The following is a 115,343-nucleotide window of genomic DNA, read 5'->3' as shown; positions in this document are numbered from 1 at the left end:
CATCTGCCAACGAGACGGGGGCGGAAGGGGCGAAGCTGAACAAGCCCGCGAAGGTCGGCGCAACGCGATTCGGCGTCGGGGTGAAATGGTCGACCGTCATCGGCGCTGCACAACGGCTGTACGAGTACGAAGTGACGCCGGAGAAAGAAGCGGCTCGCATCGAACGCGCGCGAAGCGTTCTGGATGACATTCGCAACGGGAAATATGCCAGCGAGTCCGCGCAGGCAGACGCTCGAATCGACGTTGAAGCCATGCTGCGCGCTTGCGTGCCCGGTGGGGACATCTGCGACCCGCAACGGATCGCCGATTCGATCCGCGAGTGGTTCGACGATCACGGCGCGCAGGCAGACGCTCGGGACTATGCGATGGGCCACCGCGACGGCTGGAACGAATGCCTCGAAGCTCAGGCTTCGCAGGCAGACGATCGGGTCGGGATGACGGCTATGCAGCGCTATGACGAACTTCAAATCGATTCCGATGAAAAAGATCCCATCGAGCGCCTGCGCGCCTTCTGTTCGCTCGCGCTGAATGGTCAGGACTGGCTTGACGTTGAGCCGCTCTTCGACGCCCTTCTCGCGACATCGCAACCGGAGCCGCGCGCCGAGGTGACTGACGCAATGATCGACGCCGCAATCGAAGCTCTCGGCCCGTGCGTTGGGTCGTGTGGCGAAGCATCCCCACCGGAGCGCTGCGACATTCGCGATGCAATCGAAGCGGCTCTCGCCGCCAGCGCAGGAGGTCAGTGATGCGCACGCTCACGCTCGCCCTGAAGGGCATCTACTTCGACCAGATCGCCGCCGGCACGAAGGACGAAGAATTCCGGCTCGTCACGCCGTTCTGGCAGAAGCGGCTTCTCAACCGGACGTACGACCGGATCGTGCTGACGCGGGGCTACCCGAAGACGAGCGATGCCGCGCGCCGGCTCGAACTGCCGTGGCGTGGCTTCGTCATGCGCACGATCACCCACCCGCACTTCGGATCGGAACCGGTCGAAGTATTCGCGATCCGGGTCGCCGCCCGCACCGGAGCCTCATCATGACCAGCCGCCGCATCAACAGCACCGCGGTGTTCGACGTCCTACGCGGCGGCACGCGCACCGCATGCCAGATCGCGAGCGAACTCGGAACGTCGACCGCCGTCGTCCAGTGCTTCCTCGACACGCTGTTCTACGCCGGCCGCATCCGGATCGATCGACGCGTGCGCACGGACACGGCGTACGAGGTGGCGCCGGCCGCACTACCGCGCGTGCCGCTCGACACGCCGGCCGCCGGGCCGCGCCTCGCACCCAACCTGCAATCCACGCTCGCTGGCTACGATCGCGAGATCAGCCGCCGCGTCGAGCTCGCCATGACCACGAGGGCACGATGACCGAACTCTCTCAACTCGCACAGGAAATTGCCTCGCGCCTGACGCCGCACGCGCTCTGGGATCTGGCCGAGCTGGCCGCATACCTGCACCGCAGCGAGCAGCACACGCGGCAGTGGATCATCACGCAGGACGGGTTCCCGCGCCCGATTCGCATCCCTTCAGGCCGTAGCAGCACGGAGCGCGCCCGCCCGCTCTGGCGCGCCAAGGACGTGATTGCGTGGGCCGAGTCTCACGTCGAAGCCTGATGCAGTTTGTCGGCAAGGTCAGCGGCGTGCGGCGCGTAATAGACAGCCTGCAGGATACGCAGGTCGCGATGGCCGCTGATCTTCGCCAACTCCATCACGTTGAAGATCTTCGACAGCCGCGTCAGCGCCTCGCGGCGCGCGTCGTGGAAATGCAGGTCGACCAGGGCGGCCGCCGTCTTGGCCTTTCGGAATAGAGCGTCGCGCGACGGCGCGTCGACGCCGAATACGTTCCCCTCGAATTCCTTCTTCAGCGGCGCGAGCTGCTCCAGTACCGCGAGCGCACGCGGCGACAGCGGGACGTCCCGGGCGACACCGGTTTTCGTGCGCGGCAGGTGCACGTAGCGCTTTTTCAGGTCGACCGCATCCCACGTCATCCCCTCGATCTCGCCGGCCCTCATCGCTGTCTCGATCGCGAACACGAGCATCGCGCCGATCCGCGCTGATTTCGTGGTCGGCGTTCCGTCCTCGCGATACCCGAGCCGCCCGAGCAACAGACAGACTTCTTCATCAGTGATGCGCCGCTTGCGCGGCTCAGGTTCGGTCGGTCGCCGCATGCCGGTGAGCGGACTCTCGGTGATCCACTTCCATTCGTCGCGCGCGGTCGTGAAAACGTGAGACAGCAGGTTGATCTCGCGCAGCACGGTCGCAGTGCCAACCTCATCCCGGCCCGCGTTCTTGTCTCCAGCGAGCCGCGCATCGCGCCATCTCCCCATGTGCTCGGCCGTCACGTCCGCGAGCGGCATCGCAGCAAGGTCCGGAAAGTCACGGATGAACGCGGCGAAGCGGATTGCTTCCCATCGCGCCGTGCGCTTCGACGGACTGACGCGCTTCTCATACTCACGCAGCGCGTCCGCGAACGTGTGCTTCGTGCCAGGCGTCAGCTTGCCGACGTTGATCTCATGCTCGATCCGCGTCGCCCACGCGACGGCATCAGCTTTGTTCGGGAACGTATCCGACATGCTGATGCCCTTGCGGCGCACTTGTGCCCGCCAGACGCCGCCGCGCTTCGTAAATGTGGCCATCATGCCCCCTGGTGCAAATCGTGGTGCGATTCTGGTGCACGCGAGTGCAAAAATGGCTTGTTTTTGCTACAACGCGGCTACCATCCCGGATCGGGACGATAGCACGGAAAGCCTTAATTGGATTGGGTTTACTACTTGTAGGATAGCTTTCGCTACAGAATAAGATGGTGCCGGGGACCGGACTCGAACCGGCAAGCCAGTTAAGGCGGCGGATTTTCGTCACACTGCTTCTTTCAAAGCCGGCGTCGCGTGCGCGAACCGTTCGTGCGCTGGACTATGCCTTCACCGTCGCGCGCGGGCATGACCGCTGCCCGTGCGCCTTAGGCGCCCCCCGTCTAGTCTCTACACCTTCCTCGCGGATGCCGCGAGGCTTGGCTCGGCGTTGCCTCGATGCGCACATCAGGGGTTTCGCCGAATTTGAAGGGTTCTGCACCGACCGTTTCCGGCCGGGCACTCAATCGTTTAAGTCCGCTATGTTTACCAATTTCATCACCCCGGCAAGAGGGCGGACGCGATTCTACCATTGCTTGCGCATGCGTTCCCTTATTCCGCCGCGCCGCATCGAGACACCGGCCGTCGTCGCACCGCTTGCTCCCTCGCATTCGACGCCGATACCACACCGACGCCACTGGGCCGACGATTTCATCCCGCGCCGCCACCTCCGCCGATACAATCGACCGCGCGTCGTTCGACGGCCTCAACCGCCTGACGTTTGTGTCGTGCCTTTCGCGAAACAAGCGTCGCGCGCGTCATCGCGAAGTCACAAACGTTTTCGATAATTCCCCGGCCGAAAACGTTTACATCGCATGACTTCATGACCTCGACCATCAAGGACGTCGCTGCCCTCGCGGGCTTCTCGATCGCCACCGTTTCGCGTGCGATCAACGCGCCGCATACCGTCAGCCCCGCCACGCTGCAGACGATCCGCACCGCCATCGACACGCTGCAGTTCCGCCCGAGCCCGCTCGGCCGGCAACTGCGCGGCGAGCGCACGCGGCTCGTCGGCGTCGTCGTGCCGACGCTGTCGAACCCGGTGTTCGCAGACTGCCTGCAAGGCATCGACGCGCTCGCGACCGCGGCCGGTTTCAAGCTGATCCTGATGACGACCGAATACGACGCCGCGCGCGAGCGCCATGCGATCGAAACACTGCGCGAGCAGCGCGTCGAAGGGCTGATCCTCACCGTCGCCGATGCGGATACGCACCCGCTGCTCGACATGCTCGATCGCGACGGCCCGCATTACGTGCTGATGCACAACGACACGCAGCGCCGCCCGTCGGTGTCGGTCGACAACCGCCGCGCCGCGTATGACGGCGTGCGGTTGCTGACCGCGCGCGGTCACCGCCGCGTGCTGATGCTGGCCGGTTCGCTCGCCGCGTCGGATCGCGCGCGCCAGCGTCATCTCGGTTATGCGCAGGCACTCGAGGAAAGCGGCGTGGCGCCGCTGCCGCCCGTCGAAGTCGACTTCAACGCGCCCGAGTTGCCCGACGCGGTGCTCGCGCATCTCACCGCGCACGCCACGCGGCCGACGGCCCTCTTCTGCAGCAACGACCTGCTCGCGATGGTGGTGATGCGCGGCCTGCGCCGCGCGGGTTTCTCGATTCCCGACGACCTGTCGGTGCTCGGCTTCGACGGGATCGCGATCGGCGAGCTGCTCGCGCCGCCGCTCGCGAGCGTCACGACGCCGAACCACGACATCGGCCGCCACGCGTGGCAGCGTCTCGTCGAATGCATCGGCGGCGCGGCGATCGACCGCACGTCGACGATCCTGCCGCACGCGGTACGCGACGGCGCGACGATTGCACCGCCCGCCGCCGACCTGCAACTGCGCAAGGCCTGAGCGCCGACCGCATGCGCCGCGCGGCCACGCACACACCCATAACCACACCACCCCAGCGCCACACCCACTCGCCCGGAGATTCACCGTGTCCTTTCGCCTGACCTCGCTGCTGCGCGCGCTTGCCGCGCCACTCGCCTTCGCCGCGCTCGTCGCCGGCGCCCCCGCGGCCCACGCCGACGAAACGGCGATCTGCTACAACTGCCCGCCCGAATGGGCCGACTGGGCCGCGCAGATCGCGGCGATCAAGCAGAAGACCGGCATCCGCGTGCCGTTCGACAACAAGAACTCGGGCCAGTCGATCGCGCAGTTGATCGCCGAGCAGAAGAGCCCGGTGGCCGACGTCGTCTACCTCGGCGTGTCGTCGGCGTTCCAGGCGAAGGACAAGGGCGTGATCGCGCCGTACAAGCCCGCGCACTGGAACGACATTCCCGCGAACCTGAAGGACCCGCAAGGCTACTGGTTCGCGATCCACTCGGGCACGCTCGGCTTCTTCGTGAACAAGGACGCGCTCGACGGCAAGCCGGTGCCGCGTTCGTGGGCCGATCTGCTGAAGCCCGAATACAAGGGCATGGTCGGCTATCTCGATCCGTCGAGCGCATTCGTCGGCTACGCGGGCGCGGTCGCCGTCAACCAGGCGCTCGGCGGCAGCCTCGACAACTTCAAGCCTGGCCTCGACTGGTTCCGCAAGCTGAAGGCGAACGCGCCGATCGTGCCGAAGCAGACCGCGTATGCACGCGTGCTGTCCGGCGAGATTCCGATCCTGCTCGACTACGACTTCGACGCGTATCGCGCGAAGTACAAGGACAACGCGAACGTCGAATTCGTGATCCCGAAGGAAGGCACGATCGCGGTGCCGTACGTGATGAGCCTCGTGAAGGGCGCGCCGCACGATGCGAACGGCAAGAAGGTGCTCGATTTCGTGCTGTCGGACGAAGGCCAGAAGCTGTGGGCCAACGCCTACCTGCGTCCGGTGCGCGCGCAGGCGCTCGGCGCCGATATCGCCGCGAAGTTCCTGCCGGCCAGCGAATACGCGCGGGCAAAATCGGTCGACTTCGGCAAGATGGCGGCCGGCCAGCAGGCGTTCGGTCAGCAGTACCTGCAGGTGATGCAGTAAGCGGCCGGCCCCACGTCATGCTCGACCTGACTTTTCCGCTGCGCTGGCGCGTCGCGCTCGTCGCGCCGGCGCTGGCGGTATTCGCCGCGTTCTGGCTGCTGCCGATGGCGTCGCTCGTGCAGGTGTCCGCCGACGGCGCCTTCTTCTCGCACTACGCGGCGCTGCTCGGCAATGCGCGCTACATGAAGAGCCTCGGCGAGACGGTGGCGCTGTCCGCGGGCGTCACGCTCGCGACGCTCGCGCTGTCGACCATCTCGGGCCTGCTGCTCGCGCGCCGCGAATTCGCCGGAAAGCGCGTGCTGCTCGCGCTGCTGACGTTTCCGCTCGCGTTCCCGGGTGTCGTCGTCGGCTTCATGGTGATCATGCTCGCCGGACGCCAGGGGCTGATCGGCATCGTGTCGACGAAGCTCACCGGCGACAAGTTCGTATTCGCGTATTCGGTGGCGGGCCTGTTCATCGGCTACCTGTACTTCTCGATTCCGCGCGTGATCGTCACCGTGATCGCGGCCGCGTCGAAGCTCGACGCGTCGCTCGAGGAAGCCGCGCGTTCGCTCGGCGCGTCGCCGTGGCGCATCTTCGTCGACATCGTGCTGCCCGCGCTCACGCCGGGCCTGATCGCGGCCGGCGCGATCTGCTTCGCGACCGCGATGGGCGCGTTCGGCACCGCGTTCACGCTCGCCACCGACCTGAACGTGCTGCCGATGACGATCTATACCGAATTCACGCTGAACGCGAACATCGCGACGGCGGCCGGCCTGTCGATCGTGCTCGGCATCGTCACCTGGGCCGTGCTCGCGCTCGCGCGCCGCTTCACCGGTCACACCGCCGCCGCCGCGGCCTGAGGATTTACGCATGCAATCGCTTTCCGGCTCTTCCGCGCCGTCGCCAGCCCCCGCACCGGCTCCCTTGCACGCGACGCGTGCCGCCCGGCATGCGCCGCGCGTCGCCGGCGCGCGCGCGATCGCCGCGCTGCAATGGGGCGTCACGCTGCTGCTGTGCGCGTTCCTGATCGTGCCCGTCGTGATGTCGGTGCTCGCGGGGCTGACCGTCAACTATTTCCGCGGCCTGTCGAGCGGCCTCACGCTGCGCTGGCTCGAGCAGGTGTGGCAGCAGTATCACGGCTCGGTCGCGCTGTCACTCTACGTCGCGTTCGCGACGCTCGCGATTGTGCTCGCGGTCGGCGTGCCGGCCGGCTATGCGCTCGCGCGCAGCAAGAACCGCATCGCGCGTGCGATCGAGGAAGCGCTCGTGCTGCCGGTCGCGCTGCCGGGGCTGGCTTCGGCGCTCGCGCTGCTGGTCGTGTACGGCGGCTTCACCGCGTTCCGGATGAGCCTGTGGTTCATCGTCGTCGGCCACGTCGTGTTCACGCTGCCATTCATGGTGCGCGCGGTCGCGGCCGTCGCGGCCGGCGCCGACCTGCGTACGCTCGAGGAAGGCGCGGCGAGCCTCGGCGCGTCGTTCGTCACGCGCTTCGTCACGATCGTGCTGCCGAACCTGCGGCCCGGCATCGTCGCCGGCGCGCTCGCGGTGCTCACGCTGTCGATCGGCGAATTCAACCTCACCTGGATGCTGCACACGCCCGACACCAAGACGCTACCGGTCGGGCTCGCCGATACGTATGCGTCGCTGCGCCTCGAAGTCGGCAGCGCGTACACGATCCTGTTCCTGCTGATGACGCTGCCGCTGCTCGTCGCGATGCAGTGGCTCGGCGTCGATCCGTCCGGTACGCGTGCGCTCAAGAAGCGCCCGCGCTGAATTTTTCGCAGACATGAAACTCGATTCCACTCCCATCACCCTGACCGGCTGCGCGAAGACGTTCCGCGGTACACGCGTGCTCGAACCGCTCGACCTGTCGATCGGCGCCGGCGAAACGCTCGTGCTGCTCGGGCCGTCCGGCTGCGGCAAGACGACCACGCTGCGCCTGATCGCCGGCCTCGACACGCCGGATGCCGGCGGCACGATCGCATTCGGCGACGACGACGTCACCGCGCTGCCGATCGAGCGCCGGCAAGTCGGCATGGTGTTCCAGAACTACGCGCTGTTTCCGAACCTGACGGTGCGCGGCAACGTCGGCTACGGGCTGAAGATCCGCAAGACCGAGCCGCGTGCGCTGCGCGAACGCGTCGACGAACTGCTCGCGATGATGCGGCTCGACGCGCATGCGGACAAACCGGTCGATCAACTGTCGGGCGGCCAGCGTCAGCGCGTCGCGCTGGCGCGCGCGCTCGCGGTGCGGCCGCGGGTGCTGCTGCTCGACGAACCGCTGACCGCGCTCGACGCGAAGCTGCGCGACGTGCTGCGCCGCGACATGAACACGCTGCTGCGCGAACTCGGCGTGACGACCGTCTACGTCACGCACGACCAGGCCGAAGCGATGGAACTCGGCGACCGGATCGTCGTGATGGGCGCGGGCCGCATCGAGCAGATCGGCACGCCGCGCGAGATCTACTACCACCCCGCGAACCGCACGGTCGCGCAGTTCATCGGCACGCTGAACCGGCTGGCGGGCCAGTGGCGCGACGGCGCGCTCGCAACGACGGGCGGCACGATCGTCACGCCGCACGCGGCCGACGAATGGTTCTTCCGCCCCGAGGACGCGCAGCTCGCCGATCCCGCGCATGCGCCGCTGCGCGGCGCGGTCGGCGCGTGCGCGTTCCTCGGCGAACGCACGCGGCTCACGATCGAGCATGCGGCACCCGACGCGCTCGTGATCGACGTGCCGGGCCGCATCGCGCTTGCGCGCGGCACGGCGGTCGGCCTCACGATCGCGCCGGAAGGCCTGATCGCGCTCGGCGCGTAAGCCGTCGATCGGGCATCATGCCTGCAGCCCCCACGGCGGCGCACGCCGCCGCGACAACAACCAGAGATTCCGAGGAACGACGATGCTGCTTGCTCAAATCAGCGATCTCCACATCAAGCGGCCGGGCCAGCTCGCGTACCGGCGCGTCGACACGGCGGCCGCGCTCGCGCGCTGCGTCGAGAAACTGAACGCACTCGTGCCGCGCCCGGACGCCGTGCTCGTCACCGGCGACCTGACCGACTTCGGCCACGACGAAGAGTACGGCAACCTGCGCGGGTTGCTCGCGGCGCTCGAGATTCCGTATTACCTGATGATCGGCAATCACGACGACCGCGCGGGGCTGCGCCGCGCGTTCGCGGATCGCGCCGAGCTGCAGGACGGCGAATTCGTGCAGTACGCGCTCGACGTCGGCGCGGTGCGCGTGCTCGCGCTCGATTCGCAGGTGCCGGGCGCGAGCCACGGCGACCTGTGCGACGCCCGGCTCGCGTGGCTTGCCGCACAGCTCGACGCCGCGCGCGACCGGCCGGTGATCGTCGCGCTGCATCACCCGCCGTTCGTGTCGGGCATCGGCCACATGGACAAGCTGCGTCTCGCGCCCGCCGCCGCCGCGAAACTCGATGCGTTGCTGCGCGGCCATCCGAACGTCGAGCGCGTGCTGTGCGGTCACGTGCACCGCACGATGTTCACCCGCTTCGGCGGCACGCTCGCGGCTGCGGTGCCGTCGCCCGCGCACCAGGTCGCGTTCGACCTGCGGACCGATGCGCCGTCCGCATTCCGGCTCGAACCGCCGGCGTTCGCAGTCCATCACCATGCGCCCGATACGGGGATGACATCGCATCACGTCTATGTGGACGAAGGCGCGGGGCCGTATCCGTTCTACGAGCCGACGGGCGAGCTGGTCGACTGACGATGTGACGCGCGTGCCGTGACGACCGGCGGCCGGCTGGCTGTCCGGTTATGCCGGTTATGCCGGCTCGCCGCCGGCAGGATTCACGTTGCTCCGGTATGATCGGCAGCCTCGACCGGCGCCCGGCCTGCCTGCGCACCCGACGCGTGCGCCGCCTGCCGCGCCGCCCAACTTCGTGCCCGCCGCCATGTCCACCACCTCCACCGACCGTCCGACCGACGCCGCCTCGCCCCACTACTCGCGCAGCCTGCTGTTGCTGCTCGCGACGATCGCAGGCGTATCGGTCGCGAACATCTACTACAACCAGCCGCTGCTCGACAGCTTCCGCGCGTCCTTTCCGGACGGCGCCTCGTGGATCGGCGCGGTACCGACCGCGACGCAGCTCGGCTATGCGGCCGGCATGTTCCTGCTCGCGCCGCTCGGCGACCGCTTCGATCGCCGCGGCCTGATCCTGCTGCAGATCGCCGGCCTGTCGATCGCGCTGATCGTGGCGGCCACCGCGCCGTCGCTCGTCGTCCTCGCGGTCGCGAGCCTCGCGATCGGCATCCTCGCGACCATCGCGCAGCAGGCCGTGCCGTTCGCCGCCGAAATCGCGCCGCCGGCCGAACGCGGCCACGCGGTCGGCACCGTGATGAGCGGCCTGCTGCTCGGCATCCTGCTCGCGCGTACCGCCGCCGGCTTCATCGCCGAGTATTTCGGCTGGCGGGCGGTGTTCGCCGCGTCGGTCGCGGCGCTCGTCGTGCTCGCCGTCGTGATCGTGCTGCGGCTGCCGCGCAGCTCGCCGACGTCGACGCTGTCGTACGGCAAGCTGCTCGGCTCGATGTGGCATCTGGCCGTGGAGCTGCGCGGGCTGCGCGAGGCGTCGCTCACGGGCGCCGCGCTGTTCGCGGCGTTCAGCGCGTTCTGGCCGGTGCTCACGCTGCTGCTCGCCGGCGCACCGTTCCATCTCGGCCCGCAGGCAGCCGGCCTGTTCGGGATCGTCGGGGCCGCGGGCGCGCTCGCCGCACCGTATGCGGGCCGCTCCGCGGACACGCGCGGCCCGCGCGCGGTCATCTCGCTCGCGATCGTGCTGCTCGCGCTATCGTTCGTGATCTTCGCGCTGTCGGGGTCGAGCCTCGTCGGGCTCGTGATCGGCGTGATCGTGCTCGACGTGGGCGTACAGGCCGCGCAGATCTCGAACCAGTCGCGCATCTATGCGCTGAAGCCGGAGGCGCGCAGCCGCGTGAACACGGTGTACATGGTGTGCTATTTCATCGGCGGCGCGCTCGGCTCGTCGGCCGGCGTCGCCGCATGGCGCGCGTTCGGCTGGATCGGCATGTGCGCGGCCGGGCTGCTGTTTACCGCACTCGCCGGCTGGTCCCACCATCGCGGCGGCCGGCGCGGCTGAGCGCGACCGGCCAGCGCGGCGTCACGCGTCGGTGCGCGAAACGGCCGGCTCGGTAGCGGCGGGCGGCGTCGCGAACGCCGGGGCGGGCTCGATCACCGCGGCGGGGTCCATCACGGCCGCAGGCGCCGGCACCGCGAGCGGGACGGCGGAAGGCGCGAGGATGGGCGGCGCATCCGGCGTCGCGATCTGCTCGACGACGGGCGAAGCGTCCGCCGTCACCGCCTGCTCGGCCGCCACGACCGGCGAACTGGCAGCGGTAGCCTGAGCCGGAGCGGTGGCCGTAGCCGCCGCGGGCCGGCGCGCCGGATCGAACACGAACGACAACCCGACGCTGCCGAGGATCGCGACGGTCGCGACCACGGTCGCCATCGTCACCGGTTCGCCCAGCAACAACGCACCGAGCGCGACCGCGACGATCGGGTTCACGTACATGCAGCTGCTCGCGATGATCGGGCTCGTGTGGCGGATCAGGTAGCCGTACGCGACGTACGCGGCCATCGTGCAGAACACCATCAGGTACACGAACGCGAACACGGACCCGACGGCCAGCTGTTCGACGCGTTCGCCGAGCAGCCACGCGACGATCGTCGACATCAGGCCGCCCAGGCCGATCTGCAGCGACGTCGACAGGAACAGGTCGGACGGCAGCTTGAGCCGTGTCGCGAGATGCGCGCCGCCCGCCCAGAACAGCGCGCCGGCCAGCACGCAGATCGTGCCGAGCGCCGAGTTCGCGGCGGCCGCGCCGCCCGAATTCAGCACGACGATGCCGACCATCCCGAGCGCGACGGCCGCCCATTCACCCTTCGTCACCGGCCGCCCGGCCACCGCCGCGATCACGGTCGCGAACAGCGGCACCGTGGCCACCATCACCGCGGCCGAACCGCTGCTGACGGTGCGCATGCCGAGCGCGATCGTGCCGGACGACAGCGCGACGAGCATCGTGCCGACGATCGCCGAGTTGCGGATTTCCAGCAGCGTCGGCCATTCGGGCTTGCGCCGCAACGCGAAGATGAACAGGCCGATCCCGCCGAGCAGGTTGCGCAACCCCGACAGCAGCAGCGGCGGGAACGACTGCAGCGCGAAATGCAGCCCGCTGTAGGTCGAACCCCAGACGAAATAGATGAAGACGAGCGCCAGCGCCACGCGGCCGCCGCGGCTTTGCGGCAGGCGAATCCGGAACGAAAAGCGGGCGAGGAAATCGAGGAGGCGGTCGAGCGGCGTCATCGAGCCACCCGCCCGCACGTCACGCCGCGTGCTCCGCTGAAAGACGCCGGCGATGCCGGCAAACGGTCCACGCGGGACCGGGAAGGCAGAGCGAACGTGCGGAACGACATGGCAGTGCGAACGGCGACGAAAGAGAACCGGCAAGCGGCGGCAAAGGGACAAAAACGGGGCAAAAAAAACGTGCGCAACCGCGTCGGCTGCACACGCTCGGCATTATGGCATCAAGGATTCGAAAGCATCGTCGGACCTGTCTGAAAGATATCGACTGATGTTTCGGCGCGACATTTTTCGCGCGACGGACCGGTGAAATCCGGGGCCGGATACGCAATGGGGGAATCGCTGGCGTGTGGGCGACACGCCTGCGCCACCCTTCGCAACCCTTGATCCAGCATCGGCCTGACAGCCAGTTTGTGCATCGGTGCGCCGTGACGCGCCTATCGTGACGGACGGCGCGCCCCTGGCGGCGCCCGCAGCTTCTTTCCGCCACCTGCACAGCCCATACAAAATTTTGTATAATCCAGACATTCTTCCGCCGAAGCCCGTCGTTTTCGTCGGCAGCGCGCTGGCCGATCTCCGCGGCTTTCCGTTGCCTGCGCGACGCGAAGCCGGCCACCAGATCGACCAGGTGCAGCGCGGCCTCGCACCCGACGACTGGAAACCGATGCGCACGATCGGCGTCGGCGTGCGGGAAATTCGCCTGCGCGATGCGAGCGGCGCATTCCGGGTCGTCTACGTCGCGACTTTCGCCGAGGCCGTCTACGTCCTGCATTGCTTCCGCAAGCAATCGACGCGCACGAACAAGACCGATATCGACCTCGCCGCCCGCCGCTATCGGACGCTGATGATGGAGTTGAAACGATGACCAATGAACGCTACGCGAACGTCTGGGACGCAATCGAAAGCGAGCCGGCGGAAGCCGCGAACATGAAGCTGCGCTCCGAACTGATGATCGCGCTCAAGCAGCGCATCGCGCGGCTCGAACTGAGTCAGGCCGAGGCCGCGAAGCAGCTGGGCGTCACGCAGCCGCGCGTCTCCGACCTGATGCGCGGCAAGATCAACCTGTTCGGGCTCGACGCGCTCGTGAACATGGCCTCGGCAGTCGGCCTGCGCGTCGATCTCCAGGTGCGCGAATCCGTATGACGCGTGGGCACGCCGTGCACGCCGCGCGCACCGCTCACGAGCCGCCGAACCAGTTGTAGCCCTGATCGACCCAGTAGCCGCCCGGGAACGTATCCGTCACGAAAATTTCCATGATGTGCTTCGGGTTCTTGTAGCCGAGCTTGGTCGGCATCCGCAGCTTCATCGGAAACCCGTATTCCGGCGGCAGCTGGCGGCCGTCGTAATCGAATGCGAGCAACGTCTGCGGATGCAGCGCTGTCGGCATGTCGATGCTTTCGTAGTAGTCGTCCGCGCACTTGAAGCCGACGTATTTCGCGTGCGTGTCGGCGCCAGCGCGCGCGAGGAATGCGCCGAACGGCGTGCCGCCCCAGCGGCCGATCGCACTCCACCCTTCCACGCAGATATGCCGCGTGATCTGTTCCGCGTGCGGCAGCGCGCGAAGCTCGTCGAGCGTCCACACGCGCTTGCCCGTTACACGGCCGGACAGCACGAGGCGGTAGGTCGACTCGTCGACGTGCCGCACTTCGTCGATCCCGTAGTACGCGTTGAACGGAAACGGCCGCGTGATATCGGCTTCGGTGTAGGTCGGCGCGAGCCGGTCGGGATTGAACAGCCACGCCTGCACGCGATCGTTCATGCGCGACACTTTCTCAAGGAACGTGTTGACCGACGCGTCGTCCTGCAGCGTGCAGCCGGTCAGCATCGCGAGGCCGCCGAGCGTCAGCACGCGCCGGTTGAAGAGCCGTCGCGACGGCATCTCGAGCTCGCGGCGCACGTCGAGCTCGAGCGATTTCCGGTCGAGCGTCCAGCGCGGCGCGTCGCGGTTTTTTTCGGATTCCGACATGATGAGTTCCTTCGCCCGCGTCGCGCGGGTCAGCGGCCGCGCAGCATCGCGAGCAGCGAGCGCGGCACCAGCAACGCCATCGCGACGTGGACGACGACGAATGCGACCAGCAGCGCCATCGCCCAGAAGTGCACGATGCGCGCGTTGTCGTAACCGCCGAACAGCTCGCGCAGCAGCGGAAATTGCACCGATTTCCAGATCGTGAGCCCCGACAGCACCAGCACGACGAGATCGACGATCGCGGTCAGGTACGCGGCACGCTGCACCGCGTTGTAGACGCTCAGGTCGTCGTGCGACAGCCGCCCGCCGAGCGCCGCGCGCACGTCGCGCCACACCGACGCAGGCGTCACGGGCAGCAACTTGCGCGCGAAGCGCCCCGTCGCGATCGACATCGCGAGATAGAACAGCCCGTTGCCGACCAGCAGCCACATCGCAGCGAAATGCCATTGCAGCGCGCCGCCGAGCCAGCCGCCGAGCGTGATGCCGTGCGCGAACGTGAACGCCGGATAGATCGGCGACGCATCGTAGATGCGCCAGCCCGACAACGCCATCAGGATCGCCGCGAGCGCGTTGAGCCAGTGGCTCGCGCGCACCCACCGCGGATGGATCGTCGGCGCGGGCGGCGGCACGTTCGTGCGATCGGTGACAGGAACCGTTTGCATGATGAAGACTCCCGGGATGATGCAGCGGGAGGCGACGTGTGCCGGTAACCGGCCGGCCGCGCCCCGCCCGCATTCGTCAGTTCGACGGGCTCATGGCGTCTTTCTTCATCGCATCGCCCTTCTTCATCGCGTCGTGGCCCATCGCATCCTTCTTCATCGCGTGCTTCTTCATGCCGTCCTTCTTCATCGCGCCGTCCTTGGCCATCGCATCGTCCTTGGCCATCGCGTCGTGGCCCATCGCGTCCTTCGACATCGACGTGCCGTCCTTCGACATGGCGTCGCTCTGCGCATGGGCGCCCGTTGCGATCGTGGCAAGTGCGGCGACGCAGGCGGCGAGGAATACGTTTTTCATGACATCTCTCCGATACATGGGTTTGGGAGCCGAATAGACGGAGCACACCGCCGGAAATGACAGCGATGTCAAAAAAATTGTAGACGCCGAAAATGAAGACGCGAATGCTGCACCGCCTGGCGCTATCCGGCCCGGCCGGGACGCCGTTCGGCAGTCGGGATTGCTGCGGTGCACCCTGCCCGGTTCGCCGGCCGCGATCCGGCCGCCGCCCGGCGGCATCGGCTTCGCACCCGGTTGAAACCACCGCCAAGCCGGTGTATCGTGTGCCCTTGCTAACGCGGGGGTCCTGCAATGCGTTCGGTCAAACAACCGGCATTGCGGGTGAGAAATACCCTTTGAACCTGATCTGGATAATGCCAGCGCAGGGAAGCGTACGGATTTCGCCGCCATCCTTCTGACGAAATCCGCCGCCTCACCAAGCCTCGTCTCCTGCTTAGCTCGAGCCCCACATTCGTCAAGGGCTCCGGGCAAGCGCCGCAGCGCCTGTCCGGCGCCCGCACAGGAGATTGCATGAACGCCAATCCGAAGTTTCTGTCTGCCGACGCGCACGTCGACGCCGCCGCCGTCGCGCCGCTGCCCAATTCGCGAAAGGTCTATGTAACCGGCTCGCAGCCCGACATCCGCGTGCCGATGCGCGAAATCACGCAAGCCGACACGCCGACCGGCTTCGGCGGCGAGAAGAATCCGCCGATCTACGTGTACGACACGTCGGGCCCCTACACCGATCCGGACGCGAAGATCGACATCCGCGCGGGCCTGCCCGCACTGCGCCAGCGCTGGATCGAGGCGCGCGGCGACACCGAGGTGCTCCCCGGCCTGTCGAGCCAGTACGGCCTCGAACGCGCGGCCGATCCGGCCACGGCCGAACTTCGCTTTCCAGGCCTGCACCGCAATCCGCGCCGTGCGCAGCCCGGCAAGAACGTCACGCAGATGCACTACGCGCGTCAGGGCATCATCACGCCGGAAATGGAATACATCGCGATCCGCGAGAACCAGCGCCGCGCCGAGTACATCGAGAGCCTGAAGTCGAGCGGCCCGAACGGCGCGAAGCTCGCCGCGATGATGGGCCGCCAGCATCCGGGCCACGCATTCGGCGCCGCGGCCTTCGGCGCGAACGCGCTCGCCGAGATCACGCCGGAATTCGTGCGCGACGAAGTCGCGCGCGGCCGCGCGATCATCCCGGCGAACATCAACCACCCGGAATCCGAGCCGATGATCATCGGCCGCAACTTCCTCGTGAAGATCAACGCGAACATCGGCAACTCGGCCGTCACGTCGTCGATCGGCGAGGAAGTCGACAAGATGACGTGGGCGATCCGCTGGGGCGGCGACACGGTGATGGATCTGTCGACCGGCAAGCACATCCATGAAACGCGCGAGTGGATCATCCGCAACAGCCCGGTGCCGATCGGCACGGTGCCGATCTACCAGGCGCTCGAAAAGGTCAACGGCAAGGCCGAGGACCTCACCTGGGAAATCTTCCGCGACACGCTGATCGAGCAGGCCGAGCAAGGCGTCGACTACTTCACGATCCACGCGGGCGTGCGCCTGCAGTACGTGCCGCTCACCGCGAACCGGATGACGGGCATCGTGTCGCGCGGCGGCTCGATCATGGCGAAGTGGTGCCTCGCGCATCACAAGGAAAGCTTCCTGTACGAACACTTCGAAGAGATCTGCGAGATCATGAAGGCGTACGACGTGAGCTTCTCGCTCGGCGACGGCCTGCGTCCCGGCTCGATCTACGACGCGAACGACGAAGCGCAGCTCGGCGAACTGAAGACGCTCGGCGAACTCACGCAGATCGCGTGGAAGCACGACGTGCAGGTGATGATCGAAGGCCCCGGCCACGTGCCGATGCAGTTGATCAAGGAGAACATGGATCTCCAGCTCGACTGGTGCAAGGAAGCGCCGTTCTACACGCTCGGGCCGCTGACCACCGACATCGCGCCGGGTTACGACCACATCACGTCGGGCATCGGCGCCGCGATGATCGGCTGGTTCGGCACCGCGATGCTGTGCTACGTGACGCCGAAGGAACACCTCGGGCTGCCGAACAAGGACGACGTGAAGGAAGGCATCATCACGTACAAGCTCGCCGCGCACGCCGCGGACCTCGCCAAGGGCCACCCGGGCGCGCAGGTGCGCGACAACGCGCTGTCGAAGGCGCGCTTCGAGTTCCGCTGGGAAGACCAGTTCAACATCGGTCTCGACCCGGACAAGGCGCGCGAATTCCACGACGAGACGCTGCCGAAGGATTCCGCCAAGGTCGCGCACTTCTGCTCGATGTGCGGCCCGCACTTCTGCTCGATGAAGATCACGCAGGACGTGCGCGAGTTCGCGGCGCAGCAGGGCGTGTCAGAAACCGAAGCGCTGAAGAAAGGGATGGAGGTCAAGGCGGTCGAGTTCGTGAAGACCGGCGCCGAGATCTACCACCGTCAGTAAGCGCGCGGCGAGCCGCACCGGCTCGCGTCGCGATGCACGAAGCCCGCTTTCGAGCGGGCTTTTTTTGCGTGCCGAGCGCCTGTTGCGCATCCCGTGTGCCTGCCAATCCGGTGCGAAACAATTGATTACGAAACCGCGCGGGCCTTAACAAGTCCTTACAGCAGCGTCGCGGGACGGCGCGTAGATTGAAGTCATGCGCGGCCGCCAGCCGGTCGTGCGCCTTCCGTTCACTACCACAAGGACAACGATCATGAACTCGATTCGGCGTTTTGGGGTATGCGCTCTTCTCGTTGCGACCGTGGCCAGCCTGTCGGCCTGCGATTCGATGTCGCGACGCCAGCGCGATACGGCAATCGGTGCGGGTGTCGGCGGCGTGGCCGGCGCGGCGATCGGCGGCAACGCGCTGTCGACGCTGGGCGGCGCGGCGGCCGGCGGCATCATCGGTAACCAGGTCGGCAAGTAACGAGCGCGACATCGGCCGGTTGGGCGTCGCTCAGTTGCTGGCCAGTCGGTTCAACGGCGTTTCCGCGGTGCGGAAGCGCCGTTTTCGTATGTTTCGCATGCCGTGCCGCAAAGGCGCGTCCGCGCCGCCCGGAAATGATCGGTTACCGTTTTTCATACCGTGTCATCGGTACGCGGCCTAAGCTTGAAGCATCTGCCGATGGCCGGCTCCGCCGGAGACACATCATGAACAGGACCTTCGTCGCCGCAGCGCTCGCCTGCACGACGCTTGCCGGCTGCTACTACCCCTACGGCTACTATCCGGGCGGCTATTACACGGCGGTGCCGGTACAGCCCGCGCCCGTGTATGTCGATCCGGCCCCCGCCTATTACTATCCGGCGCCGGCGTATGCGCCCGCGTGGGGCGGCTACTGGGGCCCGGCGTTGTCGCTCAATTTCGGTTTCGGCGGACGCGGCGGCTGGCGTCATCACTGATCTGAGCGGCCGTGCCGCGCGTGGTCGGCTATCCGCCCCCGGCAAGCGGCGGAACTCCCGTTTCTTGTCGTTTCATCCGATCCTGAAACGACGGTGCGGTAACGCGGTGTAAGATTCTTCGCATCCCGTCCCGCCCCGGCCCGATCGATGTCACCCAAGAACGCTTTCCTGCTGACCGTGCTCGCCGCCCTGTGGGGCGCATCCTTCCTGTTCATCCGAGTCGGCGTGGTCGATTTCGGCGTCGCGCCACTGATGGCGCTGCGCGTGGGCATCGGCGCGCTGTTTCTCGCGGGCTTCGCGCTGACGCGCTTCAAACCCGCCGATCTGGGCGCCCGGTTGCGCCGTCATGCGTGGCCGCTATTCGTCGTCGGCGCGCTGAATTCCGGCATCCCGTTCTGCCTGTTCGCGTTCGCCGAGCTGACGCTGTCGGCCGGCGTGACGTCGGTGATCAATGCGACCACGCCGCTGTGGGGCGCGCTGGTCGCTTACCTGTGGCTGAAGGACAAGCTGTCGCTGCCGCGCGCGCTCGGGCTCGTCATCGGATTTTCCGGCGTGCTCACGCTCGTGTGGAACCAGGTCGCGAACGCGCACGGCGACACGGGCGCCAGCGCGACCGCGCTCGCCGCGGCGGCCGCGCTCGGCGCGACGCTGCTGTACGGCATCGCGGCCAACTATACGAAACGCAAGCTCGGCGGCGTCGATCCGCTCGTCAACGCAGCCGGCAGCATGATCGGCTCGACCATCCTGCTGCTGCCGTTCGCGATCGCGACCTGGCCGGCCGCGCCGGTCGGCGTGCACGCCTGGAGCGCGGTGCTCGCCCTCGGCGTCGCATGCACGGGCATCGCGTATTTCATCTTCTTCTACCTGATCGCGCATGTCGGGCCGGCCCGTGCGATTACCGTGACGTTCGTGATCCCGGTGTTCGGGCTGCTGTGGGGCGCGCTGTTCCTCGGCGAACACGTGTCGGCCGTGATGATCGAAGGCTGCGCGATCGTGCTCGTCGGCACCGCGCTCGCGACCGGTGTGATCAAGCGGATTCCCGGCGTCCGACCGCGCGGCGGCGAGGCGGCCTGACGATCGGCGAGCGGGGCGCACGAACTGCGGCCGGCCGCCCGTCTCCCGTCGCGCGGCAATACCGGTGACGACGCGACGCGGGTGTGCCGACGGACCGCGGATCGCATCATGACGCGCGGGCATTCGCCTCATTCGTCTGATGGCGGCGGCCGCCGCCGGGATTTCCCGCATCGGCCTGTGCGTCGCGCCGCGGCGACGCACGGTCATGCCGAGGCTCTGTCGCGAGATTGTCATCTGCCGCTGGCCGCGGCGCGCTTCGTTTCGCGACGGTCATGCACCGTACGCATGCACGCGGCGCCCGTCGCCGCGCCGCCGGGCACGGGCTGGAATCGCGGTGTACCGTTTGCGTCTGGAGTTACCCTGATACGCGCGCCGCGGCAATCCCGTTACACTCGGAAAACTCATCCGCAGAAGGCGGTCTCGATGCTCCACGTTCTTTTGCGTCCGCCTGCGCATGCGGCTGCATCGGCGTGGCGATGCGCCGCCGCCCCGCCGCCCGCTGCCGGGCACCGTTGACATGAAGTCCACCCGCGACCTGTCGCTCGACGCCCTGCTCGAACGCCTCACGCCGACGCCCCAGGGCTGGCTCGCCACCTATCGCACCACGACCTTGCGCAGCGTGTTCCAGCCCGTGCTGTCGATCACGCACAAGCGCGTCGTCGGCTACGAGGCGCTGCTGCGCGTCGTCGACGACAACGGCGCGCTGGCGTCGCCCACCGCCCTGTTCGACAAGACGCGCGGCGACGCCGACGCGCTGCTGCTCGACCGGCTCGCGCGCTGCCTGCACACGGCCAACTTCGTCGCGCAGGGGATCGGCGACGGCTGGCTGTTCCTGAACGTGACGCCGCGCGTGCTGGACACGGGCCTCGTGCAGCGCGAGTTCGTCGAGGCGCTGTGCCGGCATTTCGCGCTGCCGCCGAATCGCATCGTGCTGGAGGTGATCGAGCAGCCGGCGCGCGACGAAGCCGCGCTCGCCCGCACGATCGACATGATCCAGCATCGCGATTTCCTGATCGCGATCGACGATTTCGGCACCGGCTTCTCGAACTTCGACCGCGTGTGGCGGGCACGGCCCGACATCGTGAAGCTCGACCGCTCGCTCGTCGAGCGCTCGACCGGCTCGGCCGACGATCGCCGCATCATGCATCACCTCGTGTCGATGCTGCACCAGGCCGGCGCGATGGTGCTGGCCGAAGGCGTCGAAAGCGACGACGCGCTGCAGGCGCTGATGGAAGCCGACATCGATTTCGTGCAGGGTTTCCGGTTCGGCCAGCCCGATGCATCGATCGCGCACGCGAGCGCCGCGGCGCCCGCGATGCTCGATGCCGCGTGGCGGCGCTTCATCGCCCGCCGGCACACGCCGGTGGCCCCCGAGCAGCCCGGTTTCGACGCGATCGAACGGCTCGTGCTCGGCGGCGCGGCCGCGTTTTCGGCGAGCGGCAACCTGCAGGACGCCGCGCAACGCGTGTTCGCGGTGCCGGCCGCGCGTCGCGTGTTCGTCACGGACGAGACCGGCGAACAGTTCCTGCCGTCGATCGGCGCGCCGCTCGACGACAGCCAGGCGAGCGTGACCCGTCTCGCGCCGCTGTTCCCGGAAACCCACAGCAACTGGTCGCGACGCCCGTATTTCCAGCGCGCGATCGCCGCCCCCGGGCGCGTCGCGCTGATGGGGCCGCACTTCTCGCTGACGGAAGGCCGCGACTGCTATACGGCCGCCGTCGCGATCCGCGCGCAGAGCCGGCTCGTCGTGTTCTGCGTCGACTTCGTGCTCGACAGCGCCGGAACCGTGATGCGGTAGCCGGCGCGCACGGCGCACGTTCGCCTGCGACCCGCACCGGCCCTTCGCTCGTCAGTCGATCACCTTCCCTCGTCCCGACTTCACCGTGCTGCGGCGCGACTTGTGCTCGAGCCGCCGTTCCTTCGACGCACGCGTCGGCCGCGTCGCGACCCGGGCACGCGGCGTGTACGCGACGCTGCCGATCAACGTATCGAGCCGTGCCAGCGCGGCCTCGCGGTTCTTCTCCTGCGTCCGATATTCCTGCGACTTGATCACGACGATGCCGTCGCGCGTGATGCGCTGGTCGGACAGCGCAAGCAGCCGCTCCTTCAGGACCGGCGGCAGCGACGACGCGCGAATGTCGAAGCGCAGATGAATCGCGCTCGACACCTTGTTCACGTTCTGCCCGCCCGCGCCCTGCGCGCGCACGGCTGTCCATTCGACCTCGGCCGGATCGAGCGTGTAGCGAATCATCATCGCGAAACCTCCGTGCGGCGCCGGGCAAGCGCCTCGTCGACGCGGGCCGCGAGCCCCGAATCGCGCTGCGTGCGTGTCGCGACCGCCTGCGCCAGCACGCGCCGCGGCCCGATCACCTGCACGCGCGTGCGGGCGCGCGTGACGGCCGTATAGACCAGCTCGCGCGTCAGCACCCGGCCGAACGACGCGGGCAGCACGAGCGCCGCCTCGTCGAATTCAGAGCCCTGCGATTTGTGCACCGTCAGCGCGAACGCCGTTTCGTGCGGCGGCAGCGCAGCCGGCGACACCGCGCGCGCGGTGCCGTCCGCGCGCCGGAACCACACGCGTAGCACGCCATGCGCGTCGGGCAGCGCGATGCCGATGTCGCCGTTGAACAGTCCCAGCGCATAGTCGTTGCGCGTGACCATGATCGGCCGCCCGGTGAACCAGTGCGCGCCGACCGCAAGCGGCACGCGCGCCGCATGCCGCACGTGCGCGGCCACCAGCGCATTGACGTGTTCCGCCCCGCGCGAGCCGCTGCGGGTCGCGCACAGGATCCGGAACCGGTTGAGCGCGTCGAACAGCGGCAGCGGATCGGGCACCGGCGCGGCCAGCGCGTCGCGCAACGCGTCGAGGTAGGCGCCGAAGCGCCGTGCGAGCCGCTCGACCGTCGACGACGCCAGCGTGTCGCCCGCATCGTCGTGAAACGATGCGGCGGCCGAATCGTCGGTGGGCAACGCTTCGAGCGTCGCCTGCACGTCGCCGCGGCGGATCGCGAGCGACAGCCGCCCGATCGGCGAATCGAGACCGAAGCGGTAATTGCGTTCTAGCCACACCACGCAGTCCGCGAGCGGTGCCGCGGTGGACGTACCGGTGGACGCGGCTGCGGCTGCCGCTTCGCCGGCCAATGGCGATGCGGGCGCCGTCATCGATGCAAGTGCCGCATCGCCTGCGTCGAACGGCGGCAGCTCGACGGTGTCGAGCCATGCGAGTTCGTCGGCCTCGATCCAGGCCGGTGTCTTGCCGTCTGGTGCGCCGGCATCGGCGGTCAGCGCCGACTCGGTGGGCGGTGACGGCGCGATGCCGGCCGTCGACGACACTTCGTCATCCTGCGGTTCGTCGTCGAAAAGCGACGCCTGTCGCGCATCGACTTTCGGCCGCGGCGCCGATTTGCGCGAAACAGGCGCAGATGCCGATGGCGACGCCGGAGCCCGTGCGGACGCGGAAACCGGCTGCGCGGCCGGCACCGCTGCCGGCGCCACCTCGTCCGGCACCGGCAACGCCGCGACGAACGTCGCCTCGTCGATGCCGAGCGCCTGCGCGATGCGCGTGCGCGCCGCGGCGGTGAACGCCGGCCGCGCGCTCAGCTCCGCGAATACGGCGCCGGCCTCGACCGCCGCCAGCTGGTCCTTGTCGCCCAGCAACACGAGCCGCGCACCCGGCGCGAGCGCGTCGAGCAGATGCGCGGCGAGCGCGACGTCGATCATCGACGCCTCGTCGACGACGATCAGATCGTACGGCAACGGATTGTCGCGATGATGCCGAAAGCCGGCCGCCCCGCCGCCGCCCAGCAGCCGATGCAGCGTGTACGACGTGTCGGGCAGGCGCGCCGCGAGCTCGGGCGGCAGATCGCCGGCGCGCGCGTGCAGCGCCTCCTGCATCCGCTGCGCGGCCTTGCCGGTCGGTGCGGCCAGCGCGATGCGCAGCCCCGGGTGCGCGTCAAGCAGACAGGCCAGCACGCCGACGACGGTCGTCGTCTTGCCCGTGCCCGGCCCGCCGCTGACGATCGTCACGCGGCCGGTCAGCGCGACGATCGCCGCGACGCGCTGCCAGTCGACTTCACCGGTGGCCGGCCCGAAGTAACGGGCGAGACTGTCGCGCAACCGGTCGGGCGACAGGCCTTCGTCCGGCGCGGCGACGCCGGCCTGCGCGACGAGCGCATCGGCGAGCCGCCGTTCGTAATCGAAATAGCGCGACAGGTACAGGTGATCGAGCCGGTCGACGATCAGCGGCCGCTCGCCGCCGCGCGCAAGCGTGCCGAACGCGACCACGCCGCTCGCGGCAAGCGCCGCGCGGACCTCGCCGAGCGGCGCTTCGTAACGCTGTGCAAGCGCGCCAAGCGCGACGCACACGTGGCCGCTCGCGGTCGCACGGCTCGTCGCGAACGCGGCACGCGCCGCCCAGCGTGCCGACGCGGACGGCGCACCGGCACGTCGCGCGAGGTCGCCGATGCGGCGCGCGAAGCCTTCCGCGAGCGCAATGCCGAAATCGGCCGGCTCGGGCAGCCGCGCGACGAGACCGCCGGTGAATTCGAGCATGTCGTCGGATGCGGTCATGCGCGGCCCCCTTCCATCATCCGGTCGAGTGCGTCGACGAGCGCGCGGGCGGGCCGCCGCGCATGCACGCCGGCCGGCTCGCCGCCGCTGCGCCAACCTGGCCGCACGCCGCGCACGAACAGGTACAGGTAACCCGCGATATGCGTGTCGTAGTCGTAATCCGGCAACCGGCCGCACAGGTAGCGATGCAGCGCGACCGTATAGAGCAGCGCCTGCAGGTGATATGCGTGATCGGCCATCGCGACGTCGAGCGCGCGCGGGCCGTAGGCGTCCGGTGTCGTGCCGAGGTGGTTCGACTTCCAGTCGACGATCCAGAAACGGCCGTCGTGTTCGACGATCATGTCGATGAAACCCTTGATGAAACCGGCGAGCGTGCCCGCCTCCAGTGCAACGTCCGGATAACCGTGCGCGACCAGTAGCCGGCGCAGCGCCAGCAGGTCCAACGACGGCGCCGGAAACAGGAAACCCATTTCGTCGAGCCGCTTCGCCGGATCGAGATCGACGAGCCGCATGCCCGACACGAGCTCGGTGTGCACGACATCGTCGACGAGCCGCACCATCATCGCCGGCAGTCGCGCCGCAAGCGCCGGCTCGGCCTCGACCGGCCGGTCGTGCAGCGCGCCAAGCGCGGCCGCGTGCCACGATTCGGGCTCCGTGAACCGGCTGAGTTCGAACAGGCGGTGCAGGCATTCGCCCGCCGCCGCGCCGCGCGGGAACACGAGGATGTCGTCGTCCGGCGGATCGGTCGCAATCGTATCGGCGAATATCAGTTCGCCGTCCGGCGTTACCGCGGCGAGCGCATCGTGATCGGGCCGCAGTTCGTCGTCGGGCACGGCCGCGACGCCCGCCTCCTCGCGCGCCATCGACGCGGTCAGCGAGCTGAAGCTCGCCATCCGCCACGCATCGCGCAGCACGCGCGTCGCATGGCGCGCCGCGAGCGTCTGCGACGCGTCGTGCCCGGCCGCGAGACGCTCGCGGCGCGCGGGCACGGGCAGCGGCGCGACGCTCACGGGGCCGCCCGCGAGCGCGCGCCATGCCGCCTCGAGCGCGGCTTCGTCGGGCGGCTCGTCGAGCCACGCATCGAACGCATGGCCGGCACCGGCGACGAGCCAGTTGAGCACGCTGCGCCGCGCTTCGCGCGTCGAACGCGACGACAGGTAGGGCCCGGCGACGACATAGCAGCGATACACCGCGCGCGTGAGCGCCACGTAGACGAGCCGCGCGCGCTCCGCGGCCTGCTCGCGCAGCGCCTGCCGCGCCGCGTGCGCGGCCGCTTCGTCGTCGCATCCGTAATGCAGCACCGCCTCGCCCGCGTCGTCGTGATACTCGCGCGCATCGGGCAGCGCGGAAGACGGCGGCTCGCGCAGCCCGCCGTCGTTGAGGAACGGACAGAACACGACCGCGTATTCGAGCCCCTTCGACTTGTGCACCGTGACGATCTGCACGAGGTTTCGATCGGATTCGAGCCGCAGTTGCGCTTCCTCGCCGCCGCCGTCCAGCCGTTGCGCGGCCAGCCAGCGCAGCGTCGGCGCGATACCCGGTTGCGCGGACGCCCGTGCCTGCGTCAACTCGGCCAGATGGTTGATGTCGGTCACGCGACGTTCGCCGTCCGCACCGCCCATCAGCCGTTCGGCGATCCGCAGCTCGCGCGTGAACGTGCGCCACATCACCGCGAAGCCGCGTTCGCGCCACAGCAGCCGATACCGCGAGAAGCGCTCGACCCAGCTCATCGCGTCCGCACTGTCGGCCGCCGACGCGCCGGGTGGCGCATCGCCGTCGCCCTGCTCCATGCGCCACAGCGCGCCGGCATCGAGCCCGAACCAGTCGGACGCGAGCGCCGCGCGCAGACGCCGCAGGTCGCCTGGCGCATCGATCGCCGCCAGCACGCGTTCGAGCTGTTCGGCGTCGCCGGTCGAAAACACCGACGCCTGAGCCAGCTCGACGCTGCCGATGCCCCACGTCGCGAGCACGCGCTTCACGAGGCTGCCCTGCCGGTGCGTCTGCACGAGCACCGCGATGTCGCCCGGCGACAACGGCGACTCTCCCAACCGCACTCGCCCTTCACGCGCGCCGCGCATCAGCCGCGCGATCTCGGCCGCGCAGGCCTGTGCAGCCTGCGCCTGCGCATCGCGCTTGAGCAGCGTACCTTCGCCGCCCGGCAGCGCCCACACCCGGAAATCGCCGGCCGGGCCCGGATCGGTCTCGTCGACGAACGGCGCACGCACACGCGTGCCGGCGCGCACCGCGTAATAGTCGAGCCCGTCGAGCACGAACGCGCGCGGATTCGACAGGAAGAAGCGATTGCACGCTTCGACGATCGCGGGTGTCGAGCGCTGGTTGACCGCGAGCGTGTAGCACGCGCTCGCCCGTGCGCGCGCGGCGAGATAGGTATGCAGGTCGGCCGCGCGGAAACTGTAGATCGCCTGCTTCGGATCGCCGACGAGAAACAGCGGGCCGCGCGGCGCGAAGATCCGGTCGAAGATCGCGAACTGCAGCGGATCGGTATCCTGGAACTCGTCGATCAACGCGGCCGGATAGCGCGCGCGCAGCGTCTCGGCGAGCCATGGATGCGCGTGCAGCGCGTGATACAGGTTCGCGAGCAGGTCATCGAACGATACGACGCGACGCGTGCGCTTGCGCTCGGCCAGCTCGCCGGGCGCCATGTCGAGCCATTCGGCGATCAGCGCGAGCCAGCGCGCGCGCTGCGCGGCCTCGGCTGCGGCCACGGCCGCTTCGAGCGCGTCGGCCACGTCGAAGAACGCATGTGCGGGTGTCGCACCGCCTTTTTTGGTCGCCTTCGTCAGCGCGGTTTGCGTGAGCTTCAGCGCGGCTTTCGGCAGCGCGGCCGTCGCGTCGCCCTGCTCGAAATGCACGGCCCACGCGGCGAGCGCATCGGTAACCGCGTCGGGCTTGTGCGAGCGTTGATTCAGTACGGGCTGCGCGGCGCGCAGCAACGCATCGATCGCGTCGCGCTCGGCCGCCCACATCCGCGCCGCCTCGGCGAAGCATTCGGCCGCCGCTGCTTCGGCTGATTCGTCCGGCTCGGTCACGCCATCCCAGCGCAGCGCGGCGAGCGGCTTCTTCAGCCGGCGTGCAAGCTGTGCATCGAGCGCGGCCGGGCCGGCGCCCGATTCGACAAGCCAGGTCGCGAAGCCCGGCCAGCGCGCGGCCGCCGGTTCGACACGCGTGCGCCAGAAATCCGCCGCGAGTTCGAAGCGCAGCGACGCATCGTCGGCCTCCATGTCGAACGCGAACGGCATCGCGGCCGCGAACGGCGCTTCCTGCAGCGCGCGCTGGCAGAACGCGTGGATCGTATGGATCGCCGCCTGGTCGAACGCGCGCAGCGCGCGCCGGATCCGCTTCGCGGCCGTCTCGGAGTCGAGCGCGCCGTCATCGCCGAGCGTGGTCTCCAGCAGGCGCGCGATGAACGGATCTCCGCCGTCGTCACCCGTGTCGAGCGCATGCGCAAGCTGCGCGAGCCGGCTGCGAATCCGCTCGTGCAGCTCGGCCGTCGCCGCTTTCGTGAAGGTCACGACGAGGATCTCGTCCGCGCCGAGATCCTTTTCGAGCAGCAGGCGCACGTACAGCGCGCAGATGTTCCAGGTCTTGCCGGTGCCGGCCGACGCCTCGATCTGGTTGACGCCGTCGAGCGGGCAGGCGAACACGTCGAGTTCGAGCGCCTGCTGCTGCGACACGGCGCTCATGCGACCTCCTTCAGATGTTCGACGAGCGGCTCGAACACGAGCCGCGCGAGCGTGCCGAACGGCTCGTCGAGCGACGGATGCGCGCCGCGCCACGCGATCGCGATGGCCGGGTCGTCGGCTTCGCTCACGACCCGCTCGTTGATCCACACGCTCGCGGCCTTCGCCTCGCCGTCGGATACCCGCGCCCACGCACTGCGCGGGAAAAACCGCAGCGGCATGCGCCGCCCCGCGCGAAACAGCGCGGCCAGCGGCGCGAGCCGTTCGAGCGGCGCCGCGACGGGCGTCAGCTCGAACGCACCGCCGCTGCCGAACCACAGCGTGCGGCGCGGGCCGCCGGGCTCGATCGCACAGTAGACGAGATGCGCGAGCCACGCGGACAGGTAATCGCGCGCGCTCGGCCGTGCATAGCGGTAGACGACCTGCCCGGCCGGCGTCAGCCGGTTCAGCGTGCCGTGCAGTTCGAGCGGCGCGCTCACCGCGTCGGCCGCCAGCATCGCGTCGTCGGCGCCGAACAGCGGCTGCTCGGTGTCGGGCCACTTCGGTGCGACGATGAGCGAGAACGGCCGCCGCTCGATGCCGTCGGCCAGCGCACGGCGCACGTTCGACGCAAGCTGCGTCATCGAACCGAGCGCCTGGTCGCGCCACACCGCCCCCGTCGCGCCGCCGGGCAGTTCGGGGCTCGCGTCCGCAATGCGCAGCGCGTGATCGTGCACGCCACCCTCGCTCGCTTCGATCAGGAGCGGCAGCACGCGCTCGGCCAGCGCGTCGCTGCCGGCAAAGTCCAGCGCGAATGGCTCGGTATCGAGCAGTTCGGCCTGTGCGTCGGCGAGCACGATGCCGAGCCGGCCGCGTAGCAACGCACGCGCCGGATGCCGCCAGAAGCGTTCGAATTCGCTGAACGCGACGGGCTCGACCGGCTCGGCCGGCAGCGGCTGCGCGAAGAACGGCTGCTCGCGCGGCTCGCCGCGCGACGCTTCGGCGGCCAGCAGCGACGCGAGCGTCGCCCGCTCGGCGTCGTACGACACGAGTTCGCTGCCCGGCTGGAAATACGCGGCCGCGAACGGTTGCAGCGGATGCTCGACGATGAACGCGCGCCGTGCGGCATCCACCGCATCCGGTGCGGCGCCGGGCCCGGCCGTGACGATCGCCAGATGATCGAGCAGCTCGTCGACGAGCGCCGCGGGCGGCAACGGCGCATTGTCGCGGATGCTGCGGCCCGTATAGGCGATCAGCAACCGGTCGCGTGCGGCGAGCAACAGGTCGAGAAACAGATTGCGCTCGTCGTCGCGACGCTGCCGGTCGCCCAGCTTCGGCAGCACGGCCATCAGGTCGAATTCGTCCGCGCGCGCGAGACTTGGCAGCACGCCATCGTCCATCCCGAGCAGGCAGACGACGCGATACGGCAGCCCGCGCAAGCTCGTCAGCGAAGAGAACGTGACGCCGCCCCACGGCACCCCGCCGCGGGCCGGATCGTCGAGCGCCGCGGTGAGCCCCGCGCGCACGACGGCCGCCGACAACGCCTCGTCCGGCGCCCCTTCCGTCATCGCGGCCAGCATCGCGTCGAGCGCGTCGCGCACGCCGGCCAGCGCGTCGGCATACGCGGCGCCCGAATCGAAGAAGCGCGCGAGCGTGTCGGCAAACAGTTCGCTCCAGCCGCGCGGCGTGTGCGACTCCGCGAGCCGCCGCGCGAAGCCGTCGAGATCGTCGGTAAACCGTGCGAGCCGGCCGAGCAGTTCGGCCTCGCTGCCGGTGGCCGCCTCGATCGGCAGCCATGCGCCGATCGGCGCCGCGCCTTCGGGCATCGCATAGCCGAGAAAGAGCCGCGCAAGCGCATCGGAGAACGTATGGCGCGGCGCGGGCACGGCCGCGTCGTCGCTCGCGAGCGGCGACAGCCCGCGCCGCGCGCCGGCGGCCGCGAGCCAGGTCTGCACCGTTTCGAGCGCGGCCGCGTCGATGTCGTAGCGCGCGGCCACCGCATCCACACGCAGCCATTCGACCAGCTCCGGCGCGCCGACCTGCCGTTCCGGCAACGCGAGCCAGTCGAGCAGCACGCGCGCGACCGGGTTCGCCTGCGACGGCGGCAGGCCGGTGATCCGGTACGGCACCCGCGCGCCACCAGCGCCGGCCGTGCCGAACACCGCGTCGATCAGCGGCCCGGCCGCGGCGAGATCGGCGACCGCGACGAGCACGTCGGACGGCTGCAGGCTCGCATCGGCGTCGAACCAGGCAAGCAGCCGGTCGTGCAGCACCTCGAGCTGGCGCGCGAGACTGTGGCACACGTGCACCTCGATCCCCCGCTCGACCGGCGTGTCGCCGATTTCGGCTTCCGGCTGCAATCCGAGGATCGCGTTCTGCACGCGCGCGAGCCAGGTGGGCGCGGGGTTCTCGACGAAACGCGACGCATCGCCCGATGCGGCGCTTTCGGTCAGTTCGTGCAGCATGTGCAGTTGCGCCTGCGTCTGCCTGCCCCATTCGGCGAGCAGCGGATGACCGACCTCCTGGTAGTCGCGCCGCCCGGCAGCATCGAGCGCCTCGGCATGCGCGGCGGTCACGATGTCGAACCAGAATTCGCGGCACGGGTTCAGCGCGTAGACGCGCACGTCGATCCAGCGCGACAGTTCGCGCAACAGCGCGACGTGCAGCGGCGGCATCGTCGGCAGCGCGAACACGCTGACCGATTCGGGCCAGTCGGCCCGCGCGACCGCGTCGGCATCGAGATGGCGCGCTTCGACGAGGAAGCGGTGTGCCGGCGGCGTGCCGCTGTCGCTCAGCTCGGCGAGCAGCGCACGCCACAGCGCGGCCTGCCAGCGCTCGTCGTCGCGCGCGGCGTCGCTGATCCCGCGCGGCGCGGCGTCGCCCGCGAGCATCGATTCGCCGGCCTGCCACGCGGCCAGCCATTCGGGGCGATAGGTCAGGTAGTGATCGAGCACGGCCGCGACGCGATGGGCCAGTTCGTAGCGCATCGCATCGTCGGAGGCCGACAGATACGCGGCGAGCCGCGGCGACGCGAGCCACGGCGCACCATCGGCCGCCTGCGCGAACAGCCGGTAGCAGCGCCACACGAGCCGGTCGGGTGCGAACGGCGAGCGCGCGGGCACCGTCAGCACGCGGCCGATCTGCGCCCACAGCCACTGCGCGAGATAGGTGAACTCGACGTTCGCGCACACGCCATTGCGCGCGGCGATGTCGAGCTCGAGACGGCGGCGCAGCGCCGCGCTCGGCACGATGACCTGTTGCGGCGCCCACGGGCCGTTGCGGGCCGGGAACGCGGCCAGATCCTCGAGCAGCGCGTCGGCCAGCGTTTCGTGACGGTTCGAATAGAAGAGATGGAGCATGAGGCGGGCGTCGGAACCTCGCACCGACGGGGCCGGGCGAACAGGATGACCAAGGATAGCAAAGGGCCGCAGCCACGGCCATCGTCCGGACAGCCAGCTTTTGCGAGCCGCGAAATACGATAGACTCGTCGCCAGTCAATACGCCGCCCCGGCGTCTTCGTCTGTCATTCAGCCCATCGATGCGCTATTCGGTCGAAATCAGAAAGTTTTTCTACAGCCAGTACTTTTTCGGCGGCCTGCGGATCGCGGTCGGCGTGTCGCTGCCGGCCGTGTTGTGCCTGATCGTGTTTCACAACCGCGAGCTCGGCTTCACGATCTCGACGGGCGCGCTCGGCGCGTGCGTGGTCGACATGCCGGGCCCGCTGAAGTACAAGCACAACGAAATGCTCGCGTGCAGCGTGATCGGCTTCCTCGCCGCGCTCGCGACCGGCCTCGCGACCCCGAACATCTTCGCGCTGTGGCTCACGATCGTGCCGCTCACGTTCGTGCTGTCGCTGATCGTCGTCTACGGCAACCGCTGGCCGCAGATCAGCTTCGCGACGCTGTTCATGATGGTGATGACGCTCGAGGAGAAGTTCACGCCGCTGCAGGCGTTCGTCAACGCCGGCTGGATTCTCGCGGGCGGCCTCTGGTACACGTACTGGGCCACGCTCGTGTCGCAATGGCAGGCGCGCCGGATCGAGCAGCAGGCGCTGGCCGAAAGCCTGTTCGCCTGCGCCGATTATCTGCTCGCACGCGCGCAGTTCTACGATCTCGACGCCGATCTCGACGAGTGCTACCGCAATCTCGTCGCCCGGCAGATCACCGCGGTCGAAACGCAGGAAACCGCACGCGACATCGTGCTGCGCAACCTGCCGAAGCTGCGGCGCGGCAAGCTCGATCCCGGCCGCACGACGATGTACAACCTGTTCATCAACAGCGTCGACCTGCACGAGCTGTTCGTCGGCGCGCACACCGACTACCCGCTCGTGCGCAACACGTTCGGCGGCTCGGACCTGATCATTTTCTATCGCGACCTGATCCGCAAGGCCGCGGCCGATCTCGAGGAGGTCGGCCTCGCGGTGCTCGAAAACCGCGCGCCGCATTCGCACATCAGCGTGAAGGCCGAGCTGCGCGCGATCGAGTACGAGATCGAGTTGATGCGCAAGAAAAACTTCGCGGCCACCCACGCGGAAGCCTATGCGGCCGTGGTCGCGACGTTCCGGCGCATCTGGAGCGCGACGCGCCTGATCGACCGGATGCGCCGCAACCTGTCGGGCCACGCCGATCCGCAGCAAACCGAACTGAAGATCGACAAGGCGCTCACGCGCTTCCTGCAGCGCCGCCGCATGTCGCCGCTGCTGATCTTCTCGAACCTGAACATGCGCTCGCCGAGCTTTCGCCATGCACTGCGCGTGACGATCGCGGTGGCGGTCGGCTTCTGGATCGGCCGGCTGCTGCCGCTCACCAACGCGTACTGGATCGTGATGACGACCATCATCATCCTGAAGCCCGGCTATTCGCTGACCAAGCAGCGCAACGCGGCGCGTATCGTCGGTACGCTGATCGGCTGCGCGGCGAGCGTCGCGCTGATCTACACGGTCAAGGATACGCACCTGCTGATCGCGATCATGTTCGGGTCGATGGTGATGAGCTACAGCCTGCTGCTGTTCAACTATGCGGCGAGCGTCGTGTTCACGTCGTCGTACGTGCTGCTGATGTTTCACCTGCTCGCGCCGGGCAGCATGCGGATCATCGGCGAACGCGCGATCGATACGGTGGTCGGCTGCATGATCGCGATCGCCGCGAGCCGGCTGTTCCCGTACTGGGAATACCGGCTGATGGGCAAGCTCGTCACTGACATGCTGACGTCCACCCGCAAGTATTTCGAGGCCGTGTGGCGCGCCGGGCGCGGCATGTCGCCGCCGGTGCCGGTGCCGACCGCCGACGGTGCCGCCGTCGTCGCGGGCGTCGCCGCCGCGATCGAATCTCCGACGGCCAGCCTCGACGACGACTACCGCTACCGCCTCGCCCGCAAGGACGTGCACATCGCGTTCGCGAACCTCGGGCAGGCGTTCCAGCGGATGATGATCGAGCCGAAGGCGCACCAGCGCTTCGTGCCCGAACTGAACGACCTGCTCGTGCAGACGCACGTGCTCGGCGCGCAGATCACGGCCGCCGCGCCGCTGATCCGCAGCGCATGCGCGGCCGACGGCGGCCTCGTCCACGATGACGCGCTGCAGCGCGGCCTCGCCGCGGTGCTCGACAATCTCGAGAAGGCCGAGGCCGGCGAACCGCCGCCTGCCGACCAGCTCGAAGCGTCGAAGCAGATCACGCGCGATCTCGATGCGATGGTCGTGTCCGCGGAAAAATCCGATGCAGTCGGCGCCGAACTCACGCATGACCTGAAGGTGCTCGCGCACCAGTGCAAGCAGATGCTCGCGTCGTCGCTGCTGATCCGCAAGGATGCGAGCGTGATCCGCCTGCCCGCCTGACCCCGAATGTCCGCGCCGGCAGGCCGGCCCACGCATGGCGCGGGTCGGCCACCGGCGCACGCCGATTCAACGATCCCCGAAGCATGCCCCACCCGCTCCACGCGGCCCGCGCATCCGGCGCGCGACCGCCCCACGCCCCATTCCGCTTGCCGCGCCAGTCAGGGAATACCCGATTCCGGCCACCGGGTCCGGCTTGTTATCATTCGTTCACATTCAAGTTGTATATACAACTTGACGCATTCGAACCGGCACCGCTCGCCAGGCTCGTCGCATAACGATATCGGAGACTCCATGAAAAACTTGCAGCGCCACCTGAGCGCGCGGCACATCCGCTTTCTCGCGCTGGGCTCGGCGATCGGCACGGGCCTGTTCTACGGTTCGGCGTCCGCGATCCAGCTCGCGGGCCCGGCCGTGATCCTCGCGTACATCCTGGGCGGCGCGGCCGTCTACATGGTGATGCGCGCGCTCGGCGAGATGGCCGTGCGCGAACCCGTCGCGGGCTCGTTCGGCCACTACGCGACCGAGAACCTCGGCCCGTTCGCGGGCTTCGTCACCGGCTGGACCTACACGCTCGAAATGGTGATCGTCGCGATCGCCGACATCACCGCATTCGGCATCTACATGGGCTTCTGGTTTCCGGACGTGCCGCAATGGATCTGGGTGCTCGGCGTCGTCGCGATCATCTGCGGGCTGAACCTGTGCCACGTGAAGGTGTTCGGCGAGCTCGAATTCTGGCTGTCGATCATCAAGGTCGGCGCGATCGTCGCGATGATCGGCGGCGGCGTCGCGATCCTGCTGACCGGCATGCACTTCGGTCATTCGGCCGACTTGCCGACGTTCGCGAACCTGTGGAACCATGGCGGCTTCTTCCCGAACGGCATCGGCGGGCTGATCGCGTCGCTGTCGGTCGTGATCTTCGCGTACGGCGGGATCGAAGTGATCGGGATGAGCGCCGGCGAGGCGAAGGACCCGGAACGCGTGATTCCGCGCGCGATCAACGCCGTGCCCGCGCGCATCCTGCTGTTCTACGTGCTGACGATGGTGGTGCTGATGTCGATCAGCCCGTGGACGGGCGTCGGCAGCGACGGCAGCCCGTTCGTGCAGATCTTCTCGGCGCTCGGCGTGAAATCGGCCGCGACGATCCTGAACCTCGTCGTGATCAGCGCGGCGATCTCGGCGATCAACAGCGACATCTTCGGCGCGGGCCGGATGATGTTCGGGATGGCGCGGCAGGGTCAGGCACCGCGCGTGCTGACGACGACGTCGCGCCACGGCGTGCCGTGGGTCACGGTGCTCCTGATGGCCGGCGCGCTGCTGGTGGGCGTGGTGCTCAACTACCTGATGCCGAAGGACGTGTTCCTGGTGGTCGCCGCGATCGCGACGTTCGCGACCGTGTGGGTGTGGCTGATGATCCTGCTGTCGCAGGTGGCGATGCGTCGCCGCCTGTCGAACGCCGAAGTCGCCGCGCTGAAGTTCAAGGTGCCGCTGTGGCCCGTCGCGCCCGCGCTGACGATCGCATTCATGGGCTTCGTGATCGTGATGCTCGGCTGGTTCGAGGATACGCGCGTGGCGCTGTTTGTCGGCGCGGCATGGCTCGCGCTGCTCGCGGCCGTGTTCTACGCACGGATCCGCCCGAAATTCGCACCTGCGTCACGTTGACGCACGGCTGACTGGCCGATGCGGCGCGCCGGTTCCGGCGCGCCTTCCGATGTCCCGGTTCCGCGCGGCGCCCGTCGCGCCGGACGCCGCGGATCGACTCCCGTGGCATACCCCGCACCCGACCCGATCGGGCCGCGTAGCGGCGCGTCAGTGCGACGCCGCGCTCGCGGCCTCGGCCGGATGGGCCTCGTCGTACGCGTGCTTCTGCGAAATCGCGTTGTACAGGATCGTCCCGATCACGAGCAGCACGGCCACGACGATCAGGATGCTCACGTTGCGGACAGGGTTCTTCTTGCGCTGATCGTTCATGGTCGGTGCGGCTCCGTCAAATTCGTCGAAGCGGGCATTCTACGCGCTTGCGCCCACACTGCACGGCCCCGTTCGCCGCCCTCCGGCCCCGGCTTCTCCTCCGCTTTCCGCCAGCTTTCGATTGTTAATCGTTCCCATTTCGATCTAGAATCCCAAGTCTTTCATTTTGTAATGCTTCGGGTCGCTCGGGCGGCAGGCGCGCCCCGGAACGCTCCCTCGTCCACCTGCCGCACCGGAGTCTTCATGTCGAATCCGCGCACCCGCCTGCTGCCGCTCGCCGGCACCCTCGCCGTCGCCGTCGCAGCCTTCGCGCCGCTTGCCCACGCGGCCGAGGAAGTGAGCCTGTACACCACCCGCGAGCCGAAGCTGATCCAGCCGCTCATCGACGCGTTCACGAAGCAGAGCGGCGTCAAGGTCAACACGGTGTTCGTGAAGGACGGCCTGCTCGAGCGCGTGAAGGCGGAAGGCGCCCAGTCGCCGGCCGACGTGCTGATGACGGTCGACGTCGGCAACCTGCTCGACCTCGTCGACGGCGGCGTCACGCAGCCGGTGCGCTCGAAGGTGCTCGACGACGCGATTCCCGCGAACCTGCGCGCCACGAACGGCGACTGGTACGCGCTGTCGCTGCGCGATCGCGTGCTGTACGTCGAAAAGGACCTGAAGGTCGACGCATTCCGCTACGAGGATCTCGCCGATCCGAAATGGAAGGGCAAGGTCTGCATCCGGTCGGGCCAGCATCCGTACAACACCGCGCTCGTCGCGGCGATGATCGCGCACGACGGCGAGGCCACGACCGAAAAATGGCTGCGCGGCGTGAAGGCGAACCTCGCACGCAAGGCGACCGGCGGCGACCGCGACGTCGCGCGCGACATTCTCGGCGGCATCTGCGACGTCGGCCTCGCGAACGCTTACTACGTCGGCCACATGAAGAACGCCGAACCGGGCAGCGATGCGCGCAAATGGGGCGACGCGATCAAGGTCGTGCGCCCGACCTTCGCGAATGCGAAAAGCGGCGGCACGCACGTGAACATCAGCGGCGCGACGGTCGCGAAGCACGCGCCGCACAAGGCCAACGCGGTGAAACTGCTCGAATATCTCGTGTCGCCGGAAGCGCAGGCGCTGTATGCGCAGGCGAACTACGAATACCCGGTGCGCGCGAACGTGAAGCTCGACCCGGTGATCGCCAGCTTCGGCACGCTGAAAGTCGATCCGCTGCCGTTGGCGGATATCGCGAAGCATCGCAAGCAGGCGAGCCAGCTCGTCGACAAGGTCGGCTTTGACAACTGACGCGTCGCCCGCCCGCGCCTGCCGCGAGCCGAGCGGTCCGCGGCCGTGTCTGCGTCTGCGACCGCGCGCGCGCAGCCTGTGGCTGCTCGCGGCGCTGACGATCGCCGCGGCGGTCGCGGCGCCGCTCGCGGTGCTCGTGGCCGCCGCCTTCGACGCCGATCTCGCGCACTGGCGGCATCTCGCCGAATTCGTGCTGCCGCAGGCGCTCGTCAATACGCTGCTGCTGCTCGCCGGGGTCGGCACGATCGTGTCGATCGTCGGCACCAGCTGCGCATGGCTCGTCACCGCGTACGATTTTCCCGGCCGCCGGACCCTGACCTGGGCACTGCTGCTGCCGCTCGCGGTCCCCACCTACATCGTCGCGTTCGCGTATCTCGATCTGCTGCATCCGATCGGCCCCGTGCAGGGCGCGATCCGCTGGCTGCTCGGCTTCGACAGCCCGCGCCAGTTCCGTCTGCCCGACCTGCGTTCGCTGCCCGGCGCGATCTTCGTGCTCGGCTTCGTGCTGTACCCGTATGTCTACCTGAGCACGCGCGCGATGTTCGTCACGCAGTCCGCGAGCCTGCTCGAAGCCGCGCGCACGCTCGGCGCGGGCCGCGTCGCGACGTTCTGGCGCGTCGTCGTGCCGCTTGCCCGGCCGGCGATCGCGGTCGGCGTGAGCCTCGCGCTGCTCGAAACGCTGAACGATATCGGCGCGTCGGAATTCCTCGGCGTGCAGACGCTGACCGTGTCCGTCTATACGACGTGGATCACGCGCTCCGATCTCGCCGGCGCCGCGCAGATCGCGCTGGCGATGCTCGCGATCGTCGTCGGCATGATCGCGCTCGAACGCTATGGGCGCCGCCGCCAGCGGTACGCGCACGGCCGGCGCATGCGGCCGATCGCGCCGCGCCGCCTGACCGGCGCGGCCGCGCTGGGCGCCGCCATGCTCGGCTGGCTGCCCGTCCTGCTCGGCTTCGGCGCGCCGGCCGCGTACCTCGCGGTCGAAACGGCCAAGCGGCTGCACGTCGTCGGCGGCGTCTCCGCGCAATTGATGACGGGGCTCGCGAACACGCTGACGATCGCGACCGCCGCCACCGTCGCGACGCTCGCGTGCGGGCTCGTCGTCGCGTGGGCCGCCCGCGCGCAGCGCGACAGCGCCGGTGCGGGCCCCGCCCGCCTGTGTGCGCGGATCGCGAGCCTCGGCTACGCGGTGCCAGGCACCGTACTCGCGATCGGCCTGCTGATTCCGTTCGCGACGGCCGACCGGCTGTTCGGCGCGGCGCTCGGCCGCGACGGCCTGCTGCTGATGGGTTCGGCCACCGCGCTCGTGATCGCCTATACCGTGCGTTTTCTCGCGATCCCGGCCGGCGGCATCGAAGCCGGCCTCGCGCGCATTCCGCCGTCGCTCGAACAGGCCGCGCGCTCGCTCGGCGAGACGGCCGGCGGCACGTTGCGCCGCGTCCACCTGCCGCTGTTGCGGCCCGCGCTCACGACGAGCGCGCTGCTGGTGTTCGTCGACGCGATGAAGGAGCTGCCGGCCACGCTGCTGCTGCGTCCGTTGAATTTCGACACGCTCGCGACCTGGCTGTATGCGGAAGCCGCGCGCGGCACCTATGAAGAAGGCGCGGTCGCCGCGCTCGCGATCGTGCTGGCCGGGCTCGTGCCCGTGATCCTGCTCGCCCGCACCCGCCACAAGATCGGAGCCTGACACCGTGAACCTGCTCGAACTCGACGACCTCTGCGTCGCCTACGACACGCCGCACGGCCGCCGCACCGTGGTCGACGGCCTGAGCCTCGCGCTGCCGCGCGGCGACATCGGCTGCCTGCTCGGCGCGTCCGGCTGCGGCAAGACCACCGTGCTGCGCGCGATCGCCGGCTTCGAACCCGTGCGCATGGGGCGCATCGTGCTGGACGGCACGCCGGTCGCGGCGCCGTCGCTCGACGTGCCGCCCGAGCGGCGGCGCATCGGCATGATGTTCCAGGATTACGCGCTGTTTCCGCACCTGAGCGCGGCCGACAACGTCGCGTTCGGCCTGCGGCGCATGCCGAAGGCCGAACGGCGCCTGCGCGTCGCGGAGATGCTCGACCTCGTCGGCCTCGCCGATTCCGGCGACGCGTATCCGCACGAACTGTCGGGCGGCCAGCAGCAGCGCGTCGCCCTCGCACGCGCCCTTGCACCGTCGCCGGAATTGCTGCTGCTCGACGAGCCGTTCTCGAATCTCGACGTCGATACGCGCGAGCGGCTCGCGTTCGAGCTGCGCGACATCCTGAAGCACACGGGCCACACCGCGATCCTCGTCACGCACAATCAGGCGGAAGCGTTCGCGATCGCCGACCGAATCGGCGTGATGAAGGACGGCCGGCTCGCGCAATGGGATACGCCGTATGCGCTGCACCATCATCCGGCCAGCCCGTTCGTCGCGGATTTCGTGCGCCGCGACGCGCTGGCCGACGAACGCGCACGCGCGCTGGCGCGCGGCCGCTGAAGCCGCGCGGCCGGCGCGGCGGCCGGCCCGTCAGGCCGGCTCCCCCAGATCGCGCACGGGCAGCGCGGTCGAATACTTGATCTGCTCCATCGCGAACGACGAACTGACGTCGAACAGCGGCACCGTGCGAATCAGTTGCTTGTAGACGCGGTCGTAATCGTCGATGCCGGCCACCACCACGCGCAGCAGGTAATCGGTCTCGCCGCTCATCCGGTACACCTCGACCACTTCCGGCATGTCGCGCACCGCCTGCGTGAAACGCTGCGCCCATTCCTCGGTGTGCTGGTTCGTGCGGATCGCGACGAACACGGTCGTACCGACCCCGAGCTTGCGCGGATCGCACAGCGCGACCTGCGCGCGAATCGCGCCGGTTTCCTTCAGCCGCTGCACGCGCTTCCAGCACGGCGTCTGCGACAGGTTCACGCGCTGCGCCAGCTCCGCGATCGGCAGCGTGGCATCCGCCTGCAGCAGCTCCAGCAGCTTGCGATCGATGGCGTCCATTTCTCCATTCCCTCGTCGATAGAAATTTATTCTATTCATCCTGCCCAACGGGGAACAATATGAAAAGTGTCTCGGCACGTCGACCGGTGTAAATACCGATCCGCCACGCGCTCGCCGCCCCAAACGAAACAGGCGACGCCACCCCCGAAGGGTGGCGTCGCCCGACATCGTCGCGCGTCGCGGCTTGCACGCCGCGCCCGGGCCGACGCTCACACGCCGCCGGCCGCCACGCCGATCAATACGCGACCGTCGCGATTTCGCGCACGAAGCTGTCCTGCTCGAGCGCGTCGACGAACGCGACCGCGTAGTCTTCCGCCGAGATCTTGCTGTTGCCCTGCGCGTCCACGATCAGCTTGCCGACGCCGGTGCGGAACGTGCCCGTGCGCTCGCCCGGCGCGATCAGCGCGGCCGGCGCGAAGAAGGTCCAGTCGAGATCGGTGACCGTCTTCAGGTAGTCGAATGCATCGCGGTGCGCGAGCGCCTGCGGCTTGTACGCGTCCGGAAAACCTTCGGTGTCGACGAGCTGCTTGCCCGGCGCGACTTCGAGCGAACCGGCGCCGCCTACCACGACGAGCCGCTTCAGGCCGGCCTGGCGCGTGCCGGCGACCAGCGCCTTCGCGGCCGCGACGACCTGCGCCGCATCTTCCTGCTTCGGGCCGTACGCGCTTGCGACGACGTCATGGCCCGGCAGCGCGGCGGCGATGCTGGCCGCGTCGAACAGGTCGGCCGCCTTCGCGGTGATGCCGTCGCCGGACACGCCCGGATGGCGCGACAGCGCCGTGACGCGGTGGCCGCGTCGCACGGCTTCCGCCGCAATGCGCGAGCCGATCGTGCCGGTGGCGCCGAACAGCGCGATATTCAACGAACGTTGCGTCATATCGATTCTCCAGTAATGAAAATATGTAACACAGTTAATTACACATAAGACCGAAAAAAACGGGGCGAAGCCCCCGTTGCGCCGATCGCCGCGCGTACGCGCCGTCCGGCTTCCTGCCCTGCCCGCCGTCGGTCACCCGCCGGCGCGCGCCGCCCGTTGCGTGCGCTGCTCCCGATCCAGCATGTCGGCCGTCACGTCGACCAATGTGCGCGTGGCGAGCGAAGCCTCCATCGCGCGCTGCGCGTCGCCGATATAGCCGGTCAGCACGCCCTGGATGTGCCGCCCGACGAGACACGCCGGATTCGGCGTCTCGCGGTGCAGCGCGAACAGTTGCGCATCGTCGACCGCGCGATACACGTCGAGCAGCGTGATCTCACCGGGCTCGCGCGCCAGCAGCGCACCGCCGCCCGCGCCGAGCTGCGACGTGGTCAGGCCCGCGGCCGCCAGCATCGACAGCAACCGGCGAATCAGCGCCGGATTCGTATTCACGCTGCCCGCGATGATGTCGGACGACAACGGTACACCTTCCTGCATCGACAGCAAGGCAAGCACGTGAACGGCAAACGCGAACCGGCTGCTGGTATTCATTCCTGACTCACTCGGCGACGCCGGCCCGACCCGCAACCGGCGACATGTGTAACCATCATAATTACATTTTGCAGATCGTGCAAGCCCGCGTCATTCGCCGCTCGCGGATTTCGCCCCCGCGGCGTTCTGCTGGCTCCACTGCTGGAGTTTCTTGCCGGCTTCGGCGATCTTCGCGCCCGCTTCGGAAGCCGCATGCGCGACGACCGCGGACGCCGCCGCGTCGATCTGCGCCTGCGCGGCCGATGCGAGACCGCTCGCGGACAGCGGCGGCACGGCCGACGCCGCGGACGCGATGCCGGCCTTCGCCGCGTTGATCTGTTGATTGACGGTGCTCGCCACCTGGTCGAGCGCCTTGGCCGCGTTGTTGGCGGCATCGGCGGCCGCGCTCGCGGCCGTATCGGGTTGCGCGGCCGGCGTGCCGGACTTCTCGCAGCCCGCGAGCAACAGCAGCGCACCGGCGGCCACGGCCGCCAGCACGGACCCGGGCACACGACGCGCCCGCGATGTCTTCATGTTCATCAGCAATCTCCGGCCGTGCGTGGCGCGACCTCGTGGTTGGACCGGTGTCGATGATACCGCCTGTGGAACAGGCCAAATAACGACCCGTCATTAAAAATACCTTTCAATTTCGGATTCGTCTGATTCAATCGCACGCACCACGCCTCTAAAGTGGGCACGCTTCAATCCGCTTCGTACGTGTCCCCTTTTTTCTCGTTATGGCTTTCCTCGTCGACTGGCTCATCGCCCTGGCCGCGCTGCTCGCCGCCACCCTGTTCCTGTGCCTGCGTGCGCCGTCGGCGCGCCGCCTCGCCGAATCCGGGCGTCCGCGCCGTATCGCCTGCGCGCGCCTGCTCACGCAGGCCGTGATCGGCTTCTGGACCGCGGCACTGATCGTCGCGCAAGGTATCCTCGGCGCCGACGCCGACGGCCAGTCCCTCGCGGGCTTCGCGGCGCTTGCCTTCGCCGCGCTCGGGCTGGCGACCGTCGCCGCCTACTGGTCGGCCTGCGCGCTGCGGCTGCGCCGGCCGCCCGCGCTGTTCGCACGCCACTGACGCGCCAGATCGGTGCGTGACACCGCATCGCCGCGCACCGCCTCGTTCATCGTACGCACCAGTTCAGCACGTCTCGCACCAGCTACGTGCAATCTACGCGCCCCTCGAGCGGCGCCGATCACGCCTCGATCCCGTGCACGATTCACCGGAATGCCGCATGGCGCGGCATCCAGGCACCAATTCAACGCAATCATTCACCAGGCTGGCTCGATATTTGCGTTCCTTGCCCGTTTTTTGCGCAAGGAAGCCACGGCATGGATGGTCTGAAATCCGGCGTCGACACACTGTTCCTGTTGATCGGCGCCGTCATGGTGCTCGCGATGCACGCGGGCTTCGCGTTTCTCGAACTCGGCACGGTCCGCAAGAAGAACCAGGTCAATGCGCTCGTGAAGATCCTGGTCGACTTCTCGGTGTCGACGCTCGCGTACTTCTTCATCGGCTACACGATCGCGTACGGCGTCGAATTCTTCGACGACATCGGCACGCTGTCGCAGCACAACGGCTACGCGCTCGTCCGCTTCTTTTTCCTGCTGACGTTCGCGGCGGCGATCCCGGCGATCGTGTCGGGCGGCATCGCCGAGCGCGCGAAGTTCAACCCGCAACTCGTCGCGACGCTGATCATCGTCGGCTTCATCTATCCGTTCTTCGAAGGGATCGCCTGGAACGAGCGCTTCGGCGTGCAGGCCTGGCTCGCGCACGCGTTCGGCGCGCCGTTCCACGACTTCGCGGGCTCGGTGGTCGTGCACGCGTTCGGCGGCTGGGTCGCGCTGCCGGCCGTGCTGCTGCTCGGCGCGCGCCACGGCCGCTATGCGAAGGACGGCCGGATCGCCGCGCACCCGCCGTCGAACATCCCGTTTCTCGCGCTCGGCGCGTGGGTGCTCGCGGTCGGCTGGTTCGGCTTCAACGTGATGAGCGCGCAGACGCTCGACAAGATCAGCGGCCTCGTCGCGGTGAACTCGCTGATGGCGATGGTCGGCGGCACGCTCGCCGCGTGGATGGCCGGCCGCAACGACCCCGGCTTCACGTACAACGGGCCGCTCGCGGGCCTCGTCGCGGTATGCGCGGGCTCCGACGTGATGCACCCGATCGGCGCGCTCGTCACGGGCGCCGCGGCCGGTGCGCTGTTCGTCGCGATGTTCACCTGCGTGCAGAACCGCTGGCGCATCGACGACGTGCTCGGCGTGTGGCCGCTGCACGGGATGTGCGGCGCGCTCGGCGGCATCGCGGCCGGCGTGTTCGGGCTGCCGGCGCTCGGCGGCCTCGGCGGCGTGTCGTTCCTGTCGCAGCTCGTCGGCACGCTCGGCGGCATCGCGATCGCAACCGCGGGCGGCACGCTCGTCTACGGCGCGCTGAAGGCGACCGTCGGCCTGCGTCTCGATCGCGAAGCCGAATTCGACGGCGCCGACCTGTCGATCCACCGCATCTCGGCCACGCCCGAGCGCGATTGAACGCAAACGCTTGCGACCGGCGTCCGTCAGCTCACCTGACGGACGCCCGACGCCTCATTACGTTTTCGATTCAAAAAACTTTCATCTAGCGTCCTTACACTTCCGTCCAGTTTTCAATATGCCTTCGCGAAGCTTGGCGCTCGCCCGCTTCGCGAAGGCCATTCTTCCAACAACCGAAACTGGACTCCACATGCCCGCGTTGCCCAATGCTTCCCGTCGTCAGGCCCTGAAGATCCTTGCCGGCGCGCCGATGCTGCCCCTTTCCGGCCTCGCGCTGCCGGCCCTGCTGACGGGTTGCGGCGGCGACGACGATCCCGCGTCCACGCCGGCGCCGGTCGCCGCTGCCTACACGTCGGCGGCATTCTCGGCGATGGCCGCGCCGACGCTCGACAACGCGGCCGCGATGGCCACGACGACGGTCGGCTCGACGCTGTCGGTGTCGTTCTCGGACGGCTCGTCGCGCAACTTCAAGCTCGCGTACAAGCCGTTCTTCGTGACGGGCGACATGGTGCCGGACGGCAACGGCGGCACGACGCTCGCGGGCGGCTACTACGACATCAACAACCAGCCGATCATCGATCGCTCGGTCGCCGGCAAGGAACGCCAGTTCTATTCCGACTGCCCGGACGGCAGCTCGCTGCTGACGCTGAAGAACGCGAACGTCCCCGGCGTGAAGGGCAACACGGTGTTCGCGGTCGTGCAGTTCGAATACACGACGCGCGACCAGGCGAGCGCGTCGCAGTACGGCCAGCTGCCGTCGCCGATCGCCGTGCTCACGCTGGACCAGGACCCGGCCACCGGCGCGCTGAAGGTCGTGAAGTACCACAACGTCGATACGTCGAAGGCGCACGGCCTGTGGATCACCTGCGGCGCGAGCCTGTCGCCGTGGGGCACGCACCTGTCGAGCGAGGAATACGAGCCGGACGCGACGAAGGCCGCGACCGACGCGCAGTTCAAGGCGTTCAGCAAGAACACGTTCGGCGACGAGACGAAGGCGAACCCCTACCACTACGGCCACCTGCCCGAGATCACCGTGAACCCGGACGGCACCGGCACCGTGAAGAAGCACTACTGCCTCGGCCGCATCTCGCACGAGCTGATCCAGGTGATGCCGGACCAGCGCACCGTGATGATGGGCGACGACGCCACCAACGGCGGCCTGTTCATGTTCGTCGCCGACAAGGCGGCCGACCTGTCGGCCGGCACGCTGTACGTCGCGAAGTGGACGCAGACGTCGTCCGTCGGCGCAGGCACCGCGACGCTGACGTGGATCAAGATCGGCCACGCGACCAGCAGCGAGATCGAGACGCTTGCGAACACGCTGAAGGCGTCGGACATCATGGACCTGGTGACGACCGATCCGAACGATGCGAGCTACACGAAGATCCACTTCGGCGGCAAGTTCAACTGGATGCGCGTGAAGCCGGGGATGGAGAAAGCGGCCGCGTTCCTCGAGACGCACCGCTACGCGGCGCTGCTCGGCGGCAGCATGGCGTTCACGAAGCTCGAAGGCACGACCGTGAACGCGAAGGACAAGATCGTCTACACGGCGATGTCGCGGATCGAAACGTCGATGGTCAAGGGCAACGCGGTGTCGCGCGACGTCGCGGTCGACAAGAAGATCGCCGCAGGCGCCGTCTACGCGCTGAACCTGAAGGCCGGCCAGCGCGACACGACGGGTGGCGCGATCGACAGCGAATGGGTGCCGGTCGACATGGGTGCGCCGGCCGCGCTGGTCGGCGAGGATCTCGCCACGGCCGACGCGCTCGGCAACCTCGCGAACCCGGACAGGATCGCGAACCCCGACAACCTGAAGTTCTCCGAAAAGCTGCGCACCCTCTTCATCGGCGAAGACTCGGGCATGCACGTGAACAACTTCCTGTGGGCCTACAACGTCGACACGAAGTCGCTCTCGCGCGTGCTGTCATGCCCGGCCGGCGCCGAATCGACGGGCCTGCACGCGGTCGACGAGATCAACGGCTGGACCTACATCATGAGCAACTTCCAGCACGCGGGCGACTGGGAATCGCCGCTGCACGACAAGGTCAAGCCGACGCTCGACCCGCTCGTGCGCGCGAACTACAAGGATCGCTTCGGCGCCAGCGTCGGCTACCTGACGGCCGAGCAGACCAGCATCAAGCTCGCGAAGGGCTGATTCCCACGCGAGGCGGAGGCGTTGCTCCCTTGACGGGGCGCCTCCGACCAGGCGTCGTTTCTTCATTACCGTTCATTCGTCGGCGCTCCACGCCGTTTCACGCGCGATGCCCACTGCGGGCGTCGCGCTTTTTTTTGCGTGCGGGGATCGTGAGAGCGATGCACATCGCACCTGCAAGCAGGCGCGAAGCGGCCCTGGACAGGCGTTTGCGGCGATCGGGGGATAATACGGGCCTGACGCGTCCGGGCGGACGGTCGGAAAGACAGGCAAAAAAAAGCGCCACGGAGACCGTGGCGCTAAAAAAGTTCTAGCCATTCCGAGGGCCGTGCTAGAACCTGAGAGACTGCGCGAAACATCGTTGCCGGTTAAACTCTTGAAACGATGTTTCGAAAACGTGAGACATTCTTTCCGTTTCCGCCCGACAAGTCAAGCGGTATTTGCACCGGTTCATGCACTTTCCAGCAACGCTCATTTGAGCGTTTTCCTAATAAACCAAGGGTGAACCCGTAAAATCGCATCGAATGACCGGTTCACCCGCGGAACATGCATCCTTTGACAATAGTCCTACAATACCAACAAAATTGAAATCGAGTTTCGGAATTAGAGAGAATCCCTCGTGTCGACAACTGTAACCTCTCCCGCGTCGCGGGACCGTGAATCGTCGCCCGACGAGATCACCGCCCTCGCCCGCGGCCTCGCCGTGCTGCGCCGCATCGCCGCTGCCGACGCCCCCGTCAGCAACCGCGAACTGACCGAATTGACCGGCATCCCGAAGCCGACCGTCTCGCGCATCACCGCGACGCTCGTCAGCGCCGGCTTCCTGTTCCAGTTGCCCGACAGCGAGCGCTTCGTGCTGACCGCGTCCGTACTCGAACTGAGCCACGGCTTCCTGCGCAACTTCGACATCCGCGCGCGTTCGCGGCCGTTCATGATCGAACTGGTCGAACGCACGTCGCTGTCCGTGCATCTCGCGGTGCGCGACCGCCTCGACATGGTCGCGATCGACGTGATCCGCCCGCGCTCGGCCGTGCTCGTCACGCGCCTCGAGATCGGCTCGCGGATGGACATCGCGCGTACGGCCGTGGGGCGCGCGTACCTCGCCGCGCTCGAGGACGACGAGCGGCGGCAACTGCTCGAGTCGCTGCGCACCACGGCCGGCGACGACTGGCCGCACGTGTCCGCTCGCCTCACGCCCGCGCTCGACGAAGCGATGCGCGACGGCCACGCGATCGCGATCGGCGAATGGCGCGAGGGCCTGAATGCGGTCGCCGCCGGGTTCGTCGGCCCCTCCGGTCAACGCTATTCGGTGAATTGCGGCGGCGCGGCGCACCAGTGTCCGCCCGAATGGCTGCAGGAACAGGTGGTGCCCGCGCTGCAGGAATGCATCGCGAAAATCACCCGCGAAATCGGCGGCGCGCCGGCCCGGCGCGTCGGCGTGTAATCGTTTCGTCATCGCCGTGTCGCGTTCTGTAACGACCGTAACCCGTTGAAAGATAGACCGCTGGACTGTAACGGGGACGGCACGTAGGATCATGCCCATCATCGCGCCGCATTCGCGGTGCGCACCGCTCTTTTCCCGCGGATCGGCGGGGCCCCGGACCGAGCCGGGCCGCCCCGTCCCGTCACCCGCACGCCCACGCGCAGCCCAGCAGTCCGATTTTCCGGCCCGCCGCGCCGTCTTCCTGACAGAACACGATGGATAACGAACAAAAGCCCACGCCCCCTTCGAAAGACTCCGCGCCCGCCGCTGCACGGCGCCCGCGCCGCACGCTGCTGATCGGCACCGTCGCGGTCGTCGTCATCGGCGGCCTGCTGTGGTGGCATCCGTGGAACCGCACGCCCGCGACGGGCAGCTCGGCGCAAGGCGCGGGCGCCAGCGCGGCCGCAGGCAGCCATCGCGGCCGCGGCGGCCCCGCTGCAATGGCGAACGTTCCGCAGCCGGTGCAGGTCGCCCCCGTGACGCAGGGCGAGATGCCGATCGTGCTGTCCGCGCTCGGCACCGTCACGCCGCTCGCGAACGTGACGGTCAAGACGCAGTTGTCGGGCTACCTGCAGTCGGTGTCGTTCCAGGAAGGCCAGATCGTCAAGAAAGGCGACGTGCTCGCGCAGATCGACCCGCGCCCGTACCAGGTCGCGCTCGAGAACGCCGAAGGCACGCATGCGCGCGACGCGGCGCTGCTCGCGACGGCCCGCCTCGACCTGAAGCGCTACCAGACTCTGCTGTCGCAGGACTCGATCGCGTCGCAAACCGTCGATACGCAGGCATCGCTCGTCAAGCAATACGAAGGCGCGGTGAAGACCGACCAGGCCGCGATCGATTCCGCGAAACTCAATCTCACCTACGCGCGCATCACGGCGCCGGTCTCCGGCCGCGTCGGCCTGCGCCAGGTCGACCCCGGCAACTACGTGACGCCGGGCGACACCAACGGCATCGTCGTGATCACGCAGTTGCAGCCGATGAGCGTGATCTTCACGACGTCGGAAGACAACCTGCCGCAGATCCTCAAGCAGGTGAACGCCGGCCAGAAGCTGTCGGTCACCGCCTACAACCGCAACAACACCGTGCCGCTCGAAACGGGCTCGCTCGCGACGCTCGACAACCAGATCGACACGAGCACCGGCACGGTCAAGCTGCGCGCGAACTTCGATAACAAGGAAGGCATGCTGTTCCCGAATCAGTTCGTGAACACGCGGCTGCTCGTCGACGTGATGCGCAACGCGACGATCGTGCCGACCTCCGCCGTGCTGACGGGGTCGATCGGCCAGTTCGTCTATGTCGTGAAACCCGACAACACGGTGACGGTGCGCAAGGTCACGGTCGGCCCGGTCGACGGCGAGCGCACGAGCATCGTCAGCGGCGTGACGCTCGGCGAGCGCGTGGTGACCGACGGCTCGGACCGTCTGCGCGAAGGCTCGAAGATCTCGATTCCGGCCGACAAGCCGAAGGGCGCATCGGGCGCGCGCGGCGCAGGGGCCGCATCGGGTGCATCGGCTGCGTCCGGTGCCGGCGGCCATCGCGGCGGACACCGGCACGGCGCGTCGCAAGCCGCGGCCCCCGCGGCCCAGTAACGCGCGGGCCGCTCGATGAATCCATCCCGCCTCTTCATTCTCCGGCCGGTCGGCACCGCTCTCCTGATGGCGGCGATCATGCTGGCCGGCCTCGTCGCGCTGCGCTTCCTGCCGCTCGCCGCGCTGCCCGAGGTCGACTACCCGACGATCCAGGTCCAGACCTTCTACCCTGGCGCGAGCCCGGAAGTGATGACGTCGTCGGTCACCGCGCCGCTCGAACGCCAGTTCGGGCAGATGCCGTCGCTGAACCAGATGTCATCGCAAAGCTCGGCCGGCGCATCGGTGATCACGCTGCAGTTTTCGCTCGACCTGCCGCTCGACATCGCCGAACAGGAGGTGCAGGCCGCGATCAACGCGGCCGGCAACCTGCTGCCGTCCGACCTGCCCGCTCCGCCGATCTACGCGAAGGTGAACCCGGCCGATGCGCCGGTGCTGACGCTCGCCGTCAAGTCGAAGACGCTGCCGCTCACGCAGGTGCAGGATCTCGCCGACACGCGCCTCGCGATGAAGATCTCGCAGATCGCGGGCGTCGGCCTCGTCAGCCTGTCGGGCGGCAACCGCCCGGCGGTGCGAATTCAGGCGAACCCCACCGCGCTCGCGAAGTACGGGATGAACCTCGACGACCTGCGCACGACGATCTCGAACCTGAACGTCAACACGCCGAAGGGCAACTTCGACGGTCCGACGCGTGCGTACACGATCAACGCGAACGACCAGTTGACGAGCGCCGACCAGTACAACAGCGCGGTCGTCGCGTACAAGAACGGCCGCCCGGTGATGCTGACCGACGTCGCGACGGTCGTCGCCGGCTCGGAGAACACCAAGCTCGGCGCGTGGGTGAATTCGGATCCGGCGATCATCCTGAACGTGCAGCGCCAGCCGGGCGCGAACGTGATCGCGACCGTCGACGCGATCAAGGCGCAGTTGCCAAAGCTGCAGGAAACGCTGCCGGCCGCGCTCGACGTCGAGATCGTCACCGATCGCACGACGATGATCCGCGCGGCCGTGCGCGACGTGCAGTTCGAGCTGCTGCTCGCGGTCGCGCTCGTCGTGCTGGTGATGTACCTGTTCCTCGCGAACGTCTACGCGACGATCATCCCGAGCCTGTCGGTGCCGCTGTCGCTGATCGGCACGCTCGCGGTGATGTACATGGCCGGCTTCTCGCTGAACAACCTGTCGCTGATGGCGCTCACCATCGCGACCGGCTTCGTCGTCGACGACGCGATCGTGATGATCGAGAACATCGCGCGCTACGTCGAGGAAGGCGAATCGGGGCTCGAGGCCGCGCTGAAGGGCTCGCGGCAGATCGGCTTCACGATCATCTCGCTGACGGTGTCGTTGATCGCGGTGCTGATCCCGCTGCTGTTCATGGGCGACGTGGTCGGGCGCCTCTTCCATGAATTCGCGATCACGCTCGCGGTGACGATCGTGATCTCGGCGATCGTGTCGCTCACGCTCGTGCCGATGATGTGCGCGAAGCTGCTGCGCCACTCGCCGCCGCCCGAGAGCCACCGCTTCGAGGCGCGCGTGCACCGTGCGATCGACTGGGTGATCGCGCGCTACGCGGTCGCGCTCGAATGGGTGCTGAATCGCCAGCGCTCGACGCTCGTCGTCGCGCTGCTGACGCTCGGGCTGACCGCCCTGCTCTATGTCTACGTGCCTAAGGGCTTCTTTCCCGCGCAGGACACCGGCGTGATCCAGGCGATCACGCAGGCGCCGCAGTCGATCTCGTACGGCGCGATGGCCGAACGCCAGCAGACGCTCGCGGCCGCGATCCTGAAGGACCCGAACGTCGACAGCCTCACGTCGTTCATCGGCGTCGACGGCAGCAACATCACGCTGAACAGCGGCCGGATGCTGATCAACCTGAAGGCGCGCGACGAACGCGCCGAAACCGCCGCGCAGATCATCCGCGACCTGCAGCAGCGCGTGTCGAACATCACCGGCATTTCGCTGTTCATGCAGCCGGTGCAGGATCTGACGATCGACTCGACGGTCAGCCCGACGCAGTACCAGTTCATGCTGACGAGCCCGAACTCGGAAGAGTTCGCGACCTGGGTGCCGAAACTCGTCGCGCGGCTGCAGCAGGAGCCGTCGCTCGCCGACGTCGCGACCGACCTGCAGAGCAACGGCCAATCGGTGTACATCGAGATCGACCGCGCGAGCGCCGCGCGTTTCGGCATCACGCCGGCGACCGTCGACAACGCGCTGTACGACGCGTTCGGCCAGCGCATCGTGTCGACCATCTTCACGCAGTCGAACCAGTACCGCGTGATTCTCGAATCGGAGCCGAAGGAGCAGCACTACGCGCAATCGCTGAACGACATCTACCTGCCGTCGGCCGGCGGCGGCCAGGTGCCGCTGACGTCGATCGCGTCGTTCCACGAGCGGCCGTCGCCGCTGCTGGTCGCGCACCTGTCGCAGTTCCCGTCGACGACGATCTCGTTCAACCTCGCACCGGGCGCATCGCTCGGCGAGGCCGTCAAGGCGATCGAGGCCGCCCAGAAGGACATCGGGCTGCCCGGCTCGTTCCAGACGCGCTTCCAGGGCGCGGCGCTCGCGTTCCAGGCGTCGCTGTCGAACCAGCTGTTCCTGATCCTCGCGGCGATCGTCACGATGTACATCGTGCTCGGCGTGCTGTACGAGAGCTACATCCACCCGATCACGATCCTGTCGACGCTGCCGTCGGCCGGCGTCGGCGCGCTGCTCGCGCTGATGATCACCGGGCACGACCTCGACATCATCGGGATCATCGGCATCGTGCTGCTGATCGGCATCGTGAAGAAGAACGCGATCATGATGATCGACTTCGCGCTCGAGGCCGAACGCGTCGAAGGCAAGCCGCCGCGCGAGGCGATCTATCAGGCCTGCCTGCTGCGCTTCCGGCCGATCCTGATGACGACGCTCGCCGCACTGCTCGGCGCGGTGCCGCTGATCGTCGGCTCCGGCGCGGGCTCCGAGCTGCGCCAGCCGCTCGGGATCGCGATCGCCGGCGGCCTGATCGTGTCGCAGGTGCTGACGCTGTTCACGACACCCGTGATCTACCTCGGCTTCGATTCGCTCGCGCGCCGCGTACGCGGCTGGTTCGAGCGGCACGGGCCGGGCGCCGATGCAGGCAAGCACACGGGTGCATAACCGATGAACCTGTCGCGCCCCTTCATCACCCGCCCCGTCGCGACGACGCTGCTCGCGCTCGGCGTCGCGCTCGCGGGCCTGTTCGCGTTCATCAAGCTGCCGGTGTCGCCGCTGCCGCAGGTCGACTTTCCGACGATCTCGGTGCAGGCGTCGCTGCCGGGCGCGAGCCCGGAAACGGTCGCGACCAGCGTGACGAGCCCGCTGGAGCGGCACCTCGGCTCGATCGCGGACGTCTCCGAAATGACGTCGACGAGCACCGTCGGCAATGCGCGGATCATCCTGCAGTTCGGCCTGAACCGCGACATCGACGGCGCCGCGCGCGACGTGCAGGCCGCGATCAACGCGGCGCGCGCCGACCTGCCCGCCGCGCTGAAGAGCAATCCGACCTACCGCAAGGTCAACCCGGCCGATTCGCCGATCATGGTCGTGTCGCTGACCTCGGAGACGGCGTCGCCCGCGAAGGTGTACGACGCCGCGTCGACGGTGCTGCAGCAGTCGCTGTCGCAGATCGACGGAATCGGCCAGGTCACCGTGAGCGGCTCCGCGAACCCGGCCGTGCGCGTCGAGCTCGAGCCGCAGTCGCTGTTCCACTACGGGATCGGCCTCGAGGACGTGCGCGCGGCGCTGGCTTCCGCGAACGCCAATGCGCCGAAGGGCGCGATCGAGTTCGGCCCGCAGCGTTTCCAGCTCTATACGAACGACCAGGCGTCCCAGGCGTCGCAATACCGCGACCTCGTCGTCGCCTACCGCAACGGCTCGGCCGTGCGGCTGTCCGATCTGTCGGACGTCGTCGATTCGGTCGAGGATCTGCGCAACCTCGGCCTGTCGAACGGCAAGCGCGCGGTGCTCGTGATCCTCTACCGCTCGCCCGGCGCGAACATCATCGAGACGATCGACCGCGTGCGCGCGGCGCTGCCGCAGCTCACCGCGTCGCTGCCCGCCGACATCACGGTCACGCCGGTGCTCGACCGCTCGACTACCATCCGCGCGTCGCTGCGGGACACCGAACACACGCTGCTGATCGCGGTCAGCCTCGTCGTGATGGTCGTGTTCCTGTTCCTGCGCAACTGGCGCGCGACGCTGATCCCGAGCGTCGCGGTGCCGATCTCGATCGTCGGCACGTTCGGCGCGATGTATCTGCTCGGCTTCTCGATCGACAACCTGTCGCTGATGGCGCTGATCGTCGCGACCGGCTTCGTCGTCGACGATGCGATCGTCGTGCTCGAGAACATCTCGCGGCACATCGAGAACGGCAAGCCGCGGATGCAGGCCGCGTTCGACGGCGCGCGCGAAGTCGGCTTCACGGTGCTGTCGATGAGCATCTCGCTCGTCGCGGTGTTCCTGCCGATCCTGCTGATGGGCGGAATCGTCGGGCGCCTGTTCCGCGAGTTCGCGCTGACGCTGTCGCTCGCGATCGCCGTGTCGCTCGCGGTGTCGCTCACGGTCACGCCGATGATGTGCGCGCGCCTGCTGCCCGAACAGCACGACCCGCAAAGCGAGGGCCGCTTCGGGCGCTTCCTCGAACGCGGTTTCGCGCGCATGCAGCGCGGCTACGAGCGCTCGCTGTCGTGGGCGCTGCGCCGGCCGCTCCTGATCCTGCTGACGCTGTTCGCGACGATCGGGCTGAACGTCTACCTGTATATCGTCGTGCCGAAGGGCTTCTTTCCGCAGCAGGACACCGGGCTGATGATCGGCGGCATCCAGGCCGACCAGTCGACGTCGTTCCAGGCGATGAAGCTGAAATTCTCCGAGATGATGCGCATCGTGCAAAGCAACCCGAACGTGAAGAGCGTCGCGGGCTTCACCGGCGGCACGCAGACCAACTCGGGCTTCATGTTCGTCACGCTGAAGGACCGCACCGAGCGCAAGCTGTCGGCCGATCAGGTGATCCAGCAGTTGCGCCCGCGGCTGGCGGACGTGGCGGGCGCGCGCACGTTCCTGCAGGCGGCGCAGGACATCCGCGTCGGCGGCCGGCAGAGCAACGCGCAGTACCAGTTCACGCTGCTCGGCGATTCGAGCGCCGACCTGTACAAGTGGGGGCCGATCCTGACCGAGGCGCTGCAGAAGCGCCCCGAACTGACCGACGTGAACTCCGACCAGCAGCAAGGCGGTCTCGAGGCGATGGTGACGATCGACCGCGCCACCGCCGCGCGGTTCGGCATCAAGCCCGCGCAGATCGACAACACGCTGTACGACGCGTTCGGCCAGCGCCAGGTCTCGACGATCTACAACCCGCTGAACCAGTACCACGTCGTGATGGAAGTCGCGCCGAAGTACTGGCAGAGCCCGGAGATGCTGAACCAGGTGTGGATCAGCACGTCGGGGGGCAGCGCGAACGGCTCGCAGACCACCAACGCAGCCGCCGGCACCTTCGTCGCGACCTCGGCCGGCACGTCGAGCGCCGGCACGGCCGCGCAGAGCGCCGCGGCGATCGCGTCCGATTCCGCGCGCAACCAGGCGCTCAATTCGATCGCGGCGAGCGGCAAGTCGAGCGCGTCGTCGGGCGCGTCGGTGTCGACCTCGAAGTCGACGATGATCCCGCTGTCGGCGATCGCGACGTTCGGGCCGAGCACGACGCCGCTGTCGGTCAACCACCAGGGGCTGTTCGTCGCGACCACGATCTCGTTCAACTTGCCGCCGGGCGTGTCGCTGTCGCAGGCGACACAGATCATCTATCAGACGATGGCGCAGATCGGCGTCCCGCCGACGATCGTCGGCAGCTTCCAGGGCACCGCGCAGGCGTTCCAGCAGTCGATGAACGATCAGCCGATCCTGATCCTCGCCGCGCTGCTGGCCGTCTACATCGTGCTCGGCATCCTGTACGAGAGCTACATCCACCCGATCACGATCCTGTCGACGCTGCCGTCGGCCGGCGTCGGCGCGCTGCTCGCGCTGCTGCTGTTCAAGACGGAGTTCAGCATCATCGCGCTGATCGGCGTGATCCTGCTGATCGGCATCGTGAAGAAGAACGCGATCATGATGGTCGACTTCGCGATCGACCAGACGCGCAATCACGGGAAGTCGTCGTTCGACGCGATCCACGAGGCGTGCCTGCTGCGCTTCCGCCCGATCATGATGACGACGATGGCGGCGCTGCTCGGCGCGCTGCCGCTCGCGTTCGGCAACGGCGACGGCGCCGAATTGCGCGCGCCGCTCGGGATCGCGATCGCCGGCGGCCTCGTCATGTCGCAGGTGCTGACGCTCTATACGACGCCGGTCGTCTACCTGTACATGGACCGGTTCCGCGTGTGGGCCGAGAAGCGCCGCAACCGCCGCGGCAATACTGGCGGGCCGGCGGTCGCGGGCGAGTGACGAACGCGGCTGCCCTTCCGAGTTGCCCCCCCCAAGAGTTGGACATTATCCCGACCCTTGGGGGGGCGTGAATGAACCGCCCGGATTTCCTGGACAGCGCCGAGCGTTAGTGTTTCTTTCGGCGGCCGTCTTTTGCGCTTTCTTTTGCGCTTGATTGCCGGGCTTGATTGCCAGCCGCAATCGGCTATCGTGTGTCCATGCCCACCGCCGCCCCGCCGCACGGGAACCCGCCATGAACGTCCAGCTCAACCACACGATCGTCTGGTGCCGCGACAAGCATGCGTCGAGCCGCTTTCTCACCGAACTGCTGGAATTGCCGCCGCCGACGCCGTTCGGCGCGATGCTGGTCGTCGCGCTCGACAATGGTGTGTCGCTCGATTTTTACGAACAGGCGGGCGAGATCCGGTCGCAGCATTACGCGTTCCTGATCGACGAAGCCGGCTTCGATCGCGTGCTCGCGCGCATTCGCGAACGCGGGCTGCCGCACTGGGCCGATCCGGCGAAGCGGCAACCCGGCGACATCTACCGCCACAACGACGGACGCGGCGTGTACTTCGACGATCCGGACGGTCACTTCCTCGAAGTGATGACTCAGCCGTATGGGCTGAACGGGTAGCGCGGCAGGCCGGCATTGCGCCGGCCCGGATGGCGCGGCGCGGGTGTCGCCCGGTTGCGGACGAGACCCGGCCGATCGTCAGACTGTCGCCAACTGCCAGCTACCGTTACCCGGTTACTCGGCGGCAGCCGTCGTCTTGCGCGGACGGCGCGCCCGCGGTGCCGCCTTGCGGGCCGGTTTCTTCGGCTTGGCGGCGGCCGGCGCTTCGGCAGCGCCTTCGGGCGTCGCGTCGAGCGGCGCCACGTCGTGCGACGATTGCACTGCCTCGTCCCGAGCGCCGGAAGCGCGAGGCGCCGGTTCGGCTGGCGCCACCGCGTGCCGCTCGTCATGCGCTGCGTCGCGATGCGACTCGTCCCCACGCTGGCCGGGCGCGTGCGCATCGCCACCGTGCGCCGCATCGCCCTGCGCAGCGGCGTCCGGCTTGCCGGCCGCGGGGCGACCGGTGCCCTTCGCGGCCGCGCCCTTCTTCGCGCCGGTCTTCTTCGCCGCGCTCTTGCGCGCACGCTTGCGGCCATCCTTCGCGTCGCCATGCGCTTCGGCCACGTCGGGCGTGTCGGGTGCGTCGGGTGTTTCGGCCGGCGTCGCATCGGCGAGCTCGGCAAACTCCGCGTCTTCCGCGTCATCCGCCTCGACCTGCACACTTTCGTGGACGACGGCTTGCGCGCGCTGCCCGCGACGGCGCGCCTCGCGGCCGGCCGGCACCGCCTCCGCCGCGCGCGTACCGTGGTGGCCGCCGTGGTGCGCCGCGCCGCCTTCACCCCCTGCGGCAACGTGCTCGGCTGCGGCCGACTGGCGAGCCCGCGACACGAACGCGCCCGACTTGTCGTCGCGCCCCACTTCGAGCAGCCCGCGCGCCTGCGCCTCGTCGAGCAGGTTGCCGAACGCGCGGAACCCGTAGTACGACTCGTTGAAATCCGGCTTGCGGCGCTTGATCGCGCTCTTGAGCACCGACGCCCAGATCTTGCCGACGTCGTCGCGCTCCGACGCGAGCGCGTCGAACGTCTCGACCGCCAGCGCGATCGCCTCGGCCTTGCGCGCATCCATGTCGTGCTTGCGCGACGGCTCGTCCGGCCGCTTCGCGCCGCCGTTGCCCGCGCGCTGCTGCTGTTCGCGCTTCGCGAGCGCACGCTGCTGCTCGCGCACCAGGTCGTCGTAGAAGATGAATTCGTCGCAGTTCGCGACCAGCAGATCCGACGTCGATTTCTTCACGCCGACGCCGATCACCTTCTTCGCGTTCTCGCGCAGCTTCGACACGAGCGGCGAGAAATCCGAATCGCCGCTGATGATCACGAACGTATCGACGTGCGACTTCGTGTAGCAGAGGTCGAGCGCGTCGACGACGAGCCGGATGTCGGCCGAATTCTTGCCCGACTGGCGCACGTGCGGGATCTCGATCAGCTCGAAGCTCGCCTCGTGCATCGACGCCTTGAAGCCCTTGTAGCGATCCCAGTCGCAATAGGCCTTCTTCACGACGATGCTGCCTTTCAGCAGCAGGCGCTCCAGCACGGGCTTGATGTCGAATTTCTCGTACTTCGCATCGCGCACGCCGAGCGCGACGTTCTCGAAGTCGCAGAACACGGCCATGCTGACGTTGTCCAGGGGTAATGCCATGTGTACTCCAACCGGTGGGCCGCCGCGTTATTCACACGTAGCGGCGAAAAATGCATCGCGCACATGATAGCCGGTCGGCGCGTCATTCCCGCATCCGTGTGATTGACGTCCTCCTCTCCCTAAAGGGAGAGGGTTCCCACACCTGGCGATGCACGTCCGCATCGGAGAATGTTCAACGCAGCGTTGGTATCTCGATCATGCAAGACACCACAGTCACTGCAGACCCACTCTCTTATTCTCAGTCCCGCGATACCTTTCGGCCGCGTCGTGCTGTCTTTCGATCCGCACGCCGAACAGGACTGGGTCGAACCGCTTTCGTCGACTTCCTCGAACGTGGCCCCGTGCGCGATCGCTTTATAGCGGAGCTTGTTTCGGAAGGACGACCAGGATGCGTCGTAGACGCTCTTTGCCATCCTGGTTCTGGCAAGTTTTGCGGCCGACACGTTGCCGACCGCGATGTAATCGAAGCGCCGCACCAGATCGAGCGCGAGCTTGTGCTGGAAATCGGCACGCGCATTCGCGACCTTTGCGTGCAGCTTCGCGATATGTCGCTTGTGCTTTCGTGCTCGCTGCGCTTTCGCCAGCTTTTCCGCCGCTCGTCGGCCGAACTGGTCATTGGGCAGCTTCTCGCCGGTCGAAAGTGTGGCGAAGTCTTTCAGGCCAAGATCGACGCCGACGCCGGAACGGATCGGGCGGGCGTGCACATCCGGCATCTCGATCACGATGTTGAGAAACCAGTTGCCGCGTGCATCCTGCGCAAAGTTGATTCCATCCTTGATCTTGCCTTCGGGAAGCGGTCGGCTGTTGAACACGCGAAACGTGTTGCCGGCGAAACGGAACGCGTCACCTTCGCGCTTCAGGTCACGGCCCTTCAGCGGCACCCAGCCCAGCGATTTCCTGCCGCGATAGCGCAGGTAGGGCCGACGGTGCTGACTGCGCGAGTTCGCATATTGCTCACACGTCGCGTTAATCGTGCCGGAGTGGATGCCGAGCGCCTTGCTGCTGCCGGTCGTCAGCACGTTCAGGTCGAATCCCGTCGGCCACTTCTTGCCCCACTTGAGCGCGTGCTTCTGCGTGTCGTTGCAGAAGTTCCAGACGTAGTTCACCGCGCGGCTCTGCTTGTTGAGCAGTCCGTTGAGCGATTTCACCCGGTAGCGATAGACAAGGATCATGCCGGCCATTTTAACGGTGGAATGCCGCTGTCAAACAGCGGCGCTCCTTTCCTCCCCGTCCTGAAGGACGAGGTTTCTCGGAGCAACTGATGAATGAACGCCGGTACGCCCGATGCCGGTACGCCCCTTATTACACCCCCGCCGCCGGGTCGATTCGACATTACACTTGAGTTATCGGTCGTCCGTCCCTATCTGGATGGATGACGCATCGAGCAAGGAGCGGTTTCATGACGACGAAGGTACTGCTGATTGGCGCGACCGGCCGGACGGGCCAGGCCTGCGCGGATCTGCTGCTGAAGCAGCCGGAGTTCGAGGTCACGGCGCTCGTGCGCCGGCACGGCTATGCGCTGGCGGGCGCACGGGTCGTCGAGGCCGATCTGACGAACGATTTCTCGCACGCGTTCCAGGGCATCACGCACGTGATCTACACGGCAGGCTCGGCGGAATCGGACGGTGCGACCGAAGAGGAGCAGGTCGACCGCGACGCGGTCGCCCGCGCGGCCGACTACGCGCTGGCCTACAACACGCAGAAGCTCGTGGTGGTCAGCTCGCTGTCCGCGTACCGGCCCGAGCAGGGCCCGGACGCGCTGCACCACTATTCGCAGATGAAGCGCGAAGGCGACGAGCGCGTGATCGCGTCGGGCGTCGACTATGTGATCCTGCGCCCGGGCCCGCTCACGGACGATCCGGGCGTCGGCAAGATCGCGCTGACCGACCGGTGGCTCGAGCCCGCGCCGCCCGTCTCGCGCCAGGATGTTGCATGGGCCGCGATCGAGGCGATCAAGCTCGGCATCTCGCGCAAGATCGTCGGCTTCGTCGGCGGCAGCGTGCCGATCGAACAGGCATTGCGCGCGTAACGGCCCGTCGCGCGCCTCCCGGAAGGGCGGCGCATGCCCGTGCCCGCGGCCCGCACGACGGGCCGTTTTCACGTGCGGGGCAGCCGCTTACTGCTTCGGATGCGCGTCGGCCCACGCCTTCACGGCGGCGAGCGTGTTCTCGACGTGCTTGTCGGGCGACAGGCTCGTGTATTCGTAGAGAACCTTCCCTTCCGGCGAAATCACATAGGACACGCGGTTGGCCCGGTCGAGCGCCGGCAGCTTCGCGTCGTATTCGCGGATGATCTTCGCGTCCGGGTCGGCCGCCACCGGGAACTTGCTGCGGCACTCGCTCACCGAGAACTTCGTCAGCGTGTCGATGTTGTCGGCCGACACGCCGATCACCGTCGCGCCGTAAGCCTTGTAACGGTCGACCGCGTCCGCGAACGCATGCGCCTCGATCGTGCAGCCCTTCGTGAACGCAGCCGGATAGAAATACAGCACGACCGGCCCCTGCTTCAGTGCGTCCGCGAGCGAGTACGTGTAAGTCTTGCCGCCCAGCGACGCCTGCGTCGTGAAATCGGGCGCCGCGGCGCCCGGCCTCAGTTCCGCCTGCGCCAGCAGCGCATGGCCGGCCACCAGCGCCGCCATGGCGCCCAGCAACAGTTTTCGCTTCATCTGCGTCCTCATTTCTTATAAAGTCGGCCTCGATGCAGGCCATTCAGGTGTTCGCCTGTCGAACGCCTGCCTCGTTGATCCGGACTGCGGCAGCGCCGCCCGCGGCCGGCCCGTTAAAGATTTCTGACAGTCTGCCGTTATTCCTTCCGGACAACCGGTTCCAGCCCTTCACGTCAGCGAGAAACATGGAAGCCAACAGGAAACAGACGTCACGCAAGGGCTCCTGGCGCAGCGCCTTGCATACGCTGCGACGCTTCGCTCGGTCGGGCGGCGCGCTGATGCCCGCGCGCGCCGTCGCGCCGCGCCGCGACGACTCCGTGCGCAACTGGCTGGAACAGACGGTCGGCACGGTGGATTTCCTCGCCCACGTCGACCGCGAGCTGCGCTTTCTGTACGTGTCCGACGCCAGCCTGCGCTTCATCGGCTACCACCGCGACTATCTGCATACGCTGACGCTGCGCGACCTGATCGCCGAACAGGATACCCCGGCGCTCGAAGGCCTGCTTGCACGCGCCGCCCGTTCCAGCCAGGTCGAGAAGGCGACGATGTGCATCGTCAAGTCGCTCACCTACCCGCTGGACGTCGAGATCCGCGCGTTCAAGAGCCGCCACCACGGCGTCGACGGCTTCGCGATCGCGGCGTTCGACGTGTCGTCGTGGCGCGCGCTCGAGGCTCGCCTGACGTACGAAATGCACCACGACCCGATGACGGGGCTCGACAACCTGTCCGCGCTCGTGCCGGCGCTGATGGCCGCGCAGCAGACGGCCGACGAGGACGGCACCTGCGCGGCGCTGCTGCTGCTCGACCTCGACGACTACCAGCGGATCAACCGCGCGCTCGGCTACGACGCCGGCGACATGCTGCTGCGCGAGACCGCGCAGCGGCTGAAGGCGCTCGTCACGCCGAACGAGCGGCTCGCGCGCGTCGCGAGCGACAAGTTCGCGGTCGTGCTGGGCGCAGCGGACCGCGCGCAGGCGAGCCATGCCGCCGATGCGCTCGCGCGCCGGCTGCAGGCCGCGGTGCGCGAGCCCTATGTATTCCAGGGGCAGACCGTGCACCTGTCCGCGAGCATCGGCATCGCGCTCTATCCCGACGAACGTGCCGCACCGCACCGGGCGCAGCATCACAGCCCGCTGCTGCGCCGCGCCGACCACGCGCTCGCGCAGGCGAAGGCATCGGGCGGCAACGCGCTCGCGTTCCATGCGCCCGTCGACGATCCGGCCGACGCCGAACGGCTCAAGCTCGAGGCGGATCTGTACGACGGCGTGCGCAACGGCGAGTTTTCGCTCCATTTCCAGCCGATCACGCGCAGCCAGTCGGGCGCGGTGGTCGGCGTCGAGGCACTGATCCGCTGGCGCCATCCGGTGCACGGCCTCGTGCCGCCGGCCACCTTCATCCCGCTCGCCGAATCGATCGGCCTGATCAACTACCTCGGCAACTGGGTGCTCAAGGCCGCGTGCATGCAGCTCGTCGCGTGGGACGGCCAGGGGCTCGCGCTGCAATACGTGGCGGTCAACGTGTCGCCGCAGCAGTTCCGCGACCCGCGCTTCACGCAGAGCGTGCGCGAGGCGATCGCGCTGACCGGCATCGACCCGCGCCGCATCGTGCTCGAAATCACCGAAAGCCTGCTGATGCACGATCCCGCGCACGCGAAAATCCTGCTCGAGGAACTGACCGGTCTCGGCATCCGCTTCGCGATCGACGATTTCGGCACCGGCTATTCGAGCCTCGCCTATCTGCAGCGTTTCCCGCTCGCGAAGCTGAAGATCGACCGCAGTTTCGTCGAGAACCTGCTGACGTCGCGCAACGACCGCGCGATCGTGTCCGCGGTGGTCGGCCTCGCGCAGACACTGGATCTCGAGCTCGTTGCCGAAGGCGTCGAGACCGAGGCGCAGCGCGCGCTGCTGTCGGAGATGGGCTGCAATCACATCCAGGGCTGGCTCGTCTGCCAGGCGCTGCCGTCCGAGGAGCTCGCGCGGCGCTTCGAGGCGCAGCAGCTGCACCTGCACGCCGCCGCCTGACGCGCGCGGCGAACCGAACAGATCCGTATGTCAACCACCGAATACCTGCCCCGCACCGCGCTGCTCGACAAGCTGTGGGCCCGGATGAACGAACGGGGCGATTTCCCGCTGCTGTCGGAATCGCTGCGCGCGACGATGGCCGCGATGAAGAACGACGACCTCGACTTCACCGCGCTCGTGCGCGTCGTGCTGTCGGACTTCGCGCTCACGCAGAAAGTGCTGCGGCTCGCGAACTCCGCGATGTACATGGCGTTCGGCGGCAACATCACCACCGTGACCCGCGCACTGATGGTGCTCGGCATGGACGCCGTCGGCCATCTCGTCGTCGGGTTGAAGCTCGTCGACCATTTCCATCAGAGCACGCCGCGGCGCATCGACGCGAAGCTGGCACTGAACCGCGCGCTGCTGTCCGGCTGCGTCGCGCGCAAGCTCACCGAGCGCGCCGAACTGCGCTCGGGCGAGGAAGCCGTCGTCTGCACGCTGATGCGCCAGGTCGGCAAGCTGCTGGTGGTCTGCTATCTCGACAACGAATGGGATCACATCCGCCGCCGCGCGGCCGAGTTGAACGGCGACGAATCGGCCGCCTGCGTCGACGTGCTCGGCGTCGGCTTCGACGAGATCGGTCTCGAAGCCGCCGCGCGCTGGCGGCTGCCCGACGTGATCCGCGCGGGGATGGCCAACGGAGATCACGCGGCGCACGCCGACGCGTTCGACGACGACGGCGACGCCCGCCACGCGGGCCCGGCGGCAGACGACGGCCCGGCCGACCGCATCCGCTGGCTGCGCGCGGTGAGCCGCTGCTCGACCGACGTCGCCGGCGCGCTCGTCATGCCCGCGAGCCCGCAGCGCGACGCGCGCATCGCGGCGCTCGCGCAGCACTACGGCGCGGAGCTCGACATGGAATCCGACGCGCTCGTCGAGATCGCCGAACGGCTCGCGCGCGAGGAAGCGAGCGACACCGTGATGCGCGAGATCGTCGAGCTGCGCGCGAACGCCGATGCGATCGCACGCGCGCAGGCCGCGCCCGAGGCCTGCCTCGAAGCCGGTCTGGCCGACCTGCGCGCGCTGCCGTCCGAGCACGTGCTGACGCCGGTGCTCGCGCTCGCGTCGGAAAGCCTGCTGGCCGGCCTCGCCTTCACGCGCACCGTGATGTTCGTGCGTCACGACGACGGTACGTTCGCCGCGCGCCTGGGCTTCGGCCCCGGCGTCGACACGGCGCTCGACCGGCTGCGCTTCGACGAACGCTTCGAGCCGGACGTGTTTCATCTCGCGATCTCGAACTCGGTCGGCATCTTCATCGAGCAGGCGCAGGAGCCAAAGATGATGAAGCGCCTGCCCGCGTGGTATCTCGACGCGTTCGACGACACGCGCGCATTCGTGCTGCTGCCCGTGCGCGTCGGCACGACGAGTGTCGCGCTGCTGTACGGCGACTGGGCCGGCGCGCAACCCGCACGCAAGATCTCGCAGCAGGAGATGGCCGTGCTCAACGAACTCGCGCGCGAGCTGGGGCGGTTCTTTCCCGCGCAGCCAGGCTGACGGCCGGCGCGCGTCCGGCGTTTTCGCTCCCCAAAAGAAAAACCCGGCCGCATCAGCGGCCGGGTTTTCTTTGCAACAGCGTGCGCTCGAGCGATGCGCTTACTTGAGCGTGACGGGCACGCTGAAGTACTTCTTCGCGAGGTTGTCGATCGTGCCGTCGGCCTTCAGTTCCTTCAGCGCCTGATCGAGCGCGGTCTTCAGTGCCGCGTCGTTCTTGCGCAGGCCGAAGCCGACGCCCGAGCCGAGGATCTCGGTGTCGCTGACCGTGCCGCCCGCGAACGCGAAGCCCTGGCCTTGCGGCTTCGTCAGGAAGCCCTTCGAGCCGGCTTCCGAATCCTGGAAGGTCGCGTCGAGACGGCCCGACTTCAGGTCGGCGTACGCCAGATCCTGCGTCTGGTACGGCACGACTTCAACACCGGCCGGCGCCCACTTCTTCTTTGCATACGCTTCCTGGATCGTGCCCTGCAGCACGCCGACGCGCTTGCCCTTCAGCGATTGCGGGGTCGGCAGCAGGCCGCTGCCCTGCTTCGCGATCAGCTGGTTCGGAATCGTGTAGATCGGATCGGTGAATGCGATCGCGTGCTTGCGCTGCTCGGTGATCGTCATGTCCGAGTTGATCGCGTCGAACTTGCGCGCCTGCAGCGCCGGGATCAGGCCGTCGAAGTCGTTCTCGACCCACACGCACTTGGTCTTCAGCTTCGCGCACACCGCGTTGCCGATGTCGATGTCGAAGCCGGTCAGCTTGCCGTCGGGCGTCTTGTATTCGAACGGTGCGTACGAGGCCTCGACGCCGAACCGGATCTCCTTCAGATCCGCGGCAAACGCGCTGCCTGCCGCCATCGCCGATGCCGCCACCACCGCATGCGCGGCCACTTTACGCCAATCCAACTTCATCAGGTGTTCTCCTCGATACTCGAATGTTCCGGAACTACGGGCGCATGCATCATTGCAGGGTCGGATGACACCGACAATGCCGATGCCGCGCCGTGATGCGGCGCAACAGCCGCAAGGCCGCGATTGTACCAATCCGCGCGGCCCGATATGGCAAAGCGGCCACCGATATGCAATGCTGCGCTGCGCGTCCGGGAGCCGCCACGCGCCCCGTCGAACTCGCAAGACGGTGTCGCAAATACGCAAGCGTGGCGCGTGCGCCGGCCGTGCGGCGGGCGGGTGTTATCGCAAAAAAATGAAGGGACCGCGAGACGATGCGCGGACTGCGAGTCGCCGCAGCCCGCACGATCGCACCCTGATCAGACGAGTGCGGCCAGCGTGTCGCGCGTCGTATCGACGACGAGCAGGCCCGCGCGCAGGCCGGGCTTCACGGTCGGGTTCGGAAACACGATGCGTTCCTCGTCGTGCTTCACCGTGTAGCGGTAGTCGCCGTCCTGCGCGAGCACCGTGCCGCGCGTGAACGCGGTGAAGTTCGCGACGTCGGCCGCGACGAACAGCTCGAGCGCGTCGCTCTGCTTCGTGATCTGGTCGATGACGGTGAACACGCGCGGCAACGTGGCACCGCCTTCCGCCCGCCCACCCGACACGAGCTTGCGCACCGCGCGGTCGGCCGGCGCGAAGCGCGTCAGGTCGTTCTGGCCGAACGGACGCACCTTGCCGAGCTCCAGCGTGCACGCGAGCGCGCCGCAATGCTCGGCCGTGAAATGCGAATACGTGTTGCCCTTCGCCGTATGCAGCAGCACGGCCGCGATGCGTGCATCGCCGAGCCATTCGACCATCGCGCGCGTGGGCGGCGTGCCCGTGTGCGGCAGCAGCGCGAACTGTTCGAACACCGATGCGCGAATCGCCGTGTGCATGTCGATATGCCAGCGTGCGCTGCCCGCCGGCGCCGCCCCGAAGAACGCGGATGCCGCCGCTTCGAGCTGCGCGGCGCGCGGCGCTTCGCGACTCGCGGGCACCTGCGCGTGACGGCCGCTGAACAGGCGGTTCAGGTCATCGTCGAGATAGCGTTCGCCCGCGCGCATCGCCGGCACGTTGCCGAGCACGACGAGCAGCCGGCACGCGAGCGGCAGCGCACCCGCCACGAGGTCGCGCGCGAGCATCGACAGCAGCTCGATCGGCGCGGTCTCGTCGCCATGCACGCCGGCCGACACGAGCACGCTCGCGCGCGCCGCGGCGTCGGTCGCCGCCGGCTCGAACGCGAGCAGCCCGTCGCCGAGCCATTGCCAGCGCACCGCGCCGCCCGCGCAGACGCCGTCCCGTTCGGCCGGCGCGTCACCAGCGAGCGTGAACGCCAGAAAATCGTCGAGCAACGCGGCGGCCGGCATCCGTGCCTCAGCGCTGGAAGTCATACAGCGAACCGACGCGCAGGATCTGCGTAAGCTCGTCGAGCGCCGTACGCGACTCGTCGAGCAGCGCCGGATCGGCGAGGTCTTCCGGTGCGAGGCGGTCACGATAGTGCTTGTCGATCCACGCGTCGAGCGACGCGAACAGCGTGTCGTTGATCCACACGTTCGACGTGACGGCCGCGCGCTCGGCGTCGTTCAGCACGACGCGCAGGCGCAGGCACGCCGGGCCGCCGCCATTCTTCATGCTTTCGCGCAGGTCGAACACGAGCACGTCGTGAATCGGGCCGTTGCCGGCCGCCAGCTGGTCGAGATAGGCGGCGACCCGCGCGTTCTCGCGGCATTCCTGCGGCACGACGAGCACCTGCGAACCATCCGCGCGCGACAACAGCTGGCTGTTGAACAGGTAGGACGTCACCGCGTCGTTCACGCTCACCGCCGCGTCGGGCACCTCGATCACGTTCAGGCGCGCACCGCGCGCGTCGAGCGCGGCGGTCAGCGTGTCGTAGATCGCCTGCTTGTTGACGAACGCGCGTTCGTGCGTGAACAGCGTGTCGCGGTTGCCGACCGAGATCACGTCGTTGTGGAACACGCCCGCGTCGATCACGTCCGGGTCCTGCTGCGCGTACACCGTCGCTTCCTCTGCGAGCCCGTGGCGATGCGCGACCGCGCGGCTCGCCTCGAAGGTCTGACGTGCCGGGAAGCGCTTCGGCTCGGGGCCGCGACGGTATTCGGCGCGGCCGTACACGAAGAATTCGATGCCCGGCTTGCCGTATTCGGCGCAGAAGCGCGTATGGTTCGCCGCGCCTTCGTCGCCGAGCGCCGGCGTGCCGGTCAGCGCTTCGTGCACCGCGAAGTGCGTGGGGTCCGCGAACAGCGTCGACAGCGTGCGGCGCGTCGCTTCGTGCTCGATCGCGCGATGCAGCTTGCTGCACAGGTTCGCCGGCGTGAAGTGCACGCGGCCGTCGCTGGTATCCGCCGACGGGCTGACGGTGGCCGCGTTCGCGGTCCACATCGCCGACGCCGAGCTCGCCGCGGCGAGCAATTCGGGCGCCTGCTTCGCGGCCTTCGCGATCACGTCCGCGTCCTTGCCGGAGAAGCCGAGCTCGCGCAACAGGCGCAGCGACGGCCGCTCCTGCGGCGGCAGCACGCCTTGCGCGAAACCGAGATCCGCGAGCTGCTTCATCTTGCGCAGCCCCTGCTTCGCGGCGGCCTTCGGGTTCGCGGCCGACTTCTCGTTGTTGAGCGACGCCACGTTGCCGAACGACAGCCCGGCGTAGTTGTGGGTCGGGCCGACGAGCCCGTCGAAATTGGCTTCTTGTGCGTTCATCGTCGTTCCCTCGATCAGAAATGCAGGCCCGGCGACAGGCTCGCGGGCAAAGTCAGTTGCGTGCTTTCCACCGACGCCATCGGGTACGCGCAATAGTCGGCCGCGTAGTACGCACTCGGGCGATGGTTGCCCGAGCGGCCCGTGCCGCCGAACGGCGCGGCGGACGATGCGCCATTGGTCGGCCGGTTCCAGTTGACGATCCCGGCGCGGATCGTGCGGCGGAAGTGCTCCCATACCTTCGCGTCGTCGGCCAAGAGGCCGGCGGACAGGCCGAACGCCGTGTCGTTCGCGCGTTCGATCGCCTCATCGAACGTCGCGTAGCGGACGACCTGCGCGAGCGGGCCGAAATGCTCTTCGTCGGGCAGGTTCGCGACGCCCGTCACGTCGACGATCGCCGCATTCACGAAGCCGAGGCGCGGATCGCGCTGTGTCATCGCGACGATCGGCTTCGCGCCCTGCTCGACCAGGCGCGCCTGCGCATCGACCAGCTTCGCGGCCGCGCGTGCCGAGATCACCGCGCCCATGAACGGCTGCGGATCGGCGTCGAACACGTCGGCGGTGATCTTCGACGTGACGTCTGCGAAGCGCGCGAGGAAGCGGTCGCCGAACGCGCCCTGCGGCACGAAGATGCGGCGCGCGCACGTGCAGCGCTGGCCGGCCGACAGGAACGCCGACTGGATCGTGTGATGCACGGCCGCGTCGATGTCCTCGACTTCGCCGATCACGAGCGGGTTGTTGCCGCCCATCTCGAGCGCGAGCACGATCTCCGGACGGCCGCCGAACTGCTTGTGCAGCAGCGTGCCCGTATCGGAACTGCCGGTGAAGAACAGCCCGTCGATCTGCCGATGGTTCGCGAGCGCGATGCCGGTGTCCTTCTCGCCCTGCACGAGGTTCAGCACGCCGGCCGGCAACCCGGCTTCCTGCCACACCTCGACCGTCGCGCGCGCGACGCCCGGCGCAAGCTCCGACGGCTTGAACACGACCGTGTTGCCGGCGATCAGCGCCGGCACGATATGACCGTTCGGCAAGTGGCCGGGGAAGTTGTACGGGCCGAACACCGCGACGACGCCGTGCGGGCGGTGACGCAGCACCGCGACGCCGTCGGCCATGTCCTGACGCTTCTCGCCGGTGCGTTCCTGATACGCCTGGATCGAGATGCCGACCTTCGCGGTCATCGATGCGACTTCGGTGCGCGCTTCCCACAGCGGTTTGCCCGTCTCGCGGCCGATCGCGGTCGCGATCGCTTCCTTGCGCTCGGTGAGCAACGCGGCGAAGCGCTTGACGATTTCGCAGCGCGCTTCGAAGTCGAGCGCCGACCAGCCGGCGAACGCGCGACGTGCGCTCGCGACCGCACGGTCGACGTCGGCCGCCGACGCGCTCTCGCCCTGCCAGGCGACGGCGTCGGTGCCGGGGTTGCGCGAAGCGAAGACGGGGCCCGAGCCTGCGACCCAGGCGCCGTCGATGAAGAGTTCCGTCATGATTCGTTTATCCCTGTTTGACTTTGAGCGGCAGTACGCGGACCGGATCGCCGGCCTTCACGTCGAGCGCGACGGCATCGTCGGCCGACAGCACGAACGCGCCGTTCGCGACCACGCCCGGCGCGACGCCGACGCGGAAATCGCCCAGCGACGTGTTCGACACCAGCGACCGAGGGGCGTCGTCCCGCGCGTCGGGCACGCCGATCGCGACCGGTACGACGACGCTCTCGCGCACCGTGCGCAGGTCGTTGACGTGGCATTCGAGCACGGGGCCCGCGTCGAAGATGTCGACGTGGTTCTGGTAGCGCAGCCCTTCCGCTTCGAGCATCTTGCGGGCCGGCAGCGTGTCGCGGTGCGTGAGCCCGACCGCGTCCTGCGCGTCCTGCGGCAGCAGGTCGACGTATACCGGATAGCGCGGCATCAGTTCCGCGAGGAACGACTTGCGGCCGTGCGAGCTCAGGTAATCGGCCGCGTTGAAGTCGATCTGGTAGAAGTGCGAACCGACCGCGCGCCAGAACGGCGACGTGCCGTCCTCGTCGAAGTGGCCGCGCAGTTCCGCGCAGATGCGTTCCGGAAAGCGGTCGCGGAACTGCGCGATGAACATGAAACGCGAGCGCGACAGCAGGCCGCCGACGCCGCCCGTGCGATAGCGCGGGCTCAGGAACAGCGAGCACACTTCCGCGTAGCCCGTCAGGTCGTGCGAGATGTTCAGCGCGGACATCCGCGTCCACACGCCGAGCTCCTGGCTCGCATGCACGACCGTGCTCACGCGGTAGTTGTAGAACGGCTGCTCGAGGCCGACCTGCGTTTCGATCCCGCACACGCCCGCGATGTCGCCCGTCTTCGATTCTTCCATCACGAAGAAGTAGCCGGCTTCGCCCGGCGCGGCCCGGCCTTCGAGCGTGCGGCGCGAGCGTTCGATGCGCGCGGCGAGCGCGTCGCGGTCGGGCTTGAACGTGGTCAGCCCCGGCCCGGTTTCCTGCGCGAGCGACACGAGCGCGTCGACGTCGCCCGTTTGTACGACCCGAACGACGATCATGCTGCGTCTCCCTTCAAATCTTCCTCGTCGCGGCGGTGCAGCGGCACGCAGCGCACGACATCGCCGTCCTTCACGTCGAGCGCCGCGCGCACGTCGCCGGCCAGCGGCGCCTCGGCGCCGCCCGCATCGGCCGTGTCGCCCGGCAGGTCGGCCAGCACGCAGCGGAACGATTCGCCGCTGCCGGTCGACACCATGTACGCGACGTCGCCCTGCTGGTGCGCGGCCTCGCGCACGACGCGCTCCGACGCCTGCTTCACGCACGCGGTACGGTCGACCTGCGCGGTCAGCACCGGGCCCGCGTCGAAGATGTCGACGAAGCGGTCGGGCTCGAAGCCTTCCTCGAGATGGATGTCGTACGCGAGCAACGCCGTTTCGTTCGGCTCGCCGAGCACGCGCTGCGCGGCTTCGGGCAACAGCGGCACGTAGAGCGGATAGGCCGGCATCACTTCCGCGATGAACGTGCGGCTGCGGCCGCCCGACGCGATGTCGACGTCGGTGAAGTCGCGGCCGAAGAACTTGCGGCCCACCGCTTCCCAGAACGGCGATGCGCCGTTGCCGTCGCTCACGCCGAGCAGCAGCGTGAATACTTCCGGCGTGAAGCGGCGGCGGTTCGCGGCGATGTACATCATCCGGGCGCGCGAGATCAGGTGCGCGGCCGCGTCGCCGCGCAGCGACGGATCGACGTAGAAGCCCGCGAGCCGGCTCTTGCCGGTCAGCTCGTGCGACATCGTGAGCGCGTGGATCTTGCGGTTCACGTGCAGCTCGCGCGACGCGTGGATCAGCGCGTCGTTGCGGAACGCGTAGAACGGTTCCGAGTAGCCGGCCGCGGCCACGATGCTCGCCGTGCCGAGCAGCTTGCCGGTCGACGAATCCTCGAGCACGAAGAGGTAGAACTCCTCGCCGGCGAAGTCGACGTCCGCGCGAAACGAATCCTCGGAAAGCGCCACACGCGCTTCGAGCGCCGCGCGGTCGTGCGGCAGCGAGTGCAGGACCGGCTGCGCGGTGCGCGCCATGTGCGCGAGCGCATCGAGATCCGTGAGTTTGCCGGGGCGAACAAATAGCATCGTCGTTCCTGTCTGCGATGGGCGCGCCGATCAGCGCGCGGTGGCTTCCTGGGCCGCGAGCACTTGTTCGACCGCTTTCTCGAAGCGCTTCACGCCTTCGTCGAGCAGGTCGAACGGGATCACCAGCGACGGGACGAAACGCAGCACGTTCGGGCCGGCGATCAGCATGATCAGGCCGTTCTCGGCGGCGGCGGTGACGAAGTCCTTCGCGCGGCCGTCGAATGCGGCGGTGAGTTCCGCGCCGACCAGCAGGCCCTTGCCGCGCACGTCCTTGAAGATGCCGAAGCGCGCGTTGATGCGTTCCAGCGCGCCCTTCAGGCGCACGCTGCGTTCGCGCACGCCTTCGAGCAGCGCCGGGTCGCCGATCAGCTCGACGACCTTGTCCGCGATTGCCGATGCGAGCGGGTTGCCGCCGTACGTCGTGCCGTGCACGCCGACCTTGAAGTGCGCGGCCAGTTCGTTCGTCGTCAGCATCGCGCCGATCGGGAAGCCGTTGCCGAGCGCCTTGGCGGTCGTCAGGATGTCCGGCGTGACGCCCGTGTCCATGTAGGCGTAGAACTGGCCGGTGCGGCCCACGCCCGTTTGCACTTCATCGAAAACCAGCAGTGCGCCGTTGGCGTCGCACGCTTCGCGCAGCGCCTTCAGGAACGCCGGATCGGCGGGGATCACGCCGCCCTCGCCTTGCACCGGCTCGACGATCACGGCGCAGGTTTTCGGGCCGATCGCGGCCTTCGCGGCTTCGATGTCGTTGAACGGCAGGTGCTTGATGCCTTCCGGCACCGGGCCGAAGCCTTCCGAGTACTTCGGCTGACCGCCGACGCTGACCGTGAAGAACGTGCGGCCGTGGAACGACTGCACGAACGACGCGATTTCGTACTTATCGGCGCCGTGGCGGTCGAAGGCGACGCGGCGCGCGAGCTTCAGTGCGGCTTCGTTGGCTTCCGCGCCCGAGTTTGCGAAGAACGCGCGATCGGCGAAGGTCAGCGATTCGAGGCGCTTCGCGAGGCGCAGCACCGGTTCGTTCGTGTAGCCGTTGCCGATGTGCCAGAGCTTGCGGCCTTGTTCGTCCAGCACCTTCAGCAGTTCCGGGTGGCCGTGGCCGAGCGACGTGACCGCGATGCCGCACGCGAAATCGATGTACTCGCGGCCGGCCGTGTCCCACACGCGGGAGCCCTCTGCGCGATCCGGCACGAACGGGGCGGGAGAGAATACCGGCACCATCACTTCGTCGAATGTCTGGCGGGTCACGGTCGAGGTCGTCATGGTCGTTCCTTTCGGTTTCGTAAGAGGGTTCAACAGGATCAAGTTTAGGTAAGGGTGACGCAAGCGTCTTGCGGAATTGCGACGGGTTCTATCGGAAGGTTTTGGTTTTGCCCTTTAGGGCCGGGGGCCGGCTACGCCGTGTCGGTATTTTGGGGCTTTTTCTCTCTTGTCTGGGGCTTGCTTCCGGTGTCGCGAAGCACCTGCAATCGTGTCGGTCTATTAGCGTCGCCCCTGCGCGGGGCAGCGGTTACTTTTCTTTGTCTTGCCAAAGAAAAGTAACCAAAAGAAAGGCGCTCGGATATCGCATGACTTACCGGTGCCATCGCCAACAAAGTGGTCCGCACAAAAGTGTCCGCGCCAGTCAGGAATCCGGAGTGGTTCGAGCAATGGTTCTGACACCGCTGCCTACGCAACAGAGCGGTATACCGCCCCCTAGCTCCGTCCTCGCTTCGCTCGGCCGACAGGTCCATCCCCACCAATTCCGACTTCACCTCCCTCGCAAGGGACCCGCCGTACTTTCAATTAACGGAATTCGCTGCTTTGCCCGCGAGAAAAATGCGGGGCGCAAACATATCGTCGTCACGAAAAATCAATCGTCAAACGATCGGTCACTCAAAGGGGGAACACAGAAAAAGTGCCTGGCTGCCGACATCTGATGGAGGAAGCACGAACGTAACCACCCGCCCTGAAGTACCTTGCAGCCGAGCGCAGCGAGGATGGAGCTAGCGGACGGTATACCACTCCGCGGGGTAGCGAGTGGTGTCAGAACCATTGCTCGAACCACTCCGGATTCCTGACTGGCGCGGACACTTTTGTGCGGACCACTCGGGGCGCCATGGCACCGGTAAGTCATGCGATATCCGAGCGCCTTTCTTTTGGTTACTTTTCTTTGGCAAGACAAAGAAAAGTGACCGCTGCCCCGCGCAGGGGCGACGCTAATAGACCGACACGATCACAGGTGCTTCACGCCAACCGCGAGCAAACCACCAAACAAACCAAACCCAAACCTCAATCTTTCCCGCGCTCGACGAGCGCCCCACCCCGAGGCTCACTGCCCCCGCCGGTCTGCTTCTCGAGCCACGCTCTTCGATCCTCCCGAGGCGTAACCCCAAACCTTTCGCGGTAAGCGTTGGAGAAGTGCGCAGCAGAAGAGAACCCACAAGCGAGAGAAACCTGAACAACCGACTTGCTGGTCCGCTGCAACTGCGTGCGAGCCTTGAGCAGCCGAAGATTGAGGTAATACTTGGAGGGCATCGCCCCGAGATACTGCCGAAAGAGCCGCTCCAACTGTCGGCGCGAAACGCCGACCAATCCGGCGATCTCATCGGTAGTAAGCGGATCCTCGACATTGGCTTCCATCAAGAGCAACGCGTCATTCAACCGAGGATGCCGCTCCCCCGGAGCAGTAACAAAAGGAATCCTCTGCCGCTCCTCGCCGCTGCGCAGTGTGCCGGCTCCCAGCGCATCGGCAATCCGCTCCGCGAGATCCGCCCCATGTTCCCGGCCAATCATGGCCAGCATGAAATCGACGGTCGCCTGCCCACCGGCACAGGTCGCCCGATCGCGATCGATCTCGAAGATCTGCTGCGTGACGATCGACCGCTCGAACTGCTCGGCGAACTGCTGATACGTTTCCCAGTTCACGCTCACCCGATACCCGGAAAGCTGGCCCGCCATCGCGAGCCACCACACGCCGTGGTGAATACCCGTCACGACCGGCGTGCGCTGCCCGACCCGCGCGAGACTCGCGAGAAACAACCGGTAATCGGCAAACTGCTGAAACCGTTCGGACACGACGATCAACCAGTCGCACGCGATCGCATCATTGAACGCCGCATCGGCATGCCACTGCGCACCGCCCGCGAGCGGCACCGGCCGCCCGTCCCACGAACACACCTGCCAGCGGTACAGGAGCCGCCCGTCGATCTCGTTCGCGAGATTCAGCGCATCGACGATCGGACCCACGCCCGACATCGACACGGGCGGCAATGCAACGATCGCCACCTGCGTCGTGCGGGTGGCGCCTGCGGGACGAGACACCGGTACCACGGTTGAAACCTGCCCTGTCGCGTTACTTGAGGCTGCCCGACAGGAACTGCTTGAGCCGCTCGCTCTGCGGGCGCACCAGCACTTCCTTCGGGTCGCCCTCCTCCTCGGTCCGCCCCTGATGCAGGAACATCACGTGGTTCGACACGTTGCGCGCGAAGCCCATCTCGTGCGTGACGACGATCATCGTGCGGCCTTCCTCGGCGAGCTTCTGCATCACCTTCAGCACTTCGCCCACCAGTTCCGGATCGAGCGCGGAGGTCGGCTCGTCGAACAGCATCACGTCCGGATGCATCGCCAGCGCACGGGCGATCGCCACGCGCTGCTGCTGGCCGCCCGACAGATGCGACGGATACTGCTTCTCGACGCGCGGCGGCAAACCGACCTTCTCGAGATACTCGCGTGCACGCTCCTCGGCTTCCTTCTTCGAAATGCCGAGCACGTGCACGGGCGCTTCCATCACGTTCTCGAGCACGTTCATGTGCGCCCACAGGTTGAAGTGCTGGAACACCATCGCAAGCTTCGTGCGAATGCGCTGCAACTGCTTGTGATCGGCGACTTCGAGCGCGCCGGCGCGATCGGTCTTCGTGCGCACGGCCTCGCCGTCGACGACGATCTGCCCCGCATTCGGCCGCTCGAGAAAATTGATGCAGCGCAGGAACGTGCTCTTGCCCGAGCCGCTCGCGCCGATGATGCTGATGACGTCACCAGCCTTCGCGTTCAGCGACACGCCCTTGAGCACCTCGTTGTCGCCATAGCGCTTGTGGATGTCGACCGCGGCAAGCTTGACGGAAGCGGACGCGCTCGTTTGGGTGATCTCGGCCAACTGGCTCTCCTCGAAGTAATTCAATGACGGGCGGCCGCGAGGTACGCGAGCCAGTGGCGCTCCGCGCGGCGAAACGCCGCGACGAGTGCGAACGATACCGCAAGATAGATCAGCGCGGCGATTCCGAACGACTGGAACGCCATGTAGGTCGCGGAATTGGCATCGCGCGCGACCTTCAGGATGTCCGGCACGGTCGCGGTGAATGCGACGGTCGTCGCGTGCAGCATCAGGATCACCTCGTTGCTGTACAGCGGCAGCGCGCGACGCAGCGCCGACGGCAGGATCACGCGGCGGTACATCGTGAACGACGACATCCCGTACGCGCGCGCCGCCTCGACCTCGCCGTGCGGAATCGCGCGGATCGCACCGGCGAAGATCTCGGTGGTGTACGCGCAGGTGTTCAGCGCGAACGCGAGGATCGCGCAGTTGAAACCGCTGCGGAAAAATGCGTCGAGCAGCGAGTGCGAGCGCACGAACTCGAGGCTGTACATGCCCGTGTACATCAGCAGCAGCTGCACGTAGAGCGGCGTGCCGCGGAACACGTACGTGTAGAACCGCACCGGCATCGACACCCACTTGTTCCTCGACACGCGCGCAACCGCGAGCGGCACCGCGCACACGAAGCCGAGCGAAATCGATGCGACGAGCAGCCACAGCGTCACCGCGAGGCCGGACAGGCGCTGGCCGTCCCAGAAAAGGAACGCCTTGCCGAATTCCTGGAGGATCTCGATCATAGTTCTGCGTGCCGCACGCCCATGGAATAACGCTTCTCGAGCTGGATCAGCACGAGGTTGGAGACGGTCGTGATCGCGAGATAGATCAGCGCCGCGACGAGGATGAAGAAGAACATGTTGAACGTGCTCTTGCCGGCGTCCTGCGCGGCCTTCACGACGTCCGCGAGACCGATGATCGACACCAGCGCGGTCGCCTTCACGAGCACCTGCCAGTTGTTGCCGATGCCCGGCAGTGCGAAGCGCATCATCTGCGGAAACATGATCCGCACGAACACGCGCGCGCCGCTCATCCCGTAAGCCGAACCGGCTTCGAGCTGGCCGCGCGGCACCGACAGGAACGCGCCGCGAAACGTCTCGGTGAAGTACGCGCCGTAGATGAAGCCAAGCGTCAGCACGCCGGCCACGAACGGATCGATGTCGATCTGGTTCCAGCCGACGAGGTCGGTGAACTGGTTCAGCCAGATCTGGATGCTGTAGAACAGCAGCAGCATCAGCACGAGATCGGGCACCGAGCGGATCAGCGTCGTATAACCGGTCGCGATCGCTCGCAGCACCCGGTTGTGCGACAGCTTCGCCACCGCGCCGATCAGCCCCAGCGCCACCGCAGTGGCGAGCGACAGCACCGACAGCTCGATGGTCTGCACGGTGCCGGCCCAGAGGACGGGACCAAAGCCGTAAAGGAACACGCGCGTCTCCAGAGTTGAATGAATGCCGACGCGACAGCTTGTCCCGCGCCGGGGTGACGCGGATAGTCGCAAGCGAAATTGATTGCCTCAAATCACCGTGCGCGCGGTTGCTGCGTCGCAACAATTCGTCCCACCATTTCTGCGCACGGCCTATACCGCTGTTTCCAAAGGAAAAAACCCGCTTCCTGACAGTCGGATGACGCGTCGGGAAGCGGGTTTTTTGCAATTTTCCGGTCGCTTTTTCGATATAGCGCCGGACTGGCCATCAGGCCGAATGGGCAGGTCCAGGCCCGCGTCACACAATCGCTCGCTCATGCCCGCGACACGATGCGCGCCTGCGCGCCGATTCGATGCCATCCGCTGCGGCGTCTTATTTTTTGCATCCACAAAAACTCCTTGCCTGCCCATGTTTTTGCATCCACAATTAGTCGAAATTCCATTCGTTTTCGACGAGGCCAAGGATCTGTCGAACCGGCTGAAACACGGCATCTCGTTGCGAATGGCCGAATTCGCCGAGTGGGAAGCCGCGCGCACGTGGCCGGACACCCGCCGGGACTACGGCGACGCACGCTGGATCTGTCTGGTGCCGATCGGCACGCGCCTTTACACGGCGATCGTCGTCCCGCGCGGCCGCGCGCTGCGCGTCGTCAGCCTGCGAAAAGCCAACAACCGAGAGATGAGTCGGTATGAAGAAGGCGGTTAAATTCATCCGCAACACGCCCGAGGAAGAAGCGGCGATCGCGCGCGGCATCGCCGCCGATCCGGACGCCCGTGAACTCGGCGACGAAGAAATCGATGCGATGAAGCCCTTCGTCGAGGTCGTCGCGAAGAAATTCGGGCGCCCGAAGCTCGAGCACCCGAAGGAACAGGTCAGCATCCGCTACGACGCGGACATCCTCGCCGCGTTCCGGGCAGAAGGCCCGGGCTGGCAGACGCGCATGAACGACGCGCTGCGCGACTGGCTGAAGAAACGCCGCGCGTGAAGGTCAGCGCCCTTTCAGGATGTCGGAGCGCGACGTCGTATAAACGAGCCCGTCCGGGCCGAAATGGACGTTGAAGAACGCGTCGGTGTTGACGCCGTCCTCGAGCCAGCGCCAGCTCCAGACCGTCTCGGGTTTCAGCGGATATTGCGCGATGTCGCCGGGTTTGCCGAGCAGGCGCCGCACCTCGTCCTCGTCCATCCCCGGGCGCACTTTCGCGAAATTCTCGGCGGTCAGCACCTGCGTCGCGCCCGTGTAGCGCCCGTTCGCATCGAGATCGACGAACCACGTCTGGTTGCCCATCGGGCCGCGCGGATACTCGAGACGCTTCGAGCCGTCGGTGAACGTGCGCTCGGTCTCGGGCTTGCCCATCGTGCCGCGCACGTCGGCCTCGGTCGATTCGCCGACCTTCAGCCCTTTCAGCAATAGCGGCGCGGGCTTGATCGCGTTGAAGAAGTCTCTGATACGTTGCACGTCGAGATGGCCTTGGTCGTCGCAACCGGTCAGCGCCAGCGCGGCGGCCAGCATCGTCACGGGAAGCAGCCGGAAACGAAAAATCATCGGAAGAGTGGCGCGTCGAGAAAACACGCGGCAAGGATACCCGCGCGACGCCAAAAGCGCGAGACGGGCCGTGCAGCCCGTCCCGTGTTCAATGCGTCGTTTCGGTTTCGGTCCGGGTTTCGGACGCCCGCTTCGCCGGCGGCGCCGGGCGCGGCACGGTCGACGGCGCGCCCAGCCGGCGGCGCGTGCGCACCAGCTCGGCAAGCTGCCACGAGCCGAGCGCGAGGCAGCCGAACAGCACCTCGCGGCCGCGCTTGACGACCGCGAGCGACAGCGCCGTCTCGCGGTCGACGCCGAACATCTGCGCAAGCAGCACGACGGTCGCCTCCTGCACGCCGAGCCCGCCCGGCACCATGAACGCCGCATGCCGCACCGCCTGCGTCATCGCCTCGATCGCGATCGCGCCGCCGATCGACACCGGGTGGCCGAGCAGCGCGAGCGCCCAGTAGATCTCGAGCGCGCCGAGCACGTAGCCGGCCAGTTGCCAGAAGAAGGCGCTGAACAGCAGGCCCGTGCGCGACATCAGCGAATCGATGTCGGCGTCGAGCCGACGGCCGTCGACGCCCTGCAGCAGCCGGTGCGAATCGCCGAGCAGGCGGCCCGCGAAACGCTCGATCGCATGGAAGATGCCGCCGCGCCGCATCAGCACCACGCCGAGCACCGGCAACGGCAGCGTCAGCAGCAGCGCGAGGCCGATCGTGCCGCCGCCCATGTTGTCGGTCGTCGCGAGCAGCAGCACGAGGCCGAGCGCCGCGAACGCATACTGGACGACGATCGTCACGAGCACCTCGACGATCACCGACGCGGTCACGCGGCTCGCGTCGGGCACCTGCCAGCGCGCGAGCCGGATGCCGACGATCTCGCCGCCGATCCCGACCACGGGCAGCAGCCGGTTCACGGCCTCGCGCACGGTCGCGATCCACCACAGGAACGGCAGCGAACTGCGCCGGTCGAGCAGCTGGTGCCATGCATACGCATCGAGCAGCAGCGGCAGCGCGTGGAACGGCACGAGCCACAGCAGCGCATAGCCGGCGCGCGCGAGCATCTGCGACACGTCGCCGACGCCTTCGTGCAGCCCCAGCGCGAGCAGGATGCCGATGCCGATCGGCCAGCCGAGCCACTTGATCCACTTGCTCATGACGGCTGCGCTCCCGGTGCGCGCGACGCGTGCGCGCCGCGTCGGGCCGCAGGCTCGCCGAATACGTCGGCAAAGCCGCCGGTCGCGACGCCCGCCGCCTTCAGCGCGGCCCCGACGCGCGGCGACAGCAGCGCATCCAGTTCGTCGACCGGACGGTAGCCGGCCATCGTCGGCGTGATCGGGCCGTCGCCGGCCTCGGCCGGATGGCAGTAGATCTCGCCGACGCCCGGCGGCAGCTTCGCGAGCGCGTCGAGCAGCACGGCCTCGTCCATCGCGCCCGTCTGCTCGATGCCCACCACGTAGTCGTTGTGCGCGAGCCCCGCGCGGTCGAGCCGCGCGCGCACCAGCGCGATCCACGGCTTGAGCAGCGCCGGCGCGCTCGTTTCGTACGGCAGCCGCACCGCGCGCAGCCCGTAGTCGCGGCCGATCTCGATGATCATCGACAGCACGGTCGGATGCAGGTGGAAATGCTTGTGCGCGTTCACGTGGTCGAGCGGCAGGCCGCTCGCCGCGAACGCGTCGAACTGCGCACGGATTTCGCGGCGCAGCTGCGCGCGCACGTGCGGCAGGAAGAAGAAGCGACAGCCGTCCTTCGCCATCGCGTCGCCGAAGCGCCCGTCGGGCCCGACGAGCGCGGGAATCTCATGCGCGGGCAGCGTGGCCGGCCCGTCCGCGAGCACCAGGTGCAGGCCGACCGCGAGCGACGGCAGCCGCCGCGCGCGTTCGATCGCATCCTGCGCGGCGGGGGCGCCGACCATCAGGCTGGCGGCGTTCAGCACGCCGTCGCGGTGCGCGCGCTCGACCGCCGCGTTGACGCGCGGGTGCAGCCCGAAGTCGTCCGCGGTGAAGATCAGCGCCCGCGCCGCCCGCTGCGTCGCCACGGATCAGGCCTCGTGCGCGCGCAGGAAGCGGAAGAACTCGACGCCTTCGCGCAGGCGACGCTTCATCATGTCCCAGCTCGTCAGCATCTCGCGCACGATTTCCCAGATCTTCGACGGACGGAAGTAGAACTGGCGATAGAACTGCTCGAGATGGTGATAGATCTCGTCGCGCGACAGGTGCGCATAGCCGATCGCCGCGAGCTGCACGCCTTCCTTGCTGACCAGGTTGATGGTCTTGTTCTCTTCCATCCAGCCGTTTTCCACCGCCTGCTGGTACAGCGTCGTGCCCGGATACGGCGCGGCGAGCGACACCTGGATCGTATGCGGATTGATTTCCTTCGCGTACTCGATCGTCTTCTTGATGGTTTCCTGCGTCTCGCCCGGCAGGCCGAGGATGAAGGTGCCGTGGATCTTGATGCCGAGCTTCTTGCAGTCCGCGCTGAAGCGGCGCGCGAAATCGGTGCGCACGCCCTTCTTGATGTTCACGAGGATCTGGTCGTCGCCCGATTCGAAGCCGACCAGCAACAGCCGCAGGCCGTTTTCCTTCATGATCTTCAGCGACTTGTACGGCACGTTGGCCTTCGCGTTGCACGACCACGTGATGCCGAGCTTGCCCAGGCCGATGGCGATGGCTTCGGCGCGCGGCAGGTCGTCGGTGAAGGTGTCGTCGTCGAACATCAGTTCCTTCACTTCCGGCATGTTGTCGCGAATCCACTTCGCTTCCGCGAGCACGTTCTCGACCGAGCGCGTGCGGTAGCGATGGCCGCTGACCGTCTGCGGCCACAGGCAGAACGTGCAGCGCGACTTGCAGCCGCGGCCCGTGTAGATCGACACGTACGGGTAATTCAGGTAGCCGATAAAGTAGTTGTCGATCTTCAGGTCGCGCTTGTAGACGGGCGCGACGAACGGCAGTTCGTCCATGTTCTCGAGGATCGGACGCGCTTCGTTGTGCTCGATCGAGCCGTCCTTCGCGCGCCAGCTCAAGCCCTTGATCTCGGGGAACGGCTTGCCTTCGGCGAGTTCCTTGCAGGTGTAGTCGAATTCCTCGCGGCACACGAAGTCGATCGCCTCGCTCGCCGTGAGCGAGTTGTGCGGATCGACCATCACCTTCGCGCCGACCATGCCGACCAGCATCGACGGCTTCATCTTCTTCAGATCCTGCGCGAACATCGCGTCGGTCGGGAACGACGGCGTGCTCGTGTGGATGATCACGAGATCGTAGTCGTTGGCGATCTTCAGCGTTTCCTCGACCGACAGGCCGTCGGCCGGCGCATCGACGACGCGGCTGCCCGGCACGAGCGCGGCCGGCTGCGCGAGCCAGGTCGGATACCAGAAGGAACGGATTTCGCGCTTCGCCTGATAGCGCGAGCCGGCTCCGCCGTCGAAGCCGTCATACGAAGGGGCCTGCAAGAACAGCGTTTTCATGAATGCTCCGGTAGCCTGCATAGTTCGTTTCGTTACAACGATTCAGTCAAAAAACCGCGGGCCGCCATGCCGGCGCCCGCCTCTCTGTCATGTCGCGCCGCGCGGTTTCGCCGTGCGACGCGTCTCGGCCCGCGGGCCGGGTTCGATCGACGGCCCTAGCGGCCGTCCACTGCTTCCACGGCCGCCGTCGCGCGTTCGCCGCCGACGACCGTCATCCTGGCGCCGCGCCACACGACGTGCGTGCCGAACACGGCCGCGAGCCACTCGAGCGCGAGCAGCGTGTCGCGCACCGCGACGAGCGGCAGGTCGCGCCAGAACGCGCGCCAGCCGTCCTCGCCGCGCGCATGCAGCACGAGCCGGCCGAATGCGCCGACCGCGGCCGCCCCGCCCGCCAGCGTGCCGGCGAAGGTGCCGTCGAGGCGCAGTGCGAGCGCCGCGCCGATCGCGAGCCACGGCACGGTAAACGTAATGAACAGGAACGCGAAGCCGGCCGGGTTCAGCGAACGGATCGTGCGCAGCCAGCGCGTCTCGCGGTGCCACAGCGGCCCGAACGACGGCTCGATCACGTCGGTCGCGACCTCGACCTCCGACAGCACGGTGCGCCGCCCGAGGCGACGCGGCAGCTCGGCCAGCCAGAAATCGTCGGCCAGTTCGTCCTTCAGCGCGACGAGCCCGCCGATCCGGTCGAGCGTGTCGCGCGTGAGCGCGAGCGTCGCGCCGAAGCCGAAGCGGCTCGAGCGGCCGAGGTGCGTGATGCGCACCGACGGCGCGAACCACGCGTCGACGAACTGCGCGCCGATCCGCGTCCAGAAGCCGCCGACGCTGCGCGCATGATACAGGCACGTGACGACCCCCACCGACGGGTCCGCCAGCGGCGCCGTGACACGCTCCAGATAGTCGGGCTGCACCGCGATGTCGCTGTCCGCGATCACGATGCGGCCGTATTTCGCGCGCTCGGCGAGATTGATCAGGTTGCTGACCTTCAGGTTCTTGCCATGCACGCGCGCGTCGATCACGAGCGTGATGTCGCACTCCGGATGATCGGCGCGCAGCCGCTCGACGACGGCGATGGCCGGATCGGCCGACGATGCGACGCCGAGCAGCACCTCGTAGCGAGGATGGCGCTGCGCGCAGAAGGTCGCGAGGTTTTCATACAGGTGCGGCTCCGCGCCGCACAGCGGCTTCAGCACACTGACCGGCTCGAAGCCGTCGCGCACCGCGGTGCGCGGCGTGCGCGGCCGCGGCGCGAAGGCCGCGACGAGCGCGTAGCCGGCCGCGGCCAGCGTGAAGACGATCAGCAGCCAGTCGAGCAGCGTTGCGGCGGGCGTCATGCGCGAGGCCTCCCGGCGAACGGGGCGCCATGGCAAACGCTTGAGCGTGATTGAGCGTGATGCGGTATTCCGACGACGACGAACGCGGGCACGACCCGACTCCTTGTTCCAGCAGCGTCTGTAATGGGGGAGGCACGACCCGTCGTTCGGGTGCGGCCATGCCCGGCTTCGCGTGGCGTATCCCCGCGCAGCGCCCGGACGGCATGCGGGAAGACTCGAATGGCTCCATCGGCACAACATGGGCAGGCGCCGGATTTTAGCAGTCCGCAGCCCCCGCGTGCGGCGCTTCGAGAAACGGACTAGTGCAATTCCGGCAAAGCTGAGCGGTCGACGGACCTGATCGGCCCGGCCACGTTCACGTTAGCGTAAGTACTTTGCAGGCGTATTGCAGTCTTTAAAATCAAACGTTTCGTGCAAATTTGTATGTCGATGCGGTTTCACTTCCAATCGCCGTAAAGTTTGGTAATTAATCAGCGATTAGCTTGATTTTTGCAACGATCGTCGCAAGCAACCCTGCACCCCTGTAAGGCGCATGGGTATCCGCGCGCCGCCAGCACGTTCCGGAACCCTTTGGCAAAATCCTTGGCATTTGTTGCGTCAGCGCATCACCACGCCACCCGTTTCGAAGGTCTTCCGATGACACCGTTTTCCGTACTCGATCTCGCCCCCATTCCGGCCGGCGCCGACGCCTCGCAGGCGTTCCGTAACACCGTCGATCTCGCGCAGCATGCGGAACGCTGGGGCTACCAGCGCTACTGGCTGGCCGAGCATCACAACATGCCGGGGATCGCGAGTGCGGCCACCGCCGTCGTGATCGGCCACGTCGCGGGTGCCACCCGGACGATCCGGGTCGGCTCGGGCGGCATCATGCTGCCGAACCATGCGCCGCTCGTGATCGCCGAACAGTTCGGCACGCTCGCGTCGCTGTATCCGGGGCGCATCGACCTCGGCCTCGGCCGCGCGCCCGGCACCGACCAGACCACGTCGCGCGCGCTGCGCCGCGACCTGATCGGCAGTGCCGATTCGTTTCCGGACGACGTCGCGGAGCTGCAGCGCTACTTCGCGGAGCCGGTACCGGGCCAGCGCGTGCGGGCGGTGCCCGGCGCGGGGCTCGACGTCCCGGTGTGGCTGCTCGGTTCGAGCCTGTTCAGCGCGCAGCTCGCGGCGATGCTCGGGCTGCCGTTCGCGTTCGCGTCGCATTTCGCGCCGGACTATCTGATGCGGGCGCTCGAGATCTATCGCGCGCAATACCGGCCGTCGGCCGCGTGGCCGAAACCGCATGCGATGGTGGGCGTCAACGTGTTCGCGGCCGAGACCGACGACGAGGCGCGGCGCCTGTTCACGTCGCTGCAGCAACAGTTCATCAACCTGCGGCGCGGCACGCCGGGCAAGCTGCCGCCGCCCGTCGACGTGCTCGAGGCGAACGAACTCGAGCTCGCGACCGTCGCCCATTCGCTGTCGTTCGCGGCGGTCGGCTCGCGCGACACGGTGCGCGACAAGCTGCGCGACCGCATCGCGCAGACGGGCGCCGACGAGCTGATCATCACCGCGCAGATCTACGATCACGCCGCGCGGCTGCGCTCGTTCGAACTGGCCGCGCAGATCCGCGACGAGCTCGCGAGCGAGGCACGCTGACGGCGCGACCGCGCGCGGCCTGCCACCTGCCCGTCACTGCGGGTGCACGGCCTCCAGCCCGTCGAGCAGCGCCTTGTGGAACGCGTCCGGGTCCTGGATCTGCGGCGCGTGTCCGAGCGCCGGAAATTCGACGAGCTGCGCACCGGGAATCGCGGCCTGCGTGCGCTTCGCGAGCTCAGGATAGCGGCCGAGCTTCGCGTGCACGTCGGGCGGCGCGACGTCCTTGCCGATCGCGGTCGTATCCTTGTCGCCGATCATCAGCAGCGTCGGCACGCGAATCGCGCCGAATTCGTAGACCACCGGCTGCGTGAGGATCATGTCGTAGATCAGCGCGGAATTCCACGCGACCGCGTCGCGGCCGGCGCCGCGATACATCCCGGCAAGCATCTGCACCCACCGCTCGTACGACGGCGCCCACTTGCCCGCGTAGTAGGTCGACTGCTCGTAGCGGCGGATGCCGTCGGCGTTGGTCTTCAGTTCGCGCGCATACCAGTAGTCGACCGACAGCGGCGGCACGCCGAGCGCCTTCCAGTCCTCGAGGCCGATCGGGTTCACGAGCACGAGCTGGTCGGTCGCCTTCGGATACATCAGCGCATAGCGGATCGCGAGCATCCCGCCCGTCGAGTGGCCGATGATCGTCGCCGACTTCACGCCGACCGATTCGAGCAGCGCGTGCGTGTTGCGTGCGAGTTGCTGGAAGCTGTACTGGTAGCGCTCGGGCTTCGACGACTTGCAGAAGCCGATCTGGTCCGGCGCGATCACGCGATAGCCGGCGCGGCTCAGCACACCGATCGTGTCCTCCCAGGTCGCCGCGCAGAAGTTCTTGCCGTGCAGCAGCACGACGGTGCGGCCGTTCGGGTGCGCGGGCTGTACGTCGAGATACGCCATCTCGAGGGTTTCGCGTTGCGACACGAACGCGTACTCATGCACGGGCGCCGGATACGCGAATCCTTCCAGGCGCGGGCCGTAAGCGGGCCCGTCGTTGGCGGCGGGCGTGGCGGCAACGGCCGCAACCGGCATCGCGCACGCGGCGGCGGCACTCGCGCCGAGCACGGCGGCACGTGCGACGGACAACATCTTGCAAATCGAAAGCATGGCGATCACGGTGATTGGGGATGCGCGCGGGCGGCCGGGCCGCAGCGGGGCTGTCTCGCGCCCCGCGATTCTACGCGGTCGCGTGACGACGCCGCGCAACACTCCGGGGCCGCGCGACTTCCGCGCGGTTGACGAACTCGGGTATCGTGTGACGTGACCCTGAAACGCGTGCAGGCGAATTCCCATGAAAAACGTCCTCAGCATTCAGTCGCACGTCATCTACGGCCATGCCGGCAACAGCGCGGCCGTGTTCCCGATGCAGCGTCTCGGCATCAACGTCTGGCCGCTCAACACCGTCCAGTTGTCGAATCACATGCAGTACGGCCACTGGGCCGGCAGCGCGATCGACGCCGCGAAGATGGAACAGCTCGTCGACGGCATCGCCGCCATCGGCGTGCTCAAGCGGTGCGACGCGGTGCTCTCCGGCTTCCTCGGCTCGCCGCCGCAGGCACGCGCGGCGGTCGAGATCGTGCGCACGGTAAAGGCGATGAATCCGAACGCGTGGTACTTCTGCGATCCGGCAATGGGCCAGACGGGCGGCATCCGGCCCGAGCCCGGCGTCGAGGAATTCATCGTGGAGGAGGTGCCCGCGCTCGCGGACGGCATGTCGCCGAATCACACCGAACTGCAGAAGCTCGCCGGGCGGCGCATCGAGACCGTCGCCGAAGCCGTCGACGCATGCCGCGCGCTGATCCGCCGCGGCCCGCAGATCATCCTCGTCAAGCACCTGCACGACCGCAACAGTCCGGCCGACCGTTTCAACATGCTCGCTGTCACCGAGACCGAAGCGTGGATCGGCCAGCGGCCGCTGTATGCGTTTCCGCGCCACCCGGTCGGTGTCGGCGACCTGACCAGCGCGATCTTCGTCGCGTGCCGGCTGCGCGGCGACTCGGTGCGCGCCGCGTTCGAGCACACGCTCGCGGCCGTGCACGCGGTCGTGAAGGCCACCTACGACGCGCGACGCTACGAGCTCGAACTCGTCGCCGCGCAGGACGAGATCGCCCGCCCGAGCGAATGGTTCGGCGCGTGGGTGACCGACGCCTGACGCGCCGGCACTGTCCTGCGCTGCTGCGGCGCGCCGCCGTCCTGCCGTCCCGCCGTCCCGCTGTCCCGCTGTCCCGCTGTCCCGTTGCAGCCGACCTGCTGACGCCGCATCCCGATGCCGGTCCGCTGCCCGTGCAAACGTTTCCGGACTTCACATGAATGACACCGATTCCTCGCTATGCTCGCGGCGGCACGCACCGGCGCAGCCGCATCCTGCGACCCGGTGCGCGCCCTTCCCGCAGGTCCCGCCAATCGGCTCCCTCTTTACCCCACGATAACGACCATGACCCGATCGAACCGTCGTGACTTCCTGCGCGTCGCCGCCGGCACTGCCGGCGCCGCCGCGCTGAACCTGTTTCCGCCCGTGATCCGGGATGCGCTCGCGATTCCCGCGAACCGCCGCACCGGCACGATCCGCGACATCGAACACATCGTGATCCTGATGCAGGAGAACCGCTCGTTCGACCACTACTTCGGCACGATGCGCGGTGTCCGCGGCTTCGGTGACCCGCGCCCGCTGCGCCTCGCGAACGGCAAGTCGGTGTTTCACCAGCCGGTCGGCCCGGCCGAACTGCTGCCGTTCCACCCGGGCGCCGACAAGCTCGGCCTGCAGTTCCTGCAGGACCTCCCGCACGGCTGGCAGGACATGCACGCCGCCTGGAACAAGGGCCGCTACGACCAGTGGGTGCCGAACAAGGGCACCACGACGATGGCGTACCTGAAGCGCGACGACATCCCGTTCCACTACCAGCTCGCCGACGCGTTCACGATCTGCGACGCGTACCACTGCGCGATCCCGAGCTCGACCGACCCGAACCGCTACTACATGTGGACGGGCTACGTCGGCAACGACGGCACGGGCGGCGGCCCGGTGCTCGGCAACGAGGAAAAGGGTTACGGCTGGACGACCTATCCGGAAGTGCTCGAGCAGGCCGGCGTGTCGTGGAAGATCTACCAGGACGTCGGCACGGGGCTCGACGCGAACGGCTCGTGGGGCTGGACGCAAAACCCGTACATCGGCAACTACGGCGACAACTCGCTGCTCTACTTCAACCAGTACCGCACCGCGCTGCCCGGCACGCCGCTGTACGACAAGGCGCGCACCGGCACCAACGTCAGCGCCGGCGGCACGCTGTTCGACGTGCTGCAGCAGGACGTGAAGAACGGCACGCTGCCGCAGGTGTCGTGGATCTGCGCGCCCGAAGCGTATTCCGAGCACCCGAACTGGCCGGCGAACTACGGCGCGTGGTACATCGAGCAGGTGCTGAAGGCGCTCGTGTCGAATCCCGACGTGTGGAGCAAGACCGCGCTGTTCATCACGTACGACGAAAACGACGGCTTCTTCGACCACGTGCCGCCGCCGTTCGCGCCGCAGTCGCGCGAGAACGGGCTGTCGACGGTCGCGACGACCAACGAGGTGTTCGCCGGCGACGCGTCGCACATGGCCGGCCCGTACGGGCTCGGGCCGCGCGTGCCGATGCTGGTCGTGTCGCCGTGGACCAAGGGCGGCTGGGTCTGCTCGCAGACCTTCGATCACACGTCGCTGCTGCAATTCATCGAGGCGCGCTTCGGCGCGCAGTATCCGGTCACGGCCGCCAACGTGTCGCCGTGGCGCCGCGCGGTGTGCGGCGACCTGACGTCGGCGTTCGAGTTCGCGACCGCGGACGCCGCATGGCCGACGCTGCCCGACACCAGCGGCTACGCGCCGCCCGACCGCGTGCGCCATCCCGACTACATCCCGGTGCCGCCGCTGCTGCAGAAGCTGCCGAAACAGGAAGCCGGGCTGCGTCCGGCGCGCGCGCTGCCGTACGAGCTGTTCGTGCACGGCCGCGTCGAAGCCGCCAACGGCCAGTTCCGGCTGACCTTCGCGAACACGGGCCGGGCGGGCGCCGCGTTCCAGGTCCAGTCGCGCAACCGCGTCGACGGCCCGTGGACGTACACGGTCGAAGCCGGCAAACGTATCGCCGATACGTGGAGCGCCGCCGCGTCGCTCGGCCTGTACGATCTCGACGTCTACGGCCCGAACGGCTTCTACTGCCATTTCCGCGGCCCGTTTGCGACCGGCGTCGGCAGCGCGAACGTGAACCCCGAGGTGATCTACGGCTACGACGTCGCGAACGGCAACATCACGCTGCGCCTGATGAACCGCGGCCACAAGGCCGTGCGGCTCAAGGTCACGAACGCGTACGGCCACGGTCACGCGCGTACGTTCGACCTCGCGCCGGGCGCGCACGTCGACGATTACTGGGACCTGCGCGGCAGCCACGGCTGGTATGACCTCACCGTCAGCGACGGCCGCCTGCTCGGCTTCCTGCGCCGCTTCGCGGGCCACGTCGAAACGGGCCGCCCCAGCACCAGCGACCCGCTGATCCGCACGACCGCGTCGCACGACGACGCCGAAGCCACGGCGGACGCCCTGTCCGACTGACGTCGACCCACGCGCGGCGCGGCCCTTCTGACGGGCCGCGCCGCGTTTTTGCCCGCACCGTCCCCTTCTCTGCACCCGTTGCGTTCGCGACGGGAAACTCCCGATACCGGCTGCCCGCGCACGCGCGGAAGCTATGCGCAAATCCGCATCGAATGCGCGACAAATTTCCAAGACCCGCGCATATCGGCGACCTATATATCGAAGCAATCGGGGCTCTTCGCGGAGCCTGACGGGAGATGTTTCCGAGGATCACGATGCCGACCTCCCCGCCCGATTCCGAGAAGCGGTCAAACCGCCCGCCCGTCGCACGCGCCCGGCCCGCCCAGGCGCGCGCGGTACCCACTCGCCGGTGTCGAACAAGAGGAACAACATGAAATTCCGTCATTCCCTGCTGTCGGTGTCGATTGCATCCGCGCTTGCCCTTCTCTCGCAACAGGCTGCCCAGGCCGCCGATACAACCGACGTGAAGGTCGGCTTCGCCGCGCCGCTCACGGGCGTGAACGCCGGCTACGGCAAGGATCTGCAAAACGGCGTGCAGCTCGCGCTCGACGATGCGGCCGCGCAGAAGGTGCAGATCGCCGGCAAGCCCGCCCGCTTCAATCTCGTCGTGCAGGACGACCAGGCCGACCCGCGCATCGGCGTGCAGGCCGCGCAGGCGCTGGTCGACCAGAACGTGTCGGTCGTGGTCGGCCACTTCAACTCGGGGACGACGATTCCGGCGTCGGTGGTCTACGACAAGGCCGGCATTCCGGTGATCGACCCGGCCGCGACCAACCCGACGCTCACGTCGCGCGGGCTCGCGAACATGTTCATGGTGATCGCGACCGATGGCCAGAATGCCGGCAACGCGGGCAAGTACGCGGTCGAGGTGACGAAGGCGAAGCGCATCGCGATCATCGACGACCGCACCGCGTTCGGCCAGGGCGAGGCCGACGAATTCGAGAAGGCCGTGAAGGCCGCCGGCGGCAACCTCATCGGCCGCGAGTTCACCAGCAACCAGGCGGTCGATTTCCGCGCGCAGATCACGAGCCTGAAGGCCAAGAATCCCGACCTGATCTTCTTCGGCGGCCTCGATTCGCTCGCCGCCAACTTCATCAAGCAAATGCGCCAGCTCGGGCTGAACGCGCAATTCGTCGGCGGCGGCGGCGTGAAGGACAACGAGTTCATCAAGATCGCGGGGCCGGCTGCCGAAGGCGCGATGGCGTGGGAATACGGTCAGCCGCTCGACGAGCTGCCGCAGGGGAAGGATTTCGAGGCGCGCTTCAAGAAGCGCTTCGGCGTCGACGTGCTGTCGTATGCGCAGTTCGGCTATGACGCGGCGTGGGCGGCGATCAAGGCGATGCAGGCGGCCGGTTCGACCGACCCGAAGGCCTATCGTCCGGCGCTGAAGAAAATCGACTTCCCAGGCGTGACCGGCCGCATCTCCTTCGCGAACGACGGCTCGCTGAAGAGCGGGATGTCGACGCTGTACCAGGTGAAGAACGGCGCGTGGAAGACGATCGTGACGAAGGGAGGCTGATCGGCGAGGCAGGCGGACGGCCGGCGGCGGGAGCGCCGCCTGGCCTGGAGATCGCGGCGGCCATGCCGACCTCGTACGACGACTGATGTTAAGGCAATCCAGGTAGGCCCGCCGTGTCGCGAGCCCTGTCACGCAACGTCAGCCCGCCTCGGCCTCGGCTGCCTCGTGCGCGCGGCGCAGGCGCTCGCGGCTGTTGGTGAGGTGCGTGCGCATCGCGGCGCGCGCCGCTTCCGGATCGTGGCGCGCGATCGCCTCGTAGATGTCCTCGTGCTCGTGGTTCAGCCGGCCGACGTAACGCTCGAGGTCGTCGCCGGCAAAGCGCGCCGAATTCACCCGCGTACGCGGAATGATCGACGTGCCCAGCTGCGTCATGATGTCGACGAAATAGCGGTTGCCGGTGGACTGCGCGATCTGCAGGTGGAACTGGAAGTCGAGCTGCGCGGTGTCACGCCCGCCGCCCGCGCCCGTCGCGATCGCGTCGAGCGCGCGCCGCAGCGCGGCGAGGTCGGCATCGTTCGCGCGCTGCGCGGCCAGGCTCGCGCACTCGCTTTCGAGGCTGATACGCAGCTCCAGCACCGCGAGCACGTCGCGCAGCGTCGTGATCGTCGCGGGATCGATGCCGAGCGTCTGACGGCGCGACGGCTCCAGCACGAAACTGCCGATGCCGTGGCGCGTCTCGACGAGGCCGCTCGCCTGCATCCGCGAGATCGCCTCGCGCACGACCGTGCGGCTCACGCCCTGCGCCGCCATGACTTCGGTTTCGGTCGGCAGCTTGTCGCCGGGCCGCAGCGTGCCGTTTTCGATCTGCGCGGTCAGCGCGTCGACGACATCTTGTGCGAGGCTGCGTGCGCGACGGCGCGGCGCTGCGGGAAGCGTAGGCACGGACATGTGGCCGGTTCCTTTTTGAATGATCGTAATGTGAGCCGAGGGTTTACGCGGGGTTTGAGCGAAAGCAGATGATTCATTATACTGCGTCACAAGTCATCCGACGACTGATGATCGGCGCACGGATCTCCTGTCGACTCAGGTCGGCTGTTCAGCACCGCCCGGGTCCCGTGCGTGACGATCGACCCGCGTTCGCGTTCTGTGCCCCGCCGGCCCGGTTGTCGCTTCCACCCCATTCGGGTTGCGTCGACATGCGGGGCTTGCGCGCCGCGCACGTCGGTTGTCGAATGATCGCACCTCCCGCCGCGCGCGGCAAAGCTTTTGCCGCGCGGCATCGCCCACTCTTTCGCCATCGCCGCCCATGAACGCCGTCACTGCCTCGCCCTCCCACGACACGCCGCGCATCGTCGACCTGCAAGCGATTCCGGTCGCCGGCCACGACAGCATGCTGCTCAACCTGAGCGGCGCGCACGGCCCGTTCTTCACCCGCAACCTCGTGATCCTGAAGGACAGCGCGGGCCGCACGGGCGTCGGCGAAGTACCGGGCGGCGAAAGCATCCGCCGCACGCTCGACGACGCGCGCGCGCTCGTCGTCGGCCAGCCGGTCGGCAACTACCATGCGGTGCTCAACGACGTGCGGCGCACCTTCGCCGACCGCGACGCAAGCGGCCGCGGGCTGCAGACCTTCGACCTGCGCACGACGATCCACGCGGTCACCGCGCTCGAAGCCGCGCTGCTCGACCTGCTCGGCCAGCATCTTGGCGTGCCGGTCGCCGCGCTGCTCGGCGAAGGCCAGCAGCGCGAACGGGTCGAGATGCTCGGCTACCTGTTCTACATCGGCGACCGCACGAAGACCGCGCTCCCTATCGCGACGGCCGCGGCGCGACCGACGACTGGACGCGCGTACGCGACGAAGCCGCACTGACGCCCGAAGCCGTCGTGCGGCTCGCCGAAGCCGCGCATGCGCGCTACGGCTTCAACGACTTCAAGCTGAAGGGCGGCGTATTCGAAGGGGCCAGCGAGATCGAAGCCGTGACGGCGCTCGCCGAGCGTTTCCCCGACGCGCGCGTGACGCTCGATCCGAACGGCGCATGGTCGCTCGACGAAGCCGTGCGGCTGTGCCGCGATCAGCATCACGTGCTCGCGTATGCGGAAGATCCGTGCGGTGCGGAGAACGGTTACTCGGGACGCGAGGTGATGGCCGAATTCCGCCGCGCGACGGGGCTGCCGACGGCGACCAACATGATCGCGACCGACTGGCGGCAGATGGGCCATGCGGTGCAGTTGCACGCCGTCGACATCCCGCTCGCCGATCCGCACTTCTGGACCATGCAGGGGTCGGTGCGGGTCGCGCAGATGTGCCGCGACTGGGGCCTCACGTGGGGTTCGCATTCGAACAACCACTTCGACGTGTCGCTCGCGATGTTCACGCACGTCGCGGCCGCGGCGCCGGGCCAGGTCACCGCGATCGATACGCACTGGATCTGGCAGGACGGCGAACGGCTGACGCGGGAGCCGCTGAAAATCGAGAACGGGCTGGTGGAAGTGCCGAAGCGGCCGGGGCTCGGCATCGACATCGACATGGATGCGGTCGCGCTCGCGCACGAGCTGTACAAGCAGCACGGCCTCGGCGCCCGCGACGACGCGGCGGCGATGCAGTATCTGATCCCGGGCTGGACGTTCAACAACAAGCGCCCGTGCCTCGTACGCTGAGCGTGGGACGGACCGGGCGGCAGGGTCGCCCGGTCGGAATGGAATGAGGCGATTCGCCCGTGTATCGGCGATCGCCGGCCGGGAAAGACCGGCGAAGCAAAAGCGGAATTCGCGAACGCGCGGCCGGCCGGTCGCCCCGCGACGATCCTGACCGGGCGCCCGGGCCTCCCTAACCGGGCCTCCCTAACCGGGCCTCCCTAACCGACCGCACCTACCCGGCCAGCCCGATCCCCCGCGCCATCCCCGACGCGGCGAACACGATGACGATCACCAGCACCGCCTGCCAGTGGCCGATCCGCACATAGGTGCGCACCCGGCCGAGATCGGGCGGTTGCTGCCGCCGCGCGGCGATACGCCAGCGGATCAGCCCCAGCATCGGCACGACTTCGAGCAGCAGGAGCAGCACGAGCGCGGTCATCTTCAGGTGAAAGAGCGGTTCGTGCACGTAGTACGCGGCCCCTTTCTCGAAACCACCGAACGCCCGCGCAAGGCCCGTCGCGATCAGCACGAGCGCCGACAGCCCCCAGACCGCATCCGCCTTGAACACGCCGGGCAAATCGGCTGGCTGCGCCGACGCGATGAGCCGGCGCAACGCACGGTTACGCGCCGCGATCGCGGCGAATGCGACGCCGAACGCACTCAGATGAATGGCAGCCAGCAACCAGCGGACGATCATCGCGCCTCCTTGTCGCCCGCGCCCGGTGCGCGAGCCGTGTCAGACGATCTGCTTGAGCGCCGCGTCGAGCGCGAGCACCGCGACGCGGTCGCCTTCGGTCGCGAGCGGCGCGCGCATCACGATCTGCCGGTTATGGCCGACCGCCGCCGGCGAATCCCACAGCAGTTCCACCTTCGGTCGATTGAACAGGCTGCCGCGGCGCGGCGGCACGACCGCCGGCTGCGCGCCCTGCTCGCCCGCGGCGGGCGTGGGCGCGGTGGGCGCAGTGGGTGCGACCCGGCCGGGCCAGCGCACCGACAGTTCGCGCGCATCGTACTGGCCGACCTTGCGGCTTTCCATCCAGACGATCGCGGTGCGCGTCAGCACGTCGAGCGAAATCGCATACCGGCCCACCGCGAAGCGGCGCGCGGCCACGTTGGTCCGCCACAGCGGCCGCGGCCGGCAGATCCATACGATCGCCGCATAGAGCGCCGGCGCGGCGACGAGCCAGCCGTTGGTCGCCGTCACCGCGTGCAGGGCGCGGCGCCAGCCGGCCGCCCACGTGAACGCGCCGATCGACCACACGGCGAACAGGAAGCCGATCAGCGCGAACGCGCGCAGCGCCTGGCGCAGCCACTGCGGCAGCGGATGGAACGGCCGCTCGGCCCGGGCGGCGGCGCCCGGCAGCGCCAGCAGCAGGAAGATCAGGATGAGGTAGAGGAATGCCCACGGCGACGACACCATCGCCGACAGCGACGCGCGATAGCCCATCTGGGACATCGAGAACAGCCAGCGCGCGAGCAGCACGAGACCGATCGCGCGCAACGCGAAGATCACACCGGCGCCGGGGGCCGGCGCTGCGCGCGTGGTTTTCGTTCTCGCCAAGACTGCTCTCCTCTGGATATTCATACTGGGCCGGATTTCACGGCACGGCCATTATAGGGACATTACCGTCTGGACAGATGGCCGGATGGCGTGCCGGGCCGCTTCGAGGGCCGTTCGCGGCGCCGGGCGCGGCGAGAATACAACACATCCGCGCCGCAGATGTGACAACGCCCCGCCGGAGAACCCGGACGGGGCGTCGTGACGACCGCGCGCCGCCATGCGGCGGCGGCCCGCAATCAGCTTGCGTTGACTTCGCGGAGCACCGTGCGGCGCTTCTGGCGCAGCAGTTCCTCGTAGCCCTTCACGTAGTTCTGCGCCATCACCTTCGACGAGAAACGGGCTTCGAACGCAGCGCGAACCTTCTCGCGCGGCAGCGTATCGAGGCGCTTGAGCGCGGCGACGGCCGACAGTTCGTCTTCGACGACGAAGCCCGACACGCCGTTGTCGATCACTTCCGGCACCGAGCCGCGCTTGAACGCGATCACCGGCGTGCCGCAGGCCATCGCCTCGATCATCACCAGGCCGAAAGGCTCCGGCCAGTCGATCGGGAACAGCAGCGCATGCGCGTTGCCGAGGAATTCGGTCTTCTCCGACTCGCTGATTTCGCCGATGTACTCGACGTGCGGCAGCGCGAACAGCGGCTTGATCTTCTCTTCGTAGTACGCGCGGTCGGCCTTGTCGAGCTTCGCGGCGATCTTGATCGGCAGGCCGGCCTGCTCGGCGATGCGGATCGCCGTGTCGACGCGCTTTTCCGGCGAGATGCGGCCGAGGAACGCGAGGTAGCTCGGCTTCACGTTCGGGATCGGCGTCAGCAGGTTTTCCGGCAGGCCGTGATAGACGGTCGACAGCCAGTTCGCCTGCGGCAGCGGGATGCGCTGGTTGTCGGAGATCGACACGACCGGCACGTCGCTGAACGCATTGAAGATCGGCTGCAGTTCCGGCAGGTCGAGACGGCCGTGCATCGTCGTCAGATGCGGGACCGGCTGACGCGAGAACAGCGAGAACGGGTAGTAGTCGATGTGGCAGTGCAGGACGTCGAACTCTTCCGCGCGGCGGCGCACCTGCTCGAGCAGCAGCATGTGCGGGGCCATCACGTCGCGGATCGTCGGGTCGAGGCGCAGCGCCTGCGGCCAGCACGCTTCGAGCTTCGCGGAGGTCTGCGAATCGCCGCTCGCGAAGAGCGTGACGTCATGCCCCATCTCGACGAGTGCTTCGGTGAGGTAGGACACCACTCGCTCGGTACCACCGTACAGTTTCGGGGGCACCGCTTCATGCAACGGAGCGATTTGGGCGATTCGCATGCGTAACTCCTAAAAAATCGGCAAAAAACCAGGTAAGGGTCGGCAACCTGCCGGTGGTCCGGGCTGGATACATATCGTCCGAACCTCGGACGAATCAGCCTGCCGGGGGCGTCGAACCCGCGCTGCGCAAGGAGCGTCGGCGACGCGACAGGCATAGAACGTTTGAAACGAAGACCCGTTGACAGGGGTTCGTAAAAAACCTGGAATCGAACCCGGAGCCGATTATCTAGGGTTAATCCCGATACGGCGCACGACATTTCAAACACTTTACTTTGTTACAAAGGAGCAACACTTTGCAACCCGCGGACTCGGGTGTCCGTTCTAGAGTGGAAGGCCGTTTTGGCGATCCTTGTTAACCCGTAGCTGCCGGCAACGTGATTCCGGCACACGAGGCACGACGGGATGCCGGATTTTATCTCAAAATCGATCGCGAGCCTCTGGCCAAGGCAAGATTCGCGCAGCGCGACGCGCGGCCTTGTTTACAATGCCGGATTATTCAGTCCGAGCGAACGTCGGCCTGCGATCCAGCCGCCACGCTCAATCACCGAATCACCGCACGCATATTTTGGAATCTCTCACCCCTGCCCAGCGCAACGCCCACAACGCGAAGCTGTCGAGCTACGCGCACCGGCCGATCGCGTTCCTGTTCCGCTACATCCGCCTCCACCCGGTCGCGCACCTGGTCGTGCTCTGCAGCGTGCTGGCCGCCGTCGGCTGCGCGCTCGGCTCGCAATATGCGATCAAGCACCTGATCGACGTGCTGGCGACCGGACGCCATCACCCCGGCCCCCTGTGGAGCGCGTTCGCGCTGCTCGTCGGGCTGATCGCGGCCGACAACCTGCTGTGGCGCGTCGGCGGGTGGGTCGCCGCGCACACGTTCGTCGCGGTCACCGGCGACCTGCGGCGCGACCTGTTCCAGTACCTGATCGGCCATTCGCCGACGTATTACTCGGAGAAGCAGCCGGGCACGCTCGCCAGCCGCATCACGGCCACGTCGAACGCGGTCTACACGTCGGAGAACACGATGGCATGGAACGTGCTGCCGCCGTGCATCGCGGTGATGGGCGCGATCCTGATGATCATCGTCGTCAATCCGCTGATGGCGGCCGGCCTGCTCGGCTGTTCGGCCGTGCTGTCCGTCATCCTGTTCAAGCTCGCCGGCCGCGGCTCGGCGCGTCACCACGCGTTCGCGGCGAAGGCCGCGGCGGTCGACGGCGAGCTCGTCGACGTGATCGGCAACATGGGCCTCGTACGCGCGTTCGGGATGACGCTGCGCGAACAGAAGCGCTTCAGCGCGACGGTGAAGGCCGAGATGGACGCGCGCCAGCAGAGCCTGCTCTATCTCGAGAAACTGCGGCTGCTGCATGCGGTGATCACCGCGATGCTGTCCGCCGGCCTGCTCGGCTGGGCGCTGTGGCTGTGGGACCAGGGCCGCGCGACGTCGGGCGACATCGTGCTCGTCAGCTCGCTCGGCTTCACGATCCTGCACGGCACGCGCGATCTCGCGGTCGCGCTCGTCGACGTCACGCAGCACGTCGCGCGCCTGTCCGAGGCGGTGAAGACGCTGCTCGAACCGCACGGGATGCCCGACCGCTCGGACGCGCAGCCGCTGTCGGCCAAGGGCGGCCGCGTCGACTTCGAGCGCGTGACGTTCGCATACCCGCACCGCCGCGCGATCCTCGACCACTTCGACCTTCATATCGAGCCGGGCCAGCGCGTCGGCCTGATCGGCAAGTCGGGCGCCGGCAAGTCGACCGTGCTCGCGCTGCTGCAGCGCTTCTACGATACGCAGGACGGCGTCGTGAAGGTCGACGGCCAGGACGTGAAGGGCCTCACGCAGGACAGCCTGCGCCACGCGATCGCGCTGGTGCCGCAGGACATCTCGCTGCTGCACCGGACGATCTACGACAACATCGCGTACGGCCGCCCCGACGCGACCCGCGACGAAGTGCTCGCCGCCGCGCGCGACGCGCGCTGCGCGGAGTTCATCGAGGCGATGCCGGAAGGCTATGACACGATCGTCGGCGACCGCGGCGTCAAGCTGTCGGGCGGCCAGCGCCAGCGCATCGCGATCGCGCGCGCGATCCTGAAGGATGCGCCGATCCTGCTGCTCGACGAAGCGACGTCGGCGCTCGACAGCGCATCCGAGGAAGCGATCCAGAGCGCGCTCGACCGCCTGATGGTCGGCCGTACGGTGATCGCGATCGCGCACCGCCTGTCGACGCTGCGCAACTTCGACCGCATCATCGTGATGAACAACGGCAAGGTGATCGACGACGGCCCGCCCGACGTGCTGCGCAACCGCCCCGGCCTGTACCGCGACCTGCTCGCGAAACAGCACGGCCGCCATCATGCGGCGCCCGACGGCAACACGCCGACCGGCGAACGCGTGGCCTGACGCACCGGTATCCGCCGACAAAAAAGCCGCCGTGCTTGCGCACGGCGGCTTTTTCAATTGCAGCGCAAGCAATAAATCGGATCAGACCTGCTGCAGATCGCGCAGGAAATTGTCCCGCCACACCGACACGTTGTTCTCGCGAAGCTGCGCGATCATGTCCGCGTAGCGTGCACGCCGCTCGGTGAGCGGCATCGTCAGCGCCTGCGACAGCGCATCCGCCATCCCGTCGATATCGATCGGATTGACGATCAGCGCGCCCGTGAGCTCACGCGCGGCGCCCGCGAAGCGCGACAGCACCAGCACGCCCGGATCGTCCGGATTCTGCGCGGACACGTACTCCTTCGCGACGAGGTTCATCCCGTCGCGCAGCGGCGTGACGAACCCCACGCGCGCGAGCCGGTACAGCGCGGCCAGCACCTGACGGTCGTACTGGCGGTGGATGTAGAGGATCGGCGCCCAGTCGAGCTCCGCGTAGCGCCCGTTGATGCGCCCCGACTCCGCTTCGAGCTGCAGGCGGATGTCCTGGTACGCGCGCAGGTCCGCGCGCGTCGACGGTGCGATCTGCAGGAACGACACGCGGTTGCGGATCGACGCCTGGTGCTCGAGCAGCTTCTCGAACGCGCGGAAGCGCTCGACGAGCCCCTTCGAATAGTCGAGCCGGTCGACGCTCATGATCAGTTGCCGCCCGCGCAGCGACGTCGCGAGCGTGCGCACCGCCTTGCCGTGCTCGCCCGCCTGCGCGAGCGACGCGATCTCGTCCGGATACACGCCGATCGGATAGGCGGCCGCGCGCAACGTCTGGCCGAATGCCCGTACGCGCACCGTGTGCCCGTCGTGCTCGACCTCGCCGTCCGCTTCGAACTCGACGTAGTCGCAAAACGCGCGCAGGTCGGGCTCGGTCTGGAAGCCGAGCAGATCGAACGCGCACAGCGACTCGACGAGCTCGCGGTGCGGCGGCACGTTGACGAGCACCTGCGCGGCCGGAAACGGGATGTGCAGGAAGAAACCGATGCGGTTCTTCACGCCGGCGTCGCGCAGCGCGCGCGCGAACGGAATCAGGTGATAGTCGTGCACCCAGATCACGTCGTCGTCCTGCAGCAGCGGCACGAGCTGCTGCGCGAGCCAGACGTTGACGCGGCGGTAGCCGTCGAATTCGTGGCGATCGTACTGGATCAGGTCCGCGCGGTAATGGAACGCGGGCCACAGCGTCGCGTTCGAGAACCCGCGGTAATACTGGTCGTAATCGCGGCGCGTCAGCCCGACGGTCGCGAACGTCACCGGCCCGCGCTCCTCGATGCGGATCTGCGGCTGCGGCGCGCCGGACGCGACCACTTCGCCGCTCCAGCCGAACCACATGCCGCCGGTTTCCTTCAGCGCGTCATAGACGCCGATTGCGAGGCCGCCCGCCGCCGGTTCGCCTTCCGAAATCGGCGCGACGCGGTTTGAAACGATGATGAGCCGGCTCATGCGTGCGGTTGCCCCGCACCGAGCCAGCCCGCGATCTGCTCATGCAGCGCGTCGACCGAATCGAGCCGCATGCGCGCGGACGTCTCGCCCGCGCCGACCTTGATCGACAGGCCGCCGCGCGCGTTGACCACCGCGAAGCCCTTCTCGTCGGTCAGGTCGTCGCCCGCGAACAGCGGCACGCGGCCCGCAAACGGCGGCTCGTCGAGGAACGCGGCGAGCGCGCGGCCCTTGTCGACGCCCTTCGGCTTGATCTCGAACACCATCTTGCCGGGTTGCAGCACATACGCATCCGCATAGTCGGCGACGAGGCGCTCGGCCGCTTCGCGCGCCACCGCCTCGCGCTCGGGCGCATTGCGGAAGTGCAGCGCGACGGCTGCGCCCTTGATTTCGAGCAGCATGCCCGGATGGCGGTCGACCACGCCGGCAAGCTCGCGCTCGATGCGCAGCAGGCGTTCGTCGTTGAAGCCGATACGCTGCGTGTCGCCGTTCGCATCGCGGCGCTCCGCGCCGTGCAGGCCGGCGATCGGCAGCCCGGGCATTTTCAGGAACGTGTCGAGGTTGTCGATCCCGCGCCCGGACACGATCGCGACCGCGCCGTGCGAGCGGCGCGACAATTCGTCGAGCAGCGTCAGCAGCGACGGCGGAACGTGAATGGCGTCGGGGGTCGGCGCCAGTTCGACGAGCGTGCCGTCGAAGTCGAAGAAGAACGCGGTATCGGTCAGGGACAGGGAAGCCGGAACGGATTGCATCGATTCGATAGTCTGAGGGCCGGCCGGCAAACGCAGGCCGCCACTGCGCGAATGGAGTTGTGCGCATCTTACCGCGCCTGCGCCCCCAGATGGGCGAAACCGCGGCTGCGCGGACATCGCATCGGCCGCCGCGTCAACTGCGACATATTGCCCCGCTCGCCCGCGCCGTATCGGTTTCGAAAGGACGCGGGCGCGCGAATTGCGCTACAGTCGCAACCGCCTGCCGCGCGGCGCATGGCATCGCGCCCCGGCTATCCATCCAGTCCGATCGAGCCCCAGGATGTCGTCTGCCCGCCCCGCGCCGCACCGGCGCCTCTCCCGCCTCATCCGCACGGCCGCGGCCTTCGCCGCCGCCGTGGCGCTCACCGCGTGCACGCACGACGAGCCGCGCTGGAACCTGACCAATGTCACCGGCCACCTGCCCGACCTGTCGTTCAAGCTGACGGGCGGCGACGGCCATCCCGTCGACGCCGATGCGTTCCGCGGCCGCGTCGCGCTCGTCTACTTCGGCTACACGCACTGCCCCGACGTCTGCCCCGAAACGCTGGCGCGGCTGATGGAAGTGCTGGCGAAGCTCGGCCCGCGGGCCGACGACGTGCGCATCCTGTTCGTCTCGGTCGATCCCGCGCGCGATACGCCGCAGGCGATGCAATCCTATGTCGCCGCGTTCGACGCCGCGCATGCGCGCGGCCTGACCGGGACCGACGGCCAGATCGAATCGCTGGCCAAGCGCTATCGCGTCGCGTACCAGATGGAAAAACGCGATCCGTCCGGCGGCTACGAAGTGACGCACAGCTCGGCCGTCTACATCTTCGACGCGACCGGCCGCGCGCGGCTGCTCGCGACCGATCGCGATTCGCCCGACGCCATCGCCGCCGATGTGCGCCGGATCATCGACACTGCCTCCACGACCTAAATTCCGCGATGAACAAGAAAACGACCCTCAAGACGTTCGCCCTCGCCGCCGCGCTGTGCGCCGGCGCCCACGCGTATGCCGCCGGCGCGATCAGCGCGCAGAACGCGTGGGTGCGCTGGCTGCCGAACAAGCTGCCCGCGGGCGGCTACGTGACGCTCGTGAACACCGGCGACAAGCCGATCGATCTCGTCGACGTCGACAGCCCCGACTACGGGATGGCCATGCTGCACCAGACGATCTCGAACGGCTCGACGCAGAAGATGGAGATGGTCGACAAGCTGACGATCCCCGCGCGCGGCAAGGTCGACATCGCGCCGGGCGGCTATCACTTCATGCTCGAGGAACCGAAGCACGCGATCAAGCCGGGCGACACCGTGCACCTGCGCCTGAAATTCTCCGACGGCGAGACGGTCGATGCTCCGTTCGCCGTGAAATCGCCGGCCCAGGCGAAGTGATGCGCGCGCGATGAACGTCCTGTACTGGCTCGATCCGTGGGAACCGTCGCCGACCGTGGTCGTCGCGGTGCTGACGGCCGCCGTGCTGTTCGCACGCGGCGTGAAGAAGGCGAAGGTGTCGCCGCTGCGGCAGTTCTCGTTCTGGTTCGGGCTGACGGCGCTCTACATCGCGCTGCATACGCGGCTCGACTATTTCTTCGAGCACGAATTCTTCATGCACCGCGCGCAGCACCTCGTGCTGCATCACCTCGGGCCGTTCTTCATCGCACTGTCCTATCCGGGCGCGGCGATCCGCGCGGGCATTCCGTTCAGCTGGCGGCAGCGCTTCGTGCGCCCCGCGCTCGCGTGGGCGCCGGTGCGCGCGACCCTCGACGTGGTGTTTCATCCGGTCGTCGCGGTCGTGCTGTTCGTCGGGCTGATCTATTTCTGGCTGCTGTCGCCGATCCACTTCATCGCGATGCTCGACTGGCGTCTCTATCGCGTGATGAACTGGAGCATGGTGATCGACGGGCTGCTGTTCTGGTGGCTCGTCGTCGATCCGCGTCCCGCACCACCCGCGCGGCTGTCGCCGGGCCGCCGGATTCTGATCGTCGTCGCGGCGATCCCGCCGCAGATCGCGCTCGGCGCGCTGATCTTCTTCACGCCGCACGAGTTGTATCCGATCTACTCGATCTGCGGGCGCGCGTTCACGTGGCTGAGCCCGCTGCGCGACCAGCAGATCGGCGGCCTGCTGCTGTGGATTCCCGGCTCGATGATGAGCGTGATCGGCGCGCTGATCGCGCTGCGGCACTGGCTGCGGTTGTCCGCCCGCGGGCGCCTGATCGGCGAGCGGACCGCGCAGCGCACGGACGAGCCGCCCGTCGCACGCGCCGCGCACTGATTGCCCGCAGCGCGGCGCGCATCACGCGCGCGCGCTGCTCATCCATACGTGCGGGATGCCATCCTCGTCGTGCACGTCCGAACTCGGCGTGAAGCCGAATGCCCCGTAGAAACGCTGCAAGTGAGCCTGCGCATGCAGGCTCACCGGCGTATCCGGCCATTGCGCGCGGATATGCTCGAGCGCGCGCGACAGCAGCCCGTTGCCGAGGCCCGCGCCGCGAAACGCGGCGGTCGTCAGCACGCGGCCGATGCGCACGTCGGTATGCTGCGCGTCGGGCAGCAGCACGCGCAGATAGCCGGCCAGGCGGCCGGCCGGATCGAAGGCCGCGAGGTGCCACGCGGCCTGGTCCGCATCGTCGATGTCGCGATACACGCAGTTCTGTTCGACGACGAACACGGCGCTGCGCGCTTCGAGGATCGAATAGATTTCGCGCGCCGTCAGCGCGTCGAAGGGTTTCCAGCGCCAGTCGAGATCGACGGTGCTCGGGGATGCGGTCGGTGCGGAGGCGTTCATGTGCGGTCCTGATTCGGGCGCGCCGGCCGGCGCGCGGCAACCGTCGATTATGCCTCGAAGCGCCCGACCCGCGCGACCGCCCGCCACGCGCGAAAAAAAGGCCCCGCATCGCGCGGGGCCTGCTCGTCACACCGTCATGCCGGCATCTGGCCGAAGCGGCCGCTGTTGAAGTCCTCGATCGCGGTCCGGATTTCCTCTTGCGAGTTCATCACGAACGGGCCGTAACCAACGACGGGCTCGTCGATCGGCTCGCCGCTCAGGATCAGCAGCTTCGCGTCGCCGTTCGCTTCGATCTCGACGTCGCTGCCATCACGGCCGAGTTGCACGAACTGCGCTTCGCGCGCCACCGCCTCGCCGTTCACCAGCACGGTGCCGCTCAGCACGACCACCGCGAGCGTGCGCCCTTCGGCGACCGGGAACCGCGCATGGCCGCCCGCCACGAGCCGCACGTCCCACACGTCGATTGGCGTGTGCGTGCGGGCCGGGCCGCGCCGCCCGTCGAGTTCACCGGCGATGATCCGCGTCCGCCCTGCACCGTCCGGCAGCTCGACCACCGGGATATCGGCGTTCAGCAGCGTCTGGTAGCCGGGTGCGCCCATCTTGTCTGCGGCCGGCAAGTTCACCCACAGCTGCACCATCTCGAGCGGGCCGCCCCGCTTCGTGAACGCCTCCGAGTGGAATTCCTCGTGCAGGATCCCGCTCGCGGCCGTCATCCACTGCACGTCGCCCGGGCCGATGGTGCCGCCCGCGCCGGTCGAGTCGCGGTGCGCGACTTCGCCGTCATAGACGATCGTCACCGTTTCGAACCCGCGGTGCGGATGCTGGCCGACCCCGCGCGGCGCGGTCGCCGGTTCGAACGTCGCGGGGCCGGCGTAATCGAGCAGCAGGAACGGGCTCAGGTGCGTGCCATGAGACTGGTAGCTGAACATCGAACGCACCGGAAAACCGTCGCCGACCCAATGGCCGCGCGGCGCACTGTACACACCCTGGATCTTCTTCATTGCCCTTCTCCATATTGCGGCGAAACCCGTGTTTCGCATCCATGAGTGACAATATAGTGATGGAACGATCGATCCGGTAGACTGCCGAAATCGCACTCAGCGTTCCATTTCATGAACGATAAAGCGCGGGATCTGAACGATCTCTACTACTTCGTGCAGGTCGTCGAACACGGCGGCTTCGCGCCGGCCGGGCGCGCGCTGGACATGCCGAAATCGAAGCTGAGCCGCCGCATCGCGCTGCTCGAGGCGCGGCTCGGGATGCGGCTGATCCAGCGTTCGACGCGCCGCTTCACGGTCACCGACGTCGGCCAGACCTATTACGCGCATTGCCGCGCGATGCTCGTCGAGGCCGATGCCGCCGACGAGGCGATCGCGCTGCTGCATGAGGAGCCGCGCGGCATCGTGCGCGTCAGTTGCCCGATCGTGCTGCTCGATTCGCTGGTCGGCACGATGATCGCCGCGTTCATGGCCGCGTGCCCGCGCGTCGAGATCCACCTGGAAGCGACGAACCGGCGCGTCGACGTGGTCGGCGAAGGGATCGACGTCGCGATCCGCGTGCGCCCGCCGCCGCTCGAGGACAGCGATCTCGCGCTGCGGGTGCTCGCCGAACGCGGCCAGTGCCTCGTCGCGAGCCCCGCGCTGCTGCGCGAGCAAGGCGTACCGGCCGTTCCCGCGGATCTGACGCGCCTGCCGAGCCTCGATCACGGCGTGCCGCAGTCCACGCACGTATGGCGGCTGCGCGGGCCCGACGGCGCACATGCGGAAATCCATCACCAGCCGCGCTACGTGACGGGCGGCATGCTCGCGCTGCGCGCGGCGGCCGTTGCAGGTGTCGGCATCGTGCAGTTGCCGATGATGATGGTGCGCGACGAGGTTTCGCGCGGCGAACTGGTCACGGTGCTGCCCGACTGGGCGCCGCGCCGCGAAATCGTGCACGCGGTGTTCGCGTCGCGCCGCGGGCTGTTGCCGGCGGTGCGGGCGCTGCTCGACTTTCTGGCCGAGCGGTTCGCCGAACTCGAACCCGACTGAGCGGGGCCGCATCACGCACGACCAAGCGCTGCAGACCACGCACGGGTGCCGTAGACTGCGGTACGCGCAGTGCGCCTTCAGTGCGCCTTTTTGACAACCCCTATCGCTTTCCCGCCATGTTCACGCTGTCCAACGACCCTACCGCCTCCAAGGCCGATCAATACGCGACGCTCGTCGAGCAGGCACGCGCGCTCGTCGAATCCGAAAGCGACCTGACCGCGAACGCGGCGAATTTCTCCGCGCTCGTCTATCACTCGCTCGATCGCCTGAACTGGGCCGGCTTCTACTTCTTCGACGGCACCGAGCTCGTGGTCGGGCCGTTCCAGGGCAAGCCCGCGTGCGTGCGGATCGCGCTCGGCAAGGGCGTGTGCGGCACGGCCGCGCAGACCCGCGAGACGCAGGTCGTGCGCGACGTGCACGACTTCCCGGGCCATATCGCGTGCGATGCGGCGTCGGAATCGGAAATCGTCGTGCCGCTGGTGGCCGGCGACGGTACGCTGATCGGCGTGTGGGACGTCGACAGCCCGGTCGCCGCGCGCTTCGACGACGAAGATCGCAAAGGGATGGAAGCGCTGTGCCGCGTGTTCGTCGAACACGCGTGGCAGAAGGCGCGCGGTTAAGCGCCGCTGCGCCGTGTCGTTCGCGGCGCCGGCCGCCGCAAACGGCACGGGCCCCGCGAAGGGGCCCGTTTCATTGCAACGCCGCACCGCCGCGTGCGGCGCACGGCCGGCGTCAGGCCGCGTGCGTGCCCGACAGCGCCGCGAACGCCTGCGGCTTCGCGTCCTCGGTCAGCACCTCGAAGCCGGTTTCCGTCACCACGACCATGTGCTCCCATTGCGCGGACAGCGAATGGTCCGCGGTGACGACCGTCCAGCCGTCGGCCAGCACGCGCGTGTCGCGCTTGCCCGCGTTCAACATCGGCTCGATCGTGAAGATCATCCCCGGCCGCAGCGGCAGGCCGGTGCCCGGGCGACCGTAATGCAGCACCTGCGGTTCGTCGTGATAGACGTCGCCGATGCCGTGCCCGCAATACTCGCGCACCACGCTGAACCCTTCGCGATGCGCGACCTGCTGGATCGCATAGCCGACGTCGCCGAGCGTCGCGCCGGGACGCACCGCGCGGATGCCGGCGTGCATCGCCTCGTAGGTCGCCGCGACGAGCCGCCGCGCGAGTTCGTTCGGTTCGCCGACGAAATACATGCGGCTCGTATCGCCGAACCAGCCGTCCTTGATCACCGCGATGTCGAGATTCACGATGTCGCCGTCGCGCAGCGGCCGCGACGTCGGAATGCCGTGACAGACCACGTGATTGACCGACGTGCACAGCGTCTTCGGATAGCCGTGATAGCCGATGTTCGCGGGGATCGCGCCCAACTCGTCGACGATGTATTCGCGGCAGCGCGCGTCCAGCTCGTCGGTAGTGACGCCCGGCTTCACGTGCTCGGTGATCATCGTCAGCACCTGCGACGCGAGCTTCGCGGCTTCGCGCGACTTGGCGATTTCCGCGGCGCCGCGGATCGGGATTTCGCGTTTCGCCATCACGCCACCTGCTCGATGCTATGCGCGGCCGTCTCGACCGGCCCCACGTCGCCGCCCCGCGCCTCGGCCTCGATCAGCATCTTGCAGATGTCGGCGTAGGACAGCGCCGGGTTGAGTTCCGCCAGCATCCCGACGCGCAGCCAGTGTTCGGCCTGCGCGTTGATCGAACGGCTCAGCGCCGTGCTCGTCGAGCGCAGCCGTTCATGCATGTGCTCGGAAATCTTGATGATACCCATATATCCCCAATTAAACGAAACGTAGCTGTTTCGTATATTACGCCGCGTACGACGACCGGGCAAGCCATTCGCGTCCCGCGTCCCGCCGAATCGCCACGGAAAATGTCGTTGACATCGAATTCCAGTTTGCTGGAAAATAAATCCATCATGAAAGAATCAGCGATCACCGCGGCCGACGACACCGGCATCAACGAGCGCATTGCCCGGCGCGTGCGTGACCTGCGCACCGTGCGAGGCTACACGCTCGACGCGCTGGCCGCGCGTTCCGGCGTCAGCCGTTCGATGATCTCGCTCATCGAACGCGCGTCGGCCAGCCCGACGGCCGTCGTGCTCGACAAGCTCGCGGCGGGCCTCGGCGTGTCGCTGGCCGGGCTGTTCGGCGGCGATCGGGACGACGCGCCCGCGCAGCCGCTCGCACGGCGCGCGCAGCAGGCCGAATGGCGCGATCCGGCGTCCGGCTATGTGCGGCGCAACCTGTCGCCGGCCGGCTGGCCGTCGCCGCTCCAGCTCGTCGAGGTCGACTTCCCGCCCGGCGCGCGCGTCGCGTACGACAGCGGCGGGCGCGAAAGCGCGCCGCACCAGCAGGTGTGGATCATCAGCGGCCGCGTCAACGTTACGTTGGGCGATACGCTTCACGAACTTCGCGAAGGCGACTGCCTGGCCATGCGGCTCGACCAGCCGCTGATCTTCAGCAACCCGTCGTCGCATGCCGCGCGCTATGTCGTCGCGATCTGCGATGCGTCCGCCGCCGGCGTGCGCAGCGCGTGATGCGCGCGTCGGCGCGCGCGCAACCGGTTTATCAAACAGGAAGAAACCCGTATGAATTCCCCGACCCAGCGCGACGACGTGCGCCTGATCGACTGCAGCGAGGCCGAACACGCGGCGGCCATTCTCGAGATCCTGAACGATGCGATCGCGAACTCGACCGCGCTGTACGACTACCGGCCGCGTCCGCCGGAAGCGATGGTCGCGTGGTTCGCGACGAAGCGCGCGGGCGGTTTTCCGGTCTTCGGCGCCGTCGACGCAGCAGGCACGCTGCTCGGCTTCGCGAGCTGGGGTACGTTCCGCGCGTTCCCGGCGTTCAAGTACACCGTCGAACACAGCGTCTACGTGCGCAACGACCAACGCGGTCGCGGGCTCGGCGAACTGCTGCTGCGCGAAGTAGTTCGGCGCGCGCGCGAAGCGCAGGTGCACGTGCTGGTCGGCTGCATCGACGCGACCAATGCCGGGAGCATCGCACTGCATACGAAGCTGGGATTCGTGCACTCGGGCACGATCGCGGAGGCGGGATTCAAGTTCGGCCGCTGGCTCGATGCGGCGTTCTATCAGTTGAAGCTCGAGACGCCGGTGCAGCCGGTGGATGGGTGATCGGCTGGTAGCCGCCGTGTGCACCGTGCGCGACGGCTTCCAGGCGATGCAGAAAACCGCTCTTCCCGGCCTCGAGGCCGCAGCATCACAAGCTCACCGCCCGGCAATCGCGCGTATGGCCTCCGCAAAGACGTCTGGCGCCTCACGCGGGACGAAGTGCCCTATTCCATGCAGCAGGCGGTGTTCATAGTGCCCGGAAAAGTACCGCTCCTTGTTTTCAGAAGTGATTGGCAAATTGTCACGATCTTCCGCACCCTGGAGCATGATGGTGTCGATAGGGATCGTCGGCGAAGCCGCCAATTGTCGTTCTATCTGCTCGTGCTGCTCTGCGCCCGGGGCATCGTGCCAGCGCTGTCGATAAGCATGGAGGCTGATGTCGGCCCAGTCGGGATTGTGAAGAGAGCCGACCATGGCTTGAAAGTCGCTCTCCCTGTCGGACCAGGCGGGGGACCAGCTGTGCCATAAGTATTTGCACAACCGTTCGCGATCCTGTTGATAAGCCTTCATTCCATACGTCGTGGCGACGTACCACTCATACCAGTACGCGTTGGCCAGTTCATAGGGCATTTCGTTGGCCGGCATCGCGGTAGCGTAGCCCGCCGCGGCGGTAACCATACCGCTTACTCTCTCGGGAAACAGCGCCGCAACGCCGTACGCCGCGCGCGCACCCCAGTCGTACCCGGCGAGAATGACATCCGTCAAATCCAGCGTTTCCACGAACTGCGACAAATCAAGCGTCAGCGCCGCGATTGCGCCGCTGCGCATCGTATCGCTATTCAAGAAGCGCGTCGGTCCTGATCCACGCAGATAGGGTGCGTAGACTCGGAACTGTTGGCCACTCAGCCCGAGGTGCACGATAGTCTTGTCCCAGCACTGAACATCATCGGGCCATCCATGGACAAGAACCAGCGGCGGTCCGTCAAGCGGGCCCGATACTTCATAGGCCACTTCGAGTTCGCTGGTGCGACATGTCAGGAAGTTTCGTTGCGATCCGCGTGTGGCCTGCTCATCCGCATCTGAAGTCATATCGATCTCCGAAAGGCGATTCAAAGATGCCGGCAAGCAGCATCGTATGTTCCCGTTCGAAATGGCTTCCTGCCAAATTTCGCGCGCAACGATTCGTCATGGAATCGTGAGTCTAAATAGACGCACCGACACACCGGAACCCAAAGCAACTTTGAAGCGCCTCCACCCGAAAGCGCTGAAAGGTTGCGGCTTTGCCGATATCGCGACCGATGGTCCGGACGTCGTACGGCTGCCGCATGACCATGATGCCGTCCTTGCCGATCAGCGATATCGAGCCGTGTTGTCCCAATGACGACCCTGCGAACAGCTTGTGGAAATATTCGAGGTTGATGGCAATCAGTGCGACACCGGCAAACGAACCATCCGGATTCGATATGCGCCGCGCTCCTCACCACTCATCGTGCACAGCCAAGCCGGACGTGACTTCGCATACGAAACCGGCCTGGCCCATTTACATGTGCAGTACCAAACTGACCGAAACCGGAAACGGCCCGGGTCTATCGAACGTGAAGCGCCGACAACCCGCTGCCGCTCGCCCCTCCTCCCGGATTATTAAATGACGTGAGGAAATTGCGCTTCCGAGAGAATGTGTGGGGCGCGCCAGATCTGCATCGCCCATCAAGATCCCCGCCAGTTTCAAATATTTGCGATTTGGCACCAGATGATCGAGTCCGCCCATCAGCCGGCCCGCGCGTCGGGAAAGCCGGTCGCAATCTCCGGGACTCGACGGCCAGACCCGCCGTGCCGCTCCGTGTAGTAGCTGGGCGGAACGCACCCACGAGCCCTCCCGGACGGCGCCACGGCGCGGCCTCTTCGTCGATGGACGCCGAACTTGTGGCGAATAGTCGGCGCACCTGCTTCTTGAGGCGTTGAAGACGACTTTGTACCACTCTGGGCAACTTTCTTACACGGGTGAAAGCGATGCAGAAAAAGAAAAGCCCCGCCGAAGCGGGCTTTTTCTGGAGGCGCGAGCCGGAGTCGAACCGGCCTAAACGGCTTTGCAGGCCATCACTTAATTAATTAAATCAATACGTTGCGGATATTAGCCATCGACATTGACCGCTCTGTCGGGCGCATCAACTCTTGAGCCGAGCGAAAACGTCGTGCGGTCGGCCGAGCGAACTGACACAAAGGGCCAATTTCGACCCTAACCCGTCATCTAATCCTCCGCGTCGCCAACGACCGCTAACAAGCAACTTCCGCCAGCCGCCACATCGTTTTCACACGCAGACTTCGCCGAGCAGAATTCGGCTGAAGTCAGTGCGGAAAACAGGAGCCCGCGCCCTTTGGCCGGGGGCGGGCTTTCTGCTCGGGGGAACGATCCTCGATACGGTTTGCCTAGATGGCGGGGCTCACGATTACTCGCCGCGGCCCGAAACAAGGTTTGCATTGATCCACGATGCCACGTCGGTGACCGGAATGGCGTGGCGTTGGTTGAACGTCCCACTCTTGTCCCATGCGACACCTCGCCCTTGAGCAAAAGCCGCACGATACTTGCGCATCATATTGTTCGGGTCGCGCGCCAGCTCATCCAGCAAATACTGCTCGCTCCATACGGAACGGCTGAACGGCCGGCCGAGGCCCGCCTGCAGCTTGTCGGCAACCTCCGCGTAAGTCACGGTGTCGCCGGCCAGATACACGATCTCGTTCCGGATACGGGGTTGGGCGAACACGATCGCGGCGGTCAGCGCACCGATATCATCGGGCGTAGTCAGCGTCACGGCGGTGTCGAGGCTGCCCAGCGCGTGGACTGCGTCGTTCTGCAGGTCCACGACACCGAATTCCGGCTCGAACAGGTAGCTCATGAACATGCCGGTCGAGATGATGACCCACTCGGTCTTGTGCTGACTGCGCAGGAACTCGCGCACGTCCAGCTGTGCGTCGAAGATGTCCTGCGGACTGCCGCGGCCGATCACGTCGAAATCAACCCCGAACTGCCACGGGAAGTACCGCGGGATGCCCGCCTGCAACGCAGCTCGCGCCAACTTCATCGGCGTGTCGATTCCGGCTGTAATGCCCGCGCAACCGATTACCGTGTCGTATCGCGCGAACAAGGCGGCAAGCTCATCGATGGAGCTTTTCACGAAATCGCCTACGACGATCTCGATCCCGAGATCTCGAATCTCCGCGATATCATGCCGCTTGGCCGGTGCGCTGGACTCGACGGCGCTCGCGCGCAGTAGCACGCTGATCTTCGCGCCTGCGATGTCCTGCGCTCGACGCGCAAGATTGCGTAGCACGGGGAGGCCGAGTTCGCCGGCACCGAGCACGAGAATGTTTTGAGACGTAGCGTTAGGATCTGTTTGGTTCATCGTCTTGCCTGCTGAGGGATGCGTTGCACGCAGTCTAGCGGTGCATGGACGTGTATGAAAGAAGGTACATGCGTGATACTGGGAGTCAGATAGTTGGATCGAGACGAACTTCTCCAATATTCGCAGACCGTGTGCGACGGCCTGCGAGACGATGATGACGGGCTCCGGCGAGAGGTGCTCGCACACGCCGGAAGTCGTTGGTCGCTCGGTGTCATCCATACGCTCGGGGTGTACGGCAGGCTGCGCCATGCCGAAATCGGCAGGCGCATGCACGGGGTGACTCAGCGGATGTTGACGCGCACGTTACGACAACTGGAACGTGACGGCCTGGTGCTCCGTCACGATTTCGACGAAGTGCCTCCTCGAGTCGAATACGAGTTATCCGACACGGGCATGGACCTGCTCGTTCGCATGGTCCCGCTGTGGACCTGGATCGTCGAGAATGCGGACCGCTTCCGAGAAGCGAGGCGGAGTTTCGACAGCCAGCACCGCGACGCGAACTCGTAGGTTGCCGGTTGTTGATTGGCAACCCCGACTTCCCTGGCGGAGAGAAAGATTGGCGTCTCTCAATTGGGCCACCGAAGCAGGACGGTACATTTCGACAGGGCGAGTCTGGTAGCTGAGCGGAACTGACGTTCGAATGTCCGCCCGAGAGCGCTGTCGAACGACCGCAAGTGGCCGAAAACGGACAGCATCGGTCATCTCGGCCAGGGTATGCCACCCCGTAGTTCAGGGGATGGAATGACAAGCGCAAGGCTTGTCCAGCAAGGCTTCCGCCCCTTGCTGTAGCAAATTTGTAGCACTTGAAAAAGCCCGCTCGTAGCGGGCTTTTGTGCTTCTAAGCGTCAATACTGGCACTGATTCGAGACTCGGATGGGTCCGCCAGCGGTCGCTCCTCCCAAAGTAACTAGGTTGGCCCACGCGACGACCAATGAGATGATGGTTCGCACCCGGTGTCTTTCCAGCGGGTGGAGAGTCCAATGAGCAAAGGATCAAACGACGTCGCCGATCTGAGACGCTTCGCGATATCGCTGAGCGACGAACTGGAAATTGTCTCTGAGGAGGTGGTCAGATTGATGCATTGCCTCGACGCATATCAAATGGTACTGGAGGGGCTGTGCGTCGCCCACAGAGATCCGCAGACAGTCCTACGGGAGATCGAGAACCAGATCGAGCAGGTTGCCCGGATACTGTCGACCGAGCCGACGGCCCGAGACCGGTACCTCGGCCAGCTCATGGAGCACATCACTCCCCTACTGCTTGCACTTGGACGACCAGGCTGCCCGTAATCAGGAGGTGCAACGGCAGCTTCGCCGCCGGCTACCGCACCCAAACCAAACCGTTGAAGAGGCAGCAGCCGACTCGCCACCGGCTAAACGAATTAAAGCGGTCATTCGGAGTGGTGCGCACCCAAAAAGTACCTATGCCACCATCGTCCCGTCATCTGGCGCTAGTTCGATAATTCGGCATCCCGGATGGATCATGATGCGTACGACGTCACCAGAGTCGTACCCTTGCGTAAGCATCGCTTGTACCAGACGATTAAGGACTGTCGCTCCCGACGAGCGATTGACGCAGTCAACGGTCGACGTAGAATCTCGCACGCTATATTGGCCCTCAGGAACGTGCGGTACAGCGGCCGCCGGTATGACACAAACCTTACTCTCTACGGCGAACTCGGTAACGACGTAAGGAAAGCTCACGCTTCCGTCGGAGTGACGACGTACTTCAATCCGGTTGGGCGCTCCCTCACGTGGCGACGTAGCGCGTGTAAAAGCGGTTGGGGAGACGGGTCTTCCTATGATGGCGTAAATGCCGTGGCTGACCAGGCGTACAACCGGAGTCGTCATAAGGGCCGCCGAGAACGTAATCAATTTGATATCGGGAAGCGCCGATCTCAGCTCAAAACGACTGGCCACGCCGTCCCTCGCCTCCAACGCTGCAACTAAGCGCAACTCTGTCTCCGATAGTTCCACGGCGGGGCTCAGCGTAGTGTTTGCCCGATAATCGTCATGCTGGACAACATGAAGCCACGTAACTCGCTCGAGAACTGCACGCGCTATATGGATCGGCGGAATGAGCATGAGCGTGCGATCACGATCGAACTCCACCGTCGCTGTGCGGCTCCGGAATCGCATGATCGCGGCCAGCAGGTCATCGATGTCGACTCGTCCGCGCGCGACAGCGAAGATCTTCCGGGCGACGCTCAGAATAATATTGTGGCTGGGTTTCTCCGACCCAAACCAGAACCAAGACCTGTCAGCATCAAGCCACTCAAAGCCCTCTACCGACTCCAGCATATTGGTGACACTCGTATAGTCGCGTCCATGCGCGAGTAACGCGGTGCCAGCAACCGTAGGAAGGTGAGCCACGCCGCAGGAGCGGATCATCGCATATGCAACGCTACGCACCGCCTTGACGTCGTCGGCAAGTGTGACGTCATCCTCGCTCAGACCATACGCCCATAAATCGACGCGCAATCCGCCGGGTTGAGCAATCGGCTCGCTTATTCGAACGATGCGTTTTCCAAGCAGGTCATTGGCAAAAGCGCTTGCGCCCTCCAGCGTCAGATATTCGCCCAGTTGAGTACGCAGTTGGCTATTCAGCAAGGACACTGGACAGGGCAAATGAGGGGTGCACTGAAGTACCAAGGCGTCGAGCACCGGAATATCAAATTCAAACTGCGAAGATTTCTCGATCAATTTCTCGATAATCTGACGCACGCGCTCTCTGGTGATTCCGAGCGGAGCAGCAAGTTCGTTTAGCGTATTGCCTTCTGCACCGCTTACGCCATAGCGACATGCAAAAAGATCCGCATCGCGCTGTGCGCCCGAGCCTATCTGCCGATCGGGAAAGGCGAGATTCCGTCCTCGCGTAGCAAGGCAGATCGCAACTTGGCGGATCGCATCGCTTATGGTATCGGCAACAATAGTCACCCGTTGTCGGTTGCTCGCAGGAATCATCGGCTCTTCGCCGCCGGGCGCAAGGAGCCATCCAGCAGGTAGCGCGAGAGCCGTCTCCCATGCGTGCAGGCGGTCGATGTGAATCGTACGGGGAAGCTCTCCTTTTTCCCACTTGAGCAAAGTTTGTATGGATATGCCGGCCGCCTCGCCAACTTGCGCCCGCGTCAGCCCAAGCTTGCGCCGACGTGCGTGCGCACGTAAACCCAATGCATGGCTAGCGTCCGTCGGAATGAACACTCGGTCAGATTGAACTGATGCCGTAATGGAGACGCGATCGGACTCTGCAAAAACAATGTCAGAGACGAGCTTTCCATCCGGTGACAGGAGCCATCCGACGGGTACTTGCAGCGCAGCTTCCCATGCCTCGATTCGAATCGGCGTCATGCTGGCAGGCAAATCACCCGATTCCCATCGAGCAATCGTCGGCGGCGTAACATCGACAAGCGCCGCCATTTCCGACACCGACTTTCCCAATGCCTCACGGCGAATGCGTGCGCGAGCCGCGAGATCGGGCGCCAGAGATCG

97 protein-coding genes, 2 pseudogenes and 1 riboswitch (2 of these 100 only partly in view) are annotated in these 115,343 nt (G+C 67.4%); of the genes and pseudogenes, 51 read left to right on the top strand and 48 right to left on the bottom strand.

Features of this window, described 5'->3' with window-relative positions:
- The 4 genes in view from SY91_RS08670 to SY91_RS08655 are tightly spaced (each overlapping or abutting the next) and all read left to right on the top strand, a layout consistent with a single transcriptional unit that may run on beyond the window.
- Positions 1–746 carry the 3' portion of a hypothetical protein gene (locus SY91_RS08670; protein ID WP_185920818.1) on the top strand. It extends 577 nt beyond the left edge of the window, so 746 of the gene's 1,323 nt are visible here — the last part of the coding sequence; its start codon lies off the left edge, out of view; its stop codon occupies positions 744–746.
- Positions 746–1,039, top strand: a complete 294-nt coding sequence (locus SY91_RS08665) for an ASCH domain-containing protein (RefSeq protein ID WP_185920817.1) — start codon at positions 746–748, stop codon at positions 1,037–1,039. The genes SY91_RS08670 and SY91_RS08665 overlap by 1 nt, the downstream gene beginning before the upstream one ends.
- Positions 1,036–1,368: a DNA-binding protein gene (locus SY91_RS08660; RefSeq protein WP_185920816.1), complete on the top strand. Its 333-nt coding sequence runs from the start codon at positions 1,036–1,038 to the stop codon at positions 1,366–1,368. The genes SY91_RS08665 and SY91_RS08660 overlap by 4 nt, the downstream gene beginning before the upstream one ends.
- Positions 1,365–1,613, top strand: a complete 249-nt coding sequence (locus SY91_RS08655) for an AlpA family transcriptional regulator (protein ID WP_185920815.1) — start codon at positions 1,365–1,367, stop codon at positions 1,611–1,613. Before SY91_RS08660 ends, SY91_RS08655 begins: the two co-directional genes overlap by 4 nt.
- Here the strand turns inward: SY91_RS08655 and SY91_RS08650 are convergent.
- Positions 1,598–2,638, bottom strand: coding sequence for a tyrosine-type recombinase/integrase (locus SY91_RS08650; protein ID WP_260632390.1), 1,041 nt, complete (start codon positions 2,636–2,638; stop codon positions 1,598–1,600). The two genes, SY91_RS08655 and SY91_RS08650, sit on opposite strands and share 16 nt — an antisense overlap.
- A gap of 811 nt (positions 2,639–3,449) precedes the next feature.
- On the opposite strand from SY91_RS08650, the gene SY91_RS08645 reads away from it, so the two are divergent.
- The 7 genes from SY91_RS08645 (at position 3,450) to SY91_RS08615 (ending at position 10,683) form a co-directional block, all read left to right on the top strand.
- Positions 3,450–4,475: a substrate-binding domain-containing protein gene (locus SY91_RS08645; protein WP_185920814.1), complete on the top strand. Its 1,026-nt coding sequence runs from the start codon at positions 3,450–3,452 to the stop codon at positions 4,473–4,475.
- Between the two features lie 85 nt (positions 4,476–4,560).
- Complete coding sequence (locus tag SY91_RS08640; protein WP_006476396.1) at positions 4,561–5,589, top strand: ABC transporter substrate-binding protein; 1,029 nt, start codon at positions 4,561–4,563, stop codon at positions 5,587–5,589.
- Between the two features lie 17 nt (positions 5,590–5,606).
- The gene (locus tag SY91_RS08635; protein WP_185920813.1) at positions 5,607–6,431 is read left to right on the top strand and encodes an ABC transporter permease; all 825 of its coding nucleotides are present in this window, start codon (positions 5,607–5,609) and stop codon (positions 6,429–6,431) included.
- Positions 6,432–6,441: 10 nt separating this feature from the next.
- A complete protein-coding gene (locus SY91_RS08630) occupies positions 6,442–7,344 on the top strand; it encodes an ABC transporter permease (protein ID WP_185920812.1) in 903 nt (300 codons plus the stop codon).
- A 13-nt stretch (positions 7,345–7,357) separates the two neighbouring features.
- Positions 7,358–8,389 (top strand): ABC transporter ATP-binding protein, encoded by a 1,032-nt coding sequence (locus tag SY91_RS35560; protein ID WP_053525615.1) that lies wholly within the window; start codon positions 7,358–7,360, stop codon positions 8,387–8,389.
- Positions 8,390–8,471: 82 nt separating this feature from the next.
- A complete protein-coding gene (locus tag SY91_RS08620; protein ID WP_027807515.1) occupies positions 8,472–9,296 on the top strand; it encodes a phosphodiesterase in 825 nt (274 codons plus the stop codon).
- Between the two features lie 187 nt (positions 9,297–9,483).
- The gene (locus tag SY91_RS08615) at positions 9,484–10,683 is read left to right on the top strand and encodes an MFS transporter (protein WP_185920811.1); all 1,200 of its coding nucleotides are present in this window, start codon (positions 9,484–9,486) and stop codon (positions 10,681–10,683) included.
- Positions 10,684–10,704: 21 nt separating this feature from the next.
- Here the strand turns inward: SY91_RS08615 and SY91_RS08610 are convergent, their stop codons facing one another.
- Complete coding sequence (locus SY91_RS08610) at positions 10,705–11,907, bottom strand: EamA family transporter (protein WP_011545026.1); 1,203 nt, start codon at positions 11,905–11,907, stop codon at positions 10,705–10,707.
- Positions 11,908–12,415: 508 nt separating this feature from the next.
- Between SY91_RS08610 and SY91_RS08605 the strand changes: the two genes are divergently transcribed.
- Complete coding sequence (locus SY91_RS08605; protein WP_011694241.1) at positions 12,416–12,769, top strand: type II toxin-antitoxin system RelE/ParE family toxin; 354 nt, start codon at positions 12,416–12,418, stop codon at positions 12,767–12,769.
- Positions 12,766–13,047, top strand: a complete 282-nt coding sequence (locus tag SY91_RS08600) for a helix-turn-helix domain-containing protein (RefSeq protein ID WP_011545024.1) — start codon at positions 12,766–12,768, stop codon at positions 13,045–13,047. Before SY91_RS08605 ends, SY91_RS08600 begins: the two co-directional genes overlap by 4 nt.
- A gap of 34 nt (positions 13,048–13,081) precedes the next feature.
- On the opposite strand, the gene SY91_RS08595 is transcribed toward SY91_RS08600, so the two are convergent.
- The 3 genes from SY91_RS08595 to SY91_RS08585 all read right to left on the bottom strand — a co-directional run bounded on the left by SY91_RS08595 (position 13,082) and on the right by SY91_RS08585 (position 14,884).
- Positions 13,082–13,870, bottom strand: a complete 789-nt coding sequence (locus tag SY91_RS08595; protein WP_023477850.1) for a molybdopterin-dependent oxidoreductase — start codon at positions 13,868–13,870, stop codon at positions 13,082–13,084.
- A gap of 29 nt (positions 13,871–13,899) precedes the next feature.
- Positions 13,900–14,532 carry a cytochrome b/b6 domain-containing protein gene (locus SY91_RS08590; RefSeq protein WP_011545022.1) on the bottom strand — a complete coding sequence of 211 codons (633 nt, stop codon included), beginning with the start codon at positions 14,530–14,532 and terminating at the stop codon, positions 13,900–13,902.
- A gap of 76 nt (positions 14,533–14,608) precedes the next feature.
- On the bottom strand, positions 14,609–14,884 hold the full coding sequence (locus SY91_RS08585) for a pentapeptide MXKDX repeat protein (RefSeq protein ID WP_023477849.1): 276 nt from the start codon (positions 14,882–14,884) through the stop codon (positions 14,609–14,611).
- 269 nt (positions 14,885–15,153) lie between these two features.
- Positions 15,154–15,270, top strand: a riboswitch (TPP riboswitch).
- Between the two features lie 124 nt (positions 15,271–15,394).
- Here SY91_RS08585 and thiC point away from each other — a divergent pair.
- The 5 genes from thiC (at position 15,395) to SY91_RS08560 (ending at position 21,134) form a co-directional block, all read left to right on the top strand.
- Positions 15,395–17,326, top strand: a complete 1,932-nt coding sequence (thiC, locus tag SY91_RS08580; protein ID WP_023477848.1) for a phosphomethylpyrimidine synthase ThiC — start codon at positions 15,395–15,397, stop codon at positions 17,324–17,326.
- Between the two features lie 250 nt (positions 17,327–17,576).
- Positions 17,577–17,789: a glycine zipper 2TM domain-containing protein gene (locus SY91_RS08575; RefSeq protein ID WP_011545020.1), complete on the top strand. Its 213-nt coding sequence runs from the start codon at positions 17,577–17,579 to the stop codon at positions 17,787–17,789.
- A gap of 224 nt (positions 17,790–18,013) precedes the next feature.
- Positions 18,014–18,262, top strand: a complete 249-nt coding sequence (locus SY91_RS08570; RefSeq protein WP_023477846.1) for a hypothetical protein — start codon at positions 18,014–18,016, stop codon at positions 18,260–18,262.
- Positions 18,263–18,409: 147 nt separating this feature from the next.
- Entirely contained in the window at positions 18,410–19,336 is a 927-nt protein-coding gene (locus tag SY91_RS08565) for a DMT family transporter (RefSeq protein WP_023477845.1), read from the top strand.
- A gap of 517 nt (positions 19,337–19,853) precedes the next feature.
- A complete protein-coding gene (locus SY91_RS08560) occupies positions 19,854–21,134 on the top strand; it encodes an EAL domain-containing protein (RefSeq protein WP_043888590.1) in 1,281 nt (426 codons plus the stop codon).
- A gap of 51 nt (positions 21,135–21,185) precedes the next feature.
- Here SY91_RS08560 and arfB read toward each other — a convergent pair whose 3' ends face one another.
- The 4 genes from arfB to recC are packed head-to-tail and all read right to left on the bottom strand — an operon-like array spanning position 21,186 to position 30,944.
- Positions 21,186–21,590, bottom strand: coding sequence for an alternative ribosome rescue aminoacyl-tRNA hydrolase ArfB (gene arfB / locus SY91_RS08555; RefSeq protein WP_006476409.1), 405 nt, complete (start codon positions 21,588–21,590; stop codon positions 21,186–21,188).
- Positions 21,587–23,905 (bottom strand): AAA family ATPase, encoded by a 2,319-nt coding sequence (locus tag SY91_RS08550; RefSeq protein ID WP_023477843.1) that lies wholly within the window; start codon positions 23,903–23,905, stop codon positions 21,587–21,589. The genes arfB and SY91_RS08550 overlap by 4 nt, the downstream gene beginning before the upstream one ends.
- On the bottom strand, positions 23,902–27,609 hold the full coding sequence (recB, locus tag SY91_RS08545) for an exodeoxyribonuclease V subunit beta (RefSeq protein ID WP_185920810.1): 3,708 nt from the start codon (positions 27,607–27,609) through the stop codon (positions 23,902–23,904). The genes SY91_RS08550 and recB overlap by 4 nt, the downstream gene beginning before the upstream one ends.
- A complete protein-coding gene (recC, locus tag SY91_RS08540) occupies positions 27,606–30,944 on the bottom strand; it encodes an exodeoxyribonuclease V subunit gamma (protein ID WP_185920809.1) in 3,339 nt (1,112 codons plus the stop codon). Before recC ends, recB begins: the two co-directional genes overlap by 4 nt.
- 179 nt (positions 30,945–31,123) lie before the next feature.
- Here recC and SY91_RS08535 point away from each other — a divergent pair, with 179 nt between their 5' ends.
- Both SY91_RS08535 and SY91_RS08530 read left to right on the top strand, forming a co-directional pair.
- Positions 31,124–33,418 carry an FUSC family protein gene (locus SY91_RS08535; RefSeq protein WP_023478014.1) on the top strand — a complete coding sequence of 765 codons (2,295 nt, stop codon included), beginning with the start codon at positions 31,124–31,126 and terminating at the stop codon, positions 33,416–33,418.
- A 291-nt stretch (positions 33,419–33,709) separates the two neighbouring features.
- Complete coding sequence (locus SY91_RS08530) at positions 33,710–35,077, top strand: amino acid permease (protein WP_023478013.1); 1,368 nt, start codon at positions 33,710–33,712, stop codon at positions 35,075–35,077.
- A gap of 147 nt (positions 35,078–35,224) precedes the next feature.
- Here SY91_RS08530 and SY91_RS08525 read toward each other — a convergent pair whose 3' ends face one another.
- Entirely contained in the window at positions 35,225–35,386 is a 162-nt protein-coding gene (locus tag SY91_RS08525; protein WP_006476417.1) for a hypothetical protein, read from the bottom strand.
- Positions 35,387–35,629: 243 nt separating this feature from the next.
- Here SY91_RS08525 and SY91_RS08520 point away from each other — a divergent pair, with 243 nt between their 5' ends.
- From SY91_RS08520 to SY91_RS08510, 3 genes are read left to right on the top strand one after another with little or no spacing between them, the layout of a single operon-like run.
- Entirely contained in the window at positions 35,630–36,673 is a 1,044-nt protein-coding gene (locus tag SY91_RS08520) for a Fe(3+) ABC transporter substrate-binding protein (protein WP_023478012.1), read from the top strand.
- Positions 36,663–38,363, top strand: coding sequence for an ABC transporter permease (locus tag SY91_RS08515; protein WP_185920808.1), 1,701 nt, complete (start codon positions 36,663–36,665; stop codon positions 38,361–38,363). Before SY91_RS08520 ends, SY91_RS08515 begins: the two co-directional genes overlap by 11 nt.
- Before the next feature lie 4 nt (positions 38,364–38,367).
- Positions 38,368–39,141: an ABC transporter ATP-binding protein gene (locus tag SY91_RS08510; protein ID WP_023477765.1), complete on the top strand. Its 774-nt coding sequence runs from the start codon at positions 38,368–38,370 to the stop codon at positions 39,139–39,141.
- Positions 39,142–39,171: 30 nt separating this feature from the next.
- On the opposite strand, the gene SY91_RS08505 is transcribed toward SY91_RS08510, so the two are convergent.
- The 4 genes from SY91_RS08505 to SY91_RS08490 all read right to left on the bottom strand — a co-directional run bounded on the left by SY91_RS08505 (position 39,172) and on the right by SY91_RS08490 (position 41,626).
- On the bottom strand, positions 39,172–39,642 hold the full coding sequence (locus SY91_RS08505; protein WP_023477764.1) for an Lrp/AsnC family transcriptional regulator: 471 nt from the start codon (positions 39,640–39,642) through the stop codon (positions 39,172–39,174).
- A gap of 235 nt (positions 39,643–39,877) precedes the next feature.
- On the bottom strand, positions 39,878–40,519 hold the full coding sequence (locus SY91_RS08500) for an NAD(P)-dependent oxidoreductase (protein WP_043888561.1): 642 nt from the start codon (positions 40,517–40,519) through the stop codon (positions 39,878–39,880).
- Between the two features lie 132 nt (positions 40,520–40,651).
- Complete coding sequence (locus SY91_RS08495) at positions 40,652–41,107, bottom strand: Rrf2 family transcriptional regulator (RefSeq protein WP_043888560.1); 456 nt, start codon at positions 41,105–41,107, stop codon at positions 40,652–40,654.
- Positions 41,108–41,197: 90 nt separating this feature from the next.
- Positions 41,198–41,626, bottom strand: coding sequence for a hypothetical protein (locus tag SY91_RS08490; protein WP_011545007.1), 429 nt, complete (start codon positions 41,624–41,626; stop codon positions 41,198–41,200).
- Between the two features lie 197 nt (positions 41,627–41,823).
- Between SY91_RS08490 and SY91_RS08485 the strand changes: the two genes are divergently transcribed.
- The 8 genes from SY91_RS08485 to SY91_RS08450 all read left to right on the top strand — a co-directional run bounded on the left by SY91_RS08485 (position 41,824) and on the right by SY91_RS08450 (position 55,894).
- Positions 41,824–42,159 (top strand): hypothetical protein, encoded by a 336-nt coding sequence (locus SY91_RS08485; protein WP_011545006.1) that lies wholly within the window; start codon positions 41,824–41,826, stop codon positions 42,157–42,159.
- Between the two features lie 254 nt (positions 42,160–42,413).
- Positions 42,414–43,607 carry an ammonium transporter gene (locus tag SY91_RS08480; RefSeq protein WP_023477762.1) on the top strand — a complete coding sequence of 398 codons (1,194 nt, stop codon included), beginning with the start codon at positions 42,414–42,416 and terminating at the stop codon, positions 43,605–43,607.
- Between the two features lie 190 nt (positions 43,608–43,797).
- Positions 43,798–45,762, top strand: a complete 1,965-nt coding sequence (locus SY91_RS08475; RefSeq protein ID WP_023477761.1) for a PhoX family protein — start codon at positions 43,798–43,800, stop codon at positions 45,760–45,762.
- Between the two features lie 616 nt (positions 45,763–46,378).
- A complete protein-coding gene (locus SY91_RS08470) occupies positions 46,379–47,203 on the top strand; it encodes an IclR family transcriptional regulator (RefSeq protein WP_023477759.1) in 825 nt (274 codons plus the stop codon).
- Positions 47,204–47,457: 254 nt separating this feature from the next.
- Positions 47,458–48,831 (top strand): MdtA/MuxA family multidrug efflux RND transporter periplasmic adaptor subunit, encoded by a 1,374-nt coding sequence (locus SY91_RS08465; RefSeq protein WP_011694235.1) that lies wholly within the window; start codon positions 47,458–47,460, stop codon positions 48,829–48,831.
- A gap of 15 nt (positions 48,832–48,846) precedes the next feature.
- The gene (locus SY91_RS08460; protein ID WP_043888559.1) at positions 48,847–51,966 is read left to right on the top strand and encodes an MdtB/MuxB family multidrug efflux RND transporter permease subunit; all 3,120 of its coding nucleotides are present in this window, start codon (positions 48,847–48,849) and stop codon (positions 51,964–51,966) included.
- 3 nt (positions 51,967–51,969) lie between these two features.
- Positions 51,970–55,278, top strand: a complete 3,309-nt coding sequence (locus SY91_RS08455) for an efflux RND transporter permease subunit (RefSeq protein ID WP_023477756.1) — start codon at positions 51,970–51,972, stop codon at positions 55,276–55,278.
- Positions 55,279–55,510: 232 nt separating this feature from the next.
- Entirely contained in the window at positions 55,511–55,894 is a 384-nt protein-coding gene (locus tag SY91_RS08450) for a VOC family protein (protein WP_011544998.1), read from the top strand.
- Positions 55,895–56,008: 114 nt separating this feature from the next.
- Here the strand turns inward: SY91_RS08450 and SY91_RS08445 are convergent, their stop codons facing one another.
- Both SY91_RS08445 and SY91_RS08440 read right to left on the bottom strand, forming a co-directional pair.
- Positions 56,009–57,505, bottom strand: a complete 1,497-nt coding sequence (locus tag SY91_RS08445; RefSeq protein ID WP_185920807.1) for an NYN domain-containing protein — start codon at positions 57,503–57,505, stop codon at positions 56,009–56,011.
- Positions 57,506–57,624: 119 nt separating this feature from the next.
- On the bottom strand, positions 57,625–58,677 hold the full coding sequence (locus tag SY91_RS08440; RefSeq protein ID WP_185921146.1) for an RNA-guided endonuclease TnpB family protein: 1,053 nt from the start codon (positions 58,675–58,677) through the stop codon (positions 57,625–57,627).
- Between the two features lie 227 nt (positions 58,678–58,904).
- Between SY91_RS08440 and SY91_RS08435 the strand changes: the two genes are divergently transcribed.
- A complete protein-coding gene (locus tag SY91_RS08435; RefSeq protein WP_006476432.1) occupies positions 58,905–59,534 on the top strand; it encodes an SDR family oxidoreductase in 630 nt (209 codons plus the stop codon).
- Positions 59,535–59,621: 87 nt separating this feature from the next.
- Here SY91_RS08435 and SY91_RS08430 read toward each other — a convergent pair whose 3' ends face one another.
- Positions 59,622–60,170, bottom strand: coding sequence for a peroxiredoxin (locus SY91_RS08430; protein ID WP_011544995.1), 549 nt, complete (start codon positions 60,168–60,170; stop codon positions 59,622–59,624).
- Positions 60,171–60,448: 278 nt separating this feature from the next.
- Between SY91_RS08430 and cdpA the strand changes: the two genes are divergently transcribed.
- Together cdpA and SY91_RS08420 are read left to right on the top strand one after the other, a co-directional pair.
- Positions 60,449–62,191: a putative bifunctional diguanylate cyclase/phosphodiesterase gene (gene cdpA, locus SY91_RS08425; RefSeq protein ID WP_221622646.1), complete on the top strand. Its 1,743-nt coding sequence runs from the start codon at positions 60,449–60,451 to the stop codon at positions 62,189–62,191.
- Positions 62,192–62,218: 27 nt separating this feature from the next.
- Entirely contained in the window at positions 62,219–63,727 is a 1,509-nt protein-coding gene (locus SY91_RS08420) for an HDOD domain-containing protein (RefSeq protein WP_023475421.1), read from the top strand.
- Positions 63,728–63,826: 99 nt separating this feature from the next.
- On the opposite strand, the gene SY91_RS08415 is transcribed toward SY91_RS08420, so the two are convergent.
- The 11 genes from SY91_RS08415 to SY91_RS08365 all read right to left on the bottom strand — a co-directional run bounded on the left by SY91_RS08415 (position 63,827) and on the right by SY91_RS08365 (position 76,490).
- Entirely contained in the window at positions 63,827–64,621 is a 795-nt protein-coding gene (locus SY91_RS08415) for an ABC transporter substrate-binding protein (protein WP_011544992.1), read from the bottom strand.
- A gap of 356 nt (positions 64,622–64,977) precedes the next feature.
- A complete protein-coding gene (gene astE / locus SY91_RS08410; RefSeq protein ID WP_023475422.1) occupies positions 64,978–66,006 on the bottom strand; it encodes a succinylglutamate desuccinylase in 1,029 nt (342 codons plus the stop codon).
- 7 nt (positions 66,007–66,013) lie between these two features.
- Positions 66,014–67,354, bottom strand: coding sequence for an N-succinylarginine dihydrolase (gene astB, locus SY91_RS08405; RefSeq protein WP_011544989.1), 1,341 nt, complete (start codon positions 67,352–67,354; stop codon positions 66,014–66,016).
- Between the two features lie 14 nt (positions 67,355–67,368).
- Entirely contained in the window at positions 67,369–68,832 is a 1,464-nt protein-coding gene (gene astD, locus SY91_RS08400; protein WP_023475423.1) for a succinylglutamate-semialdehyde dehydrogenase, read from the bottom strand.
- A gap of 7 nt (positions 68,833–68,839) precedes the next feature.
- Complete coding sequence (gene astA, locus SY91_RS08395) at positions 68,840–69,871, bottom strand: arginine N-succinyltransferase (protein WP_011544987.1); 1,032 nt, start codon at positions 69,869–69,871, stop codon at positions 68,840–68,842.
- Complete coding sequence (aruF, locus tag SY91_RS08390) at positions 69,868–70,935, bottom strand: arginine/ornithine succinyltransferase subunit alpha (protein ID WP_011544986.1); 1,068 nt, start codon at positions 70,933–70,935, stop codon at positions 69,868–69,870. Before aruF ends, astA begins: the two co-directional genes overlap by 4 nt.
- Positions 70,936–70,965: 30 nt before the next feature.
- The gene (locus tag SY91_RS08385; protein ID WP_023475424.1) at positions 70,966–72,198 is read right to left on the bottom strand and encodes an aspartate aminotransferase family protein; all 1,233 of its coding nucleotides are present in this window, start codon (positions 72,196–72,198) and stop codon (positions 70,966–70,968) included.
- 1,008 nt (positions 72,199–73,206) lie between these two features.
- Positions 73,207–74,247, bottom strand: coding sequence for a GlxA family transcriptional regulator (locus tag SY91_RS08380; RefSeq protein ID WP_011544983.1), 1,041 nt, complete (start codon positions 74,245–74,247; stop codon positions 73,207–73,209).
- 22 nt (positions 74,248–74,269) lie between these two features.
- Positions 74,270–75,070: an ABC transporter ATP-binding protein gene (locus SY91_RS08375; protein ID WP_006488736.1), complete on the bottom strand. Its 801-nt coding sequence runs from the start codon at positions 75,068–75,070 to the stop codon at positions 74,270–74,272.
- Positions 75,071–75,090: 20 nt separating this feature from the next.
- Positions 75,091–75,804, bottom strand: coding sequence for an ABC transporter permease (locus SY91_RS08370; protein WP_023475426.1), 714 nt, complete (start codon positions 75,802–75,804; stop codon positions 75,091–75,093).
- On the bottom strand, positions 75,801–76,490 hold the full coding sequence (locus SY91_RS08365) for an ABC transporter permease (RefSeq protein ID WP_011544981.1): 690 nt from the start codon (positions 76,488–76,490) through the stop codon (positions 75,801–75,803). The genes SY91_RS08370 and SY91_RS08365 overlap by 4 nt, the downstream gene beginning before the upstream one ends.
- 82 nt (positions 76,491–76,572) lie before the next feature.
- Here SY91_RS08365 and SY91_RS34960 point away from each other — a divergent pair, with 82 nt between their 5' ends.
- Both SY91_RS34960 and SY91_RS08355 read left to right on the top strand, forming a co-directional pair.
- On the top strand, positions 76,573–77,193 hold the full coding sequence (locus SY91_RS34960; protein WP_234620369.1) for a BrnT family toxin: 621 nt from the start codon (positions 76,573–76,575) through the stop codon (positions 77,191–77,193).
- The gene (locus SY91_RS08355) at positions 77,177–77,473 is read left to right on the top strand and encodes a BrnA antitoxin family protein (RefSeq protein ID WP_023475428.1); all 297 of its coding nucleotides are present in this window, start codon (positions 77,177–77,179) and stop codon (positions 77,471–77,473) included. The genes SY91_RS34960 and SY91_RS08355 overlap by 17 nt, the downstream gene beginning before the upstream one ends.
- A gap of 3 nt (positions 77,474–77,476) precedes the next feature.
- Here the strand turns inward: SY91_RS08355 and SY91_RS08350 are convergent, their stop codons facing one another.
- The 5 genes from SY91_RS08350 to hpnI form a co-directional block, all read right to left on the bottom strand.
- On the bottom strand, positions 77,477–78,031 hold the full coding sequence (locus SY91_RS08350) for a lipoprotein (protein ID WP_023475429.1): 555 nt from the start codon (positions 78,029–78,031) through the stop codon (positions 77,477–77,479).
- 88 nt (positions 78,032–78,119) lie between these two features.
- Positions 78,120–79,169 (bottom strand): lysylphosphatidylglycerol synthase domain-containing protein, encoded by a 1,050-nt coding sequence (locus SY91_RS08345; RefSeq protein ID WP_023475430.1) that lies wholly within the window; start codon positions 79,167–79,169, stop codon positions 78,120–78,122.
- The gene (gene hpnK, locus SY91_RS08340; protein ID WP_023475431.1) at positions 79,166–80,050 is read right to left on the bottom strand and encodes a hopanoid biosynthesis-associated protein HpnK; all 885 of its coding nucleotides are present in this window, start codon (positions 80,048–80,050) and stop codon (positions 79,166–79,168) included. The genes SY91_RS08345 and hpnK overlap by 4 nt, the downstream gene beginning before the upstream one ends.
- 3 nt (positions 80,051–80,053) lie before the next feature.
- A complete protein-coding gene (gene hpnJ, locus SY91_RS08335; protein WP_409557525.1) occupies positions 80,054–81,496 on the bottom strand; it encodes a hopanoid biosynthesis associated radical SAM protein HpnJ in 1,443 nt (480 codons plus the stop codon).
- Between the two features lie 134 nt (positions 81,497–81,630).
- Positions 81,631–82,806 carry a bacteriohopanetetrol glucosamine biosynthesis glycosyltransferase HpnI gene (gene hpnI / locus SY91_RS08330; protein ID WP_023475433.1) on the bottom strand — a complete coding sequence of 392 codons (1,176 nt, stop codon included), beginning with the start codon at positions 82,804–82,806 and terminating at the stop codon, positions 81,631–81,633.
- Between the two features lie 636 nt (positions 82,807–83,442).
- Between hpnI and SY91_RS08325 the strand changes: the two genes are divergently transcribed.
- Positions 83,443–84,441 (top strand): LLM class flavin-dependent oxidoreductase, encoded by a 999-nt coding sequence (locus tag SY91_RS08325; protein ID WP_043886994.1) that lies wholly within the window; start codon positions 83,443–83,445, stop codon positions 84,439–84,441.
- A 33-nt stretch (positions 84,442–84,474) separates the two neighbouring features.
- Here the strand turns inward: SY91_RS08325 and SY91_RS08320 are convergent, their stop codons facing one another.
- A complete protein-coding gene (locus tag SY91_RS08320; protein ID WP_027813499.1) occupies positions 84,475–85,536 on the bottom strand; it encodes an alpha/beta fold hydrolase in 1,062 nt (353 codons plus the stop codon).
- 184 nt (positions 85,537–85,720) lie between these two features.
- On the opposite strand from SY91_RS08320, the gene pdxY reads away from it, so the two are divergent.
- The 3 genes from pdxY (at position 85,721) to SY91_RS08305 (ending at position 90,527) form a co-directional block, all read left to right on the top strand.
- Positions 85,721–86,581: a pyridoxal kinase PdxY gene (pdxY, locus tag SY91_RS08315; protein WP_011544974.1), complete on the top strand. Its 861-nt coding sequence runs from the start codon at positions 85,721–85,723 to the stop codon at positions 86,579–86,581.
- 282 nt (positions 86,582–86,863) lie between these two features.
- The gene (locus tag SY91_RS08310; RefSeq protein ID WP_023475435.1) at positions 86,864–89,008 is read left to right on the top strand and encodes a phosphocholine-specific phospholipase C; all 2,145 of its coding nucleotides are present in this window, start codon (positions 86,864–86,866) and stop codon (positions 89,006–89,008) included.
- A 370-nt stretch (positions 89,009–89,378) separates the two neighbouring features.
- A complete protein-coding gene (locus tag SY91_RS08305) occupies positions 89,379–90,527 on the top strand; it encodes a branched-chain amino acid ABC transporter substrate-binding protein (protein ID WP_012328174.1) in 1,149 nt (382 codons plus the stop codon).
- Between the two features lie 138 nt (positions 90,528–90,665).
- Here the strand turns inward: SY91_RS08305 and SY91_RS08300 are convergent, their stop codons facing one another.
- A complete protein-coding gene (locus SY91_RS08300; RefSeq protein WP_011544971.1) occupies positions 90,666–91,415 on the bottom strand; it encodes a FadR/GntR family transcriptional regulator in 750 nt (249 codons plus the stop codon).
- A 358-nt stretch (positions 91,416–91,773) separates the two neighbouring features.
- On the opposite strand from SY91_RS08300, the pseudogene gudD reads away from it, so the two are divergent.
- Positions 91,774–93,125 (top strand): annotated as a pseudogene (gudD, locus tag SY91_RS08295) (glucarate dehydratase).
- Positions 93,126–93,336: 211 nt separating this feature from the next.
- Here gudD and SY91_RS08290 read toward each other — a convergent pair.
- From SY91_RS08290 to SY91_RS08280, 3 genes are all read right to left on the bottom strand, one after another.
- Positions 93,337–93,801: a DUF2214 family protein gene (locus tag SY91_RS08290; protein ID WP_023475437.1), complete on the bottom strand. Its 465-nt coding sequence runs from the start codon at positions 93,799–93,801 to the stop codon at positions 93,337–93,339.
- Between the two features lie 39 nt (positions 93,802–93,840).
- Positions 93,841–94,665, bottom strand: a complete 825-nt coding sequence (locus SY91_RS08285; protein ID WP_043886995.1) for a hypothetical protein — start codon at positions 94,663–94,665, stop codon at positions 93,841–93,843.
- Positions 94,666–94,901: 236 nt separating this feature from the next.
- Positions 94,902–95,966 carry a glycosyltransferase family 4 protein gene (locus SY91_RS08280; RefSeq protein ID WP_006476459.1) on the bottom strand — a complete coding sequence of 355 codons (1,065 nt, stop codon included), beginning with the start codon at positions 95,964–95,966 and terminating at the stop codon, positions 94,902–94,904.
- 565 nt (positions 95,967–96,531) lie between these two features.
- Between SY91_RS08280 and SY91_RS08275 the strand changes: the two genes are divergently transcribed.
- The gene (locus SY91_RS08275) at positions 96,532–98,364 is read left to right on the top strand and encodes an ABC transporter ATP-binding protein (protein WP_023475440.1); all 1,833 of its coding nucleotides are present in this window, start codon (positions 96,532–96,534) and stop codon (positions 98,362–98,364) included.
- Between the two features lie 81 nt (positions 98,365–98,445).
- Here SY91_RS08275 and otsA read toward each other — a convergent pair whose 3' ends face one another.
- Positions 98,446–99,831, bottom strand: a complete 1,386-nt coding sequence (gene otsA, locus SY91_RS08270) for an alpha,alpha-trehalose-phosphate synthase (UDP-forming) (protein ID WP_023475441.1) — start codon at positions 99,829–99,831, stop codon at positions 98,446–98,448.
- The gene (gene otsB / locus SY91_RS08265; protein ID WP_006476462.1) at positions 99,828–100,580 is read right to left on the bottom strand and encodes a trehalose-phosphatase; all 753 of its coding nucleotides are present in this window, start codon (positions 100,578–100,580) and stop codon (positions 99,828–99,830) included. Before otsB ends, otsA begins: the two co-directional genes overlap by 4 nt.
- Before the next feature lie 280 nt (positions 100,581–100,860).
- Between otsB and SY91_RS08260 the strand changes: the two genes are divergently transcribed.
- The 3 genes from SY91_RS08260 to SY91_RS08250 are packed head-to-tail and all read left to right on the top strand — an operon-like array spanning position 100,861 to position 102,831.
- Positions 100,861–101,496: an SCO family protein gene (locus SY91_RS08260; protein ID WP_023475442.1), complete on the top strand. Its 636-nt coding sequence runs from the start codon at positions 100,861–100,863 to the stop codon at positions 101,494–101,496.
- An 8-nt stretch (positions 101,497–101,504) separates the two neighbouring features.
- Positions 101,505–101,951, top strand: a complete 447-nt coding sequence (locus SY91_RS08255) for a copper chaperone PCu(A)C (protein ID WP_023475443.1) — start codon at positions 101,505–101,507, stop codon at positions 101,949–101,951.
- A 10-nt stretch (positions 101,952–101,961) separates the two neighbouring features.
- On the top strand, positions 101,962–102,831 hold the full coding sequence (locus tag SY91_RS08250) for a cytochrome c oxidase assembly protein (protein WP_023475444.1): 870 nt from the start codon (positions 101,962–101,964) through the stop codon (positions 102,829–102,831).
- Between the two features lie 21 nt (positions 102,832–102,852).
- Here SY91_RS08250 and SY91_RS08245 read toward each other — a convergent pair whose 3' ends face one another.
- Positions 102,853–103,344, bottom strand: coding sequence for a GNAT family N-acetyltransferase (locus SY91_RS08245; protein WP_023475445.1), 492 nt, complete (start codon positions 103,342–103,344; stop codon positions 102,853–102,855).
- A 134-nt stretch (positions 103,345–103,478) separates the two neighbouring features.
- Complete coding sequence (locus SY91_RS08240; protein WP_023475446.1) at positions 103,479–104,345, bottom strand: pirin family protein; 867 nt, start codon at positions 104,343–104,345, stop codon at positions 103,479–103,481.
- A gap of 111 nt (positions 104,346–104,456) precedes the next feature.
- Here SY91_RS08240 and SY91_RS08235 point away from each other — a divergent pair, with 111 nt between their 5' ends.
- The gene (locus SY91_RS08235; protein WP_023475447.1) at positions 104,457–105,374 is read left to right on the top strand and encodes a LysR family transcriptional regulator; all 918 of its coding nucleotides are present in this window, start codon (positions 104,457–104,459) and stop codon (positions 105,372–105,374) included.
- A 116-nt stretch (positions 105,375–105,490) separates the two neighbouring features.
- On the top strand, positions 105,491–105,994 hold the full coding sequence (locus SY91_RS08230; RefSeq protein ID WP_023475448.1) for a GAF domain-containing protein: 504 nt from the start codon (positions 105,491–105,493) through the stop codon (positions 105,992–105,994).
- A gap of 112 nt (positions 105,995–106,106) precedes the next feature.
- On the opposite strand, the gene map is transcribed toward SY91_RS08230, so the two are convergent.
- The gene (gene map / locus SY91_RS08225) at positions 106,107–106,913 is read right to left on the bottom strand and encodes a type I methionyl aminopeptidase (RefSeq protein ID WP_023475449.1); all 807 of its coding nucleotides are present in this window, start codon (positions 106,911–106,913) and stop codon (positions 106,107–106,109) included.
- A complete protein-coding gene (locus SY91_RS08220) occupies positions 106,913–107,149 on the bottom strand; it encodes a ParD-like family protein (protein ID WP_023475450.1) in 237 nt (78 codons plus the stop codon). Before SY91_RS08220 ends, map begins: the two co-directional genes overlap by 1 nt.
- Before the next feature lie 147 nt (positions 107,150–107,296).
- Between SY91_RS08220 and SY91_RS08215 the strand changes: the two genes are divergently transcribed.
- Together SY91_RS08215 and SY91_RS08210 are read left to right on the top strand one after the other, a co-directional pair.
- Positions 107,297–107,917, top strand: coding sequence for a helix-turn-helix domain-containing protein (locus SY91_RS08215; RefSeq protein ID WP_043886997.1), 621 nt, complete (start codon positions 107,297–107,299; stop codon positions 107,915–107,917).
- A 51-nt stretch (positions 107,918–107,968) separates the two neighbouring features.
- Positions 107,969–108,517: a GNAT family N-acetyltransferase gene (locus SY91_RS08210; RefSeq protein ID WP_023475452.1), complete on the top strand. Its 549-nt coding sequence runs from the start codon at positions 107,969–107,971 to the stop codon at positions 108,515–108,517.
- A gap of 93 nt (positions 108,518–108,610) precedes the next feature.
- Here SY91_RS08210 and SY91_RS08205 read toward each other — a convergent pair whose 3' ends face one another.
- The 3 genes and pseudogenes from SY91_RS08205 to SY91_RS08195 form a co-directional block, all read right to left on the bottom strand.
- Positions 108,611–109,543, bottom strand: a complete 933-nt coding sequence (locus SY91_RS08205; RefSeq protein ID WP_043887011.1) for an alpha/beta fold hydrolase — start codon at positions 109,541–109,543, stop codon at positions 108,611–108,613.
- 166 nt (positions 109,544–109,709) lie between these two features.
- Positions 109,710–109,928, bottom strand: a pseudogene (locus tag SY91_RS34955) (diguanylate cyclase); the annotation flags it as partial.
- Between the two features lie 973 nt (positions 109,929–110,901).
- Entirely contained in the window at positions 110,902–111,855 is a 954-nt protein-coding gene (locus SY91_RS08195) for an aromatic alcohol reductase (protein ID WP_043886998.1), read from the bottom strand.
- Positions 111,856–111,948: 93 nt separating this feature from the next.
- Between SY91_RS08195 and SY91_RS08190 the strand changes: the two genes are divergently transcribed.
- Complete coding sequence (locus SY91_RS08190; protein ID WP_027807990.1) at positions 111,949–112,362, top strand: winged helix-turn-helix transcriptional regulator; 414 nt, start codon at positions 111,949–111,951, stop codon at positions 112,360–112,362.
- Positions 112,363–112,835: 473 nt separating this feature from the next.
- Complete coding sequence (locus tag SY91_RS08185; protein WP_043886999.1) at positions 112,836–113,144, top strand: hypothetical protein; 309 nt, start codon at positions 112,836–112,838, stop codon at positions 113,142–113,144.
- Between the two features lie 132 nt (positions 113,145–113,276).
- Here SY91_RS08185 and SY91_RS08180 read toward each other — a convergent pair whose 3' ends face one another.
- A protein-coding gene (locus SY91_RS08180; protein ID WP_023475456.1) for a helix-turn-helix domain-containing protein crosses the window boundary here: on the bottom strand, positions 113,277–115,343 show its 3' portion. The gene runs 30 nt beyond the window's last position; only the last 2,067 of its 2,097 coding nucleotides appear in the window; the start codon falls outside the window, past its right edge; its stop codon occupies positions 113,277–113,279.

Origin of the sequence: Burkholderia cenocepacia, from assembly GCF_014211915.1 — a bacterium.
GTDB classification, from domain to species: Bacteria; Pseudomonadota; Gammaproteobacteria; order Burkholderiales; family Burkholderiaceae; genus Burkholderia; species Burkholderia orbicola.
This window is presented reverse-complemented; position numbering and strand designations above follow the sequence as displayed.

What these genes read in the sequence shown, in the direction of transcription:
- SY91_RS08435 (WP_006476432.1), top strand. Translation starts at nt 58,905, where the DNA reads ATGACGACGAAGGTACTGCTGATTGGCGCGACCGGCCGGACGGGCCAG.
- astB (WP_011544989.1), bottom strand. Translation starts at nt 67,354, where the DNA reads ATGAACGCACAAGAAGCCAATTTCGACGGGCTCGTCGGCCCGACCCAC.
- SY91_RS08455 (WP_023477756.1), top strand. Translation starts at nt 51,970, where the DNA reads ATGAACCTGTCGCGCCCCTTCATCACCCGCCCCGTCGCGACGACGCTG.
- SY91_RS08235 (WP_023475447.1), top strand. Translation starts at nt 104,457, where the DNA reads ATGAACGATAAAGCGCGGGATCTGAACGATCTCTACTACTTCGTGCAG.
- SY91_RS08355 (WP_023475428.1), top strand. Translation starts at nt 77,177, where the DNA reads ATGAAGAAGGCGGTTAAATTCATCCGCAACACGCCCGAGGAAGAAGCG.
- map (WP_023475449.1), bottom strand. Translation starts at nt 106,913, where the DNA reads ATGGCGAAACGCGAAATCCCGATCCGCGGCGCCGCGGAAATCGCCAAG.
- SY91_RS08305 (WP_012328174.1), top strand. Translation starts at nt 89,379, where the DNA reads ATGAAATTCCGTCATTCCCTGCTGTCGGTGTCGATTGCATCCGCGCTT.
- SY91_RS08495 (WP_043888560.1), bottom strand. Translation starts at nt 41,107, where the DNA reads ATGAATACCAGCAGCCGGTTCGCGTTTGCCGTTCACGTGCTTGCCTTG.
- SY91_RS08615 (WP_185920811.1), top strand. Translation starts at nt 9,484, where the DNA reads ATGTCCACCACCTCCACCGACCGTCCGACCGACGCCGCCTCGCCCCAC.
- astE (WP_023475422.1), bottom strand. Translation starts at nt 66,006, where the DNA reads ATGCCGGCCGCCGCGTTGCTCGACGATTTTCTGGCGTTCACGCTCGCT.
- SY91_RS08665 (WP_185920817.1), top strand. Translation starts at nt 746, where the DNA reads ATGCGCACGCTCACGCTCGCCCTGAAGGGCATCTACTTCGACCAGATC.
- SY91_RS08460 (WP_043888559.1), top strand. Translation starts at nt 48,847, where the DNA reads ATGAATCCATCCCGCCTCTTCATTCTCCGGCCGGTCGGCACCGCTCTC.
- SY91_RS08520 (WP_023478012.1), top strand. Translation starts at nt 35,630, where the DNA reads ATGTCGAATCCGCGCACCCGCCTGCTGCCGCTCGCCGGCACCCTCGCC.
- thiC (WP_023477848.1), top strand. Translation starts at nt 15,395, where the DNA reads ATGAACGCCAATCCGAAGTTTCTGTCTGCCGACGCGCACGTCGACGCC.
- SY91_RS08250 (WP_023475444.1), top strand. Translation starts at nt 101,962, where the DNA reads ATGAACGTCCTGTACTGGCTCGATCCGTGGGAACCGTCGCCGACCGTG.
- SY91_RS08645 (WP_185920814.1), top strand. Translation starts at nt 3,450, where the DNA reads ATGACCTCGACCATCAAGGACGTCGCTGCCCTCGCGGGCTTCTCGATC.
- SY91_RS08240 (WP_023475446.1), bottom strand. Translation starts at nt 104,345, where the DNA reads ATGAAGAAGATCCAGGGTGTGTACAGTGCGCCGCGCGGCCATTGGGTC.
- SY91_RS08280 (WP_006476459.1), bottom strand. Translation starts at nt 95,966, where the DNA reads ATGCGAATCGCCCAAATCGCTCCGTTGCATGAAGCGGTGCCCCCGAAA.
- SY91_RS08385 (WP_023475424.1), bottom strand. Translation starts at nt 72,198, where the DNA reads ATGACGACCTCGACCGTGACCCGCCAGACATTCGACGAAGTGATGGTG.
- SY91_RS08485 (WP_011545006.1), top strand. Translation starts at nt 41,824, where the DNA reads ATGGCTTTCCTCGTCGACTGGCTCATCGCCCTGGCCGCGCTGCTCGCC.
- SY91_RS08215 (WP_043886997.1), top strand. Translation starts at nt 107,297, where the DNA reads ATGAAAGAATCAGCGATCACCGCGGCCGACGACACCGGCATCAACGAG.
- SY91_RS08530 (WP_023478013.1), top strand. Translation starts at nt 33,710, where the DNA reads ATGAAAAACTTGCAGCGCCACCTGAGCGCGCGGCACATCCGCTTTCTC.
- SY91_RS08590 (WP_011545022.1), bottom strand. Translation starts at nt 14,532, where the DNA reads ATGCAAACGGTTCCTGTCACCGATCGCACGAACGTGCCGCCGCCCGCG.
- SY91_RS08430 (WP_011544995.1), bottom strand. Translation starts at nt 60,170, where the DNA reads ATGAAGCGAAAACTGTTGCTGGGCGCCATGGCGGCGCTGGTGGCCGGC.
- SY91_RS08205 (WP_043887011.1), bottom strand. Translation starts at nt 109,543, where the DNA reads ATGACTTCAGATGCGGATGAGCAGGCCACACGCGGATCGCAACGAAAC.
- SY91_RS08620 (WP_027807515.1), top strand. Translation starts at nt 8,472, where the DNA reads ATGCTGCTTGCTCAAATCAGCGATCTCCACATCAAGCGGCCGGGCCAG.
- SY91_RS08420 (WP_023475421.1), top strand. Translation starts at nt 62,219, where the DNA reads ATGTCAACCACCGAATACCTGCCCCGCACCGCGCTGCTCGACAAGCTG.
- SY91_RS08505 (WP_023477764.1), bottom strand. Translation starts at nt 39,642, where the DNA reads ATGGACGCCATCGATCGCAAGCTGCTGGAGCTGCTGCAGGCGGATGCC.
- SY91_RS08415 (WP_011544992.1), bottom strand. Translation starts at nt 64,621, where the DNA reads ATGAAGTTGGATTGGCGTAAAGTGGCCGCGCATGCGGTGGTGGCGGCA.
- SY91_RS08220 (WP_023475450.1), bottom strand. Translation starts at nt 107,149, where the DNA reads ATGGGTATCATCAAGATTTCCGAGCACATGCATGAACGGCTGCGCTCG.
- SY91_RS08490 (WP_011545007.1), bottom strand. Translation starts at nt 41,626, where the DNA reads ATGAACATGAAGACATCGCGGGCGCGTCGTGTGCCCGGGTCCGTGCTG.
- hpnI (WP_023475433.1), bottom strand. Translation starts at nt 82,806, where the DNA reads ATGACGCCCGCCGCAACGCTGCTCGACTGGCTGCTGATCGTCTTCACG.
- SY91_RS08325 (WP_043886994.1), top strand. Translation starts at nt 83,443, where the DNA reads ATGACACCGTTTTCCGTACTCGATCTCGCCCCCATTCCGGCCGGCGCC.
- SY91_RS08195 (WP_043886998.1), bottom strand. Translation starts at nt 111,855, where the DNA reads ATGAACCAAACAGATCCTAACGCTACGTCTCAAAACATTCTCGTGCTC.
- SY91_RS08565 (WP_023477845.1), top strand. Translation starts at nt 18,410, where the DNA reads ATGTCACCCAAGAACGCTTTCCTGCTGACCGTGCTCGCCGCCCTGTGG.
- SY91_RS08440 (WP_185921146.1), bottom strand. Translation starts at nt 58,677, where the DNA reads ATGATCCTTGTCTATCGCTACCGGGTGAAATCGCTCAACGGACTGCTC.
- SY91_RS08445 (WP_185920807.1), bottom strand. Translation starts at nt 57,505, where the DNA reads ATGGCATTACCCCTGGACAACGTCAGCATGGCCGTGTTCTGCGACTTC.
- SY91_RS08610 (WP_011545026.1), bottom strand. Translation starts at nt 11,907, where the DNA reads ATGACGCCGCTCGACCGCCTCCTCGATTTCCTCGCCCGCTTTTCGTTC.
- SY91_RS08575 (WP_011545020.1), top strand. Translation starts at nt 17,577, where the DNA reads ATGAACTCGATTCGGCGTTTTGGGGTATGCGCTCTTCTCGTTGCGACC.
- SY91_RS08320 (WP_027813499.1), bottom strand. Translation starts at nt 85,536, where the DNA reads ATGCTTTCGATTTGCAAGATGTTGTCCGTCGCACGTGCCGCCGTGCTC.
- SY91_RS08550 (WP_023477843.1), bottom strand. Translation starts at nt 23,905, where the DNA reads ATGACCGCATCCGACGACATGCTCGAATTCACCGGCGGTCTCGTCGCG.
- SY91_RS08290 (WP_023475437.1), bottom strand. Translation starts at nt 93,801, where the DNA reads ATGATCGTCCGCTGGTTGCTGGCTGCCATTCATCTGAGTGCGTTCGGC.
- SY91_RS08300 (WP_011544971.1), bottom strand. Translation starts at nt 91,415, where the DNA reads ATGTCCGTGCCTACGCTTCCCGCAGCGCCGCGCCGTCGCGCACGCAGC.
- SY91_RS08570 (WP_023477846.1), top strand. Translation starts at nt 18,014, where the DNA reads ATGAACAGGACCTTCGTCGCCGCAGCGCTCGCCTGCACGACGCTTGCC.
- SY91_RS08260 (WP_023475442.1), top strand. Translation starts at nt 100,861, where the DNA reads ATGTCGTCTGCCCGCCCCGCGCCGCACCGGCGCCTCTCCCGCCTCATC.
- SY91_RS08210 (WP_023475452.1), top strand. Translation starts at nt 107,969, where the DNA reads ATGAATTCCCCGACCCAGCGCGACGACGTGCGCCTGATCGACTGCAGC.
- SY91_RS08650 (WP_260632390.1), bottom strand. Translation starts at nt 2,638, where the DNA reads ATGATGGCCACATTTACGAAGCGCGGCGGCGTCTGGCGGGCACAAGTG.
- SY91_RS08350 (WP_023475429.1), bottom strand. Translation starts at nt 78,031, where the DNA reads ATGATTTTTCGTTTCCGGCTGCTTCCCGTGACGATGCTGGCCGCCGCG.
- SY91_RS08310 (WP_023475435.1), top strand. Translation starts at nt 86,864, where the DNA reads ATGACCCGATCGAACCGTCGTGACTTCCTGCGCGTCGCCGCCGGCACT.
- SY91_RS08535 (WP_023478014.1), top strand. Translation starts at nt 31,124, where the DNA reads ATGCGCTATTCGGTCGAAATCAGAAAGTTTTTCTACAGCCAGTACTTT.
- SY91_RS08500 (WP_043888561.1), bottom strand. Translation starts at nt 40,519, where the DNA reads ATGACGCAACGTTCGTTGAATATCGCGCTGTTCGGCGCCACCGGCACG.
- SY91_RS08475 (WP_023477761.1), top strand. Translation starts at nt 43,798, where the DNA reads ATGCCCGCGTTGCCCAATGCTTCCCGTCGTCAGGCCCTGAAGATCCTT.
- SY91_RS08450 (WP_011544998.1), top strand. Translation starts at nt 55,511, where the DNA reads ATGAACGTCCAGCTCAACCACACGATCGTCTGGTGCCGCGACAAGCAT.
- otsA (WP_023475441.1), bottom strand. Translation starts at nt 99,831, where the DNA reads ATGAGCCGGCTCATCATCGTTTCAAACCGCGTCGCGCCGATTTCGGAA.
- SY91_RS08525 (WP_006476417.1), bottom strand. Translation starts at nt 35,386, where the DNA reads ATGAACGATCAGCGCAAGAAGAACCCTGTCCGCAACGTGAGCATCCTG.
- SY91_RS08635 (WP_185920813.1), top strand. Translation starts at nt 5,607, where the DNA reads ATGCTCGACCTGACTTTTCCGCTGCGCTGGCGCGTCGCGCTCGTCGCG.
- aruF (WP_011544986.1), bottom strand. Translation starts at nt 70,935, where the DNA reads ATGCTATTTGTTCGCCCCGGCAAACTCACGGATCTCGATGCGCTCGCG.
- SY91_RS35560 (WP_053525615.1), top strand. Translation starts at nt 7,358, where the DNA reads ATGAAACTCGATTCCACTCCCATCACCCTGACCGGCTGCGCGAAGACG.
- arfB (WP_006476409.1), bottom strand. Translation starts at nt 21,590, where the DNA reads ATGATGATTCGCTACACGCTCGATCCGGCCGAGGTCGAATGGACAGCC.
- SY91_RS08660 (WP_185920816.1), top strand. Translation starts at nt 1,036, where the DNA reads ATGACCAGCCGCCGCATCAACAGCACCGCGGTGTTCGACGTCCTACGC.
- SY91_RS08560 (WP_043888590.1), top strand. Translation starts at nt 19,854, where the DNA reads ATGAAGTCCACCCGCGACCTGTCGCTCGACGCCCTGCTCGAACGCCTC.
- SY91_RS08185 (WP_043886999.1), top strand. Translation starts at nt 112,836, where the DNA reads ATGAGCAAAGGATCAAACGACGTCGCCGATCTGAGACGCTTCGCGATA.
- SY91_RS08600 (WP_011545024.1), top strand. Translation starts at nt 12,766, where the DNA reads ATGACCAATGAACGCTACGCGAACGTCTGGGACGCAATCGAAAGCGAG.
- SY91_RS08655 (WP_185920815.1), top strand. Translation starts at nt 1,365, where the DNA reads ATGACCGAACTCTCTCAACTCGCACAGGAAATTGCCTCGCGCCTGACG.
- astA (WP_011544987.1), bottom strand. Translation starts at nt 69,871, where the DNA reads ATGATCGTCGTTCGGGTCGTACAAACGGGCGACGTCGACGCGCTCGTG.
- recC (WP_185920809.1), bottom strand. Translation starts at nt 30,944, where the DNA reads ATGCTCCATCTCTTCTATTCGAACCGTCACGAAACGCTGGCCGACGCG.
- cdpA (WP_221622646.1), top strand. Translation starts at nt 60,449, where the DNA reads ATGCCCGCGCGCGCCGTCGCGCCGCGCCGCGACGACTCCGTGCGCAAC.
- SY91_RS08480 (WP_023477762.1), top strand. Translation starts at nt 42,414, where the DNA reads ATGGATGGTCTGAAATCCGGCGTCGACACACTGTTCCTGTTGATCGGC.
- SY91_RS08595 (WP_023477850.1), bottom strand. Translation starts at nt 13,870, where the DNA reads ATGTCGGAATCCGAAAAAAACCGCGACGCGCCGCGCTGGACGCTCGAC.
- SY91_RS08630 (WP_185920812.1), top strand. Translation starts at nt 6,442, where the DNA reads ATGCAATCGCTTTCCGGCTCTTCCGCGCCGTCGCCAGCCCCCGCACCG.
- SY91_RS08585 (WP_023477849.1), bottom strand. Translation starts at nt 14,884, where the DNA reads ATGAAAAACGTATTCCTCGCCGCCTGCGTCGCCGCACTTGCCACGATC.
- hpnJ (WP_409557525.1), bottom strand. Translation starts at nt 81,496, where the DNA reads ATGCAGGCTACCGGAGCATTCATGAAAACGCTGTTCTTGCAGGCCCCT.
- astD (WP_023475423.1), bottom strand. Translation starts at nt 68,832, where the DNA reads ATGACGGAACTCTTCATCGACGGCGCCTGGGTCGCAGGCTCGGGCCCC.
- SY91_RS08230 (WP_023475448.1), top strand. Translation starts at nt 105,491, where the DNA reads ATGTTCACGCTGTCCAACGACCCTACCGCCTCCAAGGCCGATCAATAC.
- SY91_RS08345 (WP_023475430.1), bottom strand. Translation starts at nt 79,169, where the DNA reads ATGAGCAAGTGGATCAAGTGGCTCGGCTGGCCGATCGGCATCGGCATC.
- SY91_RS08255 (WP_023475443.1), top strand. Translation starts at nt 101,505, where the DNA reads ATGAACAAGAAAACGACCCTCAAGACGTTCGCCCTCGCCGCCGCGCTG.
- pdxY (WP_011544974.1), top strand. Translation starts at nt 85,721, where the DNA reads ATGAAAAACGTCCTCAGCATTCAGTCGCACGTCATCTACGGCCATGCC.
- otsB (WP_006476462.1), bottom strand. Translation starts at nt 100,580, where the DNA reads ATGCAATCCGTTCCGGCTTCCCTGTCCCTGACCGATACCGCGTTCTTC.
- SY91_RS08245 (WP_023475445.1), bottom strand. Translation starts at nt 103,344, where the DNA reads ATGAACGCCTCCGCACCGACCGCATCCCCGAGCACCGTCGATCTCGAC.
- SY91_RS08465 (WP_011694235.1), top strand. Translation starts at nt 47,458, where the DNA reads ATGGATAACGAACAAAAGCCCACGCCCCCTTCGAAAGACTCCGCGCCC.
- recB (WP_185920810.1), bottom strand. Translation starts at nt 27,609, where the DNA reads ATGAGCGCCGTGTCGCAGCAGCAGGCGCTCGAACTCGACGTGTTCGCC.
- SY91_RS08370 (WP_023475426.1), bottom strand. Translation starts at nt 75,804, where the DNA reads ATGATCGAGATCCTCCAGGAATTCGGCAAGGCGTTCCTTTTCTGGGAC.